General features: G+C 68.8%; 104 protein-coding genes, 4 tRNA genes, 2 pseudogenes and 2 riboswitches (1 of these 112 only partly in view). Of the genes and pseudogenes, 58 read left to right on the top strand and 52 right to left on the bottom strand.

What is annotated here, in order from left to right; all coding sequences use genetic code 11:
- Positions 1 to 16: 16 nt before the first annotated feature.
- From PXH83_RS09610 to PXH83_RS09625, 4 genes are all read left to right on the top strand, one after another.
- Positions 17 to 307 (top strand): hypothetical protein, encoded by a 291-nt coding sequence (locus PXH83_RS09610; RefSeq protein ID WP_274558874.1) that lies wholly within the window; start codon positions 17 to 19, stop codon positions 305 to 307.
- 368 nt (positions 308 to 675) lie between these two features.
- Positions 676 to 1893: a helix-turn-helix domain-containing protein gene (locus tag PXH83_RS09615; protein WP_274558876.1), complete on the top strand. Its 1218-nt coding sequence runs from the start codon at positions 676 to 678 to the stop codon at positions 1891 to 1893.
- Positions 1894 to 1898: 5 nt separating this feature from the next.
- Positions 1899 to 2501 (top strand): oligoribonuclease, encoded by a 603-nt coding sequence (orn, locus tag PXH83_RS09620; RefSeq protein WP_274558878.1) that lies wholly within the window; start codon positions 1899 to 1901, stop codon positions 2499 to 2501.
- 90 nt (positions 2502 to 2591) lie between these two features.
- Positions 2592 to 2664, top strand: a tRNA-His gene (locus PXH83_RS09625).
- Positions 2665 to 2725: 61 nt separating this feature from the next.
- Here PXH83_RS09625 and PXH83_RS09630 read toward each other — a convergent pair.
- A complete protein-coding gene (locus PXH83_RS09630) occupies positions 2726 to 3781 on the bottom strand; it encodes a LacI family DNA-binding transcriptional regulator (protein ID WP_274558880.1) in 1056 nt (351 codons plus the stop codon).
- Between the two features lie 259 nt (positions 3782 to 4040).
- On the opposite strand from PXH83_RS09630, the gene PXH83_RS09635 reads away from it, so the two are divergent.
- From PXH83_RS09635 to PXH83_RS09650, 4 genes are read left to right on the top strand one after another with little or no spacing between them, the layout of a single operon-like run.
- Positions 4041 to 5375 (top strand): ABC transporter substrate-binding protein, encoded by a 1335-nt coding sequence (locus tag PXH83_RS09635; RefSeq protein ID WP_274558884.1) that lies wholly within the window; start codon positions 4041 to 4043, stop codon positions 5373 to 5375.
- A complete protein-coding gene (locus PXH83_RS09640; protein WP_274558886.1) occupies positions 5375 to 6391 on the top strand; it encodes a carbohydrate ABC transporter permease in 1017 nt (338 codons plus the stop codon). Before PXH83_RS09635 ends, PXH83_RS09640 begins: the two co-directional genes overlap by 1 nt.
- A complete protein-coding gene (locus PXH83_RS09645; protein ID WP_274558888.1) occupies positions 6388 to 7236 on the top strand; it encodes a carbohydrate ABC transporter permease in 849 nt (282 codons plus the stop codon). The genes PXH83_RS09640 and PXH83_RS09645 overlap by 4 nt, the downstream gene beginning before the upstream one ends.
- A gap of 37 nt (positions 7237 to 7273) precedes the next feature.
- A complete protein-coding gene (locus PXH83_RS09650; RefSeq protein ID WP_274558890.1) occupies positions 7274 to 8707 on the top strand; it encodes a GH1 family beta-glucosidase in 1434 nt (477 codons plus the stop codon).
- Between the two features lie 45 nt (positions 8708 to 8752).
- Here PXH83_RS09650 and PXH83_RS09655 read toward each other — a convergent pair whose 3' ends face one another.
- Together PXH83_RS09655 and PXH83_RS09660 are read right to left on the bottom strand one after the other, a co-directional pair.
- Entirely contained in the window at positions 8753 to 9655 is a 903-nt protein-coding gene (locus PXH83_RS09655) for a proline iminopeptidase-family hydrolase (protein WP_274558893.1), read from the bottom strand.
- The gene (locus tag PXH83_RS09660; protein ID WP_274558895.1) at positions 9646 to 10497 is read right to left on the bottom strand and encodes an alpha/beta fold hydrolase; all 852 of its coding nucleotides are present in this window, start codon (positions 10495 to 10497) and stop codon (positions 9646 to 9648) included. Before PXH83_RS09660 ends, PXH83_RS09655 begins: the two co-directional genes overlap by 10 nt.
- A gap of 117 nt (positions 10498 to 10614) precedes the next feature.
- On the opposite strand from PXH83_RS09660, the gene PXH83_RS09665 reads away from it, so the two are divergent.
- Complete coding sequence (locus PXH83_RS09665) at positions 10615 to 11055, top strand: CBS domain-containing protein (protein WP_274558897.1); 441 nt, start codon at positions 10615 to 10617, stop codon at positions 11053 to 11055.
- 63 nt (positions 11056 to 11118) lie between these two features.
- Here PXH83_RS09665 and PXH83_RS09670 read toward each other — a convergent pair whose 3' ends face one another.
- The 4 genes from PXH83_RS09670 to PXH83_RS09685 form a co-directional block, all read right to left on the bottom strand.
- Positions 11119 to 11421: a hypothetical protein gene (locus PXH83_RS09670; RefSeq protein WP_274558899.1), complete on the bottom strand. Its 303-nt coding sequence runs from the start codon at positions 11419 to 11421 to the stop codon at positions 11119 to 11121.
- A 228-nt stretch (positions 11422 to 11649) separates the two neighbouring features.
- The gene (locus PXH83_RS09675; protein WP_274558901.1) at positions 11650 to 13143 is read right to left on the bottom strand and encodes a cellulose binding domain-containing protein; all 1494 of its coding nucleotides are present in this window, start codon (positions 13141 to 13143) and stop codon (positions 11650 to 11652) included.
- 157 nt (positions 13144 to 13300) lie between these two features.
- Entirely contained in the window at positions 13301 to 14716 is a 1416-nt protein-coding gene (locus tag PXH83_RS09680) for a sensor histidine kinase (RefSeq protein ID WP_274558903.1), read from the bottom strand.
- The gene (locus PXH83_RS09685; RefSeq protein ID WP_214920803.1) at positions 14713 to 15402 is read right to left on the bottom strand and encodes a response regulator transcription factor; all 690 of its coding nucleotides are present in this window, start codon (positions 15400 to 15402) and stop codon (positions 14713 to 14715) included. Before PXH83_RS09685 ends, PXH83_RS09680 begins: the two co-directional genes overlap by 4 nt.
- 109 nt (positions 15403 to 15511) lie before the next feature.
- Between PXH83_RS09685 and PXH83_RS09690 the strand changes: the two genes are divergently transcribed.
- On the top strand, positions 15512 to 16090 hold the full coding sequence (locus PXH83_RS09690; protein ID WP_274558908.1) for a hypothetical protein: 579 nt from the start codon (positions 15512 to 15514) through the stop codon (positions 16088 to 16090).
- A gap of 14 nt (positions 16091 to 16104) precedes the next feature.
- On the opposite strand, the gene PXH83_RS09695 is transcribed toward PXH83_RS09690, so the two are convergent.
- Entirely contained in the window at positions 16105 to 16971 is an 867-nt protein-coding gene (locus tag PXH83_RS09695) for a spermidine synthase (RefSeq protein ID WP_274558910.1), read from the bottom strand.
- 24 nt (positions 16972 to 16995) lie between these two features.
- Positions 16996 to 17484, bottom strand: a complete 489-nt coding sequence (locus PXH83_RS09700) for a hypothetical protein (RefSeq protein ID WP_274562742.1) — start codon at positions 17482 to 17484, stop codon at positions 16996 to 16998.
- Positions 17485 to 17718: 234 nt separating this feature from the next.
- Between PXH83_RS09700 and PXH83_RS09705 the strand changes: the two genes are divergently transcribed.
- Positions 17719 to 19077 (top strand): NsdA family TPR-like regulatory protein, encoded by a 1359-nt coding sequence (locus PXH83_RS09705; RefSeq protein WP_274558912.1) that lies wholly within the window; start codon positions 17719 to 17721, stop codon positions 19075 to 19077.
- Between the two features lie 144 nt (positions 19078 to 19221).
- Here PXH83_RS09705 and PXH83_RS09710 read toward each other — a convergent pair whose 3' ends face one another.
- Positions 19222 to 19818, bottom strand: coding sequence for a histidine phosphatase family protein (locus PXH83_RS09710; RefSeq protein WP_274558914.1), 597 nt, complete (start codon positions 19816 to 19818; stop codon positions 19222 to 19224).
- 211 nt (positions 19819 to 20029) lie between these two features.
- Here PXH83_RS09710 and PXH83_RS09715 point away from each other — a divergent pair, with 211 nt between their 5' ends.
- From PXH83_RS09715 to PXH83_RS09745, 7 genes are all read left to right on the top strand, one after another.
- Positions 20030 to 20956, top strand: a complete 927-nt coding sequence (locus tag PXH83_RS09715) for a phosphatase PAP2 family protein (protein WP_420803138.1) — start codon at positions 20030 to 20032, stop codon at positions 20954 to 20956.
- Positions 20865 to 22037: a hypothetical protein gene (locus tag PXH83_RS09720; RefSeq protein WP_420803139.1), complete on the top strand. Its 1173-nt coding sequence runs from the start codon at positions 20865 to 20867 to the stop codon at positions 22035 to 22037. Before PXH83_RS09715 ends, PXH83_RS09720 begins: the two co-directional genes overlap by 92 nt.
- Positions 22038 to 22404: 367 nt before the next feature.
- Entirely contained in the window at positions 22405 to 24003 is a 1599-nt protein-coding gene (locus PXH83_RS09725) for a hypothetical protein (RefSeq protein WP_274558921.1), read from the top strand.
- Positions 24000 to 25355 (top strand): AAA domain-containing protein, encoded by a 1356-nt coding sequence (locus tag PXH83_RS09730; protein WP_214929956.1) that lies wholly within the window; start codon positions 24000 to 24002, stop codon positions 25353 to 25355. Before PXH83_RS09725 ends, PXH83_RS09730 begins: the two co-directional genes overlap by 4 nt.
- A 235-nt stretch (positions 25356 to 25590) precedes the next feature.
- Positions 25591 to 25935, top strand: a complete 345-nt coding sequence (locus PXH83_RS09735) for a hypothetical protein (RefSeq protein ID WP_274558928.1) — start codon at positions 25591 to 25593, stop codon at positions 25933 to 25935.
- Between the two features lie 313 nt (positions 25936 to 26248).
- Positions 26249 to 26899, top strand: coding sequence for a hypothetical protein (locus PXH83_RS09740; RefSeq protein ID WP_274558930.1), 651 nt, complete (start codon positions 26249 to 26251; stop codon positions 26897 to 26899).
- Positions 26890 to 26963 (top strand) — tRNA-Lys (locus PXH83_RS09745). The genes PXH83_RS09740 and PXH83_RS09745 overlap by 10 nt, the downstream gene beginning before the upstream one ends.
- A 73-nt stretch (positions 26964 to 27036) precedes the next feature.
- Here PXH83_RS09745 and PXH83_RS09750 read toward each other — a convergent pair.
- On the bottom strand, positions 27037 to 28296 hold the full coding sequence (locus PXH83_RS09750; protein ID WP_274558932.1) for a M6 family metalloprotease domain-containing protein: 1260 nt from the start codon (positions 28294 to 28296) through the stop codon (positions 27037 to 27039).
- 426 nt (positions 28297 to 28722) lie between these two features.
- On the opposite strand from PXH83_RS09750, the gene PXH83_RS09755 reads away from it, so the two are divergent.
- The gene (locus tag PXH83_RS09755) at positions 28723 to 30453 is read left to right on the top strand and encodes a putative bifunctional diguanylate cyclase/phosphodiesterase (protein ID WP_274558934.1); all 1731 of its coding nucleotides are present in this window, start codon (positions 28723 to 28725) and stop codon (positions 30451 to 30453) included.
- Positions 30454 to 30480: 27 nt separating this feature from the next.
- On the opposite strand, the gene PXH83_RS09760 is transcribed toward PXH83_RS09755, so the two are convergent.
- From PXH83_RS09760 to PXH83_RS09770, 3 genes are all read right to left on the bottom strand, one after another.
- Entirely contained in the window at positions 30481 to 31542 is a 1062-nt protein-coding gene (locus PXH83_RS09760) for an LLM class flavin-dependent oxidoreductase (protein WP_274558936.1), read from the bottom strand.
- Positions 31543 to 31642: 100 nt separating this feature from the next.
- Positions 31643 to 32365: a maleate cis-trans isomerase family protein gene (locus PXH83_RS09765; protein ID WP_274558938.1), complete on the bottom strand. Its 723-nt coding sequence runs from the start codon at positions 32363 to 32365 to the stop codon at positions 31643 to 31645.
- Positions 32362 to 33120, bottom strand: a complete 759-nt coding sequence (locus PXH83_RS09770; RefSeq protein ID WP_274558940.1) for a maleate cis-trans isomerase family protein — start codon at positions 33118 to 33120, stop codon at positions 32362 to 32364. Before PXH83_RS09770 ends, PXH83_RS09765 begins: the two co-directional genes overlap by 4 nt.
- Before the next feature lie 1006 nt (positions 33121 to 34126).
- Between PXH83_RS09770 and PXH83_RS09775 the strand changes: the two are divergent.
- Positions 34127 to 34447, top strand: a pseudogene (locus tag PXH83_RS09775) (NAD(P)-dependent oxidoreductase); the annotation flags it as partial.
- Complete coding sequence (locus PXH83_RS09780; RefSeq protein WP_274558942.1) at positions 34440 to 35843, top strand: amidase; 1404 nt, start codon at positions 34440 to 34442, stop codon at positions 35841 to 35843. The pseudogene PXH83_RS09775 and the gene PXH83_RS09780, both read left to right, overlap by 8 nt.
- Here PXH83_RS09780 and PXH83_RS09785 read toward each other — a convergent pair.
- Positions 35818 to 36330, bottom strand: coding sequence for a DUF3830 family protein (locus PXH83_RS09785; RefSeq protein WP_214928430.1), 513 nt, complete (start codon positions 36328 to 36330; stop codon positions 35818 to 35820). The two genes, PXH83_RS09780 and PXH83_RS09785, sit on opposite strands and share 26 nt — an antisense overlap.
- A gap of 144 nt (positions 36331 to 36474) precedes the next feature.
- Between PXH83_RS09785 and ehuB the strand changes: the two genes are divergently transcribed.
- From ehuB to PXH83_RS09815, 6 genes are all read left to right on the top strand, one after another.
- Entirely contained in the window at positions 36475 to 37329 is an 855-nt protein-coding gene (gene ehuB, locus PXH83_RS09790) for an ectoine/hydroxyectoine ABC transporter substrate-binding protein EhuB (RefSeq protein ID WP_274558946.1), read from the top strand.
- Complete coding sequence (gene ehuC, locus PXH83_RS09795; RefSeq protein WP_274558949.1) at positions 37326 to 37994, top strand: ectoine/hydroxyectoine ABC transporter permease subunit EhuC; 669 nt, start codon at positions 37326 to 37328, stop codon at positions 37992 to 37994. The genes ehuB and ehuC overlap by 4 nt, the downstream gene beginning before the upstream one ends.
- Entirely contained in the window at positions 37991 to 38641 is a 651-nt protein-coding gene (gene ehuD, locus PXH83_RS09800) for an ectoine/hydroxyectoine ABC transporter permease subunit EhuD (RefSeq protein ID WP_274558951.1), read from the top strand. The genes ehuC and ehuD overlap by 4 nt, the downstream gene beginning before the upstream one ends.
- Positions 38631 to 39425 carry an ectoine/hydroxyectoine ABC transporter ATP-binding protein EhuA gene (gene ehuA / locus PXH83_RS09805; RefSeq protein WP_274558953.1) on the top strand — a complete coding sequence of 265 codons (795 nt, stop codon included), beginning with the start codon at positions 38631 to 38633 and terminating at the stop codon, positions 39423 to 39425. The genes ehuD and ehuA overlap by 11 nt, the downstream gene beginning before the upstream one ends.
- A 164-nt stretch (positions 39426 to 39589) precedes the next feature.
- Entirely contained in the window at positions 39590 to 40348 is a 759-nt protein-coding gene (locus PXH83_RS09810) for an IclR family transcriptional regulator (protein ID WP_274558955.1), read from the top strand.
- Between the two features lie 61 nt (positions 40349 to 40409).
- A tRNA-Lys gene (locus PXH83_RS09815) sits at positions 40410 to 40483 on the top strand.
- Between the two features lie 309 nt (positions 40484 to 40792).
- Here the strand turns inward: PXH83_RS09815 and PXH83_RS09820 are convergent.
- Positions 40793 to 41068, bottom strand: coding sequence for a hypothetical protein (locus PXH83_RS09820; protein ID WP_274558957.1), 276 nt, complete (start codon positions 41066 to 41068; stop codon positions 40793 to 40795).
- 408 nt (positions 41069 to 41476) lie between these two features.
- Between PXH83_RS09820 and PXH83_RS09825 the strand changes: the two genes are divergently transcribed.
- A complete protein-coding gene (locus tag PXH83_RS09825; RefSeq protein ID WP_274558960.1) occupies positions 41477 to 42043 on the top strand; it encodes a hypothetical protein in 567 nt (188 codons plus the stop codon).
- A 268-nt stretch (positions 42044 to 42311) separates the two neighbouring features.
- The gene (locus PXH83_RS09830) at positions 42312 to 43040 is read left to right on the top strand and encodes a hypothetical protein (RefSeq protein WP_274558962.1); all 729 of its coding nucleotides are present in this window, start codon (positions 42312 to 42314) and stop codon (positions 43038 to 43040) included.
- A gap of 275 nt (positions 43041 to 43315) precedes the next feature.
- Here the strand turns inward: PXH83_RS09830 and PXH83_RS09835 are convergent, their stop codons facing one another.
- The gene (locus PXH83_RS09835; RefSeq protein WP_274558964.1) at positions 43316 to 44707 is read right to left on the bottom strand and encodes an NsdA family TPR-like regulatory protein; all 1392 of its coding nucleotides are present in this window, start codon (positions 44705 to 44707) and stop codon (positions 43316 to 43318) included.
- Between the two features lie 189 nt (positions 44708 to 44896).
- Between PXH83_RS09835 and PXH83_RS09840 the strand changes: the two genes are divergently transcribed.
- The 6 genes from PXH83_RS09840 to PXH83_RS09865 all read left to right on the top strand — a co-directional run bounded on the left by PXH83_RS09840 (position 44897) and on the right by PXH83_RS09865 (position 51953).
- A complete protein-coding gene (locus PXH83_RS09840) occupies positions 44897 to 45976 on the top strand; it encodes an asparagine synthetase B family protein (protein WP_274558966.1) in 1080 nt (359 codons plus the stop codon).
- Positions 45977 to 46167: 191 nt separating this feature from the next.
- A complete protein-coding gene (locus tag PXH83_RS09845) occupies positions 46168 to 47400 on the top strand; it encodes an IS110 family RNA-guided transposase (protein WP_274558968.1) in 1233 nt (410 codons plus the stop codon).
- A 53-nt stretch (positions 47401 to 47453) separates the two neighbouring features.
- A complete protein-coding gene (locus tag PXH83_RS09850) occupies positions 47454 to 48251 on the top strand; it encodes an asparagine synthase-related protein (RefSeq protein ID WP_274558971.1) in 798 nt (265 codons plus the stop codon).
- Between the two features lie 25 nt (positions 48252 to 48276).
- On the top strand, positions 48277 to 48714 hold the full coding sequence (locus tag PXH83_RS09855) for an NUDIX domain-containing protein (RefSeq protein WP_274558973.1): 438 nt from the start codon (positions 48277 to 48279) through the stop codon (positions 48712 to 48714).
- A gap of 53 nt (positions 48715 to 48767) precedes the next feature.
- Positions 48768 to 50087: a UDP-glucose dehydrogenase family protein gene (locus tag PXH83_RS09860; protein WP_274558975.1), complete on the top strand. Its 1320-nt coding sequence runs from the start codon at positions 48768 to 48770 to the stop codon at positions 50085 to 50087.
- A 648-nt stretch (positions 50088 to 50735) separates the two neighbouring features.
- Entirely contained in the window at positions 50736 to 51953 is a 1218-nt protein-coding gene (locus tag PXH83_RS09865; RefSeq protein ID WP_274562744.1) for an IS110 family RNA-guided transposase, read from the top strand.
- A 65-nt stretch (positions 51954 to 52018) separates the two neighbouring features.
- On the opposite strand, the gene PXH83_RS09870 is transcribed toward PXH83_RS09865, so the two are convergent.
- A complete protein-coding gene (locus tag PXH83_RS09870; protein ID WP_274558978.1) occupies positions 52019 to 52546 on the bottom strand; it encodes a ferredoxin in 528 nt (175 codons plus the stop codon).
- A gap of 918 nt (positions 52547 to 53464) precedes the next feature.
- Here PXH83_RS09870 and PXH83_RS09875 point away from each other — a divergent pair.
- The 4 genes from PXH83_RS09875 (at position 53465) to PXH83_RS09890 (ending at position 56574) form a co-directional block, all read left to right on the top strand.
- Complete coding sequence (locus PXH83_RS09875) at positions 53465 to 53893, top strand: hypothetical protein (RefSeq protein ID WP_274558980.1); 429 nt, start codon at positions 53465 to 53467, stop codon at positions 53891 to 53893.
- Between the two features lie 61 nt (positions 53894 to 53954).
- The gene (locus PXH83_RS09880; RefSeq protein WP_274558982.1) at positions 53955 to 55238 is read left to right on the top strand and encodes a DUF7224 domain-containing protein; all 1284 of its coding nucleotides are present in this window, start codon (positions 53955 to 53957) and stop codon (positions 55236 to 55238) included.
- Between the two features lie 2 nt (positions 55239 to 55240).
- Positions 55241 to 55828 (top strand): hypothetical protein, encoded by a 588-nt coding sequence (locus PXH83_RS09885; RefSeq protein ID WP_274558984.1) that lies wholly within the window; start codon positions 55241 to 55243, stop codon positions 55826 to 55828.
- Complete coding sequence (locus PXH83_RS09890) at positions 55825 to 56574, top strand: ATP-binding cassette domain-containing protein (RefSeq protein ID WP_274558986.1); 750 nt, start codon at positions 55825 to 55827, stop codon at positions 56572 to 56574. The genes PXH83_RS09885 and PXH83_RS09890 overlap by 4 nt, the downstream gene beginning before the upstream one ends.
- 268 nt (positions 56575 to 56842) lie before the next feature.
- On the opposite strand, the gene PXH83_RS09895 is transcribed toward PXH83_RS09890, so the two are convergent.
- The 5 genes and pseudogenes from PXH83_RS09895 to PXH83_RS09915 all read right to left on the bottom strand — a co-directional run bounded on the left by PXH83_RS09895 (position 56843) and on the right by PXH83_RS09915 (position 65497).
- On the bottom strand, positions 56843 to 60019 hold the full coding sequence (locus PXH83_RS09895) for an amidohydrolase family protein (protein ID WP_274562746.1): 3177 nt from the start codon (positions 60017 to 60019) through the stop codon (positions 56843 to 56845).
- 367 nt (positions 60020 to 60386) lie between these two features.
- Positions 60387 to 62060, bottom strand: a complete 1674-nt coding sequence (locus PXH83_RS09900) for an AMP-binding protein (protein WP_274558989.1) — start codon at positions 62058 to 62060, stop codon at positions 60387 to 60389.
- Positions 62061 to 62086: 26 nt separating this feature from the next.
- Complete coding sequence (locus PXH83_RS09905) at positions 62087 to 62677, bottom strand: lytic polysaccharide monooxygenase auxiliary activity family 9 protein (protein WP_274558991.1); 591 nt, start codon at positions 62675 to 62677, stop codon at positions 62087 to 62089.
- Between the two features lie 235 nt (positions 62678 to 62912).
- Positions 62913 to 64085: pseudogene (locus PXH83_RS09910) on the bottom strand (SPFH domain-containing protein); the annotation flags it as partial.
- An 80-nt stretch (positions 64086 to 64165) separates the two neighbouring features.
- Entirely contained in the window at positions 64166 to 65497 is a 1332-nt protein-coding gene (locus PXH83_RS09915; protein WP_274558993.1) for a peptidoglycan-binding protein, read from the bottom strand.
- Positions 65498 to 65665: 168 nt separating this feature from the next.
- Between PXH83_RS09915 and PXH83_RS09920 the strand changes: the two genes are divergently transcribed.
- The 3 genes from PXH83_RS09920 (at position 65666) to glxA (ending at position 70060) form a co-directional block, all read left to right on the top strand.
- Positions 65666 to 65739, top strand: a tRNA-Lys gene (locus tag PXH83_RS09920).
- A 449-nt stretch (positions 65740 to 66188) separates the two neighbouring features.
- Positions 66189 to 68129, top strand: a complete 1941-nt coding sequence (locus tag PXH83_RS09925; RefSeq protein WP_274558996.1) for a glycosyltransferase family 2 protein — start codon at positions 66189 to 66191, stop codon at positions 68127 to 68129.
- On the top strand, positions 68126 to 70060 hold the full coding sequence (gene glxA / locus PXH83_RS09930; RefSeq protein WP_274558999.1) for a radical copper oxidase GlxA: 1935 nt from the start codon (positions 68126 to 68128) through the stop codon (positions 70058 to 70060). Before PXH83_RS09925 ends, glxA begins: the two co-directional genes overlap by 4 nt.
- 103 nt (positions 70061 to 70163) lie before the next feature.
- Here the strand turns inward: glxA and PXH83_RS09935 are convergent, their stop codons facing one another.
- The gene (locus tag PXH83_RS09935) at positions 70164 to 71183 is read right to left on the bottom strand and encodes a glycoside hydrolase family 6 protein (protein ID WP_274559001.1); all 1020 of its coding nucleotides are present in this window, start codon (positions 71181 to 71183) and stop codon (positions 70164 to 70166) included.
- 342 nt (positions 71184 to 71525) lie between these two features.
- Positions 71526 to 71691, top strand: a riboswitch (cobalamin riboswitch).
- Positions 71692 to 71725: 34 nt separating this feature from the next.
- Here PXH83_RS09935 and PXH83_RS09940 point away from each other — a divergent pair.
- Both PXH83_RS09940 and PXH83_RS09945 read left to right on the top strand, forming a co-directional pair.
- Positions 71726 to 71944 carry a CbtB-domain containing protein gene (locus PXH83_RS09940; protein WP_214928415.1) on the top strand — a complete coding sequence of 73 codons (219 nt, stop codon included), beginning with the start codon at positions 71726 to 71728 and terminating at the stop codon, positions 71942 to 71944.
- Positions 71945 to 71961: 17 nt separating this feature from the next.
- Complete coding sequence (locus PXH83_RS09945; RefSeq protein WP_274559007.1) at positions 71962 to 72735, top strand: CbtA family protein; 774 nt, start codon at positions 71962 to 71964, stop codon at positions 72733 to 72735.
- A gap of 21 nt (positions 72736 to 72756) precedes the next feature.
- Here the strand turns inward: PXH83_RS09945 and PXH83_RS09950 are convergent, their stop codons facing one another.
- The 14 genes from PXH83_RS09950 to PXH83_RS10015 all read right to left on the bottom strand — a co-directional run bounded on the left by PXH83_RS09950 (position 72757) and on the right by PXH83_RS10015 (position 86787).
- Entirely contained in the window at positions 72757 to 73428 is a 672-nt protein-coding gene (locus tag PXH83_RS09950) for a class F sortase (protein WP_274559009.1), read from the bottom strand.
- A 1-nt stretch (position 73429) separates the two neighbouring features.
- Positions 73430 to 74008, bottom strand: coding sequence for a hypothetical protein (locus PXH83_RS09955; protein ID WP_274559011.1), 579 nt, complete (start codon positions 74006 to 74008; stop codon positions 73430 to 73432).
- A gap of 109 nt (positions 74009 to 74117) precedes the next feature.
- On the bottom strand, positions 74118 to 74897 hold the full coding sequence (locus tag PXH83_RS09960; RefSeq protein WP_214928411.1) for an HAD-IIA family hydrolase: 780 nt from the start codon (positions 74895 to 74897) through the stop codon (positions 74118 to 74120).
- 159 nt (positions 74898 to 75056) lie between these two features.
- Positions 75057 to 76352, bottom strand: a complete 1296-nt coding sequence (locus PXH83_RS09965; protein WP_274559014.1) for an RNA-guided endonuclease InsQ/TnpB family protein — start codon at positions 76350 to 76352, stop codon at positions 75057 to 75059.
- A 122-nt stretch (positions 76353 to 76474) separates the two neighbouring features.
- A complete protein-coding gene (locus PXH83_RS09970; RefSeq protein WP_274559016.1) occupies positions 76475 to 77533 on the bottom strand; it encodes a 2-aminoethylphosphonate ABC transporter substrate-binding protein in 1059 nt (352 codons plus the stop codon).
- Positions 77534 to 77548: 15 nt separating this feature from the next.
- Positions 77549 to 78379: an ABC transporter permease gene (locus tag PXH83_RS09975; RefSeq protein ID WP_274559018.1), complete on the bottom strand. Its 831-nt coding sequence runs from the start codon at positions 78377 to 78379 to the stop codon at positions 77549 to 77551.
- A complete protein-coding gene (locus PXH83_RS09980) occupies positions 78366 to 79379 on the bottom strand; it encodes a 2-aminoethylphosphonate ABC transporter permease subunit (RefSeq protein ID WP_420803215.1) in 1014 nt (337 codons plus the stop codon). Before PXH83_RS09980 ends, PXH83_RS09975 begins: the two co-directional genes overlap by 14 nt.
- Before the next feature lie 31 nt (positions 79380 to 79410).
- The gene (locus PXH83_RS09985) at positions 79411 to 80472 is read right to left on the bottom strand and encodes an ABC transporter ATP-binding protein (RefSeq protein WP_274559019.1); all 1062 of its coding nucleotides are present in this window, start codon (positions 80470 to 80472) and stop codon (positions 79411 to 79413) included.
- The gene (locus PXH83_RS09990; RefSeq protein WP_274559021.1) at positions 80469 to 81158 is read right to left on the bottom strand and encodes a phosphonatase-like hydrolase; all 690 of its coding nucleotides are present in this window, start codon (positions 81156 to 81158) and stop codon (positions 80469 to 80471) included. The genes PXH83_RS09985 and PXH83_RS09990 overlap by 4 nt, the downstream gene beginning before the upstream one ends.
- Positions 81159 to 81163: 5 nt before the next feature.
- Positions 81164 to 82300: a TIGR03364 family FAD-dependent oxidoreductase gene (locus PXH83_RS09995; RefSeq protein ID WP_274559023.1), complete on the bottom strand. Its 1137-nt coding sequence runs from the start codon at positions 82298 to 82300 to the stop codon at positions 81164 to 81166.
- Between the two features lie 137 nt (positions 82301 to 82437).
- On the bottom strand, positions 82438 to 83214 hold the full coding sequence (locus PXH83_RS10000; protein ID WP_274559025.1) for a GntR family transcriptional regulator: 777 nt from the start codon (positions 83212 to 83214) through the stop codon (positions 82438 to 82440).
- A 70-nt stretch (positions 83215 to 83284) separates the two neighbouring features.
- On the bottom strand, positions 83285 to 84505 hold the full coding sequence (locus PXH83_RS10005; protein ID WP_274559027.1) for a low temperature requirement protein A: 1221 nt from the start codon (positions 84503 to 84505) through the stop codon (positions 83285 to 83287).
- 16 nt (positions 84506 to 84521) lie between these two features.
- Positions 84522 to 85406: a hypothetical protein gene (locus tag PXH83_RS10010; protein ID WP_274559029.1), complete on the bottom strand. Its 885-nt coding sequence runs from the start codon at positions 85404 to 85406 to the stop codon at positions 84522 to 84524.
- A gap of 265 nt (positions 85407 to 85671) precedes the next feature.
- Positions 85672 to 86787: an ROK family transcriptional regulator gene (locus PXH83_RS10015; protein ID WP_420803140.1), complete on the bottom strand. Its 1116-nt coding sequence runs from the start codon at positions 86785 to 86787 to the stop codon at positions 85672 to 85674.
- A gap of 56 nt (positions 86788 to 86843) precedes the next feature.
- Between PXH83_RS10015 and PXH83_RS10020 the strand changes: the two genes are divergently transcribed.
- Entirely contained in the window at positions 86844 to 87956 is a 1113-nt protein-coding gene (locus tag PXH83_RS10020) for a Gfo/Idh/MocA family oxidoreductase (RefSeq protein WP_274559031.1), read from the top strand.
- Positions 87953 to 88456, top strand: coding sequence for a heme-degrading domain-containing protein (locus PXH83_RS10025; protein ID WP_274559033.1), 504 nt, complete (start codon positions 87953 to 87955; stop codon positions 88454 to 88456). The genes PXH83_RS10020 and PXH83_RS10025 overlap by 4 nt, the downstream gene beginning before the upstream one ends.
- Positions 88457 to 88619: 163 nt before the next feature.
- Here PXH83_RS10025 and PXH83_RS10030 read toward each other — a convergent pair whose 3' ends face one another.
- The 3 genes from PXH83_RS10030 to PXH83_RS10040 all read right to left on the bottom strand — a co-directional run bounded on the left by PXH83_RS10030 (position 88620) and on the right by PXH83_RS10040 (position 90804).
- Complete coding sequence (locus tag PXH83_RS10030; RefSeq protein WP_274559035.1) at positions 88620 to 89477, bottom strand: fumarylacetoacetate hydrolase family protein; 858 nt, start codon at positions 89475 to 89477, stop codon at positions 88620 to 88622.
- 124 nt (positions 89478 to 89601) lie between these two features.
- A complete protein-coding gene (locus PXH83_RS10035) occupies positions 89602 to 90363 on the bottom strand; it encodes a YidC/Oxa1 family membrane protein insertase (protein ID WP_274559037.1) in 762 nt (253 codons plus the stop codon).
- A 126-nt stretch (positions 90364 to 90489) separates the two neighbouring features.
- Positions 90490 to 90804 carry a DUF6412 domain-containing protein gene (locus PXH83_RS10040; RefSeq protein ID WP_274559039.1) on the bottom strand — a complete coding sequence of 105 codons (315 nt, stop codon included), beginning with the start codon at positions 90802 to 90804 and terminating at the stop codon, positions 90490 to 90492.
- Between the two features lie 166 nt (positions 90805 to 90970).
- On the opposite strand from PXH83_RS10040, the gene PXH83_RS10045 reads away from it, so the two are divergent.
- Positions 90971 to 92368: an erythromycin esterase family protein gene (locus PXH83_RS10045; RefSeq protein ID WP_274559041.1), complete on the top strand. Its 1398-nt coding sequence runs from the start codon at positions 90971 to 90973 to the stop codon at positions 92366 to 92368.
- A 9-nt stretch (positions 92369 to 92377) separates the two neighbouring features.
- Here the strand turns inward: PXH83_RS10045 and PXH83_RS10050 are convergent, their stop codons facing one another.
- Complete coding sequence (locus tag PXH83_RS10050; RefSeq protein WP_420803141.1) at positions 92378 to 93193, bottom strand: class E sortase; 816 nt, start codon at positions 93191 to 93193, stop codon at positions 92378 to 92380.
- Positions 93194 to 93314: 121 nt separating this feature from the next.
- Here PXH83_RS10050 and PXH83_RS10055 point away from each other — a divergent pair, with 121 nt between their 5' ends.
- Positions 93315 to 94331 carry an SEC-C domain-containing protein gene (locus PXH83_RS10055; protein WP_274559043.1) on the top strand — a complete coding sequence of 339 codons (1017 nt, stop codon included), beginning with the start codon at positions 93315 to 93317 and terminating at the stop codon, positions 94329 to 94331.
- 161 nt (positions 94332 to 94492) lie between these two features.
- Positions 94493 to 97558 (top strand): DEAD/DEAH box helicase, encoded by a 3066-nt coding sequence (locus PXH83_RS10060; protein WP_274559046.1) that lies wholly within the window; start codon positions 94493 to 94495, stop codon positions 97556 to 97558.
- Here the strand turns inward: PXH83_RS10060 and PXH83_RS10065 are convergent.
- On the bottom strand, positions 97555 to 98490 hold the full coding sequence (locus tag PXH83_RS10065; protein WP_274559048.1) for a YDG/SRA domain-containing protein: 936 nt from the start codon (positions 98488 to 98490) through the stop codon (positions 97555 to 97557). The two genes, PXH83_RS10060 and PXH83_RS10065, sit on opposite strands and share 4 nt — an antisense overlap.
- A 115-nt stretch (positions 98491 to 98605) precedes the next feature.
- Positions 98606 to 99262, bottom strand: a complete 657-nt coding sequence (locus PXH83_RS10070; RefSeq protein ID WP_274559050.1) for an ATP-binding protein — start codon at positions 99260 to 99262, stop codon at positions 98606 to 98608.
- A gap of 180 nt (positions 99263 to 99442) precedes the next feature.
- Here PXH83_RS10070 and PXH83_RS10075 point away from each other — a divergent pair, with 180 nt between their 5' ends.
- The 4 genes from PXH83_RS10075 (at position 99443) to PXH83_RS10090 (ending at position 101107) form a co-directional block, all read left to right on the top strand.
- Positions 99443 to 100288, top strand: a complete 846-nt coding sequence (locus tag PXH83_RS10075; protein WP_274559052.1) for a helix-turn-helix domain-containing protein — start codon at positions 99443 to 99445, stop codon at positions 100286 to 100288.
- Positions 100288 to 100491, top strand: coding sequence for a DUF397 domain-containing protein (locus tag PXH83_RS10080; RefSeq protein ID WP_274559053.1), 204 nt, complete (start codon positions 100288 to 100290; stop codon positions 100489 to 100491). The genes PXH83_RS10075 and PXH83_RS10080 overlap by 1 nt, the downstream gene beginning before the upstream one ends.
- Positions 100492 to 100527: 36 nt before the next feature.
- On the top strand, positions 100528 to 100743 hold the full coding sequence (locus PXH83_RS10085; RefSeq protein ID WP_274559054.1) for a DUF397 domain-containing protein: 216 nt from the start codon (positions 100528 to 100530) through the stop codon (positions 100741 to 100743).
- A gap of 193 nt (positions 100744 to 100936) precedes the next feature.
- Positions 100937 to 101107, top strand: a complete 171-nt coding sequence (locus tag PXH83_RS10090) for a hypothetical protein (protein ID WP_274559055.1) — start codon at positions 100937 to 100939, stop codon at positions 101105 to 101107.
- 185 nt (positions 101108 to 101292) lie between these two features.
- Here the strand turns inward: PXH83_RS10090 and PXH83_RS10095 are convergent, their stop codons facing one another.
- The gene (locus PXH83_RS10095; protein ID WP_274559056.1) at positions 101293 to 102621 is read right to left on the bottom strand and encodes a DUF445 domain-containing protein; all 1329 of its coding nucleotides are present in this window, start codon (positions 102619 to 102621) and stop codon (positions 101293 to 101295) included.
- 204 nt (positions 102622 to 102825) lie between these two features.
- Here PXH83_RS10095 and PXH83_RS10100 point away from each other — a divergent pair, with 204 nt between their 5' ends.
- A complete protein-coding gene (locus PXH83_RS10100; RefSeq protein ID WP_274559057.1) occupies positions 102826 to 104109 on the top strand; it encodes an SGNH/GDSL hydrolase family protein in 1284 nt (427 codons plus the stop codon).
- Between the two features lie 49 nt (positions 104110 to 104158).
- On the opposite strand, the gene PXH83_RS10105 is transcribed toward PXH83_RS10100, so the two are convergent.
- The 4 genes from PXH83_RS10105 to PXH83_RS10120 are packed head-to-tail and all read right to left on the bottom strand — an operon-like array spanning position 104159 to position 107535.
- The gene (locus PXH83_RS10105; RefSeq protein WP_274559058.1) at positions 104159 to 104869 is read right to left on the bottom strand and encodes a DUF1707 SHOCT-like domain-containing protein; all 711 of its coding nucleotides are present in this window, start codon (positions 104867 to 104869) and stop codon (positions 104159 to 104161) included.
- Positions 104870 to 104899: 30 nt separating this feature from the next.
- The gene (locus tag PXH83_RS10110; protein ID WP_274559059.1) at positions 104900 to 105865 is read right to left on the bottom strand and encodes an ABC transporter ATP-binding protein; all 966 of its coding nucleotides are present in this window, start codon (positions 105863 to 105865) and stop codon (positions 104900 to 104902) included.
- Between the two features lie 7 nt (positions 105866 to 105872).
- Positions 105873 to 106727 carry an ABC transporter permease gene (locus PXH83_RS10115; protein WP_274562753.1) on the bottom strand — a complete coding sequence of 285 codons (855 nt, stop codon included), beginning with the start codon at positions 106725 to 106727 and terminating at the stop codon, positions 105873 to 105875.
- Positions 106728 to 106734: 7 nt separating this feature from the next.
- The gene (locus PXH83_RS10120) at positions 106735 to 107535 is read right to left on the bottom strand and encodes an ABC transporter permease (protein ID WP_274559060.1); all 801 of its coding nucleotides are present in this window, start codon (positions 107533 to 107535) and stop codon (positions 106735 to 106737) included.
- Between the two features lie 200 nt (positions 107536 to 107735).
- Between PXH83_RS10120 and PXH83_RS10125 the strand changes: the two genes are divergently transcribed.
- Entirely contained in the window at positions 107736 to 110147 is a 2412-nt protein-coding gene (locus PXH83_RS10125) for a transglycosylase domain-containing protein (protein WP_274559061.1), read from the top strand.
- A 206-nt stretch (positions 110148 to 110353) separates the two neighbouring features.
- On the opposite strand, the gene PXH83_RS10130 is transcribed toward PXH83_RS10125, so the two are convergent.
- The 3 genes from PXH83_RS10130 to PXH83_RS10140 form a co-directional block, all read right to left on the bottom strand.
- Entirely contained in the window at positions 110354 to 110674 is a 321-nt protein-coding gene (locus PXH83_RS10130; protein WP_028811654.1) for a DMT family transporter, read from the bottom strand.
- A 39-nt stretch (positions 110675 to 110713) separates the two neighbouring features.
- Positions 110714 to 110781, bottom strand: a riboswitch (guanidine-III (ykkC-III) riboswitch).
- 68 nt (positions 110782 to 110849) lie between these two features.
- Positions 110850 to 111185, bottom strand: a complete 336-nt coding sequence (locus tag PXH83_RS10135; protein WP_274559062.1) for a GroES family chaperonin — start codon at positions 111183 to 111185, stop codon at positions 110850 to 110852.
- A 60-nt stretch (positions 111186 to 111245) separates the two neighbouring features.
- Positions 111246 to 111566 (bottom strand): DUF3618 domain-containing protein, encoded by a 321-nt coding sequence (locus tag PXH83_RS10140; RefSeq protein WP_274559063.1) that lies wholly within the window; start codon positions 111564 to 111566, stop codon positions 111246 to 111248.
- Positions 111567 to 111729: 163 nt separating this feature from the next.
- Here PXH83_RS10140 and bcp point away from each other — a divergent pair, with 163 nt between their 5' ends.
- From bcp to PXH83_RS10155, 3 genes are all read left to right on the top strand, one after another.
- A complete protein-coding gene (bcp, locus tag PXH83_RS10145) occupies positions 111730 to 112197 on the top strand; it encodes a thioredoxin-dependent thiol peroxidase (RefSeq protein WP_274559064.1) in 468 nt (155 codons plus the stop codon).
- A gap of 131 nt (positions 112198 to 112328) precedes the next feature.
- Positions 112329 to 112976: an HNH endonuclease gene (locus PXH83_RS10150; protein WP_274559065.1), complete on the top strand. Its 648-nt coding sequence runs from the start codon at positions 112329 to 112331 to the stop codon at positions 112974 to 112976.
- A protein-coding gene (locus tag PXH83_RS10155; protein WP_274559066.1) for an HNH endonuclease signature motif containing protein crosses the window boundary here: on the top strand, positions 112973 to 113081 show its 5' portion. The gene runs 557 nt beyond the window's last position; only the first 109 of its 666 coding nucleotides appear in the window; it begins with the start codon at positions 112973 to 112975; its stop codon lies beyond the right edge, outside the window. The genes PXH83_RS10150 and PXH83_RS10155 overlap by 4 nt, the downstream gene beginning before the upstream one ends.

Consider the following 113081-nt stretch of genomic DNA (forward strand, 5'->3'; position numbering starts at 1 on the left):
CGAAAGGGACCCCGCCGTGCCCCGCACACCGACCGACACCACCGACGCGGCCGGCGACGTGATCCGCTGGGCGGCGTTCTGCTGCGCGCTGGTACCTGTCGTGCTCGTCATGTACGGGACATCATTCGGCGGGGCGGCCGCGGCCGCCGTGGGGCTGGCCACCGTGACCATGGCCTGCCGGGTGCTGCTGCGCCGGTCCGAGCGCGCCGCGGCCAGGGAAGCGGCGGCGGGGGCAGCCAGGGCGACAGCGGGAGCGGGGGCGCACAGGGGCGGGCGGCACGCCGCGGGAAGTGCGCCGGGAGAATGACGGTCTCGCACATGCGAGCCCGTATCTTTTCAGCCAACTTCACGGCCTGACCCAACCCTTGGCGGAATGGGTCCCCAACCCTGGTGCCACCAGGCATGAAAGGACCGTATCCGGCGCACGCACCCTACGGGGACGGGCCATGTGCCAGAGGCGTACTTCCCTGCAAGGCCCTTGAGTGGAACGCTTCGTGATCGAATGCTTCACGCCAAGTTGCCATGTCGACATAGTGCCGGATGACGAACTTGTCACGCCGACACCACGGGACACAATAGATTCGATCATGGGTATATACGGCGGGGGAATCATGCAGGACCGAGGGGAAACGTGCAGGACCGAGAGGACGCGAACACCGAGGGGGGCTTAGCGTCATGAGCCAGGACTCCACTGCCGTACCGGAGGCCGCACGGAAGCTCTCCGGACGCCGCCGCCGGGAGATCGTCGCAGTGCTGCTCTTCAGCGGCGGCCCCATCTTCGAGAGCTCCATCCCGCTCTCTGTGTTCGGCATTGACCGGCAGGACGCAGGAGTGCCCCGTTACCGGCTACTGGTGTGCGCCGGCGAGGACGGACCGCTTCGCACCACCGGAGGGCTGGAACTGACCGCCCCCTACGGCCTGGAGGCGATGAGCAGAGCGGGCACCGTGGTCGTACCGGCGTGGCGGTCCATCACTTCGCCGCCGCCGGAAGCGCTCGACGCACTGCGCCGGGCGCACGAGGAGGGCGCCCGCATCGTCGGGCTGTGCACCGGCGCGTTCGTGCTGGCTGCCGCTGGGCTGCTCGACGGGCGACCCGCGACGACGCACTGGATGTACGCACCGACGCTCGCCAAGCGCTATCCGTCGGTGCACGTCGACCCGCGGGAGCTCTTCGTCGACGACGGCGACGTACTGACGTCGGCGGGCACGGCGGCCGGAATCGATCTGTGCCTGCACATCGTGCGTACGGACCATGGCACCGAGGCCGCGGGCGCTCTGGCCCGCAGGCTCGTCGTGCCGCCGCGTCGCAGTGGCGGGCAGGAGCGCTATCTCGACAGGTCTTTACCAGAGGAGATCGGCGCCGACCCGCTGGCCGAGGTCGTCGCCTGGGCGCTGGAACACCTCCACGAGCAGTTCGACGTGGAGACCCTCGCCGCGCGCGCCTATATGAGCCGCCGCACCTTCGACCGGCGTTTCCGGTCGCTCACCGGGAGCGCTCCCCTGCAGTGGCTGATCACTCAGCGGGTGCTCCAGGCGCAGCGGCTCCTGGAAACGTCCGACTATTCGGTCGACGAGGTCGCGGGCCGCTGCGGCTTCCGTTCACCGGTCGCGCTGCGCGGGCATTTCCGGCGCCAGCTGGGCTCATCACCCGCCGCGTACCGGGCCGCCTACCGGGCCCGGCGCCCGCAGAGCGAGATCCAGTCGGTCGGGTCGGGGGCCGGCCAGGCCCCGGACCCGGTGCCGCAGCAGGCCAGGCGTGCGGCGGCCGCCAGCATGCCCTCGGGCCCCGCGGCGACCTCGTCGACGGCGCAGGACCCCGGCAAACCCAGCTCCGATGTCTACACCCCGGGCCGTCCGACCCTGCCCGGCCAGCGGGAACGCCCCGTAGGGTGAGACACATGAACGACCGCATGGTGTGGATCGACTGCGAGATGACCGGGCTCTCGCTGACGGACGACGCACTTATCGAGGTGGCCGCACTGGTCACCGACTCGGAGCTGAACGTGCTCGGCGAAGGGGTGGACATCGTGATCCGCCCGCCGGACGCGGCCCTGGTGACCATGCCCGAGGTGGTGCGGCAGATGCACACCGCCTCGGGCCTGCTCGACGAGCTGGCGGGCGGTACGACGCTGGCCGACGCCGAGGAGCAGGTCATGGAGTACGTGCGCCGGCATGTCAAGGAGCCCGGCAAGGCGCCGCTGTGCGGCAATTCGGTCGGCACCGACCGTGGTTTCCTGCTGCGCGACATGTCGAAGCTGGAGGCCTATCTCCACTACCGGATCGTCGACGTGTCGTCCATCAAGGAGCTGGCCCGCCGCTGGTATCCGAGGGCGTACTTCAACAGCCCGCAGAAAAACGGCAACCACCGGGCGCTCGCCGACATCCGCGACTCCATCACCGAGCTGCGCTATTACCGGGAGGCGGTCTTCGTGCCGCAGCCCGGGCCCGACTCCGAAACGGCGAAGAAAATCGCCGCGAAGTACGTCCGGCCTGCGGAATAAGCGCATGGCGGGGCCGGGCCAAACCCGGGAGCGAGCACCCGCCGGGACCCTGTACACTTTTCCTCAGCCGGTCGGAAACGACCGGCCACGGTGGGTGTAGCTCAGTTGGTAGAGCACCTGGTTGTGGTCCAGGTGGCCGCGGGTTCAAGTCCCGTCACTCACCCTGATCGATCCGAGCCCCTGACCTGGAAACAGGTCAGGGGCTCGCTTCGTGTTACGGCGCCTCATGACGACGTACGGGGCACCAGCTCCGTCGGGAACACGACCTGGCGCGGGGCCGCCCTGCGGGGGCTCTCCGGGCGGTGGTCGGCGATCTCCTCCAGCAGGACCCGGGTCATCTCGCGGCCCATCTCCTCGATCGGCACGCGGACGCTGGTCAACGGCGGGTCCATATGGCGGGCAATGGGCGAGTCGTCGAATCCGACCAGCGCCACATCCCCGGGAACACTGCGGCCGTGCTCGCGCAGGACCTGGCGGGCGCCCGCTGCCATCACGTCCGACGCGGCGAAAACGGCGTCCAGGTGCGGATGGCGTTCGAGCAGTTCTGTCATGGCGCGGCGGCCGCCCTCCTCGGTGAAGTCGGCGGGGGCGATCAGCCGCTCGTCGGCGTCGAGGCCCGCCTCGGCCAGGGCCTGGCGGTAGCCGTCGAGGCGGCACTGGGCGCCGTACACCTCCAGCCGTCCCGTGATGGTCGCTATCGTGCGGCGGCCGCGGGATATGAGGTGCGTCACAGCGCCGCGCGCGCCCGTCACATTGTCCGCGTCGACGCAGGCCAGCGGCTCGTGTTCGGAGCGGCGGCCGCTGATGACGGCCGGGATGCCGAGCTGGACCAGGAGTTCGGGCAGCGGATCGTCCGCGCGTACGGAGACGAGCAGCACGCCGTCGACGCGGTGGCCGGCCAGGTAGTTGGCCAGGCGGCTGCGCTCGCGGTCGTTGCCAACGATGGTCAGCAGCAGCTGCATCTCGGTGCTGTCGAGCGCGGCGCCGACGCCCCTGACGATGTCGGAGAAGTACGGCTCGGCGAAGAAGCGGGACTCGACCTCGGGGACGACGAGCGCGATGGCGTCGGTGCGGTTGGCGGCGAGGGCTCTGGCCGCGCGGTTCGGTACGTAACCCAGCTCGTCGACGGCCGCCTCGACGGCGGCGCGGGTCTCGTCGCTGACGCGGGGGGAGCCGTTGACGACCCGGGACACAGTGCCCCGGCCGACACCGGCGCGTGCCGCCACTTCTTCAAGAGTCGGCCGCCCGCCGCTCCGGCCCCGGATTCCGCGAGTCACCATGTCCGACCTCCCCACACTGTGCGCCGTCCGGCGCTGCGCAATATCTCATAGCGGTCTTGGACCACAAATCTCGCCGTCCAGTGCCTTGACACCCCCGCAGGGAGCGGCGAACCTTCAACACATCACATATGGGAGCGCTCCCACAGTACCTGACCCATACACATCCCGCACGTTCCCCGCCCGGACAGCAGAGTCAACTCACGGGTGCAACAACGCAGTTGGCCGGTGGGTGGGCACGTCAGGGCTCAAGGAGGACGCAATGCGAAACAGCACCCGAACAGCTCGTCGGGCGGTGACCGTCGCCGCCGTCGTCGCGCTCGGTGCAGGCCTGCTGGGCGGCTGCGCCGAGGACAGCGACGAGGGGGGCAGCGGCTCCGGAGGCGGCACGAAGGACGGCCAAGGCAAAACGGTCATCCAGATCGGGACCTTCGGAGTCTTCGGCTACAAGCAGGCGGGTCTCTACGACGCGTACATGAAGCTGCACCCGGACGTCGTCATCAAGGAGGACGTGACCGAGCGGGTCGACACGTACTACCCCGAGCTGCTGACGCACCTCGCCGCCAACAGCGGCCTCCAGGACATCCAGGCCATAGAGGTCGGGAACATCAACGAGATCGCCACCACCCAGGCCGACAAGTTCGAGGACCTGTCCAAGGCGCCCGGCGTCGACAAGTCGAAGTGGCTGGACTGGAAGTGGGCGCAGGCGTCCACCAAGGACGGGCGAACCGTCGCACTGGGTACGGACATCGGGCCGATGGGCATGTGTTACCGGAAGGACCTCTTCCAGAAGGCCGGGCTGCCGACGGACCGTGGAGCCGTCGGCAAGCTGTGGGCGGGCGACTGGCAGAAGTACGTCGACACCGGCAAGGACTACAAGGCGAAGGGCCCCAAGGGGACCACCTTCACCGACTCGGCGGCCGGTCTCTTCGCCGCCGTCAACAACGGCTATGCGGAGCGTTTCTACGACAGCGACGGCAATCTGATCCACAAGGACAGCCCGGCCGTGAAGACGGCCTGGGACCTGGCGATGCAGGCGGCCGAGGGCGGACTGACCGGCAGGCTCAAGCAGTTCGACAAGGCCTGGGACCAGGCGTACGCCAACGGGACTTTCGCCACCGTCTCCTGCCCGCCGTGGATGCTCGGTTACATCAAGGAGAAGGCGGGCAAGGGCGGCGAGGACAAGTGGGACGTCGCGGCGGCCCCGAAGCCCGCCAACTGGGGCGGCTCGTTCATCGGCGTACCCAAGTCGGCCAAGAACAAGGCAGAAGCGATCAAGCTGGCGGCCTGGCTGACCGCACCCGAACAGCAGGCGACGCTCTTCGACAAGCAGGCGAGCTTCCCCTCGACCCCGTCGGCGTACGACATGCCGGTCGTCTCGGGCGCCAAGAACCCCTACTTCGGTGACGCCCCGACCGGGCGGCTCTTCGCCGAGGCCGCCAAGGGCATCCCGACGCTGGTGATCGGACCGAAGGACCAGCAGATCGGCACCGCATTCGGTGATGTCGGCATCCTCCAGGTGGAGCAGCAGGGCAAGAGCCCCGAGCAGGGCTGGAAGGCGGCCCTGAAGGAGATCGACAACGCGGTGGACGGCTGATGCGTCCGTACACCGATCAGGCTGCGTCCTCCGCCACGGGGGACGCGGCCGCGGCCGGGCCGCAGCAGGCAGCGGTCGAGCGGCCGGGGGGCACCGACCGCCGCCGGCTGTGGCGGAGCAGGCGCTACCGCTGGGACATCAAGTACAGCCCGTACGCATTCGTCGCGCCCTTCTTCGTCTTCTTCGCCGCGTTCGGGGTCTTCCCGCTCCTCTATACGGGCTGGTCGTCGCTGCACCGCGTGTCGCTGGCCGCGCCGAACGACATGCAGTGGGTGGGCCTGCGGAATTACACGCGTCTGCTGGAGGACGAGTTCTTCTGGAACGCGCTGCGCAACACCTTCACCATCGGGGTCATCTCGACGGTGCCGCAGCTGCTGATGGCTCTGGGGATCGCGCATCTGCTCAACTACCGGCTGCGCGCCTCGGGATTCTTCCGGGTCGCGATCCTCACTCCGTACGCCACCTCGGTGGCGGCCGCGACCCTCGTCTTCGTCCTTCTCTTCGGACGCGACTACGGGATGATCAACTGGGCGCTGGATGCGGTGGGGTTGGGGAAGGTCGACTGGCAGAGCGGGACGTTGTCGTCACAGGTCGCGGTCTCGACCATCGTGATCTGGCGGTGGACCGGATACAACGCGCTGATCTATCTGGCCGCGATGCAGGCCGTACCGAACGATCTGTACGAGTCGGCAGCGCTGGACGGGGCGACGCGGTGGCAGCAGTTCATCCATGTGACCGTCCCGTCGCTGCGGCCGACGATCCTCTTCACGGTCGTCGTCTCGACGATCGGCGCGACGCAGTTGTTCGGTGAACCGCTGCTGTTCGGCGGGGCGAGCGGGCAGAAGGGCGGGGCGTCGCATCAGTTCCAGACGCTGGGGCTCTATCTGTACGAGCAGGGGTGGTTCAACTTCCATCTCGGCCGGGCCTCGGCGATCGCGTGGGCGATGTTCCTGATTCTGCTGATCGTCGCGGGCATCAATCTGCTGGTCGCCCGCCGGCTGAGGAAGAGCCAATGACGAAACTCCTGCGTGCTCGCGCCGGGCGCCACCTGCACGGCGGTCCCCTCACCTACGCCGTGCTGACCGTCTTCACCGTCGGGTCGCTGTTCCCCCTGGTCTGGACGGCGATCGCGGCCTCCCGCAACAACACCCGGCTCTCCCAGACGCCGCCGCCGTTCTGGTTCGGCGGGAACCTCTTCAAGAACCTCCAGACCGCCTGGACCGACGCCAACATGGGCCTCGCGCTGCTCAATACGGCAGTGGTGGCCGGAACGATCGCGCTGGGGACCGTCCTCTTCTCGACGCTTGCCGGTTTCGCCTTCGCCAAGCTGCGCTTCCGCTTCAAGAATCTGCTGATGCTGCTCGTCGTCGCCACGATGATGGTGCCGCCTCAGCTCAGCGTCGTACCTCTGTTCATGACCGTTGCCGAACTGGAGTGGACCGACCAGCTCCAGGCCGTCATCCTGCCCACCCTGGTCAGCGCCTTCGGGGTCTTCTTCATGCGCCAGTACCTGGTGCAGGCGCTGCCCAGCGAACTGGTCGAGGCGGCCAGGGTGGACGGCGCGAGCAGTCTGCGGATCATCTGGCACATCGTCTTCCCGGCCGCCAGGCCCGCGATGGCGGTACTCGGGATGCTGACCTTCGTGGCCGCCTGGAACGACTTCTTCTGGCCGATCATCGCGCTGACCCAGGACAACCCGACCGTGCAGGTGGCGCTCGCCAACCTCGGTCAGGGCTTCGTCCCCGACCAGTCGGTCGTCATGGCCGGCGCGCTGCTCGGCACGCTCCCGCTGCTGCTCGCCTTCGTGATCTTCGGCAGGCAGATCGTGGGCGGAATCATGCAGGGCGCGGTCAAGGGCTGACCTGCGTCCCCATCCTTCGTACACCGGGAGCACATCCATGCCTGAGAGCTTTCCGCCCGGCTTCCTGTGGGGCGCCGCCACTGCCGCGTACCAGATCGAGGGCGCGGCACAGGAGGACGGCCGTACGCCGTCGATCTGGGACACCTTCAGCCATACGCCGGGCAAGGTGCTCGGCGGTGACACGGGCGACGTGGCCGTCGACCACTACCACCGCATGCGTGACGACGTACGGATGATGGCCGACCTGGGCCTGACCGCGTACCGCTTCTCCGTCTCCTGGCCACGCGTGCAGCCGACCGGCCGGGGGCCGGCCGTCCAGCGCGGCCTGGACTTCTACCGTGCGCTGACCGACGAGCTGCTCGCGGGGGGCATCCGGCCCAGCCTGACGCTCTACCACTGGGATCTGCCGCAGGAGCTGGAAACTGGCTCCATCAGCGGCTCCGCCGCGGGCGGCGGCTGGCCCGCGCGCGACACGGCGTACCGCTTCGCCGAGTACGCGGGCCTGGTCGCCGAGGCCCTGCGCGACCGCGTCGAACTGTGGACCACCCTCAACGAGCCCTGGTGCAGTGCGTTTCTGGGGTACGGGTCCGGGGTGCACGCCCCGGGACGCACCGACCCGGTGGCCGCCCTGCGCGCCGCCCACCACCTCAACCTGGGCCACGGCCTCGCCACCCAGGCGCTGCGCGCCGCGCTGCCGGGCCGTGCGCGGATCGGGGTCGCCCTCAACCCGAGCGCGGTACGGCCGCTGACGCAGGCGCCAGGCGATGTGGACGCGGCACGCCGTATCGACGCGCTCGCGAACCGCGTCTTCACCGGCCCGATGCTGACGGGCGAGTACCCGGCGGACCTTCTGGCGGACACCGCGCACCTGACGGACTGGTCGTTCGTACGGGAGGGCGATATGGCGACAGCGGGTCAGCGGCTCGACGTCCTGGGCATCAACTACTACGCCCCGACGGTGGTTTCGGCCGCCGGAGCCGGTGAGGGCTCACGCCGGGACGGCCACGGCGCAAGCGACCACTCCCCCTGGCCGGGCTCGGAGTCCGTCACCTTCCACCAGCCGCCGGGCGAACTGACGGCAATGGACTGGTCCGTCGACCCGACAGGGCTGTACGACCTGCTGATGCGGTACGCCCACGAATCCCCCGGCACCACTCTGATGATCACCGAAAACGGTGCGGCGTACGACGACAAGCCGGCCCCCGACGGCTCGGTCCACGACCCGGACCGCATCCGCTACTTGCACGGCCACCTGTCAGCGGTGCACCGGGCGATCGCGGACGGGGCGGACGTACGCGGCTACTTCCTGTGGTCCCTGATGGACAACTTCGAGTGGGCGTACGGATACAGCAAGCGCTTCGGCGCGGTGTACGTGGATTACGAGACGCAGGTACGTACGCCGAAGTCGAGTGCGGGGTGGTACGGAAAGGTGGCTCGGACGGGCGAACTGCCGGAGCCGCCGGTGGGCTGACCACGAGGCAGCCGCCGGGCGGCAACGGTCACGACCCGCATGGCGTCACCAGCGCTGCGGGGCGGCCGTTTCCGCCCGGTGGAGGAACGACTCCAGAACCTGGCGGAAGCGCTCCGGTTCCTCGGCCGAGGGCAGGTGTGCGCTCTGCTCGAAGACGACCCACTCGGCGCCACGGATACCGTCGGCCAGCGGCCGGACCACGGTCGGGGTCGCCACGTCGTAGCGACCGGAGGTCACGAGTACGGGCAGGTCCAGCTCGCCCAGGCGGGCGGTGACGTCCCAGTCCTTCAGGTTGCCGGTCACGTTCCACTCCGCGCCCCACATGGTCTCGTACACGTCCTCGCGCCAGTTCGTGAGGGAGCGCATGAGGTGATCGGGCCAGGGATCGAGCCGGCAGAGCCACCGTTTGTGGAAGGCCATGGTGGCTTCCACGTAGGCGTCGTCGCCGGTCGTACCGTCCGCTTCGTGCCGGTCGATGACCTCCTGCACCTCAGGGGGAAGGGACTCCTTCAGCCGGCGTGCCTCGGCTTCATAGGCGGGAGCGCCGGCAATGGGGCCGGCCAGGACCAGGCCGACCAGTCCGGCCGGCCGGCGGAGCACGTACTCAAGGGCAACTTGGCTGCCCCATGAATGACCGAGGATGTGCAGCCGGCCGAGCCCGAGCTCCTCGCGCACGGCGGCGACTTCGTCGACGAAGGTGTCCATGACCCACAGGCCCGGCTCGTCCGGGTGGTCGGACCGGCCGCAGCCGAGCTGGTCGTAGAAGACAACCGGGCGCCCGTTCTCACCGGCCAGCGCCGACAGGTCTTCCAGATAGTCGTGGGGGCAGCCCGGCCCACCGTTGATCACGAGCAGAGGCAGCTTGCCGTCGGGCGCGGGCAACTCGCCCACGATCCGGTACCAGGTGCGGTACTCGCGGAACGGAACGGTTCCTTCGGTCACCGCCATGACGTGGCATCCCGGCCGTGCAGGAACTCCAGCAGTGCCGCGGTGAGTTCGGCCGGGGCGTCCTCCTGGACCAGGTGGCCCGCGCCCTCGATCGGTACGAAGGTCGCGCACGGGATCAGGGCGTCCAGCTCCCTGCCCCGGGCGATCGGGATCCACGTGTCGTCCGTGCCCCAGCAGATCAGCACAGGCGGGGCCAGTTCGCCGTAACGGCGCTGGATTTCGTCGGTGTAGCGCTCGTCGGCCTGGGCGATCTGGCGGTAGAAGGCCGGCTGGCCCAGGTCGCCGAGCCAGGGCTCCACGAGGCGGTCAAGTACCGCCGGGTGCAGGCCGGGGGAGCTTGCCGACGTGATGTATTCGCGTACGAGCGCACCGTGCAGGGCGGACGGCAGTTGCTCGAAGACAGCCGGATGTTCTCCGACGAGGCGGAAGAAGGGCGAGCCCCACGGCGCCACCGCCACCGGGTCCACCAGCGCCAGCGCCCGGTAGTGCGCGCCGTGCAGCAGATGCGCTCGCAGGGCCACCGCGCCGCCGAAGTCGTGGGCGACGATCTGAGGGTCCGGCAGGTTCCAGTGGTCCAGGAGGTCGGCGAAGACACGGGCCTGCGCGGCCAGCGACACGTCCTGGCCCGCCGCCTTCTCCGAGGCGCCGTAACCCGGCATGTCCCAGACGTACACGCTGAATCCACGGGCGCCGAGCGCCCGGGCCACGGCTCGCCACACGTAGGAGGAGAAGGGCGTGCCGTGGAGGAGTACGACGGGCGGGCCGGCCGCGTCGCCCGTCCGGTCCCAGCGGACCTCTCCCGATGTGCTGGGGAACGTCCTGGTCAGGTGCCATTCGGTCATGTGCCGTGCCCTCTCCCTCGGCCTCGACCGTACATCCGCGTCGAGGGGCGGTGATGAGCCATTCGTGTTGTCATCGATGAAGGAGTGAAAAGCGACGCCCCGAAGGCGGGAGAAATCATGGCCAGGAACAAGCAGCTCAAGGCCCGCGACATCATGACCGGCGGCGTGCAGTGCGTCGGCGCGCACCAGTCGCTGTTCGATGCGTCAAGGATGATGCGGGACCTGAATGTCGGCTGCCTGCCCATCTGCGGCGACGACAACAGGCTCAAGGGCTTGATCACCGACCGTGACATCGTCATCCAGTGTTGCGCCGAAGGCGTGGACCCGGCGACGGTGCAGGCGGGCACCCTGCAGGGAGAGGTGCACTGGATCGATGCCGACGCGACCGCCGACGAGGCGCTGGCGACCATGGAACAGCACCAGATCAAGCGTCTGCCGGTGATCGACGTCAAGGAGGGCCACAGCCTGATCGGAATGATCACCGAGGCGAACCTCGCCAAGAACCTCAGCGACGAGCAGATCGCGGAGTTCGCGACGCGCGTCTACGCGAACGCCTGACAACCACAGTCGGTACACCAGCCCCCGGACGGCCGTCGGCCGGCCGTCCCGGGGCGCCACCATTCACATGGTCTGTACCCCTGCGGCTGCCAGGCCCTTCTGGAGGTCGTCGGCGTTCATCACCGGGTGGAGCTCGAACTTCGCGCCGAGCAGTTCGAAGAGCGGCTCCGCGATGGCGGGCATCTCGGAGCTGTCCTTCATGTCGAAGACGAATGTGCAGCATCGGCAGCCGTTGCTGGGGCCGAAGTAGGCCGCCTCGGGCTTGAGCTTTTCCGTCATCGTTCCCATGAGCTTTTGCAGTGACCCGTTGTTGATCGCCTGATTCGAGGCCTCGGTGTCCAGCACCGCTCGCAGCATCATCCTCATCGCACTCTCTCCTTCCGCGCACCAAGACCGCCGCGGTCCCGTCCGCGCGCGCTGAAGCCCGGTGGCGTCCCGATCAGCCTCGCTTCGGCTGATCAGGGCGGCAACATCTCGGCGACCGTCCGTGAAGGCGGCGGCCCAGCAGCGCGCCCCCGGCCGGGTGGGGATCCGGACCGAGGGCGCGCGCCTGGGGGGGGTGGCGGTTCTGGGAGTACCTGAAGGTCGGTCGGGCTACTCGTACGCTGCGAACGCCTTCGTGAAGGCCAGCGGCTCCTGCAGGATCGAGCTGCACGTCGCGTCCGCCGTGCCCTGCTCGCCGCCCGGGCACTGCTTGTCGCGGGTCGAGGACCACATCGACAGCGGGCCGAGGCCCTTCTCCTTGGCGAACTTCACCAGCTGCGTCGCGTCGTCGGGCCGGAAGATCTCCGTCGTCACGTCATTGACGCCGATCATGGGGGTGACGGCGACCGTTTTCCACGCCGCCGCGTCCGAGAGCCCGAGCACGCCCTTGATCTGGGCCTGCGTCGCTGTCGCCGCCTGGGTGGCGTACGTACCCATGTCGCCGCTGTACGCCGGTCCGTAGTCCATCGCCATGATGTTGACCGCGTTGATCTTCACGCCGTTCTTCTTGGCGTCGGCGATCAGGTCCACGCCCGGCTGGGTCAGGCCCTCGGGCATCACCGGCAGGGTGAAGGACACATCCAGGCCGGGGTGCTTCTTCTGGAGCTGGGTTATCGCCTGCGCGCGGCGGGTGTTGGCGGCCGCGTCCGGGAGCGCCGCGCCCTCGATGTCGAAGTCGACCTTGGTGAGCTTGTACGCGTCCACGACCTTGCCGTACGCCGCCGCGAGGTCGGTGGCCGAGGAGCAGTTGAGCGCCAGCTCCTTGCCCGCCGCGCCGCCGAAGGAGACCCGTACGTCGCCGCCCTTCGCGCGCAGCGCACCGATCTGGGAGGCCACCTTGTCGCTCGCCAGGTCGGTCACGCCGCCCCACAGGGGGGCGCAGCTTCCGCCCGAGGTGATGAAGGCCAGGTTGAACTCCTTCACACCGGTCTTGGCTGCGGTGTCCACCAGGTCGTACGCCGGGTGGAGGGACGTGTCGACGTACGGAGCGAACCGCGCGCCGGCGGCCGTCGGGGGCGCGGTGGTGGGAGCCGGGGTGGTGGGAGGCTTGGTGGTCGGCGGCGCGGTCGTCGGGGGCTTCTGCGACGGCGTCGGCTTCTCGGACGGTGTCGGCTTGCCCGTCGGCGTGGGCTGTTCGGTGGGGCGTCCGCTGGGCTGCGGTGCCGGGCTGTCGCCGGCCGAGCACTTGGCCTGGTTGATGAGGCAGTTGGCGGGGGCGCCCGCCTTGCCGTCCGCCGAGGTCACGAAGCCGACGGTGACCGACGCGCCGGGCGCGAGCTCCTCGTTCCAGCTCGCGGGCTTCACGGTGACGTGCTGCCCCTTGACGGTGTGTTCGCCGTTCCAGAGGGAGCCGATCTTCGTGCCCGCCGGCAGGTCGAATTCGAGCGTCCAGTCCGACTGGGCCTTGCCGGTGTCGTTGGTGACGACGTACTGGCCGGTGTAACCGCCGTTCCAGTCACTGGTCTTGGTGTAGGCGGCGCCGACCGCGGCGGCCTGCGCCGTCCCTGCGAACGCGAACGCCGCGCCACCGATCACTGCCGCGGCGACCACCGCGCCGACGGCCTTGGTCCTGCCGCTCGCCCTGCGCCGGTGCGTACTGCTCATCGCGTGCCTGCCTCTGCGTTTACGGGGATACCCGTGCGTACGAAGTGGGGATACGGCAGCACGCTAGCGAGCCAGAAACGGGCAAATGGAAGGTTTGAGGCATGGGTTCAGGATCTTAGGGCGCCTTTAAGGAAGGCATGGGAGCCCTTTAAGTGCTCTAGATCTTCAGGCCCGCAGGCCGTTTCCCCGCGCCGCGCCTGCTCCGCCCGAGCCGGTGGCCGTGCCCGTGCCGGCCGTCCGACGCGGTACGCCCGTCGAGGCCGATCCAGATACGGACCTCCGTACCGCCGAGCACGGAATGCCCGATGCGTACGTCGCCACCCGTCGACTCGGCGACGCGGCGCACGATGTCCAGGCCGAGGCCGGTCGATCCGTCCTTGCCGCCGCTGTTGCCGCGCACCAGCGCCGCCTTCGGGTCGGAGATGCCGGGACCCGCGTCGGACACGAGGACGATCACGGCGTCGTCCCCGTTGTGCACGTCGACCGAGAAGGCCGTGCCCAGGGGCGTGTGCCGGAAGACGTTGCCGAGCAACGCGTCGAGCGCGGCGGCCAGTTCGGGCCGGGCGACCGGGATGCGCACCGGACGGTCGACGCCCGCCAGGCGCACCTTTCTGCCCTCGTCCTCCGCGAGCGCCGACCAGAAGTCCATGCGTTCGCGTACGACTTCGGACACGTCGCAGCCCGCACCCGGGCCGGCAGCACCCTGCGTCTGCGAGCGCTGCTCGCGCGCCGTACGGATGATCGTGTCGACCTCGCGTTCCAGCTGCTCGACGGCGGCCCTGGTCTGCTCGGCGGCCGGGCCCTCGCCCAGTGAGGCGGCGTTGAGGCGCAGCACGGTCAGCGGGGTGCGGAGCCGGTGCGACAGGTCTGCGGCCAGCTCCCGCTCGTTGGCGAGGAGCTGTACGACCTGGTCGGCCATGGAGTTGAACGCGGCGGCCGCCGACCGCAGCTCGGTCGGCCCCTCCTCGGGGACGCGTACGCCGAGCCTGCCCTCCCCCAGGTCGTGCGCGGCGCCCGCGAGCCGCTGGGCGGGCTGGACCATGCGTACGCCGAGCCGGTCGGCGACCGCCACCGAGCCGACGATGAGCGCGAGGCCCACCCCGGAGAGGACGAGCCAGGCGGTGGCCACGCCATTGCTGACGTCGCCCTCGGGCACGTACACCTCGACGACGGCGATCCGGCCGCTGGCCACGGCGGTGGGCTGGAGCAGCGCGTAGCCGCCGGGCACCTCCGATATGGAGGCGCGGCCGATCCGCCGGGTGGTCTCCAGGTCCTGCTGCGCGGCCCGGCGCCGCCCGATCTCCAACGGTACGCTGCCGGGTTCGTCGGTGGCCGGGACGTGCACGGCCATCCGGCCTGCGATGCCGACCTCGGTGGTCTGGACGGCCCGGTCGAGCGAGTCGCGGTCGGTGGTGATGGAGAGAGTGGGGCCGATGGCCGCCGCCCAGCGTTCGGCGTTGGAGAAGGCCCTGTCCCTGGCCATCTCCTTGATGACGAGGCCGAGCGGTACGGCGAAGGCCACCACGACCATCACGGTCACGGCCAGGCACACCTTGACGAGCGCCCACCTCATCGCGGCGGCTCCAGCTTCACGCCGACACCGCGCAGGGTGTGCAGATAGCGCGGACTGGCCGCCGTCTCGCCGAGCTTGCGGCGCAGCCACGACAGATGGACGTCGATGGTCTGGTCGTCGCCGTAACTCTGCTGCCAGACCTCGGCGAGCAGTTCCTTGCGCGGTACGACGACTCCGGGCCGCCCGGCGAGGAAGGCCAGCAGGTCGAACTCGCGCCGGGTCAGGTCGAGCCGCGCACCGTCCAGCTCGGCCTGCCGGCGCAGCGGGTCGACGGAGAGCCCGCCGACCCGGATCACGCGGGACGGCGGCTCGGCTCCGGCGAGGGCGCGGGAGCGGCGCAGTACGGCGGCCATGCGGGCCGACAGGTGCTCGACCGAGAAGGGCTTGGTGAGGTAGTCGTCGGCGCCGTCGTTGAGGAGTCTGACGATCTCCGCCTCGTCGTCGCGCGCGGTGGCGATGATCACGGGTACGTCGGTGATGCCGCGCAGCATTTTCAGCGCTTCCGACCCGTCGAGATCGGGCAGACCGAGGTCGAGAATGACCACGTCGAAGCTGAAATGAGCGACCTCGCGCAGCGCCTCCAGGGCCGTACCGACGCTCCGCACCGTATGGGTGGCCTCGGTCAGGTGCCGGATGAGCGCGGAGCGCACGAACTGGTCGTCCTCGACCACGAGCACACTTGCCATGGGCGGCACCGTACGCCATACGGGTGAGCGGAGGCTGCCCTGATCCACGGTGCAGCCCCCAGGGTCCCCCCTGGGACAGGGGCGGTACGGGTGGTGCAGTATGGCCCCGATGCAACGAGGACTCGTACATGCCATGGCGTGGTCGCTCGCCACGGGCGCGGCGGTCACGCTGTCCTGGTGGGGCGTGCACACGGTGATGGCGGGCACGGCGTACGACCCTCCGCAGGCCCTTCCGCTCCCGGCCGACCTGCCCTCGCAGGACAGCACCGCGCAGGGGGCCGAGCCGCAGGCGTCCTCGACGCGGCGGCCCGACGAGAAGGCCACAGGCAAGACCCCTTCGGGCACACCGAGCCGCCCCGGTTCGGCGTCAAGCCCGAAGGACAGGGCCACCGCGACGCCGAGCCGTACGCCGTCCGCGTCCGCGAGCCCCTCCGGGCCCGCGTCGCCGGGGACAGGGTCCGAATCCGGTGAGGTGAAGAGCTACAAGACCGACGGCGGCCGGGTCACCTTCGATATGGGCAAGAGCTCGGCGACCCTGGTATCGGCGACGCCCGCGACGGGCTGGTCGATGCAGGTCTGGAAGAACACGACGTGGATCCGGGTGGAGTTCGCGGCGGACGGGGGCGCCATCACGGTCTTCTGCACCTGGCACGACCACGAACCGACGGTCGAGATCATCAAGTCCTGACCGGAGCTACGGAGCTACTTGAAGACCGACGGCGGCGGCTCCGGCGAAGGCTTCGCGCCCGCGTCCGTGACGACCGCCGCGCCGCCCGTGAAGTCCGCCAGCTCCCGCCCGTGTTCCACCCGCCCGGGGTGCGGGTCGGTCGCGATGCGGCGGGTCAGTTCGGCGAGGGGCAGCGTACGGTCCGAGCCCAGCAGCACCGCATTGCCGAAGCGGCGGCCGCGCAGCACGGCGGGGTCGGCGGCCAGTGCGAGGTCGGGGAAGACGGCGGCGGCGGTGGCGATCTGGCCGCGCAGGTACGCGAGTGGCGGGCCGTCGGCGATGTTGGCGGCGTAGAAACCACCGGGCTTGAGCACCCGCCGTACGTCGTCCAGGAATTCGGTGCTGGTGAGGTGGGCCGGGGTACGGGCGCCGCTGAACACGTCCGCGATCAGCAGGTCCGCCCAGTCGTCCGCGATCTTCGCGAGTCCGGCGCGGGCATCGACCGAGCGGACTCTGATCCGGGCGTTGGCGTCCAACGGGAGTTCCCTGCGGACCAGTTGGACGAGTGCCGCGTCCACTTCCACGATCTGCTGGGTGGAGCGGGGGCGGGTGGCGGCGACGTAACGGGCGAGGGTGAAAGCTCCGCCGCCCAGGTGCAGGACCTGGACCGGCTGCCCCTGCGGGGCGGCGAGGTCGGCGATGTGGCCGAGCCTGCGCTGATACGCGAAGTCGAGGTGGGAGGGGTCGTCGAGGTCCACGTGGGACTGCGGGGCTCCGTCGATGAGGAGGGTGCGGCCGCGCGGACGGTCCCGGTCGGGTATCAGCTCGGCGAGTCCGCCGTCGACCTGCTCGACGACTGGCTCGGGGGCGGCGCGCTCGCGCCGTCTCTTGTTCTTTGCCACGCAGCCAGTATCGGCTCACCCGGCTCAGCGGACGCGGTCGGCCGCCTCGATCAGGCGGGCGGCCTCGCCGAGTGCGGCCCTGAGCACGGCCGGGTCGGTCACGGGGCCGGTGTCGGTGGGGGGCAGCAGCCAGCCGGTGCCGGTGACGGGCGGCTCCGGCAGCGCGTCCGCCCGGCCGCCGTCCGGGCGGCGGAGGCCTTCCTGGATGCGCAGGCCGCGCCCCAGGGTCTGCGTACAGGCGCTGCCCGGCATGTCCCAGGCATCGGCGGTTCCCGGGGGCACAAGGAAGCCGACGGTGTCGCAGGGGCCGTCGTGCAGGACGGGGCCGACGGCGGGCGCGGAGCCGCGGCGGATGATGTCGACCGCTTCGAGGCCCTGGCGGGCGGGGACCGTGACCAGATCGCACGGCTCGGCACCCGGGCTCCCCACGGCCGGCGGGGCTGCGCTGAACTCGTGGGTGGGCGTGTGCTGAGCCGTCGTCCGTGAGCCGCTGATCTCCGTGCCGACTTCCATGGCTTCCAACAAGGGAACCCTCCTCGCTCGAGTGGGAGCCGCGCTCCCTCTCCCCATGCTTCAACGCGCGGCGGTGTCAACAGCTACGGCGGCACGCCGCCGCAAAGGATGGCAGTTCATGGCGGATCGCGGGTGAGATATCCGTTTTGTAGCGAAACTCTGCGTGTGCGGGTTGTCACAGCCGGTACCTTCTTGCTCCGCCGAAGCACGCGAATGTTGCGGGAGGGCTTGGCCATGCAGAACAACGACTTCCGCCGCCTGCGAGGGTCACGTTCACCGGCCGAATTCGCCGCCGCGGTCCGCCGGGCGGCGCGGGAGATCGGTGAACAAGTCGCGTGCGACGCCCGCTACATCGGGCGCGTGGAGGCCGGCGAGATCCGCTGTCCCAACTACGCGTACGAGCGCGTCTTCCTGTCCATGTTCCCCGGCCTGACGCTGGCGGACCTGGGCTTCTCGGCCCGCGAAACGGTACGGGGCAGGGGGGCGCGCGGCAGGGGCGATGACGCCCCCGCCGACCCCACGATCCATAGCAACGAGGAGAGCGACGTGCTGCGTCGCGCATTCATGACCAGCGGTACCGTCACCATGGCGGCCGCATCCCTGGGACTCGGCAGTGCGCCGAGCACACCAGCATCCGTATCCAGTACGCCGATTACGTCCGGGATTGCGTCCGGTACGCACCGCCGGGTCGGCGAGGCCGAGGTCGGCGCCGTGGAGGACGCCGTGCGACACATCCGGCTGCTCGACGACCGGCACGGCGCCGACGGCCTCTACAAGCGGGCCGCACAGCCGCTGCGTACCGCGTACGCCCTGCTCGACGCGAGTACGACGTCCCGCCAGTCGATGGCCGACCGGCTGCACACCGGCGCGGGCGAACTCGCCCTCTCCGTCGGCTGGCTGGCGCACGATTCGGGCCGCTTCGACGACGCACGCTCGCACTACGCGGAGGCGCTGGCCACGGCGCGCGTGGCCGGTGACGCGGCGCTGGAGGCGCACGCGTTCAGCAACTCGGCGTTCCTGGCGCGTGACACGGGCCGGCCGCGCGAGGCGGTGCGCGCGGCCCAGGCGGGGCAGCGCGCGGCGCAGCATGTCGCTTCGCCGCGGCTGCTCTCGCTGCTGACGCTGCGCGAGGCGGGCGGCTGGGCCGGGCTCGGCGACCGTACGGGCTGCGAACAGGCCCTGGCCCGCGCCAAGTCGCTCTTCGAGCGCGGCCGCGCGGAGGCCGATCCGGAGTGGATGAGCTTCTTCGGCGAGGCCGAACTGGAGGGCCTGGAGGCGCAGTGCTGGTCGGCGCTGGGCGACTGGTCCCGGGCGGCCCGTCACGCGCGGCGCGCGGCGGCTCTCCAGGACCCGCACTTCACCCGGAACCTCGCCCTGTACAGCGCGGAGCTCGCCGACGACCTGGCGCGGGCGGGGGCGCCGGACGAGGCGGCGGCGGTGGGGCAGGGGGTGCTGGATCTGCTGGAGGAGGTGCAGTCGTCCCGGGTCCAGACGATGCTTACGGCAACAAGCCGCGTGCTGCTCCCGCACGGCCGCTCACCGTCGGTGGCACCGTTCCTCACACGCCACACGGAGGCGGTGCGCGGGGCGTAGGTCCGGCCGGGCTCTCAACGCCGGACGGGCTGATTTCAGCCCGTCCGGCGTTTGAGGACCACGACCGAAGAGCGTCCGGGGGCCGGCCCACCGGTTTCGGGGAGGGGCGGGGAACAGCGCCGCAGGCAACCCGCAGCGCCTGCGTCACCCGGCCATGTGACCCGTATCGTTCCAGCGCTCGATCGCCGGCGCGTCGTAAGCCCACCCCAGCACCGACAGCGACGTCGGATCCAGACGGATACGCGCGGCGAACGACACGTCCTCGCCGATCCACCGCGCACCCAGCGCCCGCAGAATGTGCCCGTGCGCGAAGACCAGCACATCGCGCTCCGCCGACCGCGCCCACGCGATCACCTCGTCCGCACGGTCCGAAAGCTCCGCGAGGGTCTCGCCGTCCGGCACTCCGTCGCGCCAGATGAACCAGCCGGGCTGCCGCGCCTTGATCTCGGCCGGCGTCATGCCTTCGTACGCCCCGTAGTCCCACTCCATCAGCGCGTCCCAGGGCTGCGCCCTGTCTCCGAACCCGGCGATCTCGCAGGTCTCGCTCGCCCTCAGGAGCGGGCTGGTGCGTACCTCGACGCCGGGCAGTCCGTCGAGCGGGGCGCGGTGCAGCCGCTCGCCGAGCAGCTTGGCGCCGCGGCGGCCCTCGTCGAGCAGAGGGATGTCGGTCCTGCCGGTGTGCTTGCCGGACAGCGACCACTCCGTCTGTCCGTGCCGGGCCAGCAGGATGCGCGGTGCCATGACGATGTCTCCCTGGACGGTGCTGGACGGTGATGGTGCCGGTGATGGTGCCGGTGACGGTGCGACAGAAGGAGCCGCCTGCACCATCATCGCGCACCCGCTCCGAGGGCGGCCTCGTGGGCACCTCCCGGGCAACCCCCCGGGCCATCTCCGCGTCCCTTCCCCTACGCACCCTGTGCGTGCACTGTTCACATACACCGTACGGCTGGATATGGAGAGCGTCCGGATGCAGGAGACCGCGGCCCGCGACAGACCCCGCTGGTGGACCGAGCTGCTGCTGATCCTGGTGGTCTACGCCGCGTACACCGGCGGCCGTCTGCTCGTACGCGGGGACGAGTCGACGGCGGTCGACAACGGCCTGGCGATACTCCGCGCCGAGAAGCTCCTGCACCTCAACGCCGAGCACCCCCTCAACCGGCTCTTCACCGAGCACGCCCGGCTCGGGATACCCGCCGACTTCGCGTACGCCTCGCTGCACTATCTCGTCACGCCCGCCGTCCTCGTCTGGCTGTTCAGACGCCGCCCCGTCCGCTACCGGGCCGCCCGCACCTGGCTGATGCTGTCCACCCTCCTCGGCCTGGCCGGCTTCACTCTCATGCCGACCTGCCCGCCCCGGCTTCTCGACGCGGGCCACGGCTTCATCGACACGATGGCGCAGTACAGCGCGTACGGCTGGTGGGGCGAGGACGCGAGTGCGCCGCGCGGGCTCGGCGGGATGACCAACCAGTTCGCGGCGATGCCGAGCCTTCATGTGGGCTGGGCGCTGTGGTGCGGTGTGATGCTGTGGCGGCACGGGCGTACGCCGCTGCTGAAGGTCCTCGGGGTCGCGTACCCCTTGATCACCACTTTCGTGGTGATGGGGACGGCGAACCACTACTTCCTGGATGCGGTCGCCGGTGCGGCAGTGATGACCGTGGGAGCGCTGTTGACCAGGCCGTTCATGGTGCTGGCCGGGCGGGTGCGGGGCCGGTTCGCGCCGGTTGCCGGGCGGACGAAGTCCGTTGTTGTCGGTGGCGTTGTCAGTGCCGGATGCGAGACTTCCGCGGGTGAGCGATTCCCTGGGCAGCGGACCCGAACCAACGCCTCCGCGAGCGACAGCACCGACGCCGGTGACGACACTCCGGCAGCAGCTCGCTGAGCTGCGCGGTCCCGCCGTCGCGCCGCAGCCCCTCGATGCTCGCGCGCTGGCCGCGCTCGCCGCGAACCCCGGCTGTAAGCGCCGTGCGCTGCTCGACGGAGCGGGCGTGAACAAAACGGCGCTGGCCGCGGCGCTCGGGTCTCCCTCCGCGTTCGGCCAGTCGCAGTTCGCCTTCATGCGGGGCAATGCGTTCGAGGCCCGGGTCAAGGCCGACGGCGGCACGGAGCTGATGCGGCTGCTGTACGAGCGGATGGGCGGCGCGGGGTGCGAGGCCCCTGCCCCCGGCGAGACACGCGTACCCGACCTGTCGGCGGCGGGCCCCGAGGGCAGGGCTGCCCGTACGGCGCTGGCGCTGCGCGAGGCTACGGCTGCCGGGGCATGGACGCTGCTGGACCACCCGATGCTGGCCCTGGAGGTGGCGGGCTCCCCGGCCTACCTGGAACCGGACGCGGTGGTGGTGCGTCCCGACGGCCACTGGACGGTCGTCGAGATCAAGTCCTTCCCGATGATCGACGGCTCGGCGGACGCGGCGAAGGTCGGTGCGGCGGCACGCCAGTCGGCGGTGTACGTCCTGGCGCTGGAGCGGGTCGCGGCGAAGGTCGCGGGTGCGGAGGTACGCCACTCGGTGCTGCTGGTCTGCCCCAAGGATTTCTCCAACCTGCCGACGGCCTCGGTCGTCGACGTACGCAAGCAGCGGTCGGTGACGCGCCGCCAGTTGGAGCGACTGACGCGGATCGAGGACCTCGCGGCGGCCCTCCCCGCCGGGACGACGTTCGACGTGGAGCGCCCGGCGGAGGAGCTGGCTGCGGCGGTCGATTCGGTCGACGCGGCGTACGCGCCGGAGTGCCTGGCCGCGTGCGAGCTGGCCTTCCACTGCCGCGAGAAGGCGCGCGCGGCGGGCGCGGTGGAGGCGCTGGGACGGAGCGTGCGCGGCGAACTGGGCGGGCTGACGACGATCGGCGAGGTGCTGGCGGCGGCGGAGGGAGCGGCGGGAGATCCGGCGGACCCGACGGTTGCGGCGCTGCGGCGGGCGGCGGCGCTGCGAGCCGAGGCGCTGGCGACGGGGGCGGGCCGATGCTGACACCGCTCCCGGCCCGGGCCGGGGGCCACCATGACCCCGGGCGAGGCGGGGTGCGGCCTGCGTGGCACTTTTCCCCTACCCTTCCCCAAGCTCTCAACTTCGTTCGAGCAGGGGAGACCCCATTCTTCCCGAAACTGGAGGCAAGCCCCCAGACCCCCGGGACGCCCTTGGGGGTCCCCCCGGACGAAGTCTGGGGGAGTGTCCTCAAACGCCGGACGGGCTGGATTTGCGGCAACTTTCAGCCCCTGGGGGTCCCCCCTGGACGGAGTCCTTGGGGGAGTTTGAGGAGCGGGGTCTGGGGCGGAGCCCCAGTTCGGGAAGGGGCGGGGTGGGGAAAGAAACCCCGCCCCACACGAAAGGGCGCCGCATGTCTCTGATCAGTACCCTCGCCCGGCTCGACGCCGTACGAACCGGACGCGCACAAGCACTGGCCACCGTCCGGCACCGGCACCTGTCCGAGCGCCCACTCGTGTTCGTCCCGCTCACCACCGCCGGTGAAGCAGGCGCACCCCTCGGCGCCCTCGTCGGCACCGACCGCGACGCACCGCGCCTGCTCGCAGTGACGCAGCCCCGCGACCGCGACCTCCGCTTCGCGTTCCTCGCCGAGCTGGCCGAGACTGTCCTGCCGTACATCGACGGTTACGCCGACGACGTCGAGCCCGCCGAGCGCAACGAAACCGACCCGGAGACCGGGAAGCGGGTCAAGGTCGAGGTCGAACTGTGCGCGGACGCACCGCAGTTGATCGTCCCGAGCCGGGCAGGCATCAAGTACGTACGACTGCTCGGCCGCTCCATGCGCTTCCGGCGTACGGCCGAACAGGACCCCGACACCCCCTACCCCGCACCGCCCCACATCCCGCTGCTCGGCCGCTGGCTCACGCACTACGGCGAGCGGGCCAGAGTGCCCGGGTCTTCGCTGCTCCTCGCGGCGACCGACCTGCTGGGCCGCCACTGGGCGACCGGGCAGTCGAACCTGGAGGACCAGCACTTGGGCGCGCTGCTCGCCTGGATCGACCCGGCCGCCGGGGAATCTGGCGCGGAGGCCGCGCTGCGGGCGGAGCTGGAGCGGGACGGGCAGGGGCAGTTGACGTGCCCGCCTGCCGGACCCGCCACCGACCCGGCGTTCGACAACAAACTCCTCGCCCCCGCCATCGAACGCCACGACCGCGCCCGCACCGCGCTGGCCGCCGCCGAGGACGGTCTCGCGGCGGACGCCCACCTCGGCGAACTGGCCGCCGCCGAACGGCACATCCGCGAGCTGCTGGCCCGCCAGTTGCAGCCCACCTGGGACGCCGTGTGGCGTGGCCTCGATCTGCTGCGGGAGCTGCCGGAGGGGGCGCGGGCGGCGGACCGCTGGACGCGCGACCGGTGGTCGTTCACCGGCCACCGCGACCGCGTGCGCGCCGGGGAGCCGCCGCAGCCCCGGCGCGACGACGCCGTGACCGCCGCGCAGAAACTGGCCTCCCGCGAGACGGCGCAGGCGCAGCTGGAGGCGCAGGAGGCGCTCGACGACCCGCTGGTGATGGCCGGGCGGCGGCTCGCGGGCGAGGCGTTCACCAGCGAGGTCCTGGACGTGGTGATGACCATGAGCGAGGGCAGGCGGCCGAGCCCCCGCCCCCTGCTCACCGTCCGCACGGACGACGCCCCGCACCTCGGGGAGCGCACGGCGTCCACCAGGGTCTACCGCTCCCTGGACGGAAGGCCGCAGACGGCGGAGTTCGTACGGTACGAGGAGGAGGCGGGCGTCCTGGTGCTGCGCGTGACGGACAAGATGGGCCGGGGCAAGGAGCCCGCGCCCGGTTCCGTACCGGAGAAGGGCGAGCGCGTCTGCTGGACGCTGTTCGAGCACGACCAGCGCGGCGGCCCCCAGCTCCCCGACCCCGAGTCGACGCCCTGGACGCACGGCGGCCCGCCGGGCGCGACGGCGGAGACTCCCGATCCGATGACGCCGGAGGACGTGCTGTGAGCCATCCCGCCCCGACCGGGCCGTCGCACTTCGACCCCGGCGCCGAGGCCGCCCGCGCGACCGCGGCGATCCTCCACGACACGCTGCACGGCGCGGCCCGCGGGGTCGTGGTGGACTCTCCGCCGGGCGCGGGCAAGTCGACGCTCGTGGTGCGCGCGGCGCTGGAACTGGCCGCCGCAGGGCGCCCGTTGATGGTGATCGCGCAGACCAACGCCCAGGTCGACGACCTGGTGCTGCGGCTCGCCGAAAAGGAACCGGACCTGCCGGTCGGGCGCCTCCACAGCAATGACACCGACCCGTACGACAAGGCCCTCGACGACTTGGCGAACGTACGGAAGTCCGCGAAGGCGGCGGATCTGGCGGGTCTGGACGTCGTCATCTCGACGGCGGCGAAGTGGGCGCACGTGAAGGTCCCGGAACCGTGGACGCACGCGATCGTCGACGAGGCGTACCAGATGCGTTCGGACGCGCTGCTCACCGTGGCCGGGCTGTTCGAGCGGGCGCTGTTCGTCGGTGACCCTGGGCAGCTCGACCCGTTCTCCATCGTCGGCGCCGACCAGTGGGCGGGGCTTTCCTACGACCCCTCCGCGAGCGCGGTCTCGACCCTGCTCGCCCACAACCCGGAGCTCCCCCAGCACCGGCTGCCCGTGTCCTGGCGGCTCCCGGCCTCCGCCGCGCCGCTGGTCTCCGACGCGTTCTACCCGTACACGCCCTTCCGCAGCGGCACGGGCCACGGCGACCGGCGCCTCGCCTTCGGCGTCCCCTCCGACGGCTCGGGCCCCGACCGCGTGCTGGACGAGGCGGCCGAGTCGGGCTGGGGCCTGCTGGAACTCCCGGCCAGGCACACCCCGCGCACGGACCCCGAGGCGGTACGGGCGGTGGCCCAGGTCGTACGCCGCCTCCTGGACCGCGGCGGCGCGGCGGTCAGCGAACGTTCGCCGGACCCGGTCCCGCTGACGGCGGACCGTATCGCCGTGGGCACGGCCCACCGCGACCAGGCCGCGGCGGTACGGGCGGCGCTGACGGAGCTCGGCGTCACGGGTGTGGCCGTCGATACGGCGAACCGCCTTCAGGGCCGCGAATTCGACGTGACGGTGGTACTCCACCCGCTGTCGGGCCGCCCGGACGCGACGGCGTTCCACCTGGAGACGGGCCGCCTGTGCGTGCTGGCCTCGCGCCACCGCCATGCGTGCATCGTGGTGTGCCGCGAGGGCGTGGCGGACCTGCTCGACGAGCATCCGTCGACGGAGCCGGTCCAGCTGGGGGTCACGGTCAAGTTCCCGGACGGCTGGGAGGCGAATCATGCGGTACTGGCCCACCTCGCCGAGCACCGCGTCCCCTGGCAGCCCTGAACCCCCACCCGCCGGACGGAGTCCGGCACGCCGCCGGAGGCGGCCAATGAATGCAGCCCGGACGGCTGGGAGGCGAACCATGCGGTACTGGCCCACCTCGCCGAGCACCGCATCCCCTGGCAGCCCTGAGCGGCCCAGGCCTGATCCGCCGGCAACCCTAGGGCGTACTTGCGCGGGACGGGACAATAGACGGTGGCCGTCGAGCACAGACGGCCGAGAGAAGGAGGAACCACCCATGGCGGAACCCGAGCGCACCGAGCGGCGGCTGCGCCCCGCGCCGCTGCTTTTCGAGCCTTCGGAAGCAGCCGCCGATCCTGAGCACTTCTTCGACCTGGAGTCGATGGACGACCCCGGTGAGCTGCTCGAACGTGCCACTGAACTGACGCTGGCGTTCCGCGCGGCGGCGGACCGCGCGGTCGAGTTCCAGGCGATGGCGGCCGCGCAGCTTGCGGATCCGAAGCGGTTCGACCGGCTGTCGGCGGAGGAGATCGCGAAGCGGGCGGACTGGGCCGAGGAGTACGCGGTGAAGATGGTCGAGTTCGGTCGCGACCTCCTGCGCGGCACGGGCACCGGCGCCTGATTCGCTGCGGAGGGCGGGCCCTGCGGGGCTTTTCCCCTCCCCGCCCCTTCCCGGCTGTGACATTTGCGGCTGCCGCCGCGGGGCTCCGACCCAGAGCTGTGTCCCCCCGTAGGGCGTCCGGGAGGCTGGGGGCCTGGGGGCCTGAGGGCTTGCCCCCAGTTCGGGAAGGGGTGGCGAGGGGAACAGCGCCACACGCACCGTCACGCGCGATTGGCATATGCCGGGGCGCAAGATACTCCCCGCCGCACTGCCCTGTCCCGGTTTTCACCAACGCCCGGAAGCGGAACCGGTCATGCCCGTAGATGTATGTGCCATGACCGCCTCGAAGCGAGACCACGCGCCCACCGACATCTTCCGCGTCCTCCGGAACGAGGGTTCCCACCACACCGCCGAGGTGACCGCCGCCGGCGCTGCCTGGCTCGCCTCTGCCGCCGCCTATCCCCGCAGCACGCTCTCGCTCTGGGAGGGCCGCCCCAGCACCCCCGGAGTTCTGCCCTGCGGGTCGGTTTTCGATGTCGTGAGCGTTCCGGCGATGTTCGGACGCCGCATGCTCGACCGGTTATGGGCGGAGGGGCCCGGCTCGGGGCCCGTCGCCACCCACCGCGGCCGGATGCTCCTCTTCGCCTCCCCCGGCACCGCCCAGCGGCTGCCTTCGCTGCTCCAGTGGGAGGAGTGGGGAGGAGGCAGGGAAGGCGAAGGGAGCGGGCCGCCCCTGCTCTGCCACGGCACCGGCGACGCCGTGACCGTCCCGCCGCTCACCGCCCCGCATGCCCCACAGGGCCCCTCCGGACCGCGCTGGCTGGTTGCCCCCGACGTGCGCCAGCCGTGGCTTCCGGGGCCCGATGTGATGCTCTGGGCGTGCGTACGGGCGGGCCGTCCCGTGCAGGTCACGGAGCCCCGGATATCGATTTTTCCTCCCGCCGAACAGGATGCTAAGGTCTACGACGTCAGCAGGCGCCGCTAGCTCAGTTGGTTAGAGCAGCTGACTCTTAATCAGCGGGTCCGGGGTTCGAGTCCCTGGCGGCGCACAGACGGAAAAAGCCCCTCGCGAGAGCGAGGGGCTTTTTCGTTGCGCGCCGCACATCGCACGTCGCGGCCGATTCATGCCCCCGGCGTGATCCTCACCGTCCACGCCCCCGACTGCGTACGGTCCGCCACCTCCACCCTGGTCCCCTCCCCCGGCACCGTGAACGTCTCCCCGACCCCCACCGGCGCATCCGCCAGCGGCGGGTAGACCGAGCGGTCCCAGCACGCCTCGGTGTCCGGGTGGGCGTCGATCACCTCTATCGGCCCGGCGCCCGAAGCCGCCTCGTTGCGCACCCGGTAGATCAGCACGCCCTCGGTGCAGGTGGCCCGGTCGTTGCCCGTACCGCCCCGTGCCTCTATGGCGATCGCCCCGCTCTCTCGGGTCCGTACGACCGCGAGCCGCGTCCCGCCTTCCCCGCCCCGCACGGAAGGCGGCGCGGCCAGCGGCTCCAGGGTGAGCCGGGTTCCTCCGGTGCCCGACACGCAGGCCACCTGCCGCCGGTCCAGCCAGCCCAGCTTCCACTTGTGCCACCCGAAGAGGTCCGGCGCGAGGCCGAACTGGCTGCCCATGACGTCCCAGTCCCCGACGTACGTGTCCCAGTCGCCCTTGCCGTCGACCGGCCGGTGGTAGAGGTCGGGCAGGTCGAATACATGGCCGGTCTCGTGGGCCAGCACGTTGCGGTCCGGCGGGTGCTGCTCGAAGACCGTGACTATGCGCTTGATGTCGTGGTTGTCCGCTCTCAGCGGCCGGTCGAAGTTGACGACCTTGGTCGCGTCGGAGTCGACGCCGGGCGCGTCCGGGTCGGCGATCAGGTAGACGATGTCGTACCGCGTGAAGTCGACCCGGTCGTCGGCCGCGGCCACCGCGTCCCGCAGGTAGGCGGAGCGGCGGCCCGGGTCCCAGTCGCGCCGTATTCCGTACGCCGTGGAGGACTCCGGCATGTCGACCCAGGTCGGCTCCGGGTGCGTGCGCAGCTGGAACTTTCCGTACGAGGCGCTGTGGAAGAAGTCGCTGGTGGCGGGGAAGTGGTCGGCGGCGAGCTGGTCGAGGGTGAGCGTGGGCTCCGAGTCGGGGAACGCGAGGAAGATCATGACGGCGTCGAGGGTGCGTATGGGGCGCGGGTAGGCCCGGTTCCAGGTGTCCAGGCCGAGCGAGTGGTGCGCCGTGGTGCGTGGCAGCACGCAGGGTCCGCCGTCCCGGGCCGCGACGACGGGGCCGGCGACGAGCGTGGTGGCGGCGAGCGCCGTGAGGGAGGTGAGCAGTGCCGCCGTACTGCGCAGGCGCTGGCGCTGGCGGGACCGGTCAACTCCCCCGGATCTCCTGCGACGGACCACGTCGACCTCCGGGCTGCGGAAATACGGGGCGGCACCCCACCCACCTTCTGGTGGTTCAGCACGAGATGCCCTGTTCCGCTGGTCCACATGAGTGACACGGCCGACACCCCGGCGAGATCACAGAAAGTCACAATCGTTCACGTAGGAACACCTCAAGGCGCAGCCGCGCAGAAACGATCGGCCGCGGGAGGCGGGTGCTCGGCATCACGGCCATGTAGCTGGATCGGCCGTCCCGGCTGCCTCTATGATCGGCACACTTTCCTGCATGAAATCCGCCCAGGGCAGTGGCCTCCAGCCGGCCGACGGCCCCGAGAACATCTGTCAGCCATCAATGCCCTGCGGGAGCGAGCGGTGAGCGGAACCTACGAAGGACCCGGTTCAGCCCCCGAGACCAGGCGGCCGCGGGCCGTTACACAGCGTGATGTGATGGGTCGTTCCGCGTCCGAGCTGCGCGATTACCAGGCCGCCTTCAACGCCGCCCATCTCGCCATGGCTGTCGTGGATCACGAGGGCCTCCTCGTCTCCGCCAACGACTCGCTCGCCGCGATACTCGGCACCGACGCCGACCATCTGCACGAGCAGGCCGCGGCCGACCTCCTCGACCTCGCCGCCGACGCCCGCAGCTTCGACGCCTACCGCGAGGTCCTCTCCGGCCGCAGGGCCCGCTTCCGCTGCACGCGCAGGCTCAAGCACCCCGACGGGCGGTCGCTGTGGGCAGAGGTCACCTTCACGCCCGTACCGGACAGCAGCAGCGTGCTGCTGTCGGTCGCGGACATCAGCGACCGGCGCGAGCTCCAGGCCCGGCTGCGCCACCTCCAGATGCACGACCCGGTGACCCGCCTCCCCAACCGCACGCTGTTCTTCGAGCGGCTCGCTTCCGCGCTGGAGAATTCGACGTACGACGACGGGGGCACGGGCCGTATCGGGCTCTGCTATCTCGACATCGACGGCTTCAAGGCCGTGAACGACACCCTCGGCCACCGGGTCGGCGACCGGCTGCTGGCCGCCGTGGCGTCCCGGCTGTCCCGGTGCGCCGACCAGTACGGGTACGCGCGCAGCGGCGGCCATCTCGTCGCCCGCCTCGGCGGCGACGAATTCGCCCTGCTCGTCGAGGACTCCACCGGCACGGAACAGCTCGCCGATCTCGCCCAGGCGGCACTCGTCGCGCTCCAGCAGCCCTTCGACCTGGCCGGGCAGCGGCTGAGCGTGTCGGCCTCCATCGGGGTCGTGGAGCGAGTCGCGGCAGGGACCACGGCGACGGGGCTGATGCAGGACGCGGACACGACGCTGTACTGGGCGAAGGCGGACGGCAAGGGCCGCTGGACCCTCTTCGACCCCGAGCGCAACGCGCACCGGATGACCCGTCAGGCCCTGTCCAGCACGCTGCGCCCCGCCGTCGAGCGCGGTGAGTTCAGGCTGGAGTACCAGCCGCTGGTGGACCTGGAGGGCGGGGGCGTACGCGGGGTCGAGGCATTGGTCCGATGGGAGCATCCTCAGTTCGGCACACTGGCGCCGAATCGGTTCATCGGAATTGCTGAAGAGGACGGATCGATCGTCCAGCTCGGCCGGTGGGTGCTGCGGACCGCCTGCCGTCAGGCCAGGCAGTGGCAGACGGACCACCCCGGCACCCCGCCGATCTTCGTCAGCGTCAACGTCGCCGTACGCCAGGTGTGGGACTCCGATCTGGTCGCGGACGTCGCCGAGATCCTCGCCGAGACGGGGCTGGCGCCCGAGCTGCTCCAGCTGGAGCTGACCGAGTCGGCGGTCATGGGCTCGGCGGGCAGGCCGCTGCAGGCCTTGCAGGCGCTGAGCGACATGGGCGTGCACATCGCCATCGACGACTTCGGGACCGGCTACTCGAACCTCGCCTATCTGAGCCGGCTGCCCGTTTCGGTGCTCAAGCTGGACGGCACCTTCGTGCGCGGCTTCCAGGACGAAGAGCATGCCAACCCGGCCGACGAGACGATCGTCGAGGCGCTCGTGCAGCTCGCGCACCGGCTCGGGCTCACCGTCACCGCCGAGTGCGTGGAGACGTCGGGGCAGGCGGCGCGGCTGCGCCGGATCGGCTGCGACACGGGGCAGGGCTGGCTGTATTCGCGGGCGGTCGCGCCGGAGCTGATCGACTCGATGATCGCCGTCAGCGCGCTGCGGGTCTGACGGCGATCACTTTCGGCGTACGACGCATCAGGCGCGGGGCAGGCCGTACGCGTTTGCGATGAGCTCGTACGAGCGCAGACGTACGTCGCCGCCGTGCGCGTTGGCCGTGATCATCAGCTCGTCGGCGCCGGTGCGCTTGGCCAGGTCGTCGAGGCCGGTACGGACCGTGTCCGGGGTGCCGTGGATGACGTTGCCGAGCCAGCCGTCCACGAACTCCCGCTCCAACGGGCTGAATGCGTACGCCTCGGCCTCCTCCGGCGTCGGGATCAGACCGGGCCGGCCGCTGCGCAGCCGGACCATCGACAGGGCGCCGGTCAGCACCTGGCGGCGGGCCTCCTTCTCGTCGTCCGTCGCGAGCGCCGATACGCCGATCAGGGCGTACGGGGCGTCGAGGACGGCGGAGGGGCGGAAGGACTCACGGTAGAGGTCCAGCGCCGGGATGGTGTTCTGCGCCGAGAAGTGGTGGGCGAAGGCGAAGGGCAGGCCGAGCGTTCCGGCGAGGCGGGCGCTGAAGCCGGAGGAGCCGAGCAGCCAGATCGGGGGGCGGGCGGAGGGGCCCTGCACCGGGCCCGGGACGGCGTGGATGCGGGCGTAGGGGTGGCCGTCGGGGAAGTCGTCGTCGAGGAAGCGGGTCAGCTCCGCGAGCTGCTGCGGGAAGTCGTCGGCGCCCTCATGGAGGCGTTCGGTGCGGCGGAGTGCGGCCGCGGTGGCGCCGTCCGTGCCGGGGGCGCGGCCCAGGCCCAGGTCGATGCGGCCGGGGGCGAAGGCCTCCAGCGTGCCGAACTGTTCGGCGATGACCAGCGGTGCGTGGTTGGGCAGCATGACGCCGCCCGAACCGAGGCGGATGCGGTCGGTGCGGGCGGCGATGTGGGCGAGGATCACGGCCGGGGATGAGCTGGCGACCCCGGGCATGGAGTGGTGCTCGGCCACCCAGTAGCGGTGGAAGCTGCGGCTCTCGGCCTGGCGGGCGATGTCGACGCTGGTGCGCAGCGCGTGGGTGGCGGTGCGGCCGCGGCCTACCGTCGCCAGGTCGAGTACGGACAGGGGTACCGGCGCGGCTGCGCTCGCCGTGCCTCGGATCGCGTCCACGGGGATTCCTTCTGCTGGGTGCGGGGCGTACACGACCACCCAACAGGAGGGTGGCTCCGGTTATTCCCCCTGGGGCGGCATGCAGGCCACGACCGCGGCCCTAGTCCCGCCGGGCGAAAAGCGCGCCGAGCCTCCTGGCCCGCACCCGCCGCCCCGCCAGCCGCAGCCCCTCCCACACCGTCACCTGGTTCGCCGTGAGGACCGGCTTGCCCAGCGCCGCCTCAAGGTCCTCGACGTAGGCCGCCGTGTGCAGCGCGGTGTCCGGCAGCAGTACCGCCGCCGCGTCCGGATGGTCGCCCGCGCGGGCCAGCTCCAGCACCTCGTCCCGGCCCCACGTGCCGACCTCCGCGGCGGTGATGATGCCGCTGGCGCGCGCCGAGACGACCTCGATGCCGGCCGCCTTGAGGAAGTCGCTGAAGTACGCCGCCACGTCGTCGGGGTACGTCGCCGCGACCGCGACCCGGGTGGCACCCAGGTCCCGTACCGCATGGGCGAAGGCGAAGGACGTGCTGGAGGCCGGCAGCCCGGCGGCCCTCGCCAGAGCGCGCACCTGGTCGTGCGCGCCGTCCCAGCCGAAGACGAAGCTGCCGCTCGTGCACGCCCACACCACCGCCTCCGCACCGGACAGCCGCAGCTCCTCGACCCCGGCCGCGAGGCGCGCGGGCGAGCCCATCTCCAGGAGGGCGTCCACGCGGTGCGCGTCCTCGCCGATGTCGGTGTGAACGACGGACAGCCGTACATCGTCGTCGTCCAGGAGCATCTCGATCCGCGGATAGTCGTCCTCCGCGGAGTGTCCGGGGTAGAGAAAACCGACTGCTGTCATGCCCATCCTTCCTGGCCTTCGGCCTGCGCCTGGGGCGGTTCACCCATCTGGGGCTGCTGCCCCGGCTGCGGCGCTTCATCCAGAAGCAGCTGCTGGTACGGGCCGACGGCGTGCTCGCCGATCCGCCGCAGCGCGGACCACATCGTGACCTGGTTCGCGGAGAGCACGGGCATCCTCAGCTCGGCCTCCAGCTGCGGGATCACGTCGTACGTCGGCAGGTTGGTGCAGCTGATGAACAGGCAGTCGGCCGCTCCCACGACCGCTTGTCTCGCCATGTCGACCACGTCACGGTAGGGAACCTTCCAGATGTGCCGGGTCAGACCGAGGAAGGCGCGGCCCGTGATCGCGATCCCGGCCTCCGCCAGATAGTCCTCCAGGGCGCGCGTCACCGATTCGGTGTACGGGGTGACCAGCGCGATCCGCCGCGCACCGATCTCCGCGAGGGCGTCCAGCAGCGCGCCCGATGTGGTGACCGAGGGCAGTTCCCCGGCCTGGGTCATGGCCGCGCACATGGCGCGCTCGCCGGCGAGTCCGTCGACGAAGCTGCCGGATGCGCAGGCGTACGCGACGACTTCGGGCGCCACCGCCGTCAGGGCCCGTACCGCATCGCGCAGCGTCTCGTGCTCGCTGACCAGGCGGGCAAGGTCCAGGCTGACCTCGACGGGGACGAAGGGGGTGCGGGTCAGATGCAGCGAGACCTCGTCGGGGACCCAGCGCCACAGTTCGCGGTCGAGCGCGAAGTCGAAGGGGGCCACAACGCTCCCTCTATATTGCTTTCACCCTCCCTTTCATTCTCACACCAAATCTTTACTTTCCTACACAATCCTCTTACTCAACTTTATCTTAATAACAAACCCCATCTCCTATACCCCCCTCCCTTAACACCCACAAATCCTCTCAACAAAACAACCTAACACACCCCCAACCACCCAATACAACCCCCAAACCACCACCACAAAACACAACCCCCCCATCACAACTACCCCCCACCCCCCCCCCCCCACAAACCCACAATTCACAACTTATATATCAAAATATTATTATTTCTTATTCTTAAAATAATTTGTGGTTGTACTCTCCTCTCCCCTCAATTAACTCCAATTTATCCTGTGTTACTCTTGTGTGTACCTCCACCCCCCCCCATCCCACCCCCCACTCCAATTTCCCTCTATATAGTATATTTCTCATTTATAGATTCGCTATTTTAACTTCAACTCTCGTCCCTAATTTGTAGTTACTCACTCACCCACTCACTGTCTGTCCACCTGTCAATGTGTGTTATCGACCTCTGTATCTACCACTTTATACCAACCTGTGTGTCAAACATATAGAGATAACAATATATGATAGAACACAAACAAGATAAAATATCATCAATTTTAACAATAAATTATTAATATCATAATCCATAAGAATCATTTATAATCTCAATATTGTATTTTGTTTAAGCAGTAATTAACTAACCTACTACAAACATAAACACACAATCATAACACACTATATATTACTATTTCCACCCCCTCTCCCCCCCTCCCTACTCCTCAGACATACCTTCCCCCTCCCCTCTCTCCCCCTGCCCCCCCCCCCGCTCCAGCTGTTTATTTATATTGTTTAAACCTGGGAAATATTGAGAATTCTATTTTTTTAGTTGGCCGCTTTTTGTACCCCCCCCCCCGTTGCGCGCGGCGTTTTTCGTCGTTAGATATGAGTCTAGAACGCGGCGGGATGATGTCTTAGCGTGCTGGGCGCGCGTCGTTGTCAGGATTCATGCCGCCGTCCGCCCGCTTCATCAATGTGGGGCGCGGCCAGCTGGTCGCGGAGGACGATCTCGTCGCGGCGCTTCAGAAGCGGTGGATCGCGGGCGCGGCGCTCGATGTGTTCACCGAGGAGCCGCTGCCGCCCGAGAGCCCGCTGTGGGACGTTCCCGGCCTGATCGTGTCCCCGCACATGAGCGGGGACACGGTCGGCTGGCGCGACGAGCTGGGCGCGCAATTCGTCGAGTTGTACGAACTGTGGGCATCGGGCAGCCCATTGCCGAACGTGGTGGACAAGAAACGTGGGTACGTCCCCATGCATGACTGAGCTGAGCAAACTGACCGCCCGTCAACTCCTGGCCGGCTACGAGAAGGGTGAGTTCTCCCCCGTCGACGCGACCCGCGCGGCCCTGGACCGGATCGAGGCCGTGGAGCCGCTGGTCAACGCCTTCGTACGGGTCGACGCCGACGAGGCCTTGGCGCAGGCGGAGGCATCCGCCGAGCGGTGGCGCAGGAAGGAGCCGACAGGACTGGTCGACGGCGTGCCCGTGTCGGTGAAGGACGTCTTCCTGATGCGCGGCGGACCGACCCTGCGGGGCTCGAAGACCGCACAGCGGCAAGGGAGCTGGGACGTGGACGCGCCGGTGGTCGCGCGGCTGCGCGAGAATGGCGCGGTCTTCCTCGGCAAGACGACGACGCCCGAGTTCGGCTGGAAGGGCGTCACCGACTCGCCGCTGAGCGGTGTGACGCGCAATCCGTACGACCTCTCGCGCACGTCCGGCGGCTCCAGCGGCGGCAGCGCGGCGGCCGTGGCGCTCGGCGCGGGCCCGCTGTCGGTGGGCACGGACGGCGGGGGCTCGGTCCGTATCCCGGCGTCCTTCTGCGGGATCTTCGCACTGAAGCCGACGTACGGGCGGGTGCCGCTCTTCCCGTCCAGCCCCTTCGGCACACTCGCGCACGCGGGCCCGATGACCCGGGACGCGGCGGACGCGGCGCTGCTGCTCGACGCCATGAGCGGCCAGGACTGGCGCGACTGGTCGCAGCTCGCGCCCGCCGAGAGCGCGTGCGCGGCCCTGGAGGGCGGGGTGAAGGGCCTGCGCGTGGCGTACTCGCCGTCGCTCGGCGGGCAGGTGGCGGTACGGCCCGACGTGGCGGCCGCAGTGCGCGCGGCGGTCGGAAAGCTGGCCGAGTCGGGGGCGTACGTCGAGGAGGTGGACCCCGCCTTCGCCAATCCGGTGGAGGCCTTCCACACGCTGTGGTTCAGCGGGGCCGCGCGCCTGGTGCAGCACTTCGGCAAGGAGCAGCTGGACCTGCTGGATCCGGGCCTGCGCGAGATTTCCGCCAGGGGCGCCCGGTACAGCGCCCTGGATTACCTGGCGGCCGTCGACGTACGCACGGATCTTGGCCGGCGCATGGGCCGCTTCCACACGACGTACGACGTGCTGGTCACGCCGACCTTGCCGATCACCGCCTTCGAGGCGGGCGTCGAGGTGCCGGAGGGGTCGGGCCACCGTCGCTGGACGGGGTGGACCCCGTTCACGTACCCCTTCAACATGACGCAGCAGCCCGCCGCGACCGTGCCGTGCGGGACGGACGCCGACGGGCTGCCCATCGGCGTACAGCTGGTGGCCGCGCGCCACCGGGACGACCTGGTGCTGCGCGCGGCGCACGCGCTCTACGGGACGGGGATCACCGCGATCAGCCCGGCGCCTGTCCCCGCCTGAAGGTGAGGGTCTCGCCGACCGCCCCGGACCGCCAGAGGTCCTGGCAGGCCTCGGCCATCCGGTCGAGGCCGTCGACGACGGTGCCCCAGACGATGCCGGGGACCCAGCCCGTATCGCCGTTGAGCAGCAGATTGTTGCGTTCGTAGAAGAGGGCGAGGTCGACGACCCCTTGGCCGCCCTGGAGGGCGGCCTTGGGGCCGTAGCCGTGGGACGACGTGCCGAGCTGGGTGTCGGAGAAGGCGAAATAGCAGAGGTCGCCGGGGATGGGAGTGACGGTCGGGTTCTCCAGCGGCGGCTCCTGCGCGGCGAATGGAGGAACCAAGGCATAGATCTCATTACGGGCGTACTTCGCGTGATAGACGTCCCCGCCCAGCGGAAGCGCCTCCCACACGGCCGCGCAGGTCAGCGGCGCCCGGTCGTCGAGCAGTTTCGCGGTGCAGCGCACACCGCGCTTGTCGAGCGATACGTCCACGAATCGGTCGGTCATTCCCCCATCGTCCCCAACCGGTCAAGGGCGTATCCCCCGTATCAGGGGCTGGAATTCATCGGCATACCTCGCGTGGACCCGGGTAGCCGCGCGCCCATGGCTTCACCACCTGGGAACGACTCAAGGAAGACAACCAGACACTCGATGCGCCGCCGGTCCCTCCTGCTCGGCACGGCGGCGCTGGGCGCTGCGGGGGCGCTCGGCGCGGCAGGCTGCAGCAAGGTCCCGTCGGGCAATACGCTCGCCCGGCTGAAGTCGCAGGGCACTGTGCGGCTCGGCATCGCGGGCGAGGTCCCGTACGGATACATCGACGAACAGGGCGAGTTCACCGGCGAGGCCGTGGAACTGGCCAAGGTGATATTCAAGCGCCTCGGCGTCCCCAACGTACTGCCCGCGCCGACCGACTTCGGCTCGCTGATCCCGGGCCTCAACTCGCAGCAGTTCGATGTGGTTTCGGCCGGGATGTACATCAACAAGGAGCGCTGCGCGGAGGTCATATTCGCCGACCCCGAGTACCAGATGCTCGATTCGTTCATCGTGCGCAAGGGCAACCCGAAGAACCTCCGGTCGTACCAGGACGTGGTCGAGGCCAAGGCGAAGATCGCCACCGGCGCCGGATACGCCGAGATCGACTACGCGATCGCGGCAGGCGTCCCGCGCAAGGAGATCGCCATCTTCCAGGACCCGGTCGCGGGCCTGAACGCCGTGGAGTCCGGCCGCGTCGATGTATTCGCGGGCACCGCACTCACCGGGCGCGGCGTCGTGAAGAAGAGCACCAGGGCCGAGGCGACGAAGCCGTTCGCACCGCTCGTGGACGGCGAGAAGAAGGTCGACGGCGGAGGCTTCGCCTTCCGCCGCGGCGACGAGGAACTGCGCGACGCCTTCAATGTGGAGATCCACAAGATGAAGAAGAGCGGTGAGCTCTTCCGGATCCTCCGGCCGTTCGGCTTCACCGAGGCGGAAATGACCACGATGACCGCAGAGGAGCTGTGCAAATGACAGCCGGACTGTGGACACACTGGATACTCCCCGGGATCTGGATCACCATCCAGCTCACCGTGTACAGCGCCGCGCTCGCCACCGTCGTGGCCTTCGGCATCGGCATGGCCCGCACGCACCGCTCTCGCTTCGTCCGCTTCCTGGCGGGCTTCTACACCGAGGTCTTCCGGGGCACGTCGGCGCTGGTGCTGATGTTCTGGCTGTTCTTCGTGATGCCGGGCCTCTTCGGCTGGGCGCTGGTCCCGATGTGGGCGGCCGTCCTGGCGCTCGGCCTCTCGTACGGGGCGTACGGCGCCGAGGTCGTGCGCGGTGCGCTGAACTCCGTGAGCCCGGCCCAGCGCGAGGCAGGCGTCGCGCTCAGCTTCACGCCCTGGCAGCGGATGCGGCTGATCCTGCTGCCGCAGGCGGTGCCGGAGATGATCCCGCCGTTCAACAACCTGCTCATCGAGCTGCTCAAGGGCACCGCGCTGGTGTCGCTGCTCGGCGTCGCGGACACGTCGTTCGCCGCCTACCTCGTACGGCTGGCCACTCAGGAGAGCGCCGAGATCTACACGGTGACCCTGGGCATCTACTTCGTGCTCGCGTTCGTCCTCACCCGGGGCATGCGGGCGCTTGAGCGCAAGACCAAGGCCGGCATCGGGATCACCGCCGGAGGGGTGCGATGAACAACTGGGACTGGTCCGCCGTCGCGGACTTCATGCCGGCGTTCTGGGACGGCGTGCTCGTCACGCTCCAGGTCCTCGTGCTCGGCTCACTGCTCTCGTTCACGCTCGGCCTGGTCTGGGCGGTCGGCTACCGCGGCCCCCGCTGGGTCCGCTGGCCGGTGAACATCGTCACCGAGTTCATCCGGAACACGCCGCTGCTCGTGCAGCTGTTCTTTTTCTTCTTCGTCCTGCCGGAGTGGGGTGTGCAGTTCTCGGAGCTGACCACCGGCACGATCGCGATCGGGCTGCACTACTCGACGTACACCGCACAGGTCTACCGGGCCGGCATCGACGCCGTACCGGCCGGGCAGTGGGAGGCGGCAACCGCGCTCAGTCTGCCCGTCGGCCGCACCTGGTTCGCGGTGATCCTGCCGCAGGCGATCCGCAGGATCGTGCCCGCGCTGGGCAATTACGTGATCTCCATGCTGAAGGACACTCCGCTGCTCGCCGCGATCGGCGTGCTGGAGATGCTCCAGCAGTACAAGCTGGCCAGCGCGGAGACCTTCCAGTACACCGAGCCGCTGACCGTCGTCGGCGTCGCCTTCATCCTCATCGCCTACCCGGCATCTCTTCTCCTGCGAGTCCTGGAGCGTCGTCTTGTCCGCTGAGCCCAAAGACACCCATGCCGCCAATGCCGCCAATGCCGCCAAAGATACGAACGAGCTGATCCGCTTCGACAACGTCACCAAGCGGTTCGGCCAGAACACCGTCCTGGACAACCTCTGCTTCTCGGTGCAGCCGGGCAAGCACGTGACCCTGATCGGGCCGTCCGGCTCCGGCAAGACGACGATCCTGCGGCTGCTCATGACCCTGGTGAAGCCCGACGAGGGCACGATCAGGGTCAACGGCGGGCAGCTCTTCCCCGCGGACGAGAAGGAAGTCCGCGAGGTCCGCAGGAACATCGGCATGGTGTTCCAGCAGTTCAACCTCTTCCCCAATATGAACGTGCTGCGCAATGTCACCGAAGCCCCGGTCCGGGTCCTCGGCATGTCCAAGGACGAGGCCGCCGAGCGCGCCAAGGGCCTGCTCGACCTGGTCGGACTAGGCGACAAGCAGGACGCGAAGCCGACCCAGCTCTCGGGCGGCCAGCAGCAGCGCGTCGCGATCGCGCGGGCGCTGGCGATGCGCCCGCAGGTGCTGTTGCTCGACGAGGTGACGTCGGCGCTCGACCCCGAGCTGGTGGCAGGCGTACTGGACGTACTGCGCGACATCGCCCGTACGACCGACATCACCATGCTCTGCGTCACGCACGAGATGAACTTCGCCCGGGACATTTCGGACGACGTCCTGATGTTCGACGCGGGCCGGGTAATCGAGTCGGGCTCGCCGGAAAAGATCTTCAACGATCCCGAACACGACCGTACGCGCGAGTTCCTGGGAGCGGTGCTCTGACCCCTCCTGCCGCCCGACCGTGACCCCGGCATATGCCATGGTGGCGCGTCCCAGCGTACGGGCCCGGGGCGCGTCACCAATCTCGTCAACACAGGCCCACCTGCGGTGTCTTGGCGGCTATCGTGGAACGGATGCATACGGTCACAACCTGCTAGGGGGAAACCGTGCCGCTGAAGCCGGAGCCGACCGCACCGTTCCATTCGGTGCAGTACGCCCTCCGCGTGCTGGAGACGGTCTCCAAGCACGGGAGTGGTGTGACCGATGTCCAGATCGCCCGCGAGACCGGTCTCCCGACCGCCCACCTCGCCTCCCTGCTACTGATGCTCCGCCGCGAGGGTTACGTCGAGCAGGTCATGGACGGCGCGTACATCGTCGGCGACTCGCTCGTACTCCTCGGGTCCGGAACGACGCGCAGCGCTGCCCTCCAGGCCAAGCTCCAGCAGACCCTCGACCAGCTCCGCGACTCGGTGGGCGCGGCGATCTACATGAGCCGCTACATCGACGGCGAGATCAAGGTCGTGCAGGTCGCCGAGGGGCCGCACACTCCCAAGGTCCACGAGTGGGTCGACTTCAGATCCGCCGCTCACGCGAGCGCGATCGGCAAGTGCCTGCTGACCCAGCTCGACCAGGACGGCCGCCGCGACCACGTGTCCCGCCACAAGCCGGCCCGCCTCACCTCCAAGACGATCACCAGCGAGCGCGTCCTGTTCTCCACACTGGACAGCCAGCCGCCCACGGTGCCGGTGCTCGACCTCCAGGAGTACGCCCTGGGCACGGTCTGCGCAGCCGTACCGCTCACGGCCGGCTCGGCCGTGGGCTGCCTGGCCCTGTCCCTCCCGATCGAACACGCCCACCGCCTGCGCGCGGCGGCGGACCGGCTCAACCGCGGGGCGGCCCCGATGGCGCTGTCGCTGGCACTGTGACGCGGATGACTCGGGGCCGGTCCGGGGCACCCCTGCGGACCAGGTACTATTTACGAGTCAAGCGCCGCTAGCTCAGTTGGTTAGAGCAGCTGACTCTTAATCAGCGGGTCCGGGGTTCGAGTCCCTGGCGGCGCACAGCGAGGCAATCGCCTGACGTGGGCGCCCTTCCTTCGGGAGGGGCGCCCATTGGCGTTTCCGGGCCCCAGGTCTTGCATACATATGCACTACATGTCATAGTTTTGCCATGACTAGCCCTCCACCCGAGGACGATCTGATGACCAACGGAGCCCACCCCAACGCTCCTGCACCCCGTGCAGACCTCTCCCGAGCCCGTGACTGTGGCAAGTGCCTCGGCTGGGGAAGCGTAGTAAACGATGGCCGCTACGAACTCTGCCCGGCCTGCCAGACTCCGAGTACCTGACGGACGAAGCGGGATTCCACTTCCTACGAGCGGCAGACGACGATGCCGCCCAAGCAGGTGATGCGGAACACTCCTGTTGCCTGCATAACGCGCTCGGCCAACTGCTCCGCCCGCTGAATCGTCTCGACGAACGGCACACCCAGCTCCTCGGCCCAGGCTTCGTACGAGGCCGGGTGAGCCACGATGGGGGCGGGGTCGGTCACCTCAATTACGCCCGGCAGCTCCAGCACCTGAATAGAGGACACCAGCACCGCCGGGCCGCAGGTGTTGCAGTGGTCCGTCGATGCGCAATTGATCATGAAGGGAAGGTCAGCTCACCAGTGGAGTGAACCTTCGATGCGTCAATGCGAATGTCAGCGGAAATCTGCAGGTTCAGCCCATCGACGGGACATCGAACCCTTGCGGCGGTGAGGTATTCAAGACGGCACTGTACCGACACGTCTCGACCCACCTGAACCCAGCGAGGGCTAGTCCCTGAGTCTTTCTCTGCCCCTTTGCGGTCGGACTTCGCTCTACAGAGGAAGGCGTACGGTGACATCTGGTGACACAGCGTGTCGGAGGATCTGTGCATTCGTCCCTGTCGGAGTATTGCTCGACGCCAGCACTCTGGCGATTCTACGCAAGCTACGTCGCTTACAGTGTGCCCTTTTGCGCCCGGGGCGCTTCCCCGTTTTAGACTCGAATGCCGCGCAAAGCAGGAGTCCGCAATGAACAGATCCCTGGGATGGACCAATCAGCGTGAAGAGCGCCTCGACCTCGCTCTACAGGGCTTCCGTGACGCACTAGCCCGATGTTACCGACGAATGCAGGACTATCTGAACAAGACCAGCAATCTCGGTGCAGAGTTTAGGTATGCCATCATTCCGGTTGTCGAGGCGCTGTGGTGGGCCGTCAGCGCCGATGAAGAGTTGATGGACTATCACGGAAGAGACAAGAGGTCCAAGTACTTCCAGGAGCGCCAGCGTTTCAACAACGCGGACGGGGTGCTTCTTGGTGTGATCTATGCCAGAAATCGATGCGGCCACCAACGAGCACTTATCGCCAATGATATGTCCTTCCGATTTGGCGTGCCGGATCGAGGTTTTAACCAGGGGCGGTTCGGACCCGCCATTGTCTGGCGAGAGTTCAACGAACTCCCACAACCCAACAGAGGAGCGTCATCTGCGGGTGCGCAGCAGTATCAGGATCATCTTCAGGACGCTCTGGTGATGGATACCCTGGAACAGGTTGCCGCCTGGTTCAACAGAGCCCAGCAGTCCTGGGTCGCGAATTGAGTATCCGGAACCTTTAGAACAGCAGTCGTGCGCATCGGCGATGTTCGCTTCGTCAGAGCGTTGGCGTCGCCTCAACGGGCACGGTCCACACCCGTCGTGCGAACGACGTTGACCGTGGCATCAGTGGATGCCACCCTCATGCGCAGTGGCGATCGAGGGGCCCTAATCGTCCCTAGAGGGTATTGCTCGACGCCAGCACTCCGGGGCGGCTCTATGCCAGTTGGAAACTCTTGTGCAGATGAGGCAGGGAATGCGAGACGATCCACGCATGTCCATTGAGATTGAAGAGTTCAACAAGCTGGCCGTTCCTGGCCTGGAGTCTCTGACCGAGCTGCTAACAAGTGGAGTTGCGGACAACGCCCCCGCCCTCGATGACCGTCGTCCGTTCCTCGTCGGCTGGGGGCTGGTGGCTGCCTTGCACCGGCAGGCGGCCGCCGTGGTCATCCTGCACGGCAAGGGGCTTGGTCATGAGGCTGCGCCCAATCGGCGCCTGATGGTCGAGTACGTCGCCCATCTCCAGTGGCTCGTCCGGGACGGCGATGACGCCGTGGACTCCATGAACAAGGCGTTCCAGTACAAGCACGGTGGCCTTCGCAAGGCGGCGGACGCGGCCGGATACCAGTACGACATGGAGGCCGCCAACGCCGTTCGGGACGCTGCCATCCCGGGGAACCCGGCTAATGAGTTCAACCTCATGAGCAAGCTCCTTGATCGACTCGGCGGCGGGCTGCTCCAGTCCTGGCTCGCTGAGACGCAGCTATCGCACGCCACTCTTACGGCAGCCGGGTGCTTCTACCTGGAGTCGGACGATGCCATTGAGCTGTTCCCCACCCCGACGTACGGCATCGAGGGGGACCCAATGGAGGCGTCGCCCTACATCGCCTTCTTCTTCCTGTACTTCGGCATGGTCGCGTTCAACGACTTGGTGGCCGGCTCGCCGTGGACGGATGACCTCAGGGCCATCGGTGCCGCGGCTGGTCTGGCTGGAGCGATCTGAGTCGCTGAAACCTGGAGCCCCGGCGGTCTTGCTAGCCATCCGAGTGCTCTCTCGTGCGCGACCGTCCCGGGGTCGCTGACCGGAACAGTCACGTCACTCTCCGCGCATCGAGAGGATTCAGCAGAATCGAGTATTCCTCACCGCCAGCACACCCGGTGTGATCCTCTGAGTAGGCAGCCCGCCAACGGCTACAGCCGATCACCGGAGTGTTGTCGGCCCGTCGGGTCCTCCCGTGCGTCGTCGCTGATCACAGCGAGCAACGGTGCTCGAACGGCTCAGACGGCAACGCCGAGTTCCTTGCGGGTGCGGTGCAGGAACTCCCGCACGGTTGGTTCGCGGCGCCAGGGGGCGAGGGCCGTGTTGAACTCGCGTACGTAGTCCAAGGCCCGGCTGGACTGGACGCGGGTGAGAATGTCGATCGACCGGTTACCGAGTTCGAGGCCATGGTCGAGATCTCGGGCCTGGAGGTGGGCGGTTCCGACGATCGCCAGGCGCATGCCGACGGAGCGGGTGAATACGCCCGGCGGCATGGCGGCGGCCTGCCGGTTCCAGCCGAGTGCAGCTTTTGGGTTCTTCAGGTCCCGGAAGATCTCTGCCGCATCGGCGGAGAGACGCGCGTGGTGGTAGAAGTCGATCCACGTGGGCTCGTCACCGCCGTCATGTCCGGCCTGGCCGAGGAGGTTCTCGGAGGCAGCCAGCGCCCGTGAGGCGGCCCGCGGGTCGTTCGCACGCGCATGAGCGCGGGCTTCAATGAGCTTGGTGAACGCCAGCACGCGCGGCGCCGAGTCATGCTTGGCGCGCTCGAAGGCACCCTGGGCCATGTCGATTGCCTCGCTGGCGAAGCCTCTCAGCAAGGACTGCATGGCCATCGTGGTGAGGACGTAGCATCCGAGCTGCACATCGCCGCCCGCGCGGGCAAGACGGAGAGCCTGGATGAAGTGGCGTTGCGCGGCGTCGTGCTGGCCGACGTCGAATGCGGTCCAACCGGCGAGCCGGGACAGCTCGGCGGTCACGGAGAACAGCTCGCGGCCGATCTCATCTGTGAACGAGCCCTGCAGCAACGGGGCGGCCCGCTGCTCAAGGCAGTCGGCAACGGAGTTGGCCTTCCAGTTCCCGCCGCCATATTTGGAGTCCCACCGCCGTGCGTCATCGGCGGCCTCTCGCAGTTCATCCAGGTCGGTGCGGCCGACCTGCCGGCCACCGTGATGGCCGGCCGTCTCGTCGGCGGGGGTGACCAGCCAGCGGGTCACCGGGGCGGTGAACGCGGACACGGCGAAGCCGGATCCGGTGAGGAAGTCGCGGCGGTTCACGGAGCTCCAGAACGAAGTGGCGACGCGGACGGCGTCGGCGGGATCTCGCGGGAAATCCAACCCCACATTCGTGTCCGGTGTCTCCGCCTCGCCCATACCGATTTCCGCGAGATTGATGGGCCGGCCCATCCGTTCCCCGATCGCCTGTGCCAGCAGCCGGGGAACAGGCCCCTTCGGTGTCATGCCGCGACGGCACCAGTTCGCGACCGAGGTGTGCGAATAGGTGGTCTCCAAGCCGGAGGCGTGCGCCAGCTGGTTCACGCGCAGGGCCAGGGACTTGTGGCTTGCGCCGGAGGCTTCAATGAGCCGGGCCAGGTCCGTATTGGGCGGACGGGTCCGGCGGACGGTCGACGCCACGGCGTCCCCCTTGACCAAGTACTGAGGCGTTACGCATACGAGTTCACACCGGCTCCCATTCGAGAAGTCGTACGTGCCGCCTGCGTGTTGGGCCACCGAGGGTATTGCCTCCGGTACCTGCGGTGAACCGCGCATGCGAGTTGTGAGCCCCCTTGCGAGCCCTCCCCGGGTTCCACGCAGACCGCTGTGATGAGAGCCCAGGCAGCCGCCGGAACAGGGGTGAACTCCTTCCGGCGGCTGCCGCCGCCGCAGCGCCACCACTCACACTCGGGGGTGAACCAGATGTGCGGAATCGCAGGATTAGCCGGATCAGACGCCAGCTGGCACGAGGACACCGTCATGGCCATGGGCCTGTCGCAGCACTACCGGGGGCCGGACGGCACAGTGCACGCTGCCGCTCCGGACGGGCGGGCGGTGCTGGCCATGAACACGCTGTTGATCGTCGACCCGCTCGCCCACCCCGGCCCCTATCTCGATCGCGAAACCGGACTGCTACTTGCCTTCAACGGCGAGATCTACAACTTCCGTAAGCAGGCAGCCGCCTGGGGCATTCCGCTCGGCGAGCGGGAGACCGATGCCCACCTGGTCCTGCGTGCATGGGAGAAGATCGGGCCGTCCTGCCTGGACGGACTGGACGGCATGTTTGCTCTCGCCGTCTACGATCCACGGCTCGGAAGGCTGTTCCTGGCTCGCGACCGACTGGGCGAGAAGCCGCTCTACTGGCGTCTGGACGGTGGCCGGCTCGCGTTCGCCTCCGAGGTCACCACGCTGACCGGCTATGGACCGGCCCCATTGGTCCTGCGGCCGGAGATGCTGGCGGTCGAGACCCCGCTCGGCGTCGATACCCCCTTCCAAGGGGTCCAACTGCTCGCACCCGCCGCCCTCCTGACCTTCGATGTCGCCACCGGTTCGATCGACCAGAAGACCTGGTGGCGCCTGGAGGACCGCGAACCGTTCAAGGGCAACTACGCCAAAGCCCTGGCCCGCTTCTCCGTCGTGCTCGCCGAGCAGATCCCACTGCGGGCTCCGGCCTCTGACTTCGCGCTGCTGCTGTCAGGCGGCCTGGACTCTGCGGTGCTGGCCTACCTGATGCGCCCGCCCCTCTGTGTGACCGTCCGCTATCCCGGCCAGGGCCGGCTCGACGAGTCAGAGATCGCCGCACAGATCGCACAGGACATCGGCGCCGAACTGGTCGTTGTCGAGCCGAGCACCGCCGAGTTCGCAACCGTGCTGCCGCACATGATGTCCATACCTTTCTTCGTGGGTTGATCCGGGTCATTCGTGAGATCGGGACACCAGGGGTGTCGGGTGTGGCTGTCATGGTGTAGCCGTCGTCGTGGCTCAGGAGGACTGGCCGCCCGGCACCTCGCGACGACTCGGCCGCTGATTGGGAAGCGCGAACTGAATCGCTCGTATGGACACGTCGGCGAGGTCGTCTGCTGGGACTGTGCACGCGCACCATGACGAAGGAGGACCAGGTGCCCGAACTGTGGGCGGGGACAGACGCGGGCAAGGCCGAACACCACTGCACGGTGATCGACGCGGACGGCAGGAAGCTGCTCTCGCGCCGTGTCCCGAACAGCGAGACGGAGCTGTTGCAACTCCTCGGGGACGTCCTGGACCTGGCCCAGGGCGATCCGGTCACCTGGGCAGTCGACCTGACCGCGGGCGGGGCGACGCTGTGGATCGCACTGCTGATCAGCCACGAGCAGCAGCTGCTCTACATCCCCGGCCGCACCGTGCACCACGCCTCCAGCTCCTACCGGGGCGAGGGGAAGACTGACGCGAAGGACGCCTACGTCATCGCCGACCAGGCCCGCATGCGTCGCGACCTGCAACCGCTCCAGGCGACCGGCGAGATCGCGGTCGACCTGCGCATCCTGACCGGCCGCCGCATCGACCGGTCGGCCGACCGCACCCGCGCCATCAACCGGCTCCGCGCCCAGCTGCTGGAGTACTTCCCCGCCCTGGAGCGCGCGTTCGACTACAGCACCTCCAAGGCCGGGCTCATCCTGCTGACTGGCTACCAGACACCGGCCGCGCTGCGCCGGATGGGCCGGGCACGGCTGGCGACCTGGCTGAAGAACCACGGCGTCCGCACGGTGACCACCGCCAAGAACACAGCAGACGCCGCGATCACTGCCGCCGAGGCCCAGTTCACTGCCGTTCCCGGGGAGAAGACGGCCGCCAGGATGGTCCACACCCTGGCCAGGGAGGTGATGGCCCTTGACGAGGAGATCGATCAGCTCAATGCCCTCATCGAGGCGAGGTTTCGCGAGCATCCCGACGCCGAAGTGATCACCAGCATGCCAGGGATCGGCGACATGCTCGGCGCCGAGTTCATCGCCGCGACCGGTGGCGACATGGCCGCCTTCGGCAGCCCTGACCGCCTCGCCGGCGTCGCCGGACTCGCTCCGGTCCCCCGCGACTCCGGCAGGATCAGCGGCAACCTGCAACGACCACGCCGCTACTCCCGAAGACTGCTGCGGATGTTCTACCTCTCCGCCCAATCCGCCTCGGTGCACTGCCCCGAGTCCAGGGCGTTCTACTCGCGCAAGCGAGCCGAAGGAAAGTCCCACAAACAGGCTGTCCTCGCCCTGGCCAGGCGACGTCTCAACGTGCTCTGGGCCCTCATACGCGACCAGCGGACCTTCCAAGTGGCCACGCCACGCACCGCCGCCATCGCGGCGTGACATGTCCACTAGAAGTCACCACTTCCGGTTGACAACGTCATTGGGAGTCCTCCTTGGACTATCCGATGGGCAATGCGTCCACGTTCTCCGAGTACATGGCGTACCGGAAGGTCTCGGACCTGGGGCTCAGGGTCGTGGTCGGCGGGCTGGGGCCGGACGAGTTCCTGATGGGCTACGTCCGGCATGCGCTCGTCCTCTTCGGTCCCGACGCGGTCCTAAAGGCGGGTCTGGAGGCGTACCGGCCGCTGGCTGCGAAGCTCCTGCATACCGCAGGGCAGGACATCGATCCTGCCGAGGCCGTCACTCGGCTCGTTCTGCGCGGCCCCGACCCCGAGGGCCGGATCCATGCTCTGGTCACCGAAGCAATGAACCGGGCCGGCGGCGACCTGGCCCGTGGACTGTCCCTTTCCGATCTGGCCACAGCCTGGCGGCCGCTGGTGATGACCAGCGACAAGCTCGCCTCTGCCTACGCCTTGGAACGCCGCTCGCCGTACCTCGCACGGGAGTTGGTGGAGCTGTCCTACCGGCTCCCGGTCAAGCACAAGATCACCGACCCGGCCGAGGGGAAGCGGATCCTGCGGGACGCCGCGAAGGCCCTGGGCCTGCCGAGGGAAGTCTGGGGCAGCCGCGACAAGGTCGGCTTCGCCAGTCCCGTCCCGGCCTGGCTGAACGGACCGCTCGCCTCGTGGGCCGACGCCCAGATCCGTACCGCACTAGCCGAGGCCCCGCCTGCCCTGCGCCCCTTGTTGGAGGGCGGACTCAAACCCGGCGGCCGATACGACCGCACGCGGATGCAAGCCCTGCTGGCAGCGGCCTGGTTTTCGAACCAACCGGTGAGGACTGCCGCATGATCCTCAGCCTCACTACGGTGACGGAATGCACTCCAACACCACCCCCGCCCCGGAGCAGGCCACCGCCCGCGGAGCGGTAGCGATCGTCACCAACAGGCACGGTGACCTGCTGATGCACCTGCGCGACGACATCGCCGGCATCGCTTGGCCCGCCCACTGGAGCCTGCTGGGCGGCGGCACAGACGACGGCGAGACGTCCCTCGAAGCCATCGTCCGCGAACTCGACGAAGAGGCCGGCCTCGCAGTCGACCACCTGACGGAGCTCTTCGAGATCTGCGACGAACACGGCTCGGGCCAGCTGATCACCTTCTTCGCCGCCTCCTGGGACGGCGACGAGACCGCGCTGCCTTTGGCTGAGGGCGTCAAGCTCCAATTCTTCGCCCCCGAGCACCTCCACATCCTCACGATCCCGCCGTTTATCCGGGACGGGATCCACCGCCATCTGACGACCCGGCCCGCCTGAACGGCTCCGTCCTCCATGGGGCCGCCGGCGGCCACCTGGAAGGACCGGAACAAATGAAGCTCACCGTCATCGGCTGCGGCTACCTCGGTGCCACACACGCCGCCTGCATGGCCGAACTCGGCCACGAAGTCCTCGGCATGGAACCCGACATGGACAAGGTCGCCTCGCTCAACTCCGGCAAGGCCCCGTTCTTCGAGCGCGACCTGGACGAGCTGCTCACCAAGCACACCCAGAGCGGGCGACTGAGGTTCACCGCCTCCTATGCGGAGACTGCCGCCTTCGCCAGCCTGCACTTCCTCGGCGTCGGCACTCCCCAGAGCCAAGGCGAAGATGCATACGACCTCAGCCAGCTGTTCAGCGCCGCCCGCCAGATCGCTCCCCGCATCCATGCACCTGCGGTCATCGTCGGCAAGTCCACCGTCCCCGTCGGCACCGCACCCCGCATCCTGGAGATCATCCGCGAGTTCGCTCCCGCAGGTGACAACGTCGAGGTCGCCTGGAATCCCGAATTCCTGCGGGAATCCTTCGCCGTCGAAGACACCCTCCGCCCCGACCGGCTCGTGCTCGGCTTCCGGGAGGAGCGCTCCTGGGCCGAGGCCATGGTCCGCGAGTGCTACGCCCAGATCATCGAGGCCGGCACCCCCACCATCGTCACCAGCCTGGCCACCGCCGAACTCGTGAAGGCCGCCGCCAACGCCTTCCTCGCCACGAAGATCTCTTTCATCAACGCCATGGCCGAGGTCTGCGAACTCGCCGACGCCGACGTCCACCAGCTCGCCGACGCCCTGGGCCACGACGCCCGCATCGGCCGCCGCGGCATGCGCCCGGGCATCGGCTTCGGCGGCGGCTGCCTCCCCAAGGACCTACGCGGCTTCATGGCTCGCGCCAAAGAACTCAGCGCAGACCAGACCGTAGCTCTGCTCCGCGACGTCGACGTGATCAACGGCGCCCGCCGCGAGCGTGTGGTCGACCTCGCACGCGAACGGTGCGACGGCAACCCCATGGGTAAGCGCATCACGATCTGGGGCGCCTCCTTCAAGCCCAACACCGACGACGTCCGCGACTCACCGGCCCTCGCCGTCGCCCAACAGCTCCACGAACTCGGCGCCGAAGTCACCATCACCGACCCCAAAGCCCTCGACAACGCTCGCAAGACCCACCCAGAACTCGACTACGCCGACGACCCAATCGCCGCCACCGAGGACGCTGACCTGCTCCTCCACCTCACCGAGTGGCCCCAGTACAGCCACATCGACCCGCACCACCTCACCACCCGGGTTGCCCAGACGAACGTCATCGACGGACGAGGCACCCTCAACCCCGACTGCTGGCGCAAAGCCGGCTGGACTTACCGCGCCCTCGGCCGCCCTTGACCCCGTACGAGTCTGGAACCACCTGGGCGGAAGCCGCCAGGCTCTTGATCAGCGCGTCCGGGGTTCGAGTCCCTGGCGGCGCACAGGCGAAAGAAGCCCCTCGCGGAAGCGAGGGGCTGCTCCATTTGTTCGGCCTACGGTCAGCAGCAGCCGTCGCGACGCATCTGGTCCGCGGTCGCCGACCAGCCTTTGGGTGCGACGGAGGTTCCTGCGTACGTACGCTCCAGGTCCGCGCGGTCGTGGACCCGGCCTGCGATCAGTACCCGGTCCGTGTTCGCCAGGTCGTCGAAGTCCGTGAACGGGTCGCCGACGAATGATCGTCAAGTCCGCCAGCCGGGCCTCTACAGATGAAAAGAGGCCAAGCGTTGCCCCGATCGCGTCCCCCGACGGCTGCCCCACAGTTTCCCTAATAGGACCTACCGAGGCTCCATCCGGCAGACTCGGTGCCTGGTAGCCGCCATCAGGTGAGCACTCTTTGTTCCCTGGACTCCGAGTCCTGTTGACAGATCGTGCCCCTGCTGGTCGGCCAGGAGCGAAATCGCTGATGGGATGTCGTGCCCGCCGGTTGTGGCGAGAGCACAGCCTTATTAGGTCGCTGATGGTTCTCCTGCGGGCTACTGCCGATCGAGGTCGATGACGGAGGACGAGTTGCTGTTCGTCGGGGACGACTGGGCCCAGGACCACCACGACGTCGAGTTGATGAACGCCGCAGGCCGTCGGTTGTCCAAAGCACGACTGCCGGAGGGCGTCGCAGGAATCGAACGACTGCACTCGATGATCGGTGCCGAGCTGGGTGAAGATAGCAAGGCCGAGGTCGTGATCGGAATCGAGACCGATCGTGGCCCGTGGGTGCAGGCGCTGATCGCCGCCGGCTACACGGTGTACGCGGTCAATCCACTGCAGGCATCCCGAAACCGGGAACGCCTGGCAGTGTCGGGGGCCAAGAGCGACGGGGCCGACGCGCACATGCTCGCTGACATGGTGCGTACCGACTCCCACCAGCTCCGCCCGATCTCCGGGGACACTGCCGACGCCGAAGCAATCAAGGTCGTGACACGCGCACATAAGACCCTGATCTGGGAACGCACCCGCACCACGCAGCGGCTGCGGCATGCCCTGCTCGACTACTTCCCCGCCGCCTTGGCGGCGTTCGACGACCTCGACGCCCCCGACACCCTGGAACTACTGGCCAAGGCAGCCGATCCGGGGGCCGCTGCGAAGCTGACGACCACACAGATCAGTGCGGCCCTCAAGCGCGCCCGCCGACGCGGCATCCCCGACAAGGTCACCAAGATCCAAGCCGTCCTGCGCGCCAAGCACCTGGGCCAGCCCACCGCTGTGACGGCGGCCTACGCCGTTTCTGTGCGCGCGCTCATCGCGATGCTGGTCACCTTGAACGAGCAGGTCAAGTTCCTGCACGCACAGGTCGAGGACTTCCTCGGCCGGCACCCGAACGCCGAGACCATCCGGCCCCAGCCCGGACTGGGAGCGATACTCAGCGCCCGGGTACTCGCAGAATTCGGCGACGACCCTCACCGTTACGCCAGCGCCAAGGCCCGCAAGAACTACGCCGGCACCAGCCCGATCACCCGCGCCTCCGGCAAGAAGAAGGTCGTGACCGCCCGGCACGTTCGCAACGACCAGCTCATCGACGCCCTGATCGCCCAAGCCTTCTCCGCACTGCGGGTCTCCCCAGGCGCCAGGGCCTACTACGAGCGCCAACGCGCCCGCGGCATCGAGTTCAACGCCGCCCTGCGCCAACTCGCCAACCGGCTCGTGGGCATCCTGCACGTCTGCCTCAAAACCGGCACACCGTACGACGAGGCGACCGCCTGGTCCCACCGAGCCCACGCACTCGCCGCTTGACGCTCCAGTTGGTCGGCGGAGCCTCATCTTGGGGTGATGACCGTGTTTCCGCTGCGTGCTCCTGGCTACAGCTCGGGCAACCGGTCAACGGGTGTGGGGGACTGCCGCTCTTCCAGCCAGTAGAGGTAGATCCGCAGGTCCGTTGCCACGCCACCGGCGATGTAGAGCTCGAAGTCGCGGACGGCAGCGGCTATGCCCTGGCCTGCCCAGGCATCGCTCTCATCCCACTTGCTCCGCTGATCGGACAGGTACTGCACGACCTGCCCGCGATTACGCCACCACTCCCGGACCATTTCCGGTGTCCATCGCGAGTCGCCATCACAGCCATACCCGAGGAACGGGTCGTTGTCCGCCGCCTCGACCAGCAGGGCCGTGTCCGCAGGCGTTCTGGGCTGGCGATAGACGTACTCGCTGAGGTACTCGCCTCCGTAGAGGACGTGGGCGGGTGCCGAAAGCCGCCCCGTCCAGCAGGTGTCGGTCTCCCCTCCGTAGAAGGGCCCGGGGACGTTGAGCCACAGTCGGTCTTCCCAACGGCCCCGAAAGGCATCGCGGTCGTTGCCGAGGATGGCCACGGGGTCGAAGTAGAGCGTCATCTGCCGAGATTAGGGCATCTGTTCGAGATGATCGGCCGGCTTCCGGTGGATCAGGGGACTGCCATGTCCACCCGGCTCACGTACTCGCCGTTGACACGCGAGCTCATGGGATGTCTGTCAAGTCTGGGCGTGTTGCAGCGATTCTTGCTCCGCCCCGCGAGTCCCGCCGCGCGCCCGAGCGGCCACTCACGAACTGTAACCACCGAGCCCCTGACTCAACGCAAGCCTCATGGGCCTAAGACAAGAACATCGCCAGACACTCCCGTCCAGGCAGCACGAGCCAACGAGGGCGACGCCCTGAAGGCCGGCGAGGTTCCTCGTCGGCTTGAAGTCTTAGGTATGACCGCTGCGTTGCTATGTATGCCCTTGCGCTTGATGGCAACTCGAGCCTTGCCCAGGGTCCTTGCGTGAAAGGATCGCTCCCGTCCTGTCACGGAAGCGTATTGACGCACCATCATGCGCTGACTCAGGCGGGTTCGTTACCCCGGATACGAGTGCGGGCACGGTGCCGGTGATCACGTGAGTGTCGAAGTCGCATGAGTACCGAGCGAGACCGTGCCCGCATCTGCATCTTCACCGCCAGAATGGCCGCAAGAACATCGCCGCAGCAACCCGCCACGCATCCCGCGATTACCGCCGACCCCTGACAATCCTTGGCATCACCGGATGAAATCGGACAAGATCATTTCGGGCAAAAGCCCTGATCAGGCGACGGCTTCAAGCACCCACTCATGCCCGAAATCGGAATATTGCTAGAACCAAGACGTTAGCGCCGAAAAGGGCCGAACGGGATGTAATTGGATGGCGACCCATGAGCCTTCCCATCGCCGGATGATCACTGCTACAGTCGCTCGACTTTTCGATTTTCAGCCCGGGGGGCAGCCTCGGCAATCGGAAAGACAAGGGAGGGGTTTTCCGTTGGCAGGAAGTCGTTTGCGTAGAGCCGGTGTCGTCGCCGGGGCTGCTGCGGTATTCACGTTCGCCGCCACCTCCGGCGCTTGGGCGAACTGGACCGCCAGCAATTGGGCAGGGGAGGAGGGAAAGCTTTCCCAGCAGTGGATCGACGAGTCGTACAACGAAATCAACTTCACCGGCTGCGGAGAGGTGTACGGCAGGACCAGCGTCGATGTGGCGCTTTGGCAGCAGATAGACTACGGGTACGACAAGAAGCACGACACCTCTAGGTTCACCAACTGCTTCAACGGCTCGAGCTACAAGAGCACTGCCACCCAGTCGGGGCTGCCTTACGACAGCTACTACTTCGAAATCGCTCAGATCGGTTCGGGGTGCATTTCTTGCGCCGTCTACGTTAAGACGGTCAACGTAGACACCACCCTGGCCGACTGATCCTGCCGGGCCTCCGCGCAGGGCGCGCGGAGGCCCGGCTTTGCTCTCCATACGAGGCCTCATGCGAATCTCCACCTCTCTCCGCACACACCCTGCTGTGCTGGCCATGCCCTTTATCGGCCTCTTCTTCTCCTACATTTTTCTCACGAGCACCCGGCACATCGAGCAGCTCATCGTCCTGCCTTGGGCAGCGCAGGCGGCGTCGTACGCGGTGCATGCCCCCGTCCCGATGGCCGCCGCGGCTGCGGCAGGCCTGACCGCCGTGGAAGCGACCCGGCTCAGGGCTCTGGGCACCTGGGAGTTGGGTACCGCCAAGCCCACGTGGCGCATCGCAGTGCAACCAATCCTTATCACCGTGGTGTCCCTGTCGATGCTGACCGCCGGAGTCATGGCAGGTGGGCTATGGGTGGTCGGCGTCTTTCCCGATCTGTACGTATTGCACCTCATGGGCATCGTGGTAGTCCTGCTCACCGCCCATGCCGTCATCGGATTCGTAATCGGCCGCCGACTTCATGCGCTGTACTCCGCACCACTTGTATCGGTAGCAGTCTTCATAGGCATCAGCTTTCCGCTGGGTACGGACAGCTTCTGGGCGCACCATGTCACCGGGTCAATTGATTGGGTGGGATTCGGCGAGGCCTACTCGCCGGCCATGACGGCAGCCGCGATTCTGCCCACGGTTTGTCTGGCCCTTGCCTGCGTCGCGCTGGCGGGCCCTCGCCGCGTCCATGTCCGCTCTGTCGCCCTGTCTCTCGTCATCGCAGTCGGCGGCCTGCTCGGCGCCTACAGCATCACCATGGATTGGCGTTCGGTTCCTCCGACCTCCAAGGGCTTGGCCCCTGTCACCTGTTTGGGGAACAGGCCCAAGGTATGTCTACCGGAAGCCGGTTCCGATCACATCGGTGAAGTTCAGCCCAAACTCAAAGAGATGATGGGCCAGTTGGAGGCCAGGGGCATCATCGTCCAGAAACCCCAACGTATTACCGATATCGCCGTGGCAGACGCTCGACAGATCGATACCGACGGAGAAGGCTGGACACTCGCCCTCGCGCCGGGCAACGCGAATCAAGCCCTTCGAAAAAACATTGCCATTTCCGTGGTCGGCATGCCCTGCGAGAAACCGAACTGGAACATGCTGCATTACAACACCCTCTGGGTGGCCCAGACCATAGGGGTTGAGAACGATTACATGGCGTGGCTCTCCCGGGAGACTCAAGGGTTCAGCCAAGGCCAAACCAGGGCACAGCTCCTGTCCGAGACAGCCAGAGTGAGCAAGCTGCCCCTGCAGGAGCAGAAGACCTGGTACGCCCAGCAGCTCCGATCCGCCTGCCAGGCAGGTCGCTGAACATGATCTGGTGGCTACGTCAGCGGGGCGCCCTCGGGTTGCTGCCTGGTGCACTGCTCGCTTTCGTCCTGGGCGTCAGCATGACCGGCGGTGTGGCAGTCGTCTTCCCCTCGTTCATGGGGCGCTACGCGATGGTGACGGAGCTCAGCAACTTCGTCTCCCTCATTCCGAGCGTCTCCTTGATCGCCTGCCTCGAGAGGCGGATGCCTTCGGTGGAACGTTCCGCCATCCGCCGACTCGACGCGAGAGACATCATGCTGGTGTCCGGCTTCGCGCTCCTCGTGACAGCAGTGGCTGCGGGAATGTCTCTCCTGGGGTCGGAGGCCACGTTGGCGGCCGCGCGGAACAACCTGCTTTTCTGCGGACTCGCCCTGGGCGCATGGCCTCTGATGGGCCACCGCGCGCCCTTGCTCCCCGTCTTCTGGATGATCCAGGCCATGTTCCTCGGCGGCCGGAGCCGCGACGACCCCTACCCCTGGGTGATCGTCACCGAGGCGGCTCACGTCACCCACGCCACCGTGTGGGCCGCCGCCGTCTTCCTGGCCGGGCTTCTCTCCCTCATCTGCTTCGCACCAAGGACCGACCGATGACTCTGCTGCTCAACCGCGTCACCTTCCGCTACCACCGCTGGGACCGCCCCGTTCTCTCCAGCTTCAGCTACGAAGTCCCCAGCGAAGGCCTGACGATCCTGCTCGGTCCCAACGGCGCGGGCAAGTCGACCACGATGTCCCTCCTGGCCGGCACGGTGGAACCCCTGGCCGGCAGAGTCCTACTCAAGGACTCGACCCTCACCTCCGCCAGCCGCGAATACCGCCGCCACGTGGCCTGGCTGCCCCAGCGGGTGCCGACGTCACGGCAGCTGACCGCCCGCGAATACGTGGCATACGTGGCCTGGCTGAAGGGCGAGAACCGCACCAGCGCATGGGAACGCGCCGGAGCCGTCCTCGACCAGGTGGGCCTCGCCGAGCAGAGCGGCCAGAAGACGGCCAAGCTCTCCGGAGGCCAACTCCGCCGTGTCGGCATCGCCTGCGCCCTCGCCCACGACGCGCGGGTGATCCTCCTCGACGAGCCCACGGCCGGCCTCGACCCGCACCAGCGCACGGTGTTCCGTGACGTGGTGCGGAAGGTCGCTGCCCGCATCCCCGTGCTGATGTCCACCCACGACATAGCCGACCTGGCCGACGAGGCGAACACCGTCTCCCTCATGGACCGCGGCCGCATCCTCCACCACGGCGCAACCCAGAGCTTCCTGGATCACGCACACCCCGACGCCGCCCCGGCCCGCCAGGCCGAGTCCGCGTACTCCGTCCTCATGGGGCTCGAGGGCACCAGCTGATCAGTCCCCCTCCGTCCGGCTCCCACATCCACGGCCATGCTTGCATAGATATGCACCTTATGTCATAATTTTTCCATGACTAGCCCTCTACCCGAGGACGATCTGATGACCAACGGAGCCCACCCCAATGCTCCTGAACCCCCTGTAAACCTCTCCCGAGCCCGTGACTGTGACCAGTGCCTCGGCTGGGGAAGCGTAGTAAACAATGGCCGCTACGAACTCTGCCCGGCCTGCCAGACCTCGAGTACCTGACGGAACACCCTCCCCCTCAGCAGCAGCCGTCGCGGCGCATCTGGTCCGCGGTCGCCGACCAGCCTTTGGGTGCGACGGAGGTTCCTGCGTACGTACGCTCCAGGTCCGCGCGGTCGTGGACCCGGCCGGCGATCAGTACTCGGTCTGTCTTCGCCAGGTCGTCGAAGTCCGTGAACGGGTCGCCGGCGATGACCGTCAGGTCCGCCAGCCTGCCGGGTTCTACCGTGCCCAGGTCCTTTTCAGCGCCGAACACCTTCGCCGGGATCGCCGTCGCCGTGAGCAGGGCTTCGGCCGGAGTCAGGCCGTGGCGTACCAGGGCGCGCAGGGCCAGGTGCAGGAAGAGGCCCACCGGGGTGAGCGGTGAATCCGTGCCCAGGGCTACCTGGCCGCCGCCCTTGAGCACGGTACGTACGGTGTCCATTTCGCGGCGCAGAGCCAGGCGTTCCGTCGGGGCCGGTGTCCTTGATGCCTGCGCGCGGACGGCCTGGGCGTCCCATGGCGGCATCATCGCGGTGACCCGTGGGTCGTCGGCGAGTTCCGGGCTGTCGGCGAGCAGGTGGGTCGCCGTGAAGGGCGTCTCGACGAGGCGCATGCCGCCGCGGGTGTAGTTCTCCACGGTGTCCTGGTGCGTGAGGCCCCCGGCGGTCGCGCCGTGCCCGTGGTCGGAGCGTTCCGTGGCGACGAGGTGGGTGGTCAGGTCCTGGCCGGTCTGGACGCCCTGTGAGCAGAGGTGCGAGCCGGACAGCACGCCGAGGCGCTCGTGGCCGAAGCGGGCCGCCTCCTCCATCATCCAGGCGGGGGCGCGGACGTACGTCTTCACGAAGTCCCAGGCGAGGGCCTCGCCCCGGGACAGTGAGCGGCGCAGCCCGGCTCGGGTGCGGTGGGCTCGGCCCATGCTGTACGCGACGCGGGAGCCGTCGAGGAGTTCGCCGGTGGTGAGCAGGCGGGGTCCGGCGAGGCGGCCTGCGGTGATGTCCTCGCGGAGGCGGGCCTGTTCGTAGCTGAAACCGGCGAGGGAGACAGTGGTGGTGATGCCGTACGCGAGGTTGAGCGCGGTCTGGCGGGCTCCGTACGTGTACTGCCAGGGGTGGGTGTGGGTGTCCCACAGGCCCGGGATCACGGTGCGGGTGGAGGCGTCGACGCGGCGTGCGGTGCGGCGGCCCGGGCGGTGCGGTTCTACGGCGGTGATCCGGCCGGCGCGGATCAGGATGTCGACGTCTTCGCGGACCGGGCCGCCGGTCGCGTCCCAGAGGCGGCCGGCGTGGACGACCGTGTCGACGGGGGTCTGGCGGCGGTAGCTGAGACGGACGGGGACGGTGCGGGGGCGGCCGTCCAGCGGGTGGAGGCGCAGGCGGGTGCCGGAGAGGTAGAGGAGCGTACGGGAGTCCGCGGACCAGGAGGGGTGGTCGGCGGGCTCGTCGTCGGCGGTGACGCGGCGGGGCTCGCCGTCGGGTGTGCCGTCCGGGCGGACCGGGAGCAGCCAGAGGGCCGACTCGCTGACGCAGGCCATGGTCCGGCCGTCGGGGGACCAGACGGGGCCGGATGCGTACCGGTCGGAGAGCGAGACGTGCGGGGCGAGGGGGTGGAGGCGGGAGGCGCCGGTGGTGGTGTCGACGACGCGGATCAGGTTGTAGCCCTCGCGGAAGCGGAGGTTGAGGCGGTTGCGGTCGCAGTACGCCAGGTAGCGGCCGTCCGGCGAGAAGCTGGGACGCCCGGGCAGTCCGCCGCCGCCGAGCGGGGCGGCGAGGATCTGCTCGGTGCCGGAGGCGAGGTCGCGCACGACCAGGTTGCCGGCCAGGTCGAGGGCGGCGAGGCGCTTGCCGTCCGGGGAGAGCGCGGCGTGGACGCGGCCGGGTCCTGTGAGGGCCTTGTCGTCGCCGGTGGACAGGTCGTGGCGGCGTACGGCGTTCAGCCCGGCTCGGTCGTCGACGTACAGCAGCGCCTGTCCATCGGGGGTCCAGACGGGGCCCTGGAGGTAGGTGGTGGGGGCGGCTTGGACGATCTTGCGGGGCGCCGCCGAGGTGGCTGAAGTGGGCGCGATCCAGAGGGCGTTGAGGGCGGCGAAGGCGACGGAACGGCCGTCCGGGGAGAGCGCGGGGAGGTGGATGCCGCGCACGGGGCGGGCGCGCTCCGGCTCGAAGTCGTACGTCTTGGTGCGGTAGCGGGGGCGTACGACGGGCAGAGTCGCCGTGAAGCCGACCGTTTCTGCGGGGGTGTCGCGGTGCGGGCGCAGGATGCGGAACCGGCCGTCGACGGTGAGCAGCAGCCGCTCGTCGTCCAGCCAGCGGGGCGGCGCGGTGGCGATCTCGCCGTCCACCTGGGCAGGCTTTCCGTCGACGACCAGGGTGACTTGCTCGTACCGGCCGGGGGCGGGGGCGAGCGTGGTCAGCCACGCCCGGCGGCCGGCCGGTGAGAGGGCGGGCATCAGGAGGTTGCCGGGACCGGGGTCGGCGTGTTCGACGGTGACGGGGCCTGTGGTTGTGGCCGGGACGGCGGCGATTGTGCGCGACTTGAGGGTGGTCCCGTCCAAGGTGCCGCGTACGAAGACGATCCGGCCCCCGTCCGGCCCCGGCGACCAGACCGGGTCGAAGTCCTCCCAGGCGCCGTCCTGGCCCGGCCCCTGCTGTGCGGGCAGGCCGGTGTGCTGGGTGACCTTTCCCGTGCGTACGTCGACGGACCAGATGCGGTACGGGCTGCCCTTGACCGGGTCGCCGCCGCGCTCGGAGGAGAAGGCGATGCGGGTTCCGTCCGGGGACCAGGCGGGGGCGCGGTCGTCCCAGGGGCCGTCGGTGAGGCGGCGCAGGCCCGAACCGTCCCTGGCCATTGCCCAGATGTGGAACTGGCCTCCTTCGGCCTTGAAGCAGGCGGCGGCGATGTGCCGGCCGTCGGGTGAACAGGCGGGCCTGCTGGGCTCCAGGCCGGGCGGGGTGAGGGCGGTGGCGGGGGAGCCGTCGCGCGGGACGGCCCAGAGGATGTTCTGGACCTCGGCGATCAGGGGGCCGTGGGGGGCGGTGGGGGTGGCTGCTCCGTTGGTGGCGGCGGTCAGGTGGAGTGGGGTGGGCGGCGTGGTGGGGGTGCCGTTGGCCGAGGCTCCGGCCGGGGCCGCGCCGGTGACCACGCTCGCGACGGCACCGGCCGCCACAGCGGCACCGGCGGCTCCGGCGGTGGACTGCAGGAACTGCCTGCGCGGCATGGACGACACAACTGCCCCCTTGGACTCGTGAGTCGAGGTCCTTCCCACTGGGGTGGTTCCGCAAGCAGACGGGCTGGGTTGGTACGGCCAGAGGGGAGGGAGTTCGGCCACATCGACTGGCCGTGCGGCTGGTGGAGGGGGCAGGTGGGGTGCGGGTGCGTTGTGCGGTGCGGGTTGCCTGCGGCGCAGTTCCCCTACCCTTCCCCAAGCTCTCAACTTCGTTCGAGCAGGGGAGACCCCATTCTTCCCGCTGTGACATTTTGCGGCTGCCGCCGCGTGGGGGCTCCGCCCCAGACCCCGCTCCTCAAACTCCCCCAAGGACTTCGTCCAGGGGACCCCCCAACGGGCTGAAATGCCAGGGCCCCCGCTACCCGGCCCCCAGGAGGTGCGCGCGGCCATGGGCGGCGTACTCCGCCGTCAGCGCCGCCACATCCTCCGCCGTCAGCCGGCGGTACGCCCCCGCCTCCGGTGCCGCCCACCACACCGCGTCCTCGCAGCGGAAGCCCTCGCGCCGCAGCGCGACCCGGTGGACCTTGTTCGTTGCCGTCACCGGCATACGCTCCACCACCCGCACGTAGCGCGGTGCCATCTTCGTGCCCAAGTCCGCCTGCGCCGAGAGAAATTGGCCGAAGCCGTCCGGCGAGAACGTCACCCCGTCACGCAGCGCGACCGTCGCCATCACCTGGTCGCCCGCCACCGGATCCGGCACCGCGTAGACCGCGACGGCCGCCGCGTCCGGCCAGCGCGCCAGGATGTTCTCGATCACCGCGGCGGCGAGGTTCTCGGAGTCGACACGGAGCCGGTCGTCCGTACGGCCCGCGAAGTGCAGGAAGCCTTCGGTGTCGCGGAAGAAGAGGTCGCCGGTCCAGTACCAGCCGCCGCGTCTGCGGTCGGCCTCGGCGGCGTCGTTGCGCCAATAGCCCTCGAAGGGGTTCGGGCCCCGGTTGACCAGCTCCCCTATCGCTTCAGAACCGTTGAGAAGTCGGCCCTGCGCGTCGAGCACCGCGCGAGCGCGCTCCCGGCCCGTCTCCGGGTCGACGACCGCGAGATCGTCGCCCGGCGCCGGCCGCCCGATCGCGCCGGGCGGCGTGCCGGCCGTCCGCTGGATCGCGGCGCCGCCCTCCGAGGAGCCGTAGCCCTCGACGAGCCGCACCCCGAAGCGCGCCTCGAAGCGGGCCGCGTCGACCGCGCCCGCCTCCGTCCCGAAGCCGAGCCGCAGCCCGTGGTCACGGTCGTCGGGCCGTTCGGGGGTGGCGAGGAGGTACTGCACGGCTCGGCCCACGTAGGTGAAGTACGTCGCGCCGTACGCCCGTACGTCGTCCAGGAACCGGGACGCCGAGAAGCGCCGACGCAGCGCGATGCCGGCCCCGCCCGCGAGTGCCGGGGCCCAGTCCGCGATGACCGCGTTGCCGTGGAACATCGGCATGCAGATGTAGTGGACGTCGTCGGGCCGCACCCCGAAGTGGTCGACGAGCGACGCTCCCGCTGCCGCGAGCCGCCCCTGCGAGCAGATCGCGGCCTTGGGAGCGCCGGTCGATCCCGAGGTGAAGTAGAGGAGCATCCGGGTGCCCGGGCCGACCCGGGCGCCCGGGACGGTAGCCTCGCCGGGCTTGGCCCCCTCGTACGGGGTGAGAAGGGACTGGTACGCGTGGGTGTCGGTCACCAGCACCCGGATCCCCGGCAGTTCGAGACCGTCGAGGAGGGGAAGGTGGGCGCGTTCGGTGACCAGCACCCGGCAGTCGGTGTGCAGGATGTCGCACGCCAGTTCGGCGCCGCGCCGGGTCGGATTGATACCGGCGACGGCGGCCCCGGCCAGGGCCGCCGCGCTCAGCCAGAGTGGGAATTCCGGTGTGTTGTCGAGCAGTACCCCGAGGTGCGGCTCAGCTCCCGGGGGCAGCAGATCCACGAGCAGCGCGGCCCGCGCGGCGGCGCCTGCGGCGATCTGATGGTGGCTGAGGGTGAGTTCCTGGCACCTCAGCCCCACCCGTTGATCACCCCATTGGCGCCGTACGAGCTCCGCGACGGTGTCTGCGCTCCCCATGGGGCCGCACGGCAACTGACTGGGCGTCAGAACTGAACATCGGAGCAGGCGTAGAAGGCGTTCGCCGTGTCATGCACGGTCCATACCGCCAGGATGATGTGCTTGCCGCTCTTCTGGGTGGGGATGGTGCCCTGGTGGGACAGGGGCGCCGGCGGCTGGTTGCCGCCGTACGGGACGGTCATGAACGGCTGCGACTCAAGTGCCGCCCTGGTCAGCGGCCTGGAGGAGTCCCAGCCGTTCTTGGTGATGAAGTACTTGAAGTCGGTGGTACGGTGCCGGGCGGTGAACTGCCAGCGGAAGGTGTAACCCTGACCTCCACTGACCCTGGTGGCGGGCCAGCTGCCACCGCGCGGGTCGTCGAGCTGCGCGAACCGGCCGTTGCCTCCGGCGCATATCTTACCGTCGGCGGGCCCGGCGGCGGGGAAGCCCTTGGGGCCCTCGACGCTCTGGGGTTCGTACTGGATGGGGCCGCATCCGGTCACGGTGCCGTTGGCGCAGAGCTTCTGGCGGCTGATGGGGGAGTCGGTGTAGCCATGGCTGGTTGCGCTGCCGGTGCCGAGGAAGGACACACCGGCGACGGCGAGGCCTATGAGGGCTGCACCTGTCTTCTTTCGCATGCTTGGCTCCTGGAGAACGTGGGGGAAGTTCTGTGAGCTGTGCGGCGCGCGCGGGGATTGCAGGGATTGCGGGGATTGCGGGACCCGGGGGATTGGGGATGCGTGCGGGTTCCGCGGATCCTGCGGTCTAGACCAAGTTCCAATGTATGGACGGTAGTTGAACATGTCCAGACCAATCCCGGAACGAGTTGCCCCCAAGGACCTCGTCCAGGGGCAAGCCCCAGGGGCTGAAGATTCAGCCCCCTCCCCTGCCCGTATAGAACGCCACCGTCAAGTCCTTCACCAGCGCCTTCCGCTCGTAGTCGTCGAGCTCGACCAGGCCCCGTGAAGTCAGTCGCGTCACCGTGTCGTCCACCGCGTCCACCACCGACGTCAGCACGCTGTCCTGGTGCCGCGCGTCCAGCGCCGCCACCCGCCTGCGCTGCATCGCCGCCGCCACCTCCGGGGCGTACTCGATACTCGTCGGCTGCGCCGAGAAGATGTCGATGCCCACCGGCGCCGCCTCCGCCGACAGCATCCGGGTGAGCGCGTCCCCGACCGCCTCCGCGTCGCGCAGCGTCGGCGCGTCGTCGTGGAAGGCGTCGGCGGGCAACTGCGAGAGGACCCGCGCCATCGCCGCCTCCACCTGTTCGCGCAGATACCGCGCATGGTCCTCGACGGCGAGCATCGCCCGCGCCGTGTCCCTGATCCGCCACACCACGAGCACCACGACCCGCAGCGCGACCCCGTTCGCGTCCACGGCCGGCAGCGGCTCGCTGCGCCAGTGCCTCAGCCGTACGTCGACCCGGCGGCGCAGCACCATCGGGCTCACCCACACAAGCCCGGTGCGCCGCACGCTCCCCCGGTAGTCGCCGAACAGCGAGAGCACCCAGGCGTGTCCGACCCGCCCGCGGCCGAGACCTCCGAAGGCGAACAGGACGGCCAGCACCAGCAGGGCCAGCAGCGCCCACACCGCGAGCCCGATCCCGTTGTACGGCCGAGGGGGCAGCCCGAGCAGCAAGGTCGCCGTCGCCGGCACCGCCCCCGTCCACCACACCACGGCCGCGCCCGCCGCGAGCGCGACCGTCCCCACTGCGACGGCGTACCAGCCGGACGGCGCGGCGCCGGGCCGCTCCGCGAGCCCGGGGTCGGCGGGCGCGGCGGGCCGCCGCACGGATCGGGCCCGACCGGGTGCGGATGCGGACGTGCAGGCAGACGCAGCCTGGAGCGGCGACCGCAGCACTGCTCCAGGCGTGACGCGCGGCTGCTCACCCGTGCCCTGCCTGCGCCGGTTGACCACCGCGGCACCGGACGGCAGCGTCAGCGCGGTGGGCCCGGTGTCGTCGCGGAACAGCAGGTGCACCGGGATCTCGGTGGTCGTCTCGTTCCTGACGAGCGGGGCCCACCGCCCGCTCTCGCCGCCCGGCTCCTCCGCCGACGGGGATGACGGGTACGACTGGGATGGGGACGTGGGGGTGAATGTCATCGTGCCTCTGCCTCCGTCACGCGTCATGCGAAGAGCCGCCGCCAGGTCTCCGGTCCGGGGTAGCCGTCGGCCTCCGCGCCGCGCCAGCCCTGCGCGCGCTGGAACGCCTCGACGTTGCGCCGGTCCTCCTCGGTCCAGCGCGGTCCCGGCCCGTACATGTAGTGCTTGCCGAACCCTTTCTCCACCAGCTGCCTGCCGAGCTTGTCGACGTACATATTCGACTGCCCGGGCCTGAAGTACTCCCGGCCGGGGAAGGCCGACGCCCCAGGGGAAGGAGCACCGCCACCGCCGGTACTCCCCTCACCACCGCCATCCCCGTCCACCGCCGGGATGTCATTGCCCGTGCCCGTCACCAGGAGCCGCCACGTATGCGGCCCCGGCAGCCCGTCGGCCTCGGGACCCTGCCAGCCCTGCGCACGCTGGAACGCCTGCGTCGCGAGCCGGTCGGCCTCGGCCCAGCGCGGCCCGGGGCCCGTGCGGTAGAAGCGCCTGCCGCCCCGCTCGACGAGCATCTCCCCCAGCCGGGTGACATATGCGTTGCTGGCCCCCGGCCCGAAGAACTTCTCGCCCGGGTAGGCCGGTACGGCGGGTTCGGCGCCGCCGCTGCCGTCGGTGACGCCCTTGTAGCGGTACGGCACGTAGCGCGACGAGTTGTTCCAGTAGGCGTACGGGGTGGCCAGCCTGCGTGCGCGCGGCCGCGTCTGCTCGTACGCGATGTACTGGGTGTGCGTGGAGTCGGTCCAGCCGCCGAAGAGCGTCACGTGCGAGCCATTGGTGGGGTTGTCGGGGTTGTGGAAGAGCAGCATGTCGCCGGGCTCCAGCTCGTCGCGCGTGATGCGCACGCCGAACGCCGCGAGGCTCCCGGTCCATTCGTTGCTGCCGAGATTCCAGGCCATCGAGACGTAACCGGAGCAGTCCTGCCGGTAGCCGTCGGACCAGTACCTCTTCATGCTGTACGGGACCTTGGCGTTCACCCAGAGTTTGGCGCGGTCGATGATTTCGGCCCGTGTGATGCTGCGCAGCGCGGGCCTGCCGGTCTGGACCGCGTCGCCCATCCCGCCCGGCACGCCGTACAGCGAGCCGGTCCCGCCCTGCGGCGTCGGGGGGTCGTGGTCGGCGCCCGTCGTGGCCGGTGCGTGTGCGGGGCCCGCGGCGTTGGCGGCGCCCGGTGCGCCGCCGCCAAGGGCCACTCCGGCGGCGGTGGCGAGGACCAGCATTCGGCGGGCTCCATGGGCGGCCGGGTGTCCTTCGCCGTCCGCCGTCAGCCCCAGGGCGGCGGCGCGGCGCTGCTGGCAGCATCCTGCGCAGCCGCAGTCGGCCGGGGGCTCGTACTCCTCGAAGACAGGGATCGTCATGCGGTTCCCCTCCCGTGGGTTGCTGTGGGCGCGTGTGTCACGGGTGACAGTCTTTCAACTGTCGGGGCAAATCGCATGTTGATGATCCAAATGATTGTTAATGGGATAAACCGGCACGGCCGGTCCCGAGCACGCGCGGACGTCGGGTAAAGTTCTCCGGGTCAGCAGGCGCCGCTAGCTCAGTTGGTTAGAGCAGCTGACTCTTAATCAGCGGGTCCGGGGTTCGAGTCCCTGGCGGCGCACGCAGCACCGAGGCCCCCTCACTCCGCGTGAGGGGGCCTCGGTCGTTTCCGGGCACCGGACGGACACGGGAACAGGTACCGCACGGGTGCTCAACCCGTGTCGGAGACCACCCTCAAAGCCCGCGTATGACCGGTAAACACCTTGTTTCACCCTTGCGATCAAGAGTGGGGTCGTAGACCCTATCCTGGAGCCAATGGCTCCAATGGGGCGGGCGGTTCGGCACGTTGGGGGAACGGTCGTGCCACCGGGGGTCTGACGAGGCGCAGGGGTGGGGGCCCCGTTCATGAACAGATCTCGGGGCGGGCATCATGCAACCGGAACGTTGTCGTCCTGTGTCTGTGGGGATGACGGCAGGCCACATATGCGCCCGGGATGGTCGAGGGGGACCGGCCCTGGGCGAAGAGACCGACGAACACACGCAGCCAGCATGCGTGCGGGGGGATGACTCATGACGTCGACGCCAACCGGCGCACGGCACAACAACGACCCTTCCCGGACAGCGCAGCTTCGGGTACCCCCGCAGCTCAGGCCCGGCGGGTCTCGTATGCGCGCCAAAAAGGCGCTGCCGAGATACGACTACGAGCACTACAGCCGACTCGCGGGGCCACTGACCCAGCCCGACCCGGCCAAGCCGTACACCGTGCAGTACCGCTCGCTGCTGTCGCAGGAGCCGCACCGTATCCGCGCGGCCCTCCTGCTGGGCGCGGCGCCGCTGCTCTCGCTCGGCCTGTTCGTCTGGCTGATGCAGCCGGAGCACTGGACCGAGCGCGACCCGAACCTCAAGAACGACACGCTGCTGATCCTCGACATCGTCATGCTGGTCTCGATCGGTCTGATCGAGCTCTTCCGCACGATGAATGTCCTGTCGAACGCGCACGCCACCCTGGTCGCCCGCGACCCGGTCCCCGTGGTGCCCGAGACCGGCACCCGCGTCGCCTTCCTCACCTCCTTCGTGCCCGGCAAGGAGCCGCTGGAGATGGTGACGAAGACGCTGGAGGCGGCGGTCAGGATCCGCCACCGCGGCCTGATGCACGTCTGGCTGCTGGACGAGGGCAACGACCCGGCCGTGAAGGAAGTGTGCGAGCGCCTCGGCGTGCACCACTTCTCCCGCAAGGGCGTCGCCAGGTGGAACCAGGCCAAGGGTCCGCACCGCGCCAAGACCAAGCACGGCAACTACAACGCCTGGCTCGACGCGCACGGTGACGACTACGACTTCTTCGCCTCCGTCGACACCGACCACGTTCCCCTGCCCAACTATCTGGAGCGGATGCTCGGCTACTTCCGCGACCCGAACATCGGCTTCGTCATCGGCCCGCAGGTGTACGGCAACTACGACACCTTCGTCACCAAGGCCGCCGAGTCGCAGCAGTTCCTGTTCCACGCCCTGATCCAGCGCGCGGGCAACCGCTACGGCGCCCCGATGTTCGTGGGCACCTCCAACGCCGTACGCATCAGGGCGCTCAAGCAGATCGGCGGCCTGTACGACTCGATCACCGAGGACATGGCGACGGGCTTCGAGATCCACCGCGCCACGAACCCGGCCACCGGCAAGAAGTGGCGCTCGGTCTACACGCCCGACGTGCTGGCCGTCGGCGAGGGCCCGACCGCCTGGACCGACTTCTTCACGCAGCAGCTGCGCTGGTCGCGCGGCACGTACGAGACGATCCTCAAGCAGTACTGGAGGGGCTACGGCTCGCTGCCCGCGGGCCAGCTCTTCAACTACACCATGATGATCATCTTCTACCCGATGTCCGCCATGAACTGGATCCTCGCGGCGCTCAGCTGCGCACTGTTCCTCGGCATGGGCGCATCGGGTGTGCAGATCGACCCGGCGATCTGGATGATGCTGTACGGCAATGCGTCCGCGCTCCAGATCGGCCTCTACATCTGGAACCGCCGCCACAATGTCTCCCCGCACGAGCCCGAGGGCTCCGGCGGTCTGGCCGGCATGGTGATGTCCGCGCTCTCCGCGCCGATCTACGCGCGCTCGCTGATGGACGCCGCACTGCGCCGCAAGTCCAGCTTCGTGGTGACGCCCAAGGGCGACTCCTCCAGCCCGGACACGCTGTTCGGGACCTTCCGGATCCACCTGTTCTTCATCCTGGTCTTCGGCGGATCCCTCGGCTCCTCCTTCTACTTCGGCCACAACCACCCCGCGATGATCACCTGGGCCACGCTCGCCCTGCTGATCACCGCGGCGCCGATCTTCGCCTGGCGCTGGACCATGAGCCAGGAGAAGAAGAAGAGGAAGAAGGGGCAGACCGCGCCACCGACCCCGACGGACCCCCCGGCCGGTCCCCCGCCCGAGGCCCACGCACCACAGCAGAAGCCCACTTGGGCCTCCTCCGACCAGACCATGCAGATCGCCCTTGGGGGACGTAAGAAATGAACTACCGTCCGAGCCGCCGCACCCGCCGCCTGGCGATAGGTGCGGCGGTGGTGGTTGCGCTGGCGGGAATGAACGGACCCGCGCTCTACCGCTTCGGCTCCGAGCAGTACCACGACTACAAGATCAACCGGCCCGAGTACAAGGCGGAGAACGGCCACTGGGACTTCCTCGACGTCCCGGCCGAATTCAGGATCAACACGATCCATGCCGCCCTGCTGCACACGGGCAAGGTGCTGCTGATCGCAGGCTCGGGCAACAACCAGAAGAACTTCGACGCCAAGAAGTTCCAGTCGGTGCTGTGGGACCCCAGGACCGGCGAGTACAAGATGATCCCCACGCCCAAGGACATGTTCTGCGCCGGGCACACCCAGCTGCCCGACGGGAAGCTCCTTGTCGCGGGCGGCACGAAGCGGTACGAGAAGCTCCAGGGCGATGTCACCAAGGCCGGCGGCCTGATGGTCATCCACAACGAGGACCCCGACGAGCCCAAGACGCTGCCCGCGGGCACGATCTTCACGGGCAAGAAGAACGGGAAGACGTACGTCTCCAAGGACCCGGTCCTCGTCGAGAAGGCCAAGAAGATCTTCGACAAGCAGACCGGCCGGTTCCTGCGCACGGAGGCGGGCCTCGGCCGAATCTACGTCGAGGCCAAGTCGTCCGGCAAGAAGTACGAGTCCGGCACCGAGGACAACTACCGGATCCACGGCCTCAAGGGCACCGACGCCAGGAACATCTACGGAATAGCGCAGAAGCTCGCGCTCGACAAGAAGGACTTCCAGGGCATCAAGGAGGCCTACGAGTTCGACCCGGTCGCGGAAAAGTACATCACCGTCGACCCGATGAACGAGGCCCGCTGGTACCCGACCCTGACCACCCTTCAGGACGGCAAGGTCCTGTCCCTCTCCGGCCTGGACGAGATCGGCCAGATCGTTCCCGGCAAGGACGAGATCTACGACCCCGTCACGAAGAAGTGGGAGTACACCGGGGTCATCAGGAAGTTCCCCACGTACCCGGCGATCTTCCTGATGAACAACGGCAAGCTCTTCTACTCCGGCTCGAACGCCGGGTACGGTCCGGCCGACGAGGGACGTGACCCCGGTGTCTGGGATCTGAAGACCAACAAGTTCAAGAAGATCCCCGGCCTCAGCGACCCGGACAAGATGGAGACATCGGCGACCGTACGGCTGCCTCCCGCCCAGGACGAGAAGTACATGGTGATCGGCGGCGGCGGGGTCGGCGAGTCCGAGAAGTCCAGCGAGAAGTCGCGGCTCGTCGACCTCAAGGAGCAGAACCCGCGCTTCAAGGACGGTGACCCGCTCGACCAGGGCACCCGCTACCCGAGCGCGTCGCTGATGCCCGACGACACCGTCCTGGTGACCGGCGGCTCCAACGACTACCGGGGCCGCGGCGGCTCCAACATCCTCCAGGCGCGGCTGTACGACGCCAAGACCGGCAAGTACCGCCGCGTGGCCGACCCGGCGGTGGGCCGCAATTACCACTCCGGCTCACTGCTGCTCCCCGACGGCCGCGTCATGATCTTCGGATCCGACTCGCTGTACGCCGACGACGCCAACACCAAGCCTGGCGTCTTCGAGCAGCGCATCGAGATCTACACGCCGCCGTACCTCTTCAGGGACGCTCGGCCCACGATCACCGGTGGTCCGAAGACCGTCGAGCGCGGCGGTACGGCGACCTTCAAGTCGGCGCACGCCACGTCCATCAAGGACGCCAAGCTGATGCGGCCCAGCGCCGTGACGCATGTCACCGACGTGGACCAGCGGACCATCGCACTGGACCTGAAGAAGACGAAGGACGGCATCTCGGTCACCGTGCCGAAGAACCGGGCGCTCGTGCCGTCCGGCTACTACATGCTGTTCGTGACGGACGACCAGGGCACGCCCTCGGAGGGCGTCTGGATCGAAGTCCCGTAGCCGTAGCGGACGTACGTATACGGAAGGAGGGGCGCCCGGCCGGGGCGCCCCTCCTTTTGCGTACCTGCGTACCTGCGTACCTGCGTACGTACGTACGTACGGACTACTTCGCGTTGCGGGCCAGTTCCAGCGCGTACTCCGGGTACCACTCGCCCGCCTTCGGGCCGCCCTTGCAGTCGCCGTCCGACTCACCGGGGCGCTTGATCCACAGGAAGGCGTCGACCAGCTCGTCGCCGGTCTTGGTGGTCGGTGCCTCGCCGAGCGCGCGGCCCGGCGGGTTGCACCAGTTCTCCTCGGGGTCGCCCTCGGTGTAGGGGCCGTTGCCGTTGCGGCTGGTGTCGATGACGAAAGGCTTGTTGCCGATCTTCGGCGAGAGCTTCTTGCCGAAGTCCTTGCTCGCCTCGGTGGTCTGGAAGTTGGAGACATTCACCGAGAAGCCGTCGGCCTCCGCTACGCCCGCCCACTGCAGCGGCTCGAACAGCGCGTCGGGGGTCTTCCACCCCGCATTGCCCGCGTCGAGGTACACCTTGGCCTTCGGCTGCTGCTTCAGCCGCTTGATGGCGCCCTTGAGCAGGTCGTACCGCTCCTCGTGGAACTCCTCGGGCGTGCAGTTCTGTACGAGATGCAGCACCGCGTCCGGCTCCAGGATCACGGTGGCCGGGCGGTTGCCGATGCCCTTGGCGATCTCGTCGACCCACGCGCGGTAGGCGTTGCCGTCGGCTGCGCCGCCCTTCGAGAACTGGCCGCAGTCGCGGTGCGGGATGTTGTAGAGGACGAGCAGTGCGTCACGGTCGGCCTTCTGGGCCGCCTCCGTGAAGCCCTTCGCCTGGGCCTCGGCGTTCTCCGGGCCGATCCACTCGGCGGTCGGCTGCTCGGCGATCTTCCTGATCAGCTCGGCCTTCTCGTCGTCGCCTTCCTTGGCGTACGAGGCGACCTGCTTCGCGGCGTTTCCTTCCGGATTGACCCAGTACGGATCGCTGCCCTTCGGCTGCTGCTTCACCGGCGGCTGATCGGCCGAACCGTCCCCGTCACCCTCGGAGGAACAGCCCGCCAACAGCAGCGCAGCACCCACCGCGGCCACTCGGACACCCCAACGCCGACGGCCGCTGTAACTGCCGTACATCCACTCCCCCTTGGTGCACTGAATCTGCGAGGACCGCCCGGCCCCTCCCCGGACACAACCGGTCGAAACCATCCTGACACACGCGTACTCACTGCAACGAGCCGTCGCTTCTTCGTAGGCGAGCTGTTACAGCCACAGTCGGCAATCGCATGGTGACGTGGCGTCAAAAAAACCCTAGGAACGGCAGCATGTCCGTTCTAGAGTGACCCTTCGAACCTTCGCACCTCCCGCGCCTGCGCCGGGCTTCTCCCGCAGCTCGCGCGCCCGCGGTCGAGGACCGGCCCGGCCGGCGGCTCCGGGGGGAGCGAGCCGTCGGCCGGGCCAGGTTACGGGCCCTGTTGACAGTGTCCGGCCATGGCTGGGACTCTCCCCAGGACAACTCCACACATCGAGGCGACGGTGGACAGGAACCCGGTGCAATCCCGGGACGGTCCCGCCACTGTGACCGTACGAGAGGCGACAGCCCCCCGTACGGAAGTCAGGAACTGACCCGTCGTCCTCCTGAAATGGGGCGTGGAAACCCCAGAAGGAGGCCCACCGGTATGTCTCTGCACACTGCGCAGCACACCGACACCGCGGCGGCAGCGTCCGCCACGACCACCACCCGCGACTGGCTGATCATGGCCGGTGCGGCGATCATCGCCGTGATCGCGCTCTACGCGGTCTTCATGGACAACGGCACGGTCATCTCGGCGACCGGCGACTACCTGCACGAGTTCTCTCACGACGGCCGGCACCTCTTCGGTGCCCCTTGCCACTGATCGGGGCCGTACGAACCATGTCCACACCTGTACTCCCCCTGCTCGGGCGCGGTCTGGCAGCGGGCGGGGCGGCCGGCCTTGCCGCCGGGCTCTTCTCGCTGCTCCTCGCCGAGCCGCTGATGGACCGTGCGATCCGCCTCGAAGAGGCGCGCTCGGCCAAGGAGCACGCGCACGAGGCGGCCGCCACGGCCGTTCAGCACCACGAAGAGCTGTTCTCCCGCTCCACCCAGCACGTCGGCCTGGTCGTCACCGCGGTGGTGGCGGGCCTCGCCCTCGGCATCCTCTTCGCCCTCGCCTACGCCCTGGTCCACCGCCGCACCGCTCCCGGTGACCGGCCCTGGCCCCGCGCCCTGACCTTCGCCACGGCAGCCTTCCTCGCGGTATCGCTGCTGCCGGGCCTGCGCTACCCCGCCAACCCGCCCGGCGTCGGCGACTCCGGGACCGTCAGCAACCGCCAGGCCCTGTGGCTGGCCGCCGTCGTGATCGGCATCCTCGGCATGGTGCTGGCGTGGCAGATCTACGTACGTCTGGCGGACCGGTCCGTTCCGGTGCGGCAGATCGCGGTGGCCATCACGGCGGTCGCCACGCTCGCGGTGCTCTTCGCACTGCCGGGCAACCCGGACGAGGTTCCGGTGGCGGCGACGCTGCTGTGGGACTTCCGGATCCTGTCGCTGGCCTCGCACGCGCTGCTGTGGGCGGTGTTCGCGGCGGTCTTCGGGGCGCTGGGCCTGCGCGCGGCGGCCCGGACGGCTCCGGCACCGGCTCCGGGTTCGGCTCCGGTAGCGGCGTAACAGCGACTGATCAGCGACTGATCAGCCCTTGGCCGCACCCGTGAGGTAGGCCGAGACCACCACGTTCGCCGTGTAGGTGCGGGCCTTTCTGTCGTACGTGCCCCCGCAGGTGATCAGGCGCAGCTCCGCCCGGTCGCTCTCGCGGGGGCCGTACACCTTCTGCGGGTCGAAGCGTTCGCGGGTGAAGACCTGGACGTCGTCGATGGTGAACTCCAGGGTTTCACCGCCGGTCCCTGTCACCCGGACCGTCTCGCCGGGCCGGGCGGCGCTCAGGCCGTAGAAGACGGCCGGTTTGCTTTCGGTGTCGACATGGCCGACGAGCAGGGCAACGCCCGCCGCGCCGGGCCTGGTTCCGTTGCTGTACCAGCCGACCTTCGACGGCTGGTCGTACGGCGGCGGGTCCACGGCACCGGACGCGTCGAGGCCACGTGGCACGACCGGGGCCGTCACACCTATGGCGGGGACATCGACCCGCCGCGGCATCACGCCGCCCTCGAACGGCACCTGCGCGGGAGGCAGCGGATCCCCGAGCGGGCGGCCGACGGCGGCGGCGTCACCGGTGGTCGGGGCCGAACTGCCGCCGGGGCCCTCGGTCGCGTCGCGGCCCCAGACCCACAGCCCGAGCAGCAGCACCACCCAGGCGACGCCGGTCAGCAGCCTGCCGCCGCCGGCCGGGCGGTCCTCGGCGGACATCTCAGTCCTGGTCCGTCGTACGTCGGCGGCGTACGCTCCGGAACGCCACGGCCACGGCCGCCACGCCCGCCAGAATCAGGCCGATCACGGTGTGCCGCGTTCCCGGGCCCTCTTCCTCGGGTTCGGCAGCGGCCTGCTCGGACGTACCGCCGCCCCCGGCATGCACAGGTGCGGTGGGCGTCCGCCCGGCGTGGTCCTTGGTGTGGTCCTCTGTGCGGTCCTTGGCGTGGCCGGCGACGGCCACGGCCACTGTGCCGCCGACCCTCGGGTTGCCGTCCTGGCACTTGACCCGGACCTCGTAGTCCTGGGCCCGGGCGTCCGAACGGATGCGGGCTTCGGCGAACAGGCCACCGTCCGCGGCCGGATTGAGACGGGCGGGCGCCGAGAAAGCCTCGGACGTGCCGGTCGCCTGTTGGCCCTGGCATGCATCGACCCGCAGGTCCACCTCCCCACCCGGCTCGATGGTGGACGGCGTGACGGCGATCCGGCCCCGGCCGTCGTCGGCGTGAGCGGCGGGCGCGGGAGCGATGACTGCCGCGGCCACCGCCCCCGCACACAAAGCGAGCTGCAGTGAACGCATGGTGAACCTCCTGGTACTCCGAAGATTCACGCCTTTGGCCGTTTTCGCATCCCCAGACGCCCGTCACTGCGCCGTACGGGCGCCCTCGGCCCCCTGCACGAGGGATGCGTCAGATGCGGTCGACGAGGTCCGCGATCGAGTCGACGACCGTCGACGGCCGGAACGGGTACCGGTCGACGTCCGCGGTCCCCGTCAGCCCGGTCAGCACCAGGAACGTCTCCATGCCCGCCTCCAGGCCCGCCAGGACGTCCGTGTCCATGCGGTCGCCGATCATCGCGCTGGTCTCGGAGTGCGCGCCGATCGCGTTGAGCCCGGTCCGCATCATCAGCGGATTGGGCTTGCCCGCGAAGTACGGGTCCTTGCCCGTCGCCTTGGTGATCAGCGCGGCGACTGCCCCGGTGGCGGGCAGCGGGCCCTCCCGGCTGGGGCCGGTCTCATCCGGGTTGGTGCAGATGAAGCGCGCACCGGCATTGATGAGCCGGATCGCCTTGGTGAGTGCCTCGAAGCTGTACGTACGGGTCTCGCCCAGGACGACATAGTCCGGGTCGTGGTCAGTCAGGACGTAACCGATGTCGTGCAGCGCGGTCGTCAGACCGGCCTCGCCGATGACGTACGCCGTGCCGCCGGGCCGCTGGTCGTCGAGGAAGCGGGCGGTGGCGAGCGCGGACGTCCAGATGTTCTCGACGGGCACGTCCAGGCCCATGCGGGCAAGGCGTGCGTGCAGGTCACGGGCGGTGTAGATGGAGTTGTTCGTCAGTACCAGGAAGGGCCTGCCCGACTCGCGGAGCCGCTTGATGAAGGCATCGGCGCCGGGGATGGGCGTGCCCTCGTGGATGAGAACGCCGTCCATGTCGGTGAGCCATGATTCGATCGGCTTGCGCTCTGCCATGTGCCGGACTCCTGCCGTACGCAAAAAATGCTGGGGCGCCCGGACCACACCGTCGCGGGCGCCCCCAGCCTAATCAGACCGCTGTGACCTTGACCCCGTCGATCACCCATTGACATCCCCGGTCCGGTAAGGGAGCCGGTTGCCCTGGCAGTAAGTAGGTCAGGCTGCGCTGGGCTGGTTCACGCGTGCGCCTGCCACTGTGGTGCGGTGGCGACTCGACTCCTTGCGGGGCCTGCGCGTGCTCTTGGTGACCGTGCCGCCCATCCGGCGGGCACGGGCCTCGATCTCGATCGAGGCTGACTTGTCGGCGTGACCTGTGAATCCGCAATGCACGCACGCGAACTCCCTGCCACAGCCGACGCGGTTTCTTGGATCCCGTTCGCCGCAGGACGGACAGGTTTGCGACGTGCCGTGCGGCGGCACCGGACGCAGTTCAGAACCGTACTGGCGGGTCTTGTACTCCAGCTGACGGCGGCGCTCCCCAGGGATGTTGTCGAGAATCGCCCGGTTGAGTGCGGCCTTCTGTTGAACGCGGGCTCCCGGCTCGACCACGGTGCCTTTGGCTGTGGCAGTCATGCTCGTCACGCGCAGATCCTCGATGCCGACGAAGCCGTGGTTCTTGGCAAGGTCGGTGGTGAGTTTGTGCGTGAAATCCAATCGCCGACGGGCCTGGCGTGCCTTGAGATCCGCGATCTGCGCGAGAGTCTTGCGCAGCCGTTTGCTGTATCGCCCTCCGTTGTGCCGCTTCGCGTGCTTGATCTGGCGAGCCTTGCGCTGCTCCAGCCCGCGCAGCCTCTGTTGCTCACCGGGTGTCAGAGTGGGGCGCATCAGTCGCGGCTCGTCCTCGGTGGACACGTACGCCGAGACGGCCACACCGAAGTCAACACCGCAGCCCGACTTACCATTCGGAGCTGCATCCACCACACCCGTATGGATGCCGAAGCACACATGCCAGCCCTGACCGTCCCTAACAACGGTGCAATTGCGGACAGCGCCGCCCAGGGCGCGAGACAGTCGAAAGCGCAGCCAACCCAGCTTCGGGACCCGCACCTCCGCCCAGTGGCGGTTCAGCTTTCGCACGTGCAGGGCCTGCCCCGGAAACGGGATACTCATCGCTGAGCTACGCCTCTTGAACTCGGGATGGCCAGCCGGATGGTCCGGGTTCGCCATGTTCAGAAACGCCTGGTCCAAACGCCGAAGCACCTGCTGCCCGGCCTTCGCCGGTAGATCACTGAGCCAGTTCACCGTGTCGTCCGCGTCATTGCGTACCTGGGTCAGCAGCAGCGACTGCTCCGTCGACCACACCCACGTGCCGTCGTGCTTGCGGCCGACCATCATGCGGTGCTCCAGCGCCAGGTTCCACAGCGCACGGGCGTCATGCCCCCATCCGGTCAGGACCTCCTCCTGCTCCGGTGTCGGGTAAGCGCGGTACTTCCGCCCCCGGTCAGCCTTCACCGCACCTCCCCAGCACGTCCGACTGCTCGAACTAACGAACCGGGGTCAAACGGGTTACGGGCTTCGCTAAACGCTCCCGGTCAGCTCACCGGCACGGGAGCGTGGAGTTGGACCCATTGTTTCTAGCTGCCCGTGGCGTTCCTCCAGGCGTCGATGTAGTCGTCGAGGTTGGTTCCGATGTCGTTCCAGTCCGGCTCGAAGACCTCAACTCCCTTGAGAATGCTGGCCAGTTCGGTGGCGTTGGCGTCCGTGGCCTTGATGTCCGTACGGGCCGAGAAGCCGCCGCCGATCTCGCTGACCTGCTGCTGGGCGCCCTCGGTGAGCATGAAGTCGAGGAGCTTCTTGCCGTTCTCGGTGTGCGGTGCCTTGTCGACCAGACCGGCGGCGTAGGGCAGCGCGAAGGTGGTGGGCCTGGAGCCGTCCTTCGCCGGGAACCAGATGCCGATATTCGGCATGGACTTGGACTGCGCGAAGTTCATCTGTACGTCGCCGTTGGCGACCAGGATCTCGCCCTTGTCGACCTTCGGCGCGAGCTTGGAGGTCGAGGAGGACGGGCCGACATTGTTGGCCTGGAGCTTCTTCAGGTACTCCATCGCCGGCTCCTTGCCGCCGAAGTCGTGCATCGCCTTGATGACGACGGCGGTTCCGTCGCCCGCGACACCGGGCGTGGAGTACTGGAGCTTGTCCTTGTAGGAGGAGTCGAGGAGGTCCTCCCAGGTCCTGGGGCTCTCCTTGAGCTCCTTCTTGTTGTGGATGAACCCGAAGTAATTGTTGACGACGGAGGTCCACTTGCCGTCGGGCGCCTTGTCGGCGGAGGCGACTTTGTCGGCGCCCTTGGGCTCGTACGCCTTCAGCAGGCCCTTGGCGTCTGCCTGCTGGATGAAGGGCGGCAGGGTGACGATGACGTCGGCCTGGGTGTTCGACTTCTCGCGGACGGCGCGTTGCACCATCTCGCCAGAGCCGCCCTCGACGTACTTCACCTTGATGCCGGTCTTCTTCTCGAAGTCCTTGAAGACCTGGTCGTACCAGCCGTCACCGTTCTCGCCCTTGAGGCCGTCGGCGCTGTAGACGGTGACGACCTTCTCGTCGGAGGCGGCGGACGAGCCGCCGCACGCGGTGAGGGAGGAGGCGAGGGCGAGGCCGCCGGTGACGGCGGCGACCGTCTTGAGGGAGGTCTGCATGACGTTTCGTATCTCCTAGCGGTACGAGGCTTTGGTGCGGATACGGGAGACGGCGAGCAGCACGAGCAGCGTCGTCCCCATGAGGACCACGGCGACCGCCGAGCCGGTGAAGAGGGAGCCGCGGTCGGTGGCCGTGAAGATCTGCACCGGGAGCGGCGTCCAGTCCGGCGGGTAGAGCATCATCGTGGCGCTCAGCTCGCCCATGGACAGGGCGAAGCACAGCCCGGCGGCCGCGTTGAGCGACGGCAGCAGGAGCGGGAGCTTCACCTTCCACAGGACGTACGAGGGGCTGGCCCCAAGAGATGCGGCGGCCTGCTCGTACATCGGGTCCAGTCGCAGGATGGCGGCCGAAACCGACTGGTAGGCAAACGCCGTGACAAGAACGGCGTGCGCGAGGATCACAATCCAGCGTGTGCCGTTGAGGAGGAACGGCGGCTGGGAGAACGCGACGAGGACGGCGAGACCGACGACCACGGAGGGGACGGCGACGGGCAGCATGAACAGCGCGTCGAGCACTCTCCCCCATAGCCTGAAGGGCATGGGAGGGACCCCCTCGCCTCTGTTCTTCAGCGAGGCCGCGGCAAGGGCGGCCCAGGTGCCGAAGGTGAGCGCGAGCAGGCTCGCGGTCAGGGCGGTGACCAGGCTGGTGGTGAGCGCCTGCAGGGACTCTCCGCGTACGGCCGATGTGTAGTGCTCGGCGGTCGGGCCGGAGGGGAAGGCGCCGGACCAGTTGGTGGAGAACGACGCGGCGACGATGACGAGCATCGGCAGCGCGAACAGCGGAACGAAGAGGACGAAGAAGAGAACCCGGGCCGCCCACTTCCCCGTACGGCTATGCACCAACACGTCGGCTCACCACCCGGTAGAGGCTGTAAAGACCCACGGAGATCGCGATGTTGACGACGGCGACGACGCACGCGGCCGGGTAGTCGGACTCCAGGATCGCTTTGCCGTACACGAGCATCGGCAGGGTCGTGACGCCCTTGGCCCCGGTGAAGAGGACGATGCCGAACTCGTTCAGGCACATGACGAGGACGAGGGAGCCGCCTGCGGCGAGGGCGGGCAGCGCCTCGGGGAGGATCACCCGCCGGACGATCCGGGCGGGCCGTGCGCCGAGTGAAGAGGCCACCTCCAGCTGCGCGGTGTCGAGCTGCGAGAAGGCGGCGAGGAGCGGCCGCATGACGAAGGGTGTGAAGTAGGTGATCTCGGCGAGGAGTACGCCCCACGGGGTGGTGAGGAAGTGGAACGGTCCCTCGGCGGCGCCTGTCACGTCGGTCCAGACGCCGTTGGCCATGCCGACCGTGCCGTAGATGAACAGCAGGGCGAGGGTGATCAGGAAGGACGGAAAGGACAGGAATACGTCGATGAACTTCGCCACCGCCTTGCCGCCGGGGAAGGGCACGAAGGCGATGACGAGGGCGAGTACGAAGCCGAGGACGAGACACCCGACGGTCGCCCCGACGGCCAGCCACACGGTGGTGCCCAACGCCTCGCGAAACGCCTCGGACGCGAAGACCTCGGCGTAGGGCTCGAAGGACGTGCCGCCTTCGTCGGGCGAGAAGGACTGCTGGACGACGAGGGCGAGGGGGTAGAGGAAGACGAACGCGAGAACGGCAATGGGCGGCAAGGCCCAGACCCAGCGGGGGACGGCACGGACGGTCGTGCGGCCGGGCACGGCGGGCCGTCCAGCATTGCGGCGCGCAGTGTGCGGGATCGTGGAGCGGTTGTCGATACCGGCGACGGGCGGCGACGGCGAGGTACCGCCCACCGGGGGACCCGCACCTTCCCCACTGTCCGCACGGGTGGTGCGGGTGGGTACCGCAGCCCGGCCGGAGGCCGGGCGCATCCCACCACCGCCCGCAGGCACACGATTCGCGCTAGCCATCGGACGACACCCCCGCCCCCAGCAGCACCGCGTCCTCCGACGCGAAGTGCACCGTGACTTCGTCGCCCAGCGTCGGCGTCTCGCGCAGTTCGCGCAGGTCCGCCTTCAGGCGGTGGCCCGCCACGTCGACGTACAGCCGGTGCGTGGAGCCGCGCCACTGGACCTCGGCGATCGTGCCGCGCAGGGCGTTCGGGCCGTCGCCGAGGCCGACGAGGTGGGGGCGTACGCACAGGGTGGCCGTCGCGCCGTTCACCGCGCCGCCGGTGGCGACCTTCAGCGCCATACCGGCGAAGGAGACGCCGGCGCCGTCCTGGCCGACCCTGACCGGGAGGAGGTTCGCGTTGCCGACGAAGGACGCGGTGAACTCGGTGGTGGGGCGGCGGTACAGCTGCTGCGGGGTGCCGCAGTCCTGGAGGCGGGCCTTGTCCATGACGGCGATACGGTCCGCGAGGGTCAGCGCCTCGACCTGGTCGTGGGTGACGTACAGGATGGAGACATCGGGCAACTCCCGGTGCAGGCGGGCGAGTTCCGCCAGCATGCCCGACCTGAGCTGCGCGTCCAGCGCGGACAGCGGCTCGTCCAGGAGCAGTACGCCGGGCCGGATCGCGAGCGCCCGCGCGATCGCGACGCGCTGCTGCTGGCCGCCGGACAGTTCGCGCGGGTAGCGCTTGGCGTACGACGTCATGCCGGTCATTTCGAGCGCCCCGGCGACCCGGCCGGGGATCTCGGACTTGGCCGCCTTCTGCGCCTTCAGTCCGAAGGCGACGTTGCCCTCGACGCGCAGATGCGGGAAGAGCGCGTACTGCTGGACGACCATCCCGATGCCGCGCCGGTGCGGCGGGAGGCGGGTGACGTCGCGGTCGCCGATGAAGACGCGCCCCGACGCGGGCCGCACGAACCCGGCGACCGCGCGCAGGGCGGTCGTCTTGCCGGAGCCGGACGGCCCGAGGAGGGCCATGACTTCGCCGGGTTCGACGGTCAGGTCGAGCGAGTCGAGCACGGTGTTCCTGCCGTACGCGACCGAGACGTTGTCGAAGCGGATGCCGCTGCTCATCGCCCCTCCCTCGCCAGGAGACCCGGCAGCTCCTCGACGGAGCGGAGGATGTGCGTCGCGCCGTGCGAGGTGAGCTGGTCGGCGCCGTGCGCACCGGTCAGCACGCCCGCGACGACGCTCGCGCCGGAGCGGACGCCGCTGAGCATGTCGTACGACGTGTCGCCGGCGACCGCGATCTCCTGCACCGCGTCGGCCGCCCCGGTCCGCAGGAGCGCGGCGAGCACCATGTCGGGGTACGGACGGCCGCGCCCCCCGGCGTCGGCCGGGCAGAGCGTCAGCTCGACCAGGTCCTGCCAGCCGACCGCGGCGAGGATGGCGTCCTGCGTGACGCGGGCGAATCCGGTGGTCAGGACGACTCGGCGGCCGTCACCGCGCAGCCTCTCGACGGCCTCGCGGGCGCCCGGCACGGGCGCGATGTGCCCGGCGTCGACGAGGCTGCCGTACGCCTCCTCGAAGGCGGTGTTGGCCTGCTGGGCCCTGGTCTCGTCGCCGAAGAGGTGCCGGAAGACGGAGATCTTGGATTCGCCCATGGTGGCGCGTACGTAGTCGAGCTTCTCGGCGTGATCGGCCGATCCGGGCTCGACACCGAGGCGCTCGGCGGCGGCGCCGAAGGCCTGCTCGACGAGTCCGTCGTCGGCGACGGTGGTGCCGGCCATGTCGAGGACGACAAGCTTGATGCGGCTCATTCAGGTCACCAGTCCAGTTCGTTCGCGGTCTGCTCGGCGATGGCCGGGGAGCACGTCATGCCGCGCCCGCCGGGTCCGGTCACCAGCCACACCCCGTCGCGCACCTGCTGGCGGTGGACGACGCGGCTCGTGTCGGTGCACTGCGCGTACACCCCCGCCCAGCGGTGCCGGATCTTCGGCAGCGGCCGGCCGAGGAAGCCCTCGGCGACCCGGGTGACGTGTTCGTACGGCTCCTCGACGACGTCGAAGGCGAAGGGGTGCTCGTACTCGTGGGTGTCGCCGATGGTCAGCCCGCCGTCGCGGCGCTGGACCATGAGCAGCTGCATCTTGTGCGCGGCGGCGGCCGGTTCCTGGGCCTGCCCGGCGTTGAGGGCGTCGAGTGCCCCGCTCGCGTACGCCGGGTAGTAGCGGAAGCTGTCGGCGTCGGCGACGGAGGTGGTGAGGGCCTCACCGAGGGGCTCGGTCTGCATCATCTGGAGGCGGACGCGGCGTACGGGCAGATCGGGGGCGAGCTCTTTGACGAGCCCGCCGAGCCAGGCGCCCGTACAGAGGACGACGGCGTCACCGGTGTGTACGTCGCCGTGGTCGTCGCGGACAGCGCTGCGTCCGTTCCCCTTGGCCCCGACGACTTCGCGGACCTCGCGACCGCCGATGAACGTGTACCGCCCGGAGGCCAGCAGGGCTTGTTTCAGGGCGAGTTGGGCGGTGCGGGGCTCGACGGCCGCGTCGCGCTCGCACCACAGGGCGGCTTCGAATTCACCGCGCAGGGCGGGGTTGACGGTGCGCGCTTCGCCGGCGGTGAGGAGCTTGTAGCCGCGGGCGGAGGCGTCGGGCCGGGTCAGCGCGGCCTCGGCGACGGCCAGTTCGAGGTCGTTGCGTACGGGGGTCAGCGAGCCGATGGCCCGGAAGCCGAGCTCGGGCACGCGCCGCCCGATGCCCTCCCACAGCTCGCGGGCCCGGAGAGCGGTCTCCAGCTCTTCGCCACCTGCGCGGCCGCTGACCCATATCTGGCCGAAATTGCGCAGGCTGGCCCCGCGGGCTTCGGTCTCGCGCTCGATCTGGACGACCTCGTGGCCACGTTCCACTGCGTGCCAGGCGTGCATGGTTCCTACGACGCCGGCTCCTACGACTATGACTCTCACGGCGGCCACGGTCCTGGGGGCGAGTGGCGCAGAACGATCTGCCCGGCAACGGCACGGTGAACAGCCACCCAAGGATGGACCAGACCCGTTATGTTTTCGTTATTGAAATTGCTCCGGCCCTTTCCGTGTGTCCGGCCCTACCCCCGCTCCCCCAACCGCACCGTAAAGCTGAACCGATCCCCCCGGAACAACGTCCGCACCCGCTCCAGCGGCCGCCCATCCACATCCCGCGAAAGCCGGTGGATCAGCAGCATCGGAAGCGCCGGCGGCGTCCCGATCAGCAGCGCCTCCCGCGGCGTCGCGAGGACCGTCTCGATGCGCTCGTCCGCGTCGCCGAAGGACACCCCGACGCGGTCGTGGAGGTACGCGTAGAAGGACGAGTCCGGCTCGAAGTCGACGTCCAGACGCGGAACCCGGGACACCGCCACGTACGTACTCTCCAGGCCGACCCGCTCGTCGTCCGCGAGCAGCACGCGCTCCATGTGCCAGACCGGTTCCCCGGTCTCCGCGCCGACGTCGGCGGCCAGCGCGGCCGGGCAGGGGAAGCGGTCGAGGCCGATGAGATTACGGCCCGGCCTCCGGTCCTGGCGGCGTACACCCTCCGTATAGCTGGCGAGGGCCAGCGGCTGCTCCAGCTTCGGCCCGGCCACGACCGTGCCCCGGCCCTGGCGCCGGAGCCGCCCCTCCAGTAGGAGCTCGCGCAGCGCCTGGCGCACCGTCTCGCGGGAGACCTCGTACCGTACGGCGAGATCGCGCTCGGGGGGCAGCATATCGCCCTCGCTCAACTCACTCATCAGGGCGGCGATACGGGCCTTGACGGCGTAGTACTTGGGAATGCGGCCGTGCTCCGGGATGCCGGACCGGATGGGGGCGCCGGGGTCCTGGTGGTGCGTGTTCGCGTCTCGGATGTCCACATACGGATCGTCGCAGACGATGTTGAACGCCCGGTGCGAGCGTCGCGTGAGGGCAAGAGGATTTGCCTGGTCAGCGTCGCACTTCGGGGGCCCGGGCCTCCGTAGCCACGAGATACACCCCTGTCGCGACGGTGCACGCGGCCACCAGCCCGGCCAGCGGCACGGCCCAGTGCCCGGCGAAACTGGTGGGCAGTACGAGCAACGCGCCGACGGGCAGGACCAGATGCTGGGCCGCGCCCCGCTTGAAGTGGCGCGCGTGCACCGCCCACACCGTGATCATGAAGAGGGCGGTGGGAACAGTGACCGCGAGGGAGGCCGCGAGCGTGGAGATGTGCGCATGGTGCGTCGCCTCTTCGACGGCCACTTCGATGCCGGCGCCGATCGCGGCGGCGGAGCCGAAGATCAGGTAGTGGCCGTAGCCCCAGACGAACGCCTGGCGGTTGGAGGCGAGATGTTCGTGAATGGGCACGGCGAAGTAGATCCAGAAGGCGGCGAAGACGATGACCAGTCCGCCGGCCGCGATCGGCAGCAGCTTGTCCAGGGCCGCTGATTCGTCCGGTGCGTCGATGGCGGACTGTACGGCCACGGTGGCGGCGGCGATGGTCTCGCCGAGCATGATGATGGTGAACAGGCCGTAGCGTTCGGCGATGTGGTGCGGATGCCAGCTGGTCTCGTGGCGGTGCTCGGCGAAGACCGGCACGGCAAGCTCGGCGGCGGCCAGCAGCAGGAATCCCCACGTCCAGGCGGCGTCGGGCAGCCACAGCAGCACCACCCACCCCGCCTGTACGACCACAAGTCCGGCGGCGAAGCGCAACGCGGTACTTCTCGCGGCTCCGGTTTCGCCGTGCGCGGCCCGCAGCCACTGGAGCGTGAGCGCCACGCGCATGATCAGGTAGCCGAGGACCGCGATCCCGTAGTCGGCGTGGTCGAACGCACGCGGGACTCCGGCGGCCAAGACGAGAACGCCGGCGATCTGCACCAGGGTGGCGAGCCGGTAGGGGACGTCGTCGCAGTCGTAGGCGGAGGCGAACCAGGTGAAGTTCACCCAGGCCCAGTAGATCGCGAAGAAGACGAACAGATAGCCGGTGATCCCGTGCCCGGCGTCGCCCTCGGCCACGGCGTGCACGAGCCGCGCCCCGGCCTGGGCGACCGCCACGACGAAGCACAGGTCGAAGAACAGCTCCAGCGGGGTGGCCGCCCGGTGCGGCTCGTCGCGGCTGCGGGCCGTCATCCGCACCAGCGGGACGATATGGCGGCCGTGACCGGTTCCGCTGCGGGGCTGCTCGCTCATCGTCGGGGCTGCTCGCTCATCGGCCCCGGGGGCTGTTCGTCGCTCCGGGGCCCCGGAGGCGCCGGGATCCCGCGACGAGCGCGCCGCCGCCGAGGAGGAGGGCGCCCGCAGTGGCTCCGAGCGGGAGCAGGTGGTCATGGCCGCGGGGGCCGGTCATGGCGAGGGAGCCGCGGCGATGCTCGCCGATGCGGGGGGTGGCGTCGTCGGGCTCGTCGGCGCCCGGTTCCTTCCCCTGCTCTGCTTCGGCCACGTCATCGGCGCCATCGGCATCCTCGGCCTCCGCCTCGTCGATGGCGAACCGGTAGTCGTTGGACTCGCCGACCCACTCGCCGTCGTCGCCGTGCCGCTGGACGACCGCGGCGTTGGTGACAACGTCGCCTGGGCGGGTCCCGGAGGCGAAGGTGAGCCGTACTTTCACGGTCACGGTCTTGTCGGCGGCGACGGTGAACCCCTGGAACCCGTCGAATACGCCGATGTGCTCGTCCTCGTCAGTTTTCTCGAAGGGGACACGGCGCCAACTCCGCGCGTCCTCGTCGTAGAACTCGAACTTGGTCTGGGAGGAGGCGAGTTCACGGTCGCGGTCCGCGATGACGATGACGGGGTGGATGTTGTGGCAGCTCTCGTCGGTGGCGTTGGCCAGTTCGAGGTACCAGTGCTTGAAGCCGCCGCCGGGGTGGTAGGTGTCCGGTCCGCCGCGCAGGCGGGTGCCGATGGGAAAGTCGGCGGAGTCGGGATCACCGCAGGTGGGCTGCTGGTCAGCGGGTGGGGCTAGGGCCGACGCGGGCGCGTTGACAACGGTGGGGCGTAGAGGCGTCGCAGCGACCGCGAGCGTTGCCGGTGACACCGTGGCTGCCGCAACTCCGATGGCGATGGCGATGGCGGGGGCAATGCGCAGTCGCATGGGAAGCCTTTGCAGATCGCGGAGCGGTCGGTCCGTCAGCCGGTGGGTCGGTGAGTCGGTCGGTGAGTCGGTCCGTCAGCCGGTGGGTCGGTCGGTGGGTCCGTCGTGGCTCGGTCGGTGGGTCCGCCGGTGGGTCGATCGGTGGTCGGAGTCATCCGGTCATGGCCCCGTGACCCTGCCACGCGCGCGCGACCGACCGCGCGGGACACGCCTCGCACGCGGTCATACAGTCATTGAATTCCCCCCAACGGCCCAACCCGGACCCTCACCCGGGGAACGCCACATCCGCATGCCCGAAGACCGGCGCGAGCACCAACTGCGCGGCGCCCTCCGCGACTCCGTATCCGTGCCCTCCCCCCGCAACGGCGACCGGCACAGCGGCCGCACCGCCCTCGCGCCGCGCGAGTTCACCGAGCATCTCGCCCACACCTCGTACGAAGACCTCTTCATGGGCGGCGACGACACGACCGCCGAGCAGTACGCGGTCGATGTCGAGCAGGCCGACGAGATTGGCGGCCCCGGCGCCGAGGACCCGTGCGGCCTCGGCGATGTCGCCGCGGGCGACGGCGGCGAGGCACAGCGCCTCGATGCAGCCGCGACCGCCGCAGTCGCAGGCGGGGCCGTCCAACTGCAATGTCTGGTGCCCGAATTCCCCGGCCCCGGTCCGCGCCCCGCGATAGAGCGCACCACCGAGTACGAGACCGGCGCCGAGCCCGGTACCGAGATGGAGGTACGCGAAGGACCCGCCGGAGGGCCGGGCCCGCAGGGCGAGCCCGAGGGCGGCGGCGTTGGTGTCCTTGTCGACGACGACCGGCAGCCCGAGCCGCGCACCGAGTACGTCCCGCAACGCGAACCCGTCCCACTGCGGAAACCCGGTGACGCGATGCAACACCCCGCGCCGGTGGTCCAACGGCCCGGGCGCGGCCACCCCGACCCCGAGCACCCGCCCACCAGGCACGGGCCCCAGCACCCCGACCTCCCGTTCCGCCGCCGCGACCACCGCCTCCGCCCCCGCCCCGAAGTCCAGCGGCGCGCTCCGCACAGCCACCGTCGCCCCGGCCAGGTCCACCAGAACCGCCGTCAGCTCATCGCGGTCCAGGTGCAGCCCGACCGCGTACCCCGCATCCGGCACCAGCCGCAGTACGGTCCGCGGCTTGCCGCCCGTCGAGGCGCGTCGGCCCGCCTCCGCCACCAGCCCCTCCGCCCGCAGCCGGGCGGTGATCTTGCTGACGGCCTGGGGCGTGAGCCCCGTGCGTTCGGCGAGCTCAAGACGGCTGATGCCGCCCTCGCCCGCCGTGCGCAGTAGGTCGAGCATCAGCGCCGCGTTGTGGCTGCGCAGCGCCGGCAGGTTTACGCCCGTACCAGTACTGGTCCTGTTCACGGCCCCATTGTCCCTTGCGCTTGCACTTTGGCAACAGCGTTGCTTAAGTGAGGAGCATGACTGGCACCGGCATCGCCCATGGCACCGACACCCGCGCCCCGCTGCGCGTAGGACTCGTGGGCTACGGCCTCGCGGGCTCCGTCTTCCACGCCCCGCTCATCGCCACCACCGAGGGCCTCGCCCTCGACACGGTCGTCACCTCGAACCCGGAGCGGCAGGAGCAGGCCCGCGCCGAGTTCCCCGACGTCCGCCTCGCGGCCTCGCCCGACGAGCTGTGGGAGCGCGCGGACGAGCTCGACCTCGTCGTGATCGCCTCGCCCAACAAGACCCACGTCCCGATCGCGGCCGCCGCCCTCGAAGCGGGCCTGCCGGTCGTCGTGGACAAGCCGATCGCCGGCACCGCCGCCGAGGCGCGCGAGCTGGCCGCCCTCGCCGACGAGCGCGGCCTGCTGCTCTCCGTCTTCCAGAACCGCCGCTGGGACAACGACTTCCTCACCCTCCAGCAGCTGATCGCGGCCGGCGAGCTCGGCGACGTACAGCGCTTCGAGTCCCGTTTCGAGCGGTGGCGGCCGCAGACCAAGGGCGGCTGGCGCGAGTCGGGCGACCCGGCGGAGATCGGCGGGCTGCTGTTCGACCTGGGCAGCCACGTCGTCGACCAGGCACTGGTCCTCTTCGGCCCGGCGGCCCAGGTGTACGCCGAGTCCGACGTACGCCGCCCCGGCGCCGAGGCAGACGACGACACGTTCATCGCGATCACGCACACGAACGGCGTCCGCTCCCACCTCTATGTGAGCGCAACCACCGCCCAGCTCGGCCCGCGCTTTCGCGTGCTCGGCTCGCGCGCGGGCTTCGTGAAGTACGGCCTGGACCCGCAGGAGTCGGCCCTTCGCGAGGGCAGGCGCCCTGCGGCGGACGAGAGCTGGGGCGAGGAACCGGAGTCGGCCTGGGGCCACGTCGGCGCGGGCGAGTCCCCGCTGACCGGCGGCGGCACCCCGGTCCGTACGCTGCCGGGCAACTATCCGGCGTACTACGCGGCGATCGCCACCGCCCTGCGCGACGGCACCGCACCCCCGGTCACCGCCGAACAGGCGGCAGCGGCCCTGGACGTACTGGAGGCGGCGCGGCGCTCGGCCCGCGAGGGCATCACGGTGGGGATGATCCCCGTATGAGCCACACAAGTCACACAAGCCACAAGAGTCCCGGGAACCCTGTGAGCCCCACGATCGCCGAGCTGGTCGCCCAGGAACGCCGCCTGACGCTCCCCCGCTTCACCCACGAGGACGCCTGGGCACTGGGCAGCGTGCTCGTCGAGCTGGCGACCGAGCGCAATGCCCCGGTCGCCATCGACATCCGACGGGGCGCGCAACAGCTCTTCCACTGCGCCCTGCCGGGGTCGAGCGCCGACAACGACGCGTGGATCGACCGGAAGCGGCGGGTGGTCGAGCGGTACGCGGAGAGCTCGTACCTGGTCGGCACGCGCTTCCGCGCCAAGGGCACGACGTTCGAGGACTCCTCGCGCCTGGACCCGGATGTGTACGCGGCGCACGGCGGGGCGTTCCCGATCGCGGTGGAGGGAGCGGGCGTAATCGGCACGGTCACGGTCTCCGGCCTGCCCCAGGCGGAAGATCACGCACTGGTGGTCGAGGCGCTGGAACGCTTCACGCAGTAGGGCAACACCGCCCGAGGTCCAGGGACTGGGGGCGGGGGGCTGAGGGTCAGAGACTGGGGGCGGGCTGAGGGTCAGAGACCGGGGGCGGGGGCTGAGGGCCGGGGGGCTGAGGCGGAGCCCCAGTCCCCCTCCCCCAGCCGGAAGGCACGACGCCAGACGGACGCTACGCGTCCTTCAGCTCCTGCCGCTGCCGCCCCAGTCCCTCAACCTCAAGCTCCACCACATCGCCCGACCGCAGATACGGCTTCGGCTCAGGCTGCCCCATGGCAACCCCCGCCGGCGTACCCGTGTTGATCACGTCACCCGGGTACAGCGTCATGAACTGGCTGACGTACCGCACCACTTCACCGACCGAGAAGATCTGATCCGCGGTGGTGCCGTTCTGCTTCAGCTCGCCGTTGACCCAGAGTTTCAGACCCAGCGCCTGCGGGTCCGGCACCTCGTCCGCAGTCACGAGCCATGGACCCAGCGGGTTGAACGTCTCGCAGTTCTTGCCCTTGTCCCACGTGCCGCCGCGCTCGATCTGGAACTCGCGCTCGGAAACGTCGTGCGCGACCGCGTACCCCGCGACATGCGCGAGGCCCTCGTCCGCCGAGTCCAGGTAGCGGGCGGTGCGCCCGATGACGACGGCAAGCTCGACTTCCCAGTCGGTCTTGGTGCTGCCGCGCGGTACGAGAACGGTGTCGTCGGGGCCGACGACCGTGTCCGGGGCCTTGAAGAAGATGATGGGCTCGGCCGGAATCGCCGCGCCCGTCTCGGCCGCGTGGTCGTGGTAGTTCAGCCCGATACACACGATTTTCCCGATACGAGCGAGCGGCGGCCCGACCCGGTCCGCGCCCCCGTCGATCACCGGCAGTTCACCGGCGGCGGCAGCCGCCCGTACCCGACCGAGGGCGGCCTCGTCGGCAAGCAGGTCCCCGTCGATGTCCGGGACGAGGCCCGACAGATCCCTGAGCGTCCCGTCCTGGTCGAGCAGTGCCGGACGTTCGGCTCCCGCCGTCCCCACACGCAGCAGCTTCATGGTCAGTCTCCTCTGGTCGAGTGTCGCGCCCGGCGCCCGGCCGATGGACTGCGGCCATCGGAGGATTGGCCGATCCTCCAAGGTCCAGGTCCAGTCTGCAAGACCCCGTTCACAGACTGGACCTTTACGCGGCAGTAGCAACCGCGTCACCGCTGACCGGAACGTCCCGGTAAAGGACGGCCCGCTCAACCGCGCTCCAGGTGGTGCTGGTGACGACGTACAACGCGGCGGCCAGCGGCACGACGGCCACCGTGATGAGCGTCGCGAAGGACATCCACGGCATCACCTTGGCCATCGCCCCCATGGCTCCCTCCGCCCCTCCCGCGCCGGCACCGGGCAGCTGCGCCACGGACACGCCGGCCATCTGTTGCTTGGTACGCCGGAAATTGAACGTGGCCACCGCCGCCACGACCGCGAACAACGCGACGTACACCAGTCCCTGCGACCCGAAGGCCCCGCCGTCCGCGAGCGCGTCGGTCCAGCGGTCGCCGAGCGGGCTGGCGAAGAGCACATGCCCGAGAAGCTCATTCGATTCCCCTCCGATCTGCTGGCTGGAAAAAAGGTGGTACATGAGGAAGAACGCGGGCAGCTGGAAGAGGCTGGGCAGGCAGCCGGACAGCGGCGAGACCTTCTCCGCCGCATGCAGCTCCAAGATCGCCTTCTGGAGGCGCTCCGGGTTCTTGCCGTGCTTCTTGCGCAGCTCGGCGATCTGCGGCGCGAGCTTGGTGCGGGCTTTCTGTCCCCGGGCCGCCGCCCGCGACAGGGGGTGGATGGCGAGTCGTACGCACGCGGTGAAGAGGACGATCGCGGCTGCCATGGCCGCAGTGTGGAAGAACGGTTCGAGCAGGTCCGCGAGGTCGGCGACCAGGCTGGCGAAAACGGACATGGTGGTTGAGCCCTCCGAGGGTCTCGTCGTGCCGGAGCTGAGAAGAATCGGCATGACGACCCGCGTGGGCGCGGCAAACTTGCAGAAGCGAGCAGAAGAGAACGGAACAGAAAGCGGCGCGCGCCCCTACGCGATGGTCGTCGTCAGACGACGACCCGGCGCTCGGGGCCTCGTACGCCCACGCGCATCGGGATCTCGCTGGGGCAGAAACGCGGTGCGCTGCTCACGGTCACGTATCGCTGTACGAACCCGGGTGCGCGGCACGGCGGGGACGGAGCGCGCGGATATGACCGCACAGACGGCGAGCGCGGAACCGGCGGCGGCGGTTGCGGCGACCGCGACGGCGGCGGAGAAGCTGCCGTTGTCGATGAGGAGGACTTCGCTAAGGAGGAAGAGCGCAAGACCGACAGTGCGCACGAGCCGCGCCGAGTAACTGATCATGCTTCCCCCTCTCTCCACTACTACCTGACGAACATCGCGCCCCGCAGGTTCCCCGAATGCAAGAAAGACCCAAGACCTACTGCGCTCCGCAAGGGGGCCCTAGGTACACCCCGGTTGGGGGCACAGACCCATCGCCCGGGCAAGAGCCCCTCAACAGAATCACCACATGACGACGAACAAGCCCGCAACTCACCAGCGAACCGGCACCCTTGACCGCCGCAGCCTGCTACGAACAGCCGCAATCACGGTCGCGACAACGACAACGGCAACAACAACCGCAACAACGGCGACCGCAACCGCAACCGCAAGCACGCACGCCACTCCCACCCCACTGGAAGCCCTGAGCCGCCACGCCCGCCCCCTGACCGACCTGAACCACCTCAGCCGCATGATCGGAGGTGCCCGCGTAGTAGGGCTGGGCGAGGCCAGCCACAGCGCCCACGAGTTCTTCACCCTCAAGCACCGCGTCTTCGGGCATCTCGTCGCGACCAAGGGCTTCACCACCTTCGCCCTCGAAGCGAGCTGGAGCGCCGGGCTGCGCCTCGACGACTACGTGGTGCACGGCACCGGCGACCCGGAGCAGATCATGAGCGAGGAATTCCAGGGCCAGTACATGTTCTGGGACACCGAGGAGTACCTGGACCTGATCCGCTGGATGCGCCACTACAACACCGCCCACCCCACCAAGCCAAAGCTCCGCTTCATCGGCAACGACCTCGGCTACCCCGGCCGGGAAGTCTTCGACCGCGTAGCCGCCTACCTCACGACCTACCGCCCCGATCTGGCCACCCGTATCACCGCACTGCACGCGGACCTGAAGCCCGGCGTCGGCACCCAGGCCGGCGAGTGGATGCAGCGGCAGCTGACGAAGGACCTCACGCTGCGCCGGGCCGACGCCGACCGGGCCCGGCGAGCCCTCACCCTGCTGCGCGAGCAGGGCCACCCGAAGAACCAGAACCACCGCACGGAACGGGCATACGCCGAGACGCTCCAACACGCCACCGCGATTGCGCAGAGCTTCACCGCCTACGCGTTCCCCGGCGAACAGTTCCCGGAGCGAATGCGCTACCGCGACAAGGCGATGGCGGCCAACACCGCATGGTGGCTCGACCACACCAACGACGGCGGCAAGATCCTGCTCGCCTCCAACAACGGCCACGTCGCGTACACCAGCGACAACCCGGCGGAGTTCCCCGAGCCGACCGGCGCGCACCTGCGCAAGCGACTGGGCAGGCGCTACGTCAGCATCGGCCTGACCTTCAACCAGGGCACCATAAACGCACTCCCCGACTACACCGCACAGCACCCGAAGACGTACGAAGTACCACCCGCGCCGGCAGGCCACAACGAACACATCCTCGACCAGATCCGCCCCGGCGACCACGCCGACTACGCCCTCGACCTGCGCACAGCACCACCAGCGGCCCGCGACTGGCTGGCGACACCGCGCCCCACCCGCTCGTACGGCCTGTACTGGTCACCCGACGCCCCGGAAACGGCCCTGATCAGCTCCTACGACATCCTCATCCACCTGCACGAGACAGAGGCAGCCCACCTGCGCTGAGCCACTGCCCTACCGCGGCCTCATGGATGCCAGCTTCCCCCACACCACCAGCCGGTACTTGGACGTGTACTCGGGCGTGCAGGTAGTAAGCGTCAGGTAATAACCGGCCTCGCTGTACCCAACCCCCGTACGGACATTGCTCCGCGGAACCTTCGCGATCACCCCGCCGTCACGCGCCGAAGTCTGCGCAAGCCCCTTGTCGACGACGTACGTATAAACGGCGTCCCGCGTCTCGACCCTGACCTCGTCCCCGCGGCGCAGCCGGTTGATGTAGCGGAAGGGCTCCCCGTGCGTATTGCGATGCCCGGCGAGCGCAAAGTTCCCGGCCCGGCCCGGCTGCGCGGTCTGCGGGTAGTGCCCGACGTACCCCTTGTCGAGTACGCCGCCCTTGCTGACGCCCTGCGCGACGGGCGCGGTCACGCCGAGGCGGGGGATGCGGAGGATGGCGTAGGCCTGATCCCAGCGGGGAGGCCCGGGCTTGGGCGTGACACGACGCGGGGAGGCCGCCCGATGACTCTCACCGGCGGCCTCAGGCGTAGGACTGGCATCCGGCACAACGGGCGCATCAGGCAAGTCACCACCCACGTCACCCACTTCCCCCGCCCTCACCGCCCACTCCCGCTCCAGCGCCTGCACCTTGCGCTCGGCACCGTCGCGGGCCTGGCGGTTGGTCCACCACAGCTGGTGTACGACGAGAAGCAGGACGACGACTCCGAACGTCACCGCGACCTCGGCGCCCGCCCACAGCCCACGCGCCGCAGCCGCACGCCCCCTGGAGGTGCGCTGCACCACAACCGGAATCCGTCTCTGCTCCCGCTCCCGCACGCCGGGCACGATAAGACGTACCCCGGCAACTCTCCAGAGTCACGCCTGGCCCGAATCGCTTCCGATCTCTGTCGCTACGGGCTCTCTCACCGCCGCCCCGTACAGCAGTACGGTGTTCATCATGCGCTCCGATACGCCTGCCGATCACGCCGACCACACCGCCGAAGCCGATCGACTGCTGCGCACCGCGGCGCAGTACCCCGAAGACCAGGAACCCCTGTACCTCCAGGCCGCGGCCCACCTGGAGCTGTCCGGCGACCGAGCCCGGGCAGCGACCCTGTACGACCACCTGCTGGCCGCGTCCCCCGAGAACCCCGCCCTCGTAAAGGCCCTGAAGGCCGCGAACCTGTGGGAGTACGGCCACGAGGCCGAGGCCCGCGCGATCATCGACGGCATCCGCGCCACGGCCCCGCGCGAGGCGGCGCCGTGGGAGATCATCGCGGAGGCACTGGAGGCCCACGACGAGCTCCAGGCGTCGCACGACTGCTTCACGAAGGCACTGACCCTCCTGGTCGACCCCGCGGAAGAGGTCCCGTACGCCGCCCAGTCACTCCTCATCGGCCGCCACCGCGTAGGCCGCCTCCTGGGCCTGCCGCACGACGAGTGGGACACCCTGGCCGACCTCGTCCACGCCGGCACCATCCCCCTGGACGAACTCCACGACCCGAAGCGCCTGTGGGCGCTGGGCTCGGACAACCCGGCGGAACTGAAGGCGGAAATCGCCCGCCTGCACGCCGAGTTGGGCTCCTACCGCACGGCGCTCTCCCGCCCGTTCCCGGTAGCGATGCTGCACTGGCCGGAGCAGGAACTGACCGAACTCCTGGCGGCGTACCCGTCCCTGACGACGGAATACCCCTCCCACGCAGCGCACTTGGCGGCGATCGAGTCATCCCTACGAGACCTGTCCTCCACAGGCACACAAAACCTGGGCATCGTCACGGCCACGGTCCCCTCCTACGAGGCCTTCGCAGCCTCGGAGGGCGGCTCCCCCACAGACGCCTCACTCCTCCCCCAATACGCCACAACCCTGGCAGCCCGAGGCCTGGCCGTCCCTTGGCCTCCGGCCCGCAATGCGCCTTGCTGGTGCGGCTCGTCACTCCTGTACCGCAACTGCCACGGCGCCCCGACGCTGCAATGAGCTGACCGCTCGCCTCTCCAGGTCAACAGTCCGCGGTTTGTCAGTGGTTGCTGTTAGAACTGAACCCCAGCGAATCACTGACCAAGGGAGTGGGAGTGGACGACTCGGGGGACCTCGCGCAGCCTGTTCCTGGGGCGTACGAGGAGCTCATCACTCATCGCATGCAGGATCAGATCGCAGATCTCGAAGCTGCAGGCTGGAAAGCCGTCGACGCGGAAGTTAGTAACGAGTCGTCCCCTCACGTCCTCGCCCGTCACGTCAGTCGGGCGATACAGCGTGTGCTCAGACAGCTCCCTCACGACAAGCAAGTCGCGGCCGCTAATCAGATCATGAGTTCCCTAGCGACCAGCCATGACATTGGCGAACCAGTCGAGAGCATCGCCGAGGGACCACGCCAGTTGCTGGCGCTGGCCGAGAAGGAAGCCCCCGGGGTTTACGCTCTACGTCCGCTCACGCCGCTGTCCGAAACTGCCCTGATCACGAACTCCCCAGGCGAGCTGAGCCTGGGGAGCGAGTTGCGTGCCGAGCTGGCCACTGCGGACCGGATCGACCTCTTGTGCGCGTTCGTTAAGTGGTACGGGTTGCGCGTACTAGAGGACGCCCTGTTGGCTGCCAAGGAACGGGGAGTGCCCCTACGCGTCATCACCACCACGTACATGGGAGCCACGGATCGGCATGCTCTCGATCGCTTGGTCCGTGACTTTGGCGCCGAAGTAAAGGTCAACTACGAGATCCGCTCGACGCGGCTACATGCCAAGGCATGGCTGTTTCGACGCAACACTCGCTTCGACACGGCCTACGTTGGCAGCTCGAACCTCTCCAAAGCAGCACTGCTCGATGGGTTGGAGTGGAACGTACGTCTGTCGTCCGTCGCCACACCGGCGGTGCTCAACAAGTTCGAGGCAACCTTCGACGCCTACTGGAGCGAGAGCGCCTTCGAGACGTACGACCCAGATCGCGATGCAGCACGTCTCGACGATGCTCTGGCTCAGGCTGGCGGGACGCGTGCGCCCGACGAGAGGAAGATCAGCCTTTCCTCGCTCGAAGTACAACCGTTCGCCCATCAACGCGACATGTTGGAGCGCCTTCGCGTCGAGCGGGACATTCATGGTTGGGACAAGAACCTTCTGGTAGCGGCAACAGGGACTGGCAAGACAGTCATGGCGGCGCTTGATTACCGAGCTCTGGTCAGCGCGTACGGAAGGGACCTGCGGCTGCTCTTCGTAGCCCATCGCAAGGAGATCCTGAAGCAGTCCCGCCGCACCTATCGAGCAGTGCTTGACGATGGATCGTTCGGAGAATTGCTCCACAGCGGCGAGCTTCCACGAGACTGGAAACACGTCTTCGCCAGTGTCCAGTCGCTGACAGACCAGCGCCTGGAACAGTTCGCTCGCGATCACTTCGATGTGATCGTCATCGATGAGTTCCACCATGCAACGGCCAGCACCTACCGCCGGGTTATCAAGCACTTTGAGCCGAAACAACTTCTTGGTCTTACTGCTACCCCGGAACGCATGGACGGGAAGAACGTCCAAGATGAGTTCTTCGAGGGTCGCATCGCAGCCGAAATGCGCCTCTGGGAAGCGCTCGAGAATGATCTACTGTGCCCCTTCCATTACTTCGGGATCCCGGACGGCACTGATCTCACGACGCTGAGCTGGCAGAAGGGCGCCTACGACCAGACCGAGCTGGGCAACGTCTACACCGGAAACCATGCCCGCGCGCGCCTGGTGGTCAAGGCAGTTCAGAGCAAGGTCTCCAACGCCGGTGCCATGCGGGCCTTGGGCTTCTGCGTGACCAAGGCACACGCACACTTCATGGCCGACTTCTTCCGGCAGGCCGGCTTTCAAGCCAAAGCTCTAGACAGCGACTCATCGCCGACCGAGCGGGAAACGGCCCTCGAAGAGCTCAAGGGCGGGAAGCTCCAGGCGATCTTCTCGGTAGACCTGTTCAACGAGGGGCTCGACATGCCGGGCGTCGACACCATTCTCCTGCTGCGGCCCACAAACAGTGCCACGATCTTTCTCCAGCAACTTGGCCGCGGGCTACGCCGTACCGAAACCAAGCCCGTTCTCACTGTCCTCGACTTCATCGGACAGCACCGAGCCGAGTTCCGGTTCGAAGCGCAGTTCCGGGCCCTTACCAACCTCACACGCAACCGGCTCATCGAGCACATGGAGCACGACTTCCCCCAGCTTCCCTCGGGCTGCCAGATCATTCTGGAAGGGAAGTCCAAGGAACTGGTCCTCGACAACATCCGAACGCAGCTTAAGACTGACGTCCGGACGCTAGCTAATGAGGTCAAAGAGTACAGCCGCACCGACCTTTCCACGTATCTCAAGGAGAGCCGACGGGAGATCAAAGAGCTCTACAAGGGGAACAACTCCTGGACCCGCATCCTGCGTTACGCCGGTCTCGGCACTGAGCCTGCACCAGTTGGCGAAGAGGAACTCCTCAAGCGCGTTCATACCTTCCTGCATGTCGACGACCCCGATCGCGCCCGCGCGTACACAAGCCTGCTCGCAGATGACGCACCGCACTACGACAGCCTGGATGCGACTCACCAGGGCTACGCACGCATGCTCTTCTTCACGCTGTGGGACAAGGGCGGCGGCTTCTCCAGCTACCAGCAGGGGCTCTCTTCACTGCGTGAGCAGAAGGCGTTGCGCAGCGAGCTCCGGCAGGTGCTGGCCCATGTGCTCGCGCGAGCTGATCACTTCCCGCTCCCGCTTGAGGGCGCGCATCGTGGGCTTCCCTTGAATGTCCACAGCTCGTACAACCGTTCCGAGATTCTGGCCGCTCTTGGCATCGCTCGGCTTGGTGGCCAGATGCCGGGGTCCTTCGCGCAAGGCGCTGTGCGAGCCGACGAACTCAACACTGATGCCTTGCTGATCACGGTAGAGAAGAACGAAAAGGACTTCTCGCCCACCGTTCGCTACAAGGACTACGCGAGAAGCCAAACTCTCTTCCACTGGGAGTCGCAAAGCACCACACCGGAGGACTCCCCCACCGGACTGCGCTATCAGAGGCACGCCTCACAGGGCAGCCATGTCCTGCTCTTCATACGCCGCTACAAAGAGACCGACACGGGCAAGGCCCAGCCGTGGATGATGCTGGGCCCCGCCGAGTACGTCGAACATGAAGGCAGCAAGCCCATGGGCATCCTCTGGAAGCTCCACTACGAGCTCCCGGCTGACGTCTGGACTTACGCAACTATTGCTAGCTAAGAGCTCTGCCCTTCTATCTTCCAGAAGCGGCGATGGGCTCGGATGAACCTCTTCTGTATCGAGTGGTGTTCCACAGTCTTGAGCCTTACCTGGTGTGCGGCTGGCGCCGGTGCATAGCGATCCACGACCACGAGGTCATCGGTCAGGTAAATCGCCCCGCGGTCCAGCCGCACATGGCAGTTAGGGCAGAGGCACAAGACGTTTCCATCAACATCCGGTCCATTGGTGGGCTTGCCCAGTGCCTGGATGTGAGCACCCTCGGCGTAGCTCACGCCACCCGCCCCAACGACCAGCGCAGTGCGACATATTTGGCACGTGTGGCCGTACCACTGCTTCACCCGGCGCGCTACCGCCGTGTCTCGAATGATGCGTTCAACGGTGGTGGTCACTCGGGGCGGTGCTCCATCGAGCATGTCCTGGACCTGCTGCTCGACGGGGGTCAACTCCTGGCGCTCATCGACGAGCCGACGCAGCTTGAACCTGCAAATCCGGAAGCCGGATACTCCTACCTCCTCGCATTCCTCCAGAATCTCGTACAGGCCGTCGTACCGATATCCACTGACGGGCGAGTAGTCCTCATCGCCACCCAGTCCACGAATGACCCGAATCGGATAACCCTTGATCCGACTTCGCCGCAGGCCAGCATTCCCGTAGTTGTCCCAGTCCTGGTCCGCAACCTGCCGCCCAGTGTTTTCATCTCGGCCGCCAGCACCGGTGTAGAGGATGTCGAACCATTGGTCGACATCGTCTTCGTACCCCTTACTGAGCACGATCGCATCGGCAGCCCGCTCGTCGTCGCCGTCACGACCCCACGAGATCCCAGCCCGCTCCTCCTTGTGGAGCTTTGCAACCTTGACCTCCTGACGGTAGTCGAAGCGCGTTCCGGGGAGGACCTCACCCACGTGTCCGAAGACAGCTCTATATGCAACCATCCGAACATGTTGCCGATTCGACGATCAAGTTCGATCACATCAGCCGCATAGTGGCTGCGCGTGTCTGAAAATGCCTGGGGTATGGCCTGTTCTCAGACCTCGAGAGGTGGCGCCATCACGCCGCCTCCCCCGTCTCGGCCTCGAAGTGCGTCTGGGCCTTGTCCAGGGCCTCGTCCGGGTCGCAGCCGTGGGCGCGGAGCCAGTGGAGGAGGTCGGCGATCAGGTCGATTGCGGCCTCCTCCGCGATGGCTGTGCTCAGTCGGCCCCGGGCGGTTGGACGCGGGTGCCGTCCGGTGCCGTAGAGCGACAGGTACTCCTCCGCGTGCTGCACCCGGGGCCCGCCGGCGTGGCCGTTCGGCGAAGTGAGGTCTGTGGCCAGCTCGCACCACACCACCTTGGAGTCCGCCCGGAGGATCACGCCCCAACGGTCGGTGAGTGCGTCGACGAGCGCCATCCCTCGTCCCGATTCCGCGTCCGGATCTGAGTGGACAAGTGTGGGCAGCGCTCGGGTATCAGGGTCCCGTACCTCGATGCGGAGGTAGGTGTCTCTCATCGAGACCGCGAGCGTGGTGGGGGTGCCGACTCCTACGTGGCTGATGACATTCGACGCCAGTTCCGTGACGCAGATCTGAGCCGACTCCACCAGTTCCGGCAGCCCCCACAAGGTCAGGTGCAGTCGCAACACTCGGCGCAAGCCTGAGACCTCGTCCGATTCTGCACAGAACGGCAAGTCCCAGGGCTTCCGCCTGACGCACTCGTTTCCGTAGATCATTTCGTCTGCCTCCCGCGCACCTCGTCGCGCACTGCGTGACTTCCGGTCACTCTTAGTGAGAGGGTCGCAGCGGGCGATCCCTTTATGCAATGTGCACATCGGGATTCCCCCTAACGGGTGATTGGCCATTCACGCCGCTTCCGCTGAGATTGAACCTCCGCTACAGCGCAAGGAGTTGACATGGCAGGCTCCCCTACCGCTCGCCGTCGCCGGTTGGCGATCGAGCTCAAGAAACTTCGCGAGGACAACAACCTGACCTGCACTCAGGTGGGCAAGGAACTGGACTGGAGCAGCTCCAAGGTCAACAGGATGGAGACGGGCCAGGGACGGGTTCAGCCGTCCGACGTGGACGCACTGTGTCGGTTCTACGGGACCTCGGACGAGCTGCGCGATCTCCTCAAGTCCCTGGCCAAAGAGTCGAAGACCAAGGGCTGGTGGCACGCTCACGGGAATGCCGTCCCCGCATGGTTTTCCGTGTACGTGGGCCTCGAGCAGGCGGCTTCAGTCCTCCGCAGCTACCAAGGCGAGTTCGTCCCGGGGCTGTTGCAGACGCCCGAATACGCGTCGCACCTGAGTCGCGCCTGGGTCGACCACACAGCCGAGGAGATCCAGCGAATGGTCGACGTACGGATGCGGCGCCAGGAACTCTTGACAGGCGAAAACGCGCCGGACGTCTGGGCCGTCGTGCATCAGAGCGCACTCATGCACGTCGTCGGAAATCGTCCGGTCATGACGAGGCAGCTCGAACGTATGCTGGCACTGACGGAGTTGAGGAACGTGACGATCCAGGTCCTGCCTCTTGATGCAGGGGCTTACCCCACCACGGGTCCGTTCACCATCCTCGGCTTCCCCGAACAGGAGGACCCGGACATGGTGTATCGGGAGGGGCTGACCGACTCCGTTTATCTAGAACACCCAACGGACGTAAGCCTCTACACGAAGGCGTTCGACCACCTCAGGGCACTTGCTTTGAGTCCACAGCGATCGACTCTGCTGATCAAAAGAGTTCTGGAGGAGCACTCCTGATGACGTTGCCATCAACCGTGCAGTGGCAGAAGAGCAGTTACAGCAATGGCATGGGAGGCGAGTGCCTGGAGTTCGCGGCCGTCCCCACCGGCGCCTTCGTGCGCGACTCCAAGCGGCCCGCCGAGGCGCTCATGGCCGTCGGAGGAGTCGCTTGGTCCGAGTTCATACGCGCCGTACATCGCGGGGAACTAAACGCTCACTGATACCGATTTGATCAAACGGCGTCTCTGGGAGCTGTGATGCAGAGCCGAACACCGGCCATACCGTCCAACGCCTGGTTCAAGTCCTCGTACAGCGGTGCCAACACCAGCGAGTGCGCCGAGGTAGCCGCCCTCGCCGTGTTCACCGCCGTGCGTGACTCGAAGGTGCCTGATGGGCCGCGTATCGCTGTGCGGCGGGACTCCTGGGTGGGGTTCATCCGGGGCGTACAGCGCGGGGAGTTCGGCGCGGGGTAGCGGAGTGAAGGACGATCGCAAGCTGTCGGCGGCTTGTCGTTGGCGAACCGGGAGATCGCCCGCGTCGCCGATACCGGATCCGCAGCCGCGATCTACGACGTCGGCCCCCAGTTCCTCTTCATCGGCCTCATCACCCTCCTCGCCGCCGCCGCTGCGGGTGGCGCCTCGTCGGGTCGGACACGGTTCGCGTGCCGTGGGCTGGTGGGCCCTTGCGCTGGTGGTCGTCGGGACGGCTGCGGTCGCTTCGAACCTGGACCTGATGCCGGTCGGCGGGGCCTGCTACGTGCTCGCGCTGGGGGCGCTGGCCCGGTCGGCCGTACCCGCCGGCAGCGTGGGTCGCCCGGCCACCGTCGGACGCGGCTGAACATCAGACGCGGCAGGACCTGGGCGCCCCCGAACGTCAGGCGCCGCAAAAACCTCGCACGCCGCTGAACATACGGCGCCGCCCCTGCGTACTACCAAGCAACTCCCCCACTGGCTGGGCGCGTGACCGGCGACAGGCGGTCCCGCGCCCAGCCGTTTTGAGCGGGGAGCCGGGACAGCAACGGCCTAACCGCTCACCGCATGCGACACCGTGTAAATCACCAGCCCCGCCAGCGCCCCCACCACCGTGCCGTTGATCCTGATGAACTGCAGGTCCCGGCCGATGTGCGCCTCGATCTTCCTCGACGTCTGCTCCGCGTCCCAGCCCGCCACCGTGTCGCTGATCAGCGACGTGATCTCGCTGCGGTACGTCGTCACCACGTACACCGCCGCATCCTCCAGCCACCCCTCCAGCTTCCCCTGCAACCGCCCGTCCGTCGCCAGCCGCCCGCCCAGGGAGAGCAGCGAGGCCCTCACCCGCAGGCGCAGTTCGCTCTGCTCGTCCTCCGCCGCCGAGATGATCATGGTGCGTACGGCGGCCCAGGCCGAGGCGATCACGTCCTGGACCTCACCCCGGCCCAGGATCTCCGACTTCAGGCGCTCCACCTTCGCCCGCGTGTCCGTGTCCGACCGGAGGTCGGCGGCGAAGTCCCGCAGGAAGCGGTCGATGGCGCCGCGCGCAGGGTGGCCGGGCATGTCGCGCATCTCGGTGATGAAGCGCAGGAGTTCCTTGTAGACGCGGTCGCCGACCTTCTTGTCGACGAAGCGCGGCGTCCAGCCCGGCGCCCCGCCCTGCACCGCGTCCATCACCGAATCGCCGTGCAGCACCAGCCAGTCGTGGGCGCGTGAGCAGATCAGGTCCACAGCCCGGCGGTGTGCGCCGTCGGCGACGACCTTGTCCAGGGCCTGGCCGATGCCCGGGGCGATCTCCGCCGCGTCCGCGCGGCGCGTGATCGCCTCGCCCACCACCGCCTGGACGTCGGAGTCGCGAAGGACCGTCAGGGCGCCGCGCAGGGCGGTGGAGAGTTCCTCCGTCACGCGGTCCGCGTGGTCCGGTTCCGAAAGCCAGGCGCCGACCCGTCTGCCGATGCCGATCGCGCGCAGGCGGGTGCGTACAACGTCCGAGGAGAGAAAGTTCTCACCGACGAAAGAGCCCAGCGTCGTGCCCAGCTGGTCCTTCTTCGTCGGGATGATTGCGGTGTGCGGGATGGGCAGGCCCATCGGGCGTTTGAAGAGGGCCGTTACGGCGAACCAGTCGGCCAGCGCGCCCACCATCCCCGCCTCGGAGGCCGCCGCGACGTACGCCGGCCAGCCGTCGATCCCCGCGTTCTCCGCCCATGTGGCCAGTACGTAGATGACCGCGACCAGGAGCAGCAGGCCGGTCGCCGTCGCCTTCATCCGGCGTACGCCCTGGCGCTTCTCCTCGTCGGCCGCGCTGTACGCGAAGGGGGTGAGAGGGGAGGCGACGGAGGGTGGTGCGGTCGCTGAGCGGGCAGACCTCTCATTATCAGACATGCCGTCAGTTTCCGGTTTCGTGCGATTCATCCGCTCCACCTGTCCGCCTTGCGCGCACCGTCCCGTACGCACTTTCCCTACATGACCTACTCGTGGAACGCACTACGAGTTCCCGACGTCTGTCCTAACGGTGCAATGGCGCATCATTGAGTCAGTTCGAATGGAGCCTCGGGGCTCCCTGCGCCCGAGGAGATACGACCGAGCATGACCAAGCGCAACGGTTATGCCCTGCTTGCCGCGCTCGCCGCGGTGGTGGTCCTCATCTCAGGGGCCATATTCGCCGGGGCGACGCTCGGCGCCCGCGACGAGAAGACCCAGGCACAGCCCCACAGGCCGGTGCGTTCGGCGGCGCCCGCCACCTCCGGCTCCTGGATCGGCACCTGGTCCGCATCGCCCGCCTTCGCCGAGCCGAACACAGAGCAGGGCTTCCCCGGCCGTTCGATTCGTAACGTCGTGCACACGAGCATCGGCGGCACCAGCACCCGCGTCACCCTGTCCAACCTCTTCGGCGGCCGCCCCCTGCGCATCACGCATGCCTCGGTCGCCGTCGCCGCCACCCCCGGCGCCCCGACCGCCGCGCAGGGCACCATGCGCCGGCTCCTCTTCGGCGGCTCGACCGCGGTCGTCATCCCGCCCGGCGGACAGGTCGTCAGCGACCCGGCCGTCCTCGAAGTGCCGCGCGACACCGACCTGCTGGTCACCACGTACTCGCCGACGCCCAGCGGACCGGTCACGCACCACCCGCGGGCCCGCCAGACGTCGTACGTCGCGGAGGGCGACCGTACGGAGGACACGCTCGGCGACCTGTACACCGAGCAGACCCCGTACTGGCGCTACCTCACCGCCGTCGACGTCCTGACCGGCAAGGCCGAGGGCGCGGTCGTCGTCATCGGCGACTCGATCACCGACGGCGTCACGTCCACAGCTGGCGCCAACCACCGCTGGACGGACGTGCTCGCCGAGCGCCTCGACGGCCGGTACGCCGTACTCAACCAGGGCATCAGCGGAAACCGCCTCCTCAGCGACGGTACGGGCCCCAGCGGGCTCTCCCGCTTCGACCGTGACGTCCTCTCACGCTCCGGCGCCAAGGCCGTCGTCGTCGTCCTCGGCATCAACGACATCCTGCGCCCGCCGCACGAGCTCGACGCCACGCGCATCGCGGCGGGGCTCGAACAGGTGGCCCGTCAGGCGCGTGCGCGCGGCCTGCGCGTGATCGGCTCGACGATCATGCCGTTCGAGGGCACGCGGGCCCATACGCCGCAGCTCGAAGCGGTGCGCGACACCGTCAACGAGGCGATCCGTACGCGCGGCATCTTCGACGAGGTCGTGGACTTCGACCTGGCGCTGCGCGACCCGTACGCCCCGGACCGGCTCCTTCCGGCGTACGACTCCGGCGACCACCTGCACCCCAGCGACGCGGGCTACCGCCGGATGGGCATGGCCTTCGACCTCGCGAGCCTCAGGAGCACCGCGGCGGCGGAGCTGTAGGGGGCGGGCTGTCGTCGGCCTCCTGCGGTGCGGGAACCGTCAGGGGCACTCAGTCGAGCTTCTTCCGCTCGGCCTTCTTCTCCAGCTTCTCCCGCTTGCGCGCCTCCTTCAGGCGCTGCTTCTCGGCCTGCGTCACCTTGCGCTCCACGCCCACGCCGCCCATCACCGCGAAGCCGGTGATCGTCACGCGCGGCGAGTCCGGCGCCGGAGGTTCGCCCGACTCCGCCGTCACGTCGCCGAAGCCGCCCATGAAGCCGAAGCCGTTGACGTTCACGTCGAGGCCCGGCGGTACGGCGACCTGGATGCCGCCCATGAAGGCGAAGCAGCGGATCACGATCTCGCGGTCCTCGAAGCGCGCCTCGCGCAGGTCGATCTCGCCGCCGCCCATCATCGCGAACGCCGTGAACCGCCGGGCCACCGTCCACGTGCCCTTGCGGCCGAAGCCGCCCCAGAAGGCGAAGGCCCCCTTCGACGTGGCCGGTCCGCCGATCCGGGCGGGCCAGGACGACGGCTTGGCGGCAGCGGAGGCGGAGGCCACAGGCGCCACGGCCGCACCCGGAACGCCTGCAGCCCCCGGCACCGGCAGGTCGCTGACCAGGGGCTCCAGCTCGCCGTGCGTACGCGCCTTGTAGACGGCGTCGAGTCGCTGGTCGAACTCCTCCATGTCCAGCCGCCCCTCGGCGACCGCATCGCGCAATACTTCGGCAACTCTTTCGCGCTCCGCATCGGAGGCGCGCATCTCCGGAACTCCACTGGTCATGCGGAAAGCCTAGTCAACCCGGGTCGGCAGTCACAGAGTTGACCTGTCCGCGTACATCTTCGCGATCACCGCCTCGATGTCCGGCTCCCGCACCGACAGGTCCACCAGCGGGTACCGCTCCGCGACCGCCGCCACCAACGGCGCCGCCGACACCGAGGCCGGGAAGGCCAGCCACTGCCTGGGCCCCTCCACCTTGACCACCCGCGCGCCCGCCGCCTCGATCGGCGGCAGTTCGCGCTCCAGGTCGACGACGAGGGTCCGCTCGCTCTCGCCCACCTCGTGCAGCCCGGCCAGCGCGCCGTCGTACACCAGCCGTCCGTGGTCGATGACCATCACGCGCTTGCACAGCTGCTCGATGTCGGTCAGGTCGTGCGTCGTCAGCAGGACCGTGGTCCCGCGCTCGGCGTTCAGGTCCCGCAGGAAGTCCCGGACCTTGGCCTTGGAGATCACGTCGAGGCCGATGGTCGGCTCGTCGAGATACAGCACCTCCGGGTCGTGCAGCAGCGCCGCCGCGATGTCGCCGCGCATCCGCTGCCCGAGCGAGAGCTGCCGTACGGGTACGTCCAACAGCGCGCCCAGATCGAGGAGTTCGACGCACCGCGCCATGTTCTCCGTGAAACGGGCGTCCGGGATCCGGTACATGCGGTGCATCAGCCGGTACGAGTCGCGCAGCGGCAGGTCCCACCACAGCGTCGTACGCTGCCCGAACACCACCCCGATGCGCTGCGCGAGCCGCGTCCGCTCCCGGGAGGGATCGATGCCCGCGACGCGCAGTCGGCCGCCGCTCGGTGTCAGGATGCCGGTGAGCATCTTGATGGTGGTGGACTTGCCCGCCCCGTTCGGCCCGATGTAGCCGACCATCTCGCCGCGCGGCACCGAGAAGCTGATCCCGTCGACCGCCCGGACCTGCGTCTTCTCGCGGCGCAGGCGGCCCTTCTTTCTGCGTACGTCGAAGACCTTCTCGACGCCGTCCAGCTCGATGAAATCCGCGGTCAAGGAAATCTCAGCTCCCCGTACTCCGGTACGAACGAAGGCCCGCCCGCCACGCCGCCCCCGCCAGCACCCAGCACACCGCCGCCACCACCGGCGGCATGAAGGCGAGCCGGCCCGGCAGGTCCAGCGGGTACGGGCGGTCAAGGACATACAGCGCGGGCAGCCAGTTGACGAAGGCCAGCGGCAGCACGAAGGTCACCCCGCGCACGAGGTCCTTCGCGAAAAGCGACGGCGGGTACTGGAGGAGCGTAGTGCCGCCGTACGTAAAGGAGTTCTGCACCTCGGATGCGTCCTGCGCCCAGAACTGGAAGCCCGCCCCGGCCACGAACACCGCCGAGAAGATCGCCGCCCCGCTGAGCAGCATCATCGGCAGCATCAGCACCTTCAGCGGCGTCCACGCGATGTCGAGGGCGGTCAGCGCGTACGCGAGTACGAGCAGTCCCTGCGTGACCCGACCCAGCCTGCGCAGCGCGAAGCGGTCGGCCGCGACCTGCGCGAGGACCGGCACGGGGCGTACGAGCAGGGTGTCCAGCGTGCCGTCGCGCACCCGGCGCCCCAGCCGGTCCATCGAGCCCATCACCAGGTCGGCGAGGCCGAAGGCGGCGCCCGCGGTGCCGTAGAGGAGGGCAACCTCGGGCAGCGTGTAGCCGCCCAGCGCATCGATGTGCGAGAACATCAGCATGATGGCGACGAAATCGAGCGCGGTCGCCGCGAAGTTCCCGAAGGTGGTCATCGCGAAGGACGCGCGGTAGGTCATCGTGGAGCGGATCCACATCGAGGCGATCAGCCCGTACGCCCTTACGCCCGCCCACAGTCGGTCGCCCCGTCGGTCAAGCGGTCGGTCAACCCGTTCGGGTTGGTCGATCCGTCCGTCAGCCACCCTGGACCACCACCCTGCGCGTCGCCACGGACTGGAGCAGCCGCCCCGCCGTCAGCAGCGCCGCCGCCCAGCCGATCTGGAAGGCGTACGCCCGTACCAGACCCCAGCCCGTGTGCTTCCCGAGGAAGACGTCGGCCGGCACCTGGAGCAGCGCCGACCAGGGCAGCGCCCGTGCCAGCTCGCCCAGGGCGCCGGGGAAGAGGGTGAGTGGCAGCACCATTCCGGAGAAGAAGAGCCCGGCGAGCCAGGTCATCTGCGCGACGCCCGCGCCGTCGAGCAGCCAGAACGCGGACAGCGCCACCAGGAACCGGACGGCGAAGCTGACGACCACGCCGAGGGCCGCCGACGCCAGAAAGGCCAGCCATACGAGGGGGTTGGCGGGCAGTGCGAGGTCGAAGGCGAGCGCGCCGAGCGCCATCGGCACGATGCCGCGCCCGAGCAAGTGGAAGGCGGCCCGCCCGAGATCTCCGGCCAGCCAGAAGAGCTGGAGGTCGGCGGGCCGGTAAAGGTCGATCGCGATGTCACCCGTACGGATTCGCTCGATCAGCTCGTCCTCGAAGCCGCCGCCCATCATGGCGACGGTCATCAACAGCGCCTGCCCGAGCCACACATAGGTGAGCGCCTGCGACAGGTCGTATCCGCCGAGTTGCGGGCGCTCGTCCCACAGCGCGGTGTAGACGTACGCCATGATGAAACCGAAGACGGTATTGGTGAACACCCCCGCCGCCGTCGCCACCCGGTACGTCGCATAACGCCGGAAGCCACCGGCAGCCACGACCGCGTACAACCGCACGCCGACCCCCCTCCCCCGCCCCGGCACCAAAGCGCAAGACCCTAGTCCAGAGCGTCGCCCACCGCGACGCATTTAAGGGCGGGGTTCACGGGGGTCGCCCGCGCGGGAGTGCACTATGGGGATACTGCCTGAATCACCCGATACGACACCGTTACGCCGGAGAGCGAACCTCTGGCCCCGGCCAGAGAGTCTCCACGTACATGAGCGACGACCCACAGCAGCAGCCCCAGGGCTGGGCACCCCGGGATCCCTCCGCCCCGGTCCCCGGCCAGGCCACCAAGGCCGCCAGATCCAGCAAAAGGGATATGCCGGGCAGACGACGGCGCACCGGCCTGCGCCGTCTGATCCCCACCTGGCGGACGCTGCTCGGCACGTTCCTGCTGCTGGCGCTGCTGCTGTGCGGTGCCTTCGTCGCCGGTTACACGCTCGTCAAGATCCCGCCGGCCAACAGCGCCGCCACCTCCCAGAGCAACGTCTACCTCTACGCCGACGGCACCCAGCTCGCCCGCGACGGCGAGGTCAACCGCCAGAACACCACCCTCGCCCACGTCCCCAAGACCGTCCAGCACACCGTGCTCGCCGCCGAAGACCGGGACTTCTACTCCGAGCCCGCCATCGACCCCAAGGCGATGGTCCGCGCAGGCTGGAACACCCTCACCGGCAAGGGCAAGCAGTCCGGCTCCACCATCACGCAGCAGTACGTCAAGAACTACTACCTCGGCCAGGAGCAGACGGTCAGCCGCAAGGTGAAGGAGTTCTTCATCGCGATCAAGCTCAACCGCGAGGAGAGCAAGGACGACATCTTCGAGGGCTACCTCAACACGAGCTACTTCGGGCGCAACGCGTACGGCATCCAGGCCGCCGCCCAGGCGTACTACGGCAAGGACATCGACGACGTCGACACCGCGCAGGGCGCCTACCTGGCCTCGCTCCTCAACGCCCCCAGCGCGTACGACGTCGCCACCCACCCCGAGAACAAGCCGCAGGCCATGGCCCGCTGGAACTACGTACTCGACGGCATGGTCAAGGAGAAGTGGCTCGGCCCCGCCGACCGCGCCGCGATGAAGTTCCCCATGCCGCAGGTGGCCAAGCCCGCGTCCGGCCTGTCCGGGCAGCGCGGCTACATCGTGCAGGCCGTCGAGGACTACCTCACCAGCAACGGGATCATCGACGAGGACACGCTCGCCACCGGCGGCTACCGCATCACCACCACCCTCGAAAAGGAGAAGCAGGACGCCTTCGCCGAGGCCGTGGACGACAAGGTGATGTCGAAGACCAGCAAGGACCGCAGGGCCGACCGCAATGTGCGCGTCGGCGGGGCGTCCATCGACCCGAAGACCGGCAAGGTCGTCGCGATGTACGGCGGCATCGACTACACGAAGCAGTACGTCAACAACGCGACGCGCCGTGACTACCAAGTCGGCTCCACTTTCAAGCCGTTCGTCTTCACGTCGGCCGTCGAGAACGGCTCCACCACGCAGGACGGCCGCCCGATCACCCCGAACACGGTCTACGACGGCACGAACAAGCGGATGGTGCAGGGCCCGGAGGGAGCGACGGGTTACGCCCCCGAGAACGAGGACCAGGCCACGTACGGCCCGGTGACCGTCCGCACCGCCACCGACAAGTCCGTCAACTCGGTGTACGCGCAGATGGCGCAGGACGTCGGCCCGTCCAACGTGAAGGAGACGGCCGTCAACCTCGGTCTCCCCTCCAACACCCCCAGCCTCGACGCCTACCCGTCCATCGCGCTCGGCGTCGCGACCGCCAGCGTCCTCGACATGACGAAGGCGTACGCGACGCTCGCCAACCACGGCGAGCACGGCACGTACTCGATCGTCGAAAAGGTCACCAAGAACGGGCAGAACGTCGGACTCCCGATGGAGAGCGCGCAGCCGGCCGTGAACCGCCAGTCCGCCGACACCACGACCGCGATCCTGCGGAGCGTCGTCGACGGCGGCACCGGCACGGCGGCCCAGTCCGCGGGCCGCCCCGCCGCCGGCAAGACGGGCACCGCCGAGGAGGACAAGGCGGCATGGTTCGCGGGGTACACGCCCGACCTGGCGACGGTCGTCGCGGTGATGGGCCAGGACCCGGACACGGGCGTGCAGACGCCGCTGTACGGAGCGCTCGGCCTGCCCCGCATCAACGGCGGCGGGGCGCCCGCCGAGATCTGGGGCCAGTTCACGGCCGCCGCCCTCCAGGACAAGGAGGTGCGGGACTTCGACCTGGAGTTGGCGGAGGGCGCGGAAGAGCCGGTGGCTCCCCCGTCGTCCGAGCAGCCGGGCACGGGGGAACCGGAGGAGACCCCGCCGGCAACGAGCGAGTCGCCGAGCAGCCCGGACGACGGGGCGGTGGGCGGCATGACCGACACGGGCGGGGCGACGACCGGCACCGGCGGCACGGCAGAAACCGGAGGCATGACGGACACCGGAGGCATGACCACCGACACCGGCGGCACGACGGACTCCGGAGGTACGACGGACACCGGCGGGGTGACCACCGACACGGGCGGTACGGGTGACACCGAGGGCGAAGAGACGGACTGGGGCGGCACGACGGGGTCGTCGCCCACGGACGGGCTGCTCGGGGGCGGACGGGGCCGCGAGTGACGGCAGTCTGAGCGCCCGCCAGGGCGTGTCCGGCGGATCAGGCCGGCTTCAGGGTGCGGCACGTTCTCTGTGCTGGTGAGCGGGGCCTGGTGCGTGCAGCTGCAAGGCGGAGGAGGGAGGCGACGCGGAGCATCGCCGACCGACGACAACGCCGCAGATGTGCGTGCCAAGCCCCGCGGCCCAGGCATGATCCGCCGGACACGCCCTTAATGCCCGGACGTCGCCTTCAGCCCCACCACCGCCACCAGCAGCAAACAGACGAAGAAGATCCGGGCCGCAGTGGCCGGCTCACCGAGCACCACCATGCCCAGCACAGCCGCGCCCGCCGCACCGATACCGACCCACACGCCGTACGCCGTACCGATCGGCAGCGTCTTGGCCGCGTGCGACAGCAGCAGCATGCTCGCAACGATCCCCGCACCCGTGAAAACACTGGGCCAGAGCCTCGTAAAACCGTCGGTGTACTTCATCCCGATCGACCAGCCCACCTCAAGCAGACCAGCGACGACAAGCAGAACCCAAGCCATGACGGACGGCACCTCCGAAGCGAAACGCGGAATCAACGGGGAGCGTCGTCTTTGCGATTTCACCCGGTACGGCGCGTCTCGTCGGGGTGCTTCCAAGATAGCAAGGCGCAGACGTAAGGGCCGGTGACTCTGGTCACCGGCCCTTACCGCCCGCACCGCTACAGATCCCGTACCGCTACAGATACAGGCCCGTGGAGTCCTCAGAGACCCGCTCGGAAGCCACCGCATGCAAATCGCGCTCGCGCATCAGCACGTACGCGATGCCGCGCACCTCGACCTCCGCCCGGTCCTCCGGGTCGTACAGCACCCGGTCGCCCGGCACCACGGTCCGTACGTTCTGGCCGACCGCGACCACTTCGGCCCAGGCCAGCCGCTTGCCGACCGCCGCGGTCGCCGGAATCAGAATGCCGCCGCCCGAGCGCCGCTCGCCCTCGGGGGTGTCGGACCTGACCAGGACCCGGTCGTGCAGCATGCGGATGGGCAGCTTGTCGTGTGTGGGGTTCTCGCTCACGCCCCGAACCTACCTGCCCACGGGCTCGTCGTACGCCGTGGCCCGTCGTACGCCGCTGGGTCAGCCCCGCCTGCGGCGTGCCGACAGCGCGCACAGTCCCACGATCCCCACGGCCACCAGTGCCACCGGTACGAGCCGCTCAAGACGCGGGGCCCCGTCCTCGGACACGAACTGCGCCTTGACGTCGGACACGGCCCGGTTCGCCGCGACCAGGGCACGGCCCGCGGTCCGGTCGACGGTCGAGGCGACTTTCGCCTTCGCGTCACCGACGATCGTCTTCGGGTGCAGCCGCACACCGATCTCGTCGAGCGTGACGGCCAGCTGGTCGCGCCGGCTCTTGATGTCCGCCTCGATCTGCGCAGGGGTCCTGGCATCCGACACTGCGCTGCCTCCGTGGTCGTGGGCCGAATCCGGTAGTTCTTCGTCGACAGTCTGTCAGCTCGGGCCGTCACACACCCCACGGCACCCCCATTACGCTCAAGGGCGTAATCCTAATTTCGTTCCCATATCCCGCACCCATCGCGCACCGCACGAGGAGACCTTGATGAGCGAGCGACTCCAGCCCGGCGACCCCGCCCCCGCCTTCACCCTGCCCGACGCGGACGGCAACGAGATCTCCCTCGCCGCCCACAAGGGCCGCAAGGTCATCGTCTACTTCTACCCTGCCGCCCTGACCCCCGGCTGCACCAAGCAGGCCTGCGACTTCACCGACAACCTGGACCTGCTGGCCGGGGCGGGATACGACGTCATCGGCGTCTCGCCCGACAAGCCGGAGAAGCTCGCGAAGTTCCGCGACAAGGAGGACCTCAAGGTCACCCTGGTCGGCGACCCGGAGAAGGAAGTCCTCACGGCGTACGGCGCGTACGGCGAGAAGAAGCTGTACGGCAAGACGGTGGTGGGCGTGATCCGCTCGACGTTCGTCGTCGACGAGGACGGCAGGATCGAGCGCGCGCTCTACAACGTGAAGGCGACGGGCCACGTAGCGAAGATCATCAAGGACCTTGGCGTCTGAGACCCTTTCCGGAATGGCCCGCACCACGACAAGCGGGGCGGGCCATTCCGCATTGTGGACGTGACCATCCGATATTCGGTTCGTTACTCCGTACGAGGCTGCGAACGTGCGGCCGGATACGGAGGGGAACCATGCCGGTAAGCCCATACACCCATGAACGCCTCGTGGAGGCGGCCAACTCTTCGAGGACGCTGTCCGAGGCACTGACCAAACTTGGTGTAGACCCGAAGAGTTCGTCGCGGCGGTATCTGCACGACCGCATGCGGAAGCTGGGGCTGGACACGTCACACTTCGAGCGTGAGGGAGTGAAGTGGACGAAGGAGGTCCTGGAGGACGTCGTCGCTCTCTCGAAGAACATGTCCGAGGTGCTACGGCGCCTCGGGCTTGAGGTCGTGGGCGGGCATCACACCCACATCAGCCGCAAGGTGAAGGCGTTCGGCATAGACACCTCGCACTTCGCGCCTTCTTCGAGGACGGAGCGGACGCGACACAACCGCCGACGCCGATCCGCCGAGGAGATCCTCTGCGAGGACAGGTCCCCGAATGCCACCAGGGTCCAAAACACCCGGCTGCGGCGCGCACTTCTGGAGGCGGGGCGCGAGGAGCACTGCGCTCTGTGCGGCATCGAGGCCACCTGGCAGGGTGAGCCACTCCCCCTTGAGGTCGACCATATCGACGGCAACTGGCGCAACAACCAGCGAGAGAACCTGCGCTTCCTCTGTCCCAACTGCCACTCGACGACGGACACGTACCGCGGTCGCGGCAAGGGCCGCCGATGACCAGCGTCATCCGCTACACGCGCGAGGTCCTGATGGTTGCTGCTGCGCAGTGCAAGGACATCGACGAGGTCATCCTGCGCTTCGACGACAGGTCACCGGATCCCC

It is taken from the genome of Streptomyces spiramyceticus (assembly GCF_028807635.1).
GTDB classification, from domain to species: Bacteria; Actinomycetota; Actinomycetes; order Streptomycetales; family Streptomycetaceae; genus Streptomyces; species Streptomyces spiramyceticus.

Coding starts and splice junctions, on each gene's coding strand:
- PXH83_RS09615 (WP_274558876.1), top strand. CDS start 676: ATGAGCCAGGACTCCACTGCCGTACCGGAGGCCGCACGGAAGCTCTCC.
- orn (WP_274558878.1), top strand. CDS start 1,899: ATGAACGACCGCATGGTGTGGATCGACTGCGAGATGACCGGGCTCTCG.
- PXH83_RS09630 (WP_274558880.1), bottom strand. CDS start 3,781: ATGGTGACTCGCGGAATCCGGGGCCGGAGCGGCGGGCGGCCGACTCTT.
- PXH83_RS09635 (WP_274558884.1), top strand. CDS start 4,041: ATGCGAAACAGCACCCGAACAGCTCGTCGGGCGGTGACCGTCGCCGCC.
- PXH83_RS09640 (WP_274558886.1), top strand. CDS start 5,375: ATGCGTCCGTACACCGATCAGGCTGCGTCCTCCGCCACGGGGGACGCG.
- PXH83_RS09645 (WP_274558888.1), top strand. CDS start 6,388: ATGACGAAACTCCTGCGTGCTCGCGCCGGGCGCCACCTGCACGGCGGT.
- PXH83_RS09650 (WP_274558890.1), top strand. CDS start 7,274: ATGCCTGAGAGCTTTCCGCCCGGCTTCCTGTGGGGCGCCGCCACTGCC.
- PXH83_RS09655 (WP_274558893.1), bottom strand. CDS start 9,655: ATGGCGGTGACCGAAGGAACCGTTCCGTTCCGCGAGTACCGCACCTGG.
- PXH83_RS09660 (WP_274558895.1), bottom strand. CDS start 10,497: ATGACCGAATGGCACCTGACCAGGACGTTCCCCAGCACATCGGGAGAG.
- PXH83_RS09665 (WP_274558897.1), top strand. CDS start 10,615: ATGGCCAGGAACAAGCAGCTCAAGGCCCGCGACATCATGACCGGCGGC.
- PXH83_RS09670 (WP_274558899.1), bottom strand. CDS start 11,421: ATGAGGATGATGCTGCGAGCGGTGCTGGACACCGAGGCCTCGAATCAG.
- PXH83_RS09675 (WP_274558901.1), bottom strand. CDS start 13,143: ATGAGCAGTACGCACCGGCGCAGGGCGAGCGGCAGGACCAAGGCCGTC.
- PXH83_RS09680 (WP_274558903.1), bottom strand. CDS start 14,716: ATGAGGTGGGCGCTCGTCAAGGTGTGCCTGGCCGTGACCGTGATGGTC.
- PXH83_RS09685 (WP_214920803.1), bottom strand. CDS start 15,402: ATGGCAAGTGTGCTCGTGGTCGAGGACGACCAGTTCGTGCGCTCCGCG.
- PXH83_RS09690 (WP_274558908.1), top strand. CDS start 15,512: ATGCAACGAGGACTCGTACATGCCATGGCGTGGTCGCTCGCCACGGGC.
- PXH83_RS09700 (WP_274562742.1), bottom strand. CDS start 17,484: ATGGAAGTCGGCACGGAGATCAGCGGCTCACGGACGACGGCTCAGCAC.
- PXH83_RS09705 (WP_274558912.1), top strand. CDS start 17,719: ATGCAGAACAACGACTTCCGCCGCCTGCGAGGGTCACGTTCACCGGCC.
- PXH83_RS09710 (WP_274558914.1), bottom strand. CDS start 19,818: ATGGCACCGCGCATCCTGCTGGCCCGGCACGGACAGACGGAGTGGTCG.
- PXH83_RS09715 (WP_420803138.1), top strand. CDS start 20,030: ATGGAGAGCGTCCGGATGCAGGAGACCGCGGCCCGCGACAGACCCCGC.
- PXH83_RS09725 (WP_274558921.1), top strand. CDS start 22,405: ATGTCTCTGATCAGTACCCTCGCCCGGCTCGACGCCGTACGAACCGGA.
- PXH83_RS09735 (WP_274558928.1), top strand. CDS start 25,591: ATGGCGGAACCCGAGCGCACCGAGCGGCGGCTGCGCCCCGCGCCGCTG.
- PXH83_RS09740 (WP_274558930.1), top strand. CDS start 26,249: ATGACCGCCTCGAAGCGAGACCACGCGCCCACCGACATCTTCCGCGTC.
- PXH83_RS09755 (WP_274558934.1), top strand. CDS start 28,723: ATGGGTCGTTCCGCGTCCGAGCTGCGCGATTACCAGGCCGCCTTCAAC.
- PXH83_RS09765 (WP_274558938.1), bottom strand. CDS start 32,365: ATGACAGCAGTCGGTTTTCTCTACCCCGGACACTCCGCGGAGGACGAC.
- PXH83_RS09780 (WP_274558942.1), top strand. CDS start 34,440: ATGACTGAGCTGAGCAAACTGACCGCCCGTCAACTCCTGGCCGGCTAC.
- PXH83_RS09785 (WP_214928430.1), bottom strand. CDS start 36,330: ATGACCGACCGATTCGTGGACGTATCGCTCGACAAGCGCGGTGTGCGC.
- ehuB (WP_274558946.1), top strand. CDS start 36,475: ATGCGCCGCCGGTCCCTCCTGCTCGGCACGGCGGCGCTGGGCGCTGCG.
- ehuC (WP_274558949.1), top strand. CDS start 37,326: ATGACAGCCGGACTGTGGACACACTGGATACTCCCCGGGATCTGGATC.
- ehuD (WP_274558951.1), top strand. CDS start 37,991: ATGAACAACTGGGACTGGTCCGCCGTCGCGGACTTCATGCCGGCGTTC.
- PXH83_RS09820 (WP_274558957.1), bottom strand. CDS start 41,068: ATGATCAATTGCGCATCGACGGACCACTGCAACACCTGCGGCCCGGCG.
- PXH83_RS09825 (WP_274558960.1), top strand. CDS start 41,477: ATGAACAGATCCCTGGGATGGACCAATCAGCGTGAAGAGCGCCTCGAC.
- PXH83_RS09830 (WP_274558962.1), top strand. CDS start 42,312: ATGTCCATTGAGATTGAAGAGTTCAACAAGCTGGCCGTTCCTGGCCTG.
- PXH83_RS09840 (WP_274558966.1), top strand. CDS start 44,897: ATGAGAGCCCAGGCAGCCGCCGGAACAGGGGTGAACTCCTTCCGGCGG.
- PXH83_RS09845 (WP_274558968.1), top strand. CDS start 46,168: ATGACGAAGGAGGACCAGGTGCCCGAACTGTGGGCGGGGACAGACGCG.
- PXH83_RS09855 (WP_274558973.1), top strand. CDS start 48,277: ATGCACTCCAACACCACCCCCGCCCCGGAGCAGGCCACCGCCCGCGGA.
- PXH83_RS09860 (WP_274558975.1), top strand. CDS start 48,768: ATGAAGCTCACCGTCATCGGCTGCGGCTACCTCGGTGCCACACACGCC.
- PXH83_RS09870 (WP_274558978.1), bottom strand. CDS start 52,546: ATGACGCTCTACTTCGACCCCGTGGCCATCCTCGGCAACGACCGCGAT.
- PXH83_RS09880 (WP_274558982.1), top strand. CDS start 53,955: ATGCGAATCTCCACCTCTCTCCGCACACACCCTGCTGTGCTGGCCATG.
- PXH83_RS09885 (WP_274558984.1), top strand. CDS start 55,241: ATGATCTGGTGGCTACGTCAGCGGGGCGCCCTCGGGTTGCTGCCTGGT.
- PXH83_RS09890 (WP_274558986.1), top strand. CDS start 55,825: ATGACTCTGCTGCTCAACCGCGTCACCTTCCGCTACCACCGCTGGGAC.
- PXH83_RS09895 (WP_274562746.1), bottom strand. CDS start 60,019: ATGCCGCGCAGGCAGTTCCTGCAGTCCACCGCCGGAGCCGCCGGTGCC.
- PXH83_RS09900 (WP_274558989.1), bottom strand. CDS start 62,060: ATGGGGAGCGCAGACACCGTCGCGGAGCTCGTACGGCGCCAATGGGGT.
- PXH83_RS09905 (WP_274558991.1), bottom strand. CDS start 62,677: ATGCGAAAGAAGACAGGTGCAGCCCTCATAGGCCTCGCCGTCGCCGGT.
- PXH83_RS09915 (WP_274558993.1), bottom strand. CDS start 65,497: ATGACGATCCCTGTCTTCGAGGAGTACGAGCCCCCGGCCGACTGCGGC.
- PXH83_RS09925 (WP_274558996.1), top strand. CDS start 66,189: ATGACGTCGACGCCAACCGGCGCACGGCACAACAACGACCCTTCCCGG.
- glxA (WP_274558999.1), top strand. CDS start 68,126: ATGAACTACCGTCCGAGCCGCCGCACCCGCCGCCTGGCGATAGGTGCG.
- PXH83_RS09935 (WP_274559001.1), bottom strand. CDS start 71,183: ATGTACGGCAGTTACAGCGGCCGTCGGCGTTGGGGTGTCCGAGTGGCC.
- PXH83_RS09940 (WP_214928415.1), top strand. CDS start 71,726: ATGTCTCTGCACACTGCGCAGCACACCGACACCGCGGCGGCAGCGTCC.
- PXH83_RS09945 (WP_274559007.1), top strand. CDS start 71,962: ATGTCCACACCTGTACTCCCCCTGCTCGGGCGCGGTCTGGCAGCGGGC.
- PXH83_RS09950 (WP_274559009.1), bottom strand. CDS start 73,428: ATGTCCGCCGAGGACCGCCCGGCCGGCGGCGGCAGGCTGCTGACCGGC.
- PXH83_RS09955 (WP_274559011.1), bottom strand. CDS start 74,008: ATGCGTTCACTGCAGCTCGCTTTGTGTGCGGGGGCGGTGGCCGCGGCA.
- PXH83_RS09960 (WP_214928411.1), bottom strand. CDS start 74,897: ATGGCAGAGCGCAAGCCGATCGAATCATGGCTCACCGACATGGACGGC.
- PXH83_RS09970 (WP_274559016.1), bottom strand. CDS start 77,533: ATGCAGACCTCCCTCAAGACGGTCGCCGCCGTCACCGGCGGCCTCGCC.
- PXH83_RS09980 (WP_420803215.1), bottom strand. CDS start 79,379: ATGCGCCCGGCCTCCGGCCGGGCTGCGGTACCCACCCGCACCACCCGT.
- PXH83_RS09985 (WP_274559019.1), bottom strand. CDS start 80,472: ATGAGCAGCGGCATCCGCTTCGACAACGTCTCGGTCGCGTACGGCAGG.
- PXH83_RS09990 (WP_274559021.1), bottom strand. CDS start 81,158: ATGAGCCGCATCAAGCTTGTCGTCCTCGACATGGCCGGCACCACCGTC.
- PXH83_RS10005 (WP_274559027.1), bottom strand. CDS start 84,505: ATGAGCGAGCAGCCCCGCAGCGGAACCGGTCACGGCCGCCATATCGTC.
- PXH83_RS10010 (WP_274559029.1), bottom strand. CDS start 85,406: ATGCGACTGCGCATTGCCCCCGCCATCGCCATCGCCATCGGAGTTGCG.
- PXH83_RS10020 (WP_274559031.1), top strand. CDS start 86,844: ATGACTGGCACCGGCATCGCCCATGGCACCGACACCCGCGCCCCGCTG.
- PXH83_RS10025 (WP_274559033.1), top strand. CDS start 87,953: ATGAGCCACACAAGTCACACAAGCCACAAGAGTCCCGGGAACCCTGTG.
- PXH83_RS10030 (WP_274559035.1), bottom strand. CDS start 89,477: ATGAAGCTGCTGCGTGTGGGGACGGCGGGAGCCGAACGTCCGGCACTG.
- PXH83_RS10035 (WP_274559037.1), bottom strand. CDS start 90,363: ATGTCCGTTTTCGCCAGCCTGGTCGCCGACCTCGCGGACCTGCTCGAA.
- PXH83_RS10040 (WP_274559039.1), bottom strand. CDS start 90,804: ATGATCAGTTACTCGGCGCGGCTCGTGCGCACTGTCGGTCTTGCGCTC.
- PXH83_RS10045 (WP_274559041.1), top strand. CDS start 90,971: ATGACGACGAACAAGCCCGCAACTCACCAGCGAACCGGCACCCTTGAC.
- PXH83_RS10055 (WP_274559043.1), top strand. CDS start 93,315: ATGCGCTCCGATACGCCTGCCGATCACGCCGACCACACCGCCGAAGCC.
- PXH83_RS10060 (WP_274559046.1), top strand. CDS start 94,493: ATGCAGGATCAGATCGCAGATCTCGAAGCTGCAGGCTGGAAAGCCGTC.
- PXH83_RS10065 (WP_274559048.1), bottom strand. CDS start 98,490: ATGGTTGCATATAGAGCTGTCTTCGGACACGTGGGTGAGGTCCTCCCC.
- PXH83_RS10070 (WP_274559050.1), bottom strand. CDS start 99,262: ATGATCTACGGAAACGAGTGCGTCAGGCGGAAGCCCTGGGACTTGCCG.
- PXH83_RS10075 (WP_274559052.1), top strand. CDS start 99,443: ATGGCAGGCTCCCCTACCGCTCGCCGTCGCCGGTTGGCGATCGAGCTC.
- PXH83_RS10080 (WP_274559053.1), top strand. CDS start 100,288: ATGACGTTGCCATCAACCGTGCAGTGGCAGAAGAGCAGTTACAGCAAT.
- PXH83_RS10085 (WP_274559054.1), top strand. CDS start 100,528: ATGCAGAGCCGAACACCGGCCATACCGTCCAACGCCTGGTTCAAGTCC.
- PXH83_RS10095 (WP_274559056.1), bottom strand. CDS start 102,621: ATGTCTGATAATGAGAGGTCTGCCCGCTCAGCGACCGCACCACCCTCC.
- PXH83_RS10100 (WP_274559057.1), top strand. CDS start 102,826: ATGACCAAGCGCAACGGTTATGCCCTGCTTGCCGCGCTCGCCGCGGTG.
- PXH83_RS10105 (WP_274559058.1), bottom strand. CDS start 104,869: ATGACCAGTGGAGTTCCGGAGATGCGCGCCTCCGATGCGGAGCGCGAA.
- PXH83_RS10125 (WP_274559061.1), top strand. CDS start 107,736: ATGAGCGACGACCCACAGCAGCAGCCCCAGGGCTGGGCACCCCGGGAT.
- PXH83_RS10130 (WP_028811654.1), bottom strand. CDS start 110,674: ATGGCTTGGGTTCTGCTTGTCGTCGCTGGTCTGCTTGAGGTGGGCTGG.
- bcp (WP_274559064.1), top strand. CDS start 111,730: ATGAGCGAGCGACTCCAGCCCGGCGACCCCGCCCCCGCCTTCACCCTG.
- PXH83_RS10150 (WP_274559065.1), top strand. CDS start 112,329: ATGCCGGTAAGCCCATACACCCATGAACGCCTCGTGGAGGCGGCCAAC.